Origin of the sequence: Streptomyces abyssalis, from assembly GCF_001751365.1 — a bacterium.
Lineage (GTDB): Bacteria > Actinomycetota > Actinomycetes > Streptomycetales > Streptomycetaceae > Streptomyces > Streptomyces abyssalis.
Genome location: NZ_LJGT01000038.1, coordinates 1,271,393 through 1,385,204, shown reverse-complemented (window position 1 = coordinate 1,385,204; position 113,812 = coordinate 1,271,393). Strand labels below are relative to the sequence as shown.

Sequence of the window (113,812 nt, the reverse complement as noted above, 5' to 3'; positions counted from 1 at the left end):
CGACTCGCGTGCCCAGCAGAACATCTGCGGCATCGACAACGACGGGAACGTGAACACCGCCGGTGACGCCACCGGCGGAGAGGCGTCCGACGGCGGCGTCATCCCCGGCCTCTAGGCACCAAGAGCGTCCGTCGGGCAGCTCAGGAACCGATCCACACCCGGTTGCTGAGCTGCCCGTCCTCATGTCCGGCCGACGGGCGACCTGCCCTCGTGAGCCCTCGTGAGTGACGGCCCGTCAGGCGGCCTTCTTGAAGCGGTCCAGCGCGCCGTGCGGGTTGAGCACGTACTTGCGGCTGGCGCCCTTGTCGAACTCGGCGTAGCCGCGCGGGGCGTCCTCCAGGGAGATGATCTGCGCGTTGACCGCCTTCGCGATCTGCACGCGGTCGTGGAGGATCGCCATCGCCAGCTGGCGGTGGTACTTCATCACCGGGCACTGTCCCGTGGTGAAGCTGTGGCTCTTGGCCCACCCGAGACCGAGACGCATCTTGAGCGAGCCGGTCTGTGCGTCGCTGTCGACGCCGCCGGGGTCCTCCGTGACGTACAGGCCGGGGATGCCGAGTGACGCGCCCGCCCTGGCCACATCCATGATCGTGTTGAGGACGGTGGCGGGAGCCTCGTCGGCGTCCTTGCCGTGGCCCCTCGCCTCGAAGCCGACGGCGTCGACCGCCGCGTCCACCTCGGGTTCGCCGATGATCTGCTCGATCTGGTCCTTCGGTGAGCCGCGCGTGAGATCGACGGTCTCGCAGCCGAAGCTGCGGGCCTGGGCGAGGCGCTGCTCGTTGAGGTCGCCGACGATGACGACGGCGGCGCCCAGGAGTTGGGCCGAGGCCGCCGCGGCGAGGCCGACGGGGCCGGCGCCCGCGATGTAGACGGTGCTGCCCGGGCCGACGCCGGCGGTGACGCAGCCGTGGTAACCGGTGGGGAAGATGTCGGAGAGCATCGTCAGGTCCAGAAGCTTCTCGCGTGCCTGGTCGCGGTCGCGGAAGCGGAGCAGGTTGAAGTCCGCGTACGGCACCATCACGTATTCGGCTTGGCCGCCGACCCAGCCGCCCATGTCGACGTATCCGTAGGCGGATCCGGGACGGGCGGGATTGACGTTGAGGCAGATGCCGGTTTTGCGCTCCTTGCAGTTGCGGCAGCGTCCGCAGGCGATGTTGAAGGGGACGGAGACGATGTCGCCTTCGTTGATGAATTCGACGTCGGGGCCCTTCTCGATCACCTCGCCGGTGATCTCGTGACCGAGTACGAGGTCCGAGGGTGCCGTGGTGCGGCCGCGGACCATGTGCTGGTCGCTGCCGCAGATGTTGCTCGCGAGGACCTTGACGATCACACCGTGGCGGCACTGGCGGCCGACGTTGTGCGGGTCGACGCCGGGACCGTCGTGGAGTTCGAGATCGGGATAGTCGATCGTCTGTACCTCGACGACGCCGGGTTCTATGTAAGCGACCGCCTTGTTTCCACTCATGAAATGTCCCTCCGGCAATCCGTATGGGCGCTTTTCATCCCCTCGTGGCAGTCTGGGACACCTTGGACGACTCGGCCAGCCGGGGGGCTGCAAAGTCCCACTACCTGCACAGATGTGCATATCGGGTGACCGTGGCGCGGGCGTCCTGTCACCCGGGGCCGGGCTGGCAGTGCGGGCAGCTCACGGTGCCTCGGCCGGCCGTACGGGCGTGGCTCAGCGGCGTACCGCAGCGGGGGCACGTGCCGTGCGGGTCGTCGCGGTGGCCGGTGAGCCAGGAGGCGCGGGGCGGTACGCATTCGGCGCGTACCGAGGAGCGGAGAACTGAGCGCATGTCCCCGTACAGGCGGGCGCGTTCGCGGTCGGTGAGACGGTCGGCGCGGCGGGAGGGGTGCAGGCGGGCGCGCCAGAGGATCTCGTCGGCGAGCAGATTGCCGATTCCGGCGATCAGCGACTGGTCGGTGAGGGCGGGCTTGACGGCTCCGCGGCGGTGCCGGAGCAGGGCGTCGAATTCCGTACGGCCGACGGCGGCGGCGTCCGGGCCCTGGGCGTCCAGGGTGCGCGCGAGTGCGGCCTCGTCGGCGAGCCAGAGGCCCTTGAGCTTGCGCTGGTCGCGGTAGCGGAGCTGGCGGTCGCGGCCGAGGGTGAAGACGACGCGGTCGTGCGGGTGCCCCTCATCTGCCGGGTGGCCGCACACCAGTTGTCCGGTCATGCCGAAGTGCAGCATCAAGGTGGGGCCGCCGGTACGGGCGAGGAGCCACTTGCCGTGGCGGGCGGGCTCGGTGAAGCTGCGGCCCTCCAGCTCGCGGCGGAGGCGGGGGGCGCTCACTCCGTGCAGCACGCCCGTGTCGTGCACCTCGATCCGCTGGATCGGCCGGTTGCGCGCGCAGGAGTCGAGGATTCTGCGGAAGCCTTCGACATCGGGGAGCTCAGGCATGCCGTCCACCGCCAATCCCGGCAGCCGGGGCAGGCATCAGAGGCGAATTCCCCCGCAGTTACGAGCGTAGCCGCAGGGCGTGACGGCGGCGCGGGAGCCGGAGGCGGGGCCGGACGGACAGGGCAGGGCAGGTCTGGTCAGGGCAGGGCCCGCAGCCTGCGGCCGTACCGCGGGCGGGCGCGGTGCTCCGGCCTCCCCCCGGATCAACCGCCGGAGCACCGCGCCCTTTTCAGAGGTTGCCGGGTCCGGACGCGGGGGCGCACGTGTTTCGGACGTGACCGAAAGACGGACCGGCGGCCGTTCGTCCCTGGCGCCACGGCGCGTCAGGGGGTGAGGTAGTCCTGGAAGAGGCCCGAGGGGTCCCAGCGCGCGCGCACCTGCCGCAGCCGTTCCCAGTCGGCGGGCGCGAAGGAGCGGCGCGCACGGGAAGCGCCGGCTTCCAGGTCCGTCTCGGCGATGTAGTGGCTGCCGGTGCCGTGCGGGTCCAGTTCGTCCATGCCCTCCCGCAGCCACCGTGTGTTGGTCTCGTCCGCCGCCGGGTCCGCCCAGACGGCGAACGGGGCGACATAGGACTCGCCCAGCGCCGAGAAGGCCATGTCCCGCAGGCCGTCCGGGTCCGGTGCGACGGGCTCGACGGGGATGAGCACGAGCGAGTGCTCGGACGGCGACCGGGCGATCAGCCTTGCGCTGCGGGCCAGTTGGGTCTCGTACGTCTCCGTGGACCACAGGGTGTCCACGGCGTAGCGGTGTTCGGGCGGCCATGTCGAACCCGCGCCCTCGTACAGGGACCGGAAGGCCGTCGGCTGGGCCGGCTGCAGGTCGAGGGCGCGTTCGGCGAACGGGCAGCCGGCCAGCGGCGCGAGGGCTTCCCCCGCCGCTTCCGGTGTCGCCGCGAAGGCGCTCGACTCGATCCTGAGCCTGGGGCCGGGGCCGGAAGAGCCCCTGGCGGGACCGGATGCCGTGAGTACGAGGTTCGTCTCGACGCTCGGCGGCGAGTCCCGCGCCGCACGCAGCGCCCACTCCCCCACCTGCTCGGCCTCGTTCAGCGCGAAGGTGAACGACGCCGTCATGATCGAGCCGGGGTGCGGGAGCAGCCGCAGCCGGAAGCGGGTGACGACGGCGAAGAAGCCGGGGCCCGCTCCGCGCGCCGCCCAGAACAGGTCGGCGTTCTCGGTCTCGCTGCATGTGACTGTGCTGCCGTCCGCGGTGACGGCCTCGATCTCCTCGACGTACTGACAAGCGGGGCCCAGCTCACGGGAGTTCCAGCCGAGCCCGCCGCTGAGCAGATAGCCGCCGAGGGCGACGGTCGGGCAGTGTCCGGTGGGGAACGCCAGCCCGTGCCGGGAGAGTTGGGCGGCGAAGGTGCTGCCGGTGACGCCCGGGCCCACTGTGGCCGTCGACGAGCCGGCGTCGATCGCGCAGTGCTGGAGCCGGGACAGGTCGAGCAGCAGTGCGCCGTCACGGAGTTGCGAACCGGACCAGTTGTGCCCGCCGGAGCGCACTGAGACGCGCAGGCCCTCCTCGCGTGCACGGTCGAGGACTTGAGGGATGTCCCGCTCGGCGGCCACGCGCACGATCACCTCGGGGAACCGGTCCGGTGTGAGCCCGTTCCACACGGCCTCCGTGCGTGCGCTCTCGTAACCCGGCTCGCCGCGTCTGACGACTTCCTTCTCGGTGCCGACGAGGTTCGGCGTTGAGGGCCTGGACGCCGCGGACGCCTCGGGTTCCCGGTCCGGGTTGCTGCTCATCATGTCCTCGCTCCGTCCGGACGACGCGGCCGGTCAGCCGGCGTCCTCGAAGCCGTCGGACCGGCGGGCGGCTCCATCGGCCCATTCCTGCCCGCGCTGATGTTCGCCAACTCGGCCTGTACGGATCTTCCGTGAGGTCGTCACAGTGGCGCTCCCGGCCGTTGAATCACGGCTTGCGTGGGCACTCATTTCAGGTAGCGTAGGCAAATGTGATATTCGGTGCAACTCGGACGCAGCTCGAATATCGCCTTCGGACAACAGGCGGGTCCACCCCGAACTCGGCCTCCGGATCCACGAGGCGTGGACCAGCGAACCCGACCGGCACCCTCAGTGAGGGTTCCGGTGTCCCGTCCGGACCTCCGTCCGGGCCGGACCCCCGGGCAACTCCCGGGGGCCGCCCGGTTCTCCGGACCCGGCGGCGGCCGGCCCGCGGCCCTTCCGTGACACCGCGGGCCGGTCCGCCGCCGTCACGCCGAACGGCCGTCATGAGGACCGGCCGCATACGTAACGGCCGTCATGCGGCCCCCGGTCGCCGCCGTGCTCACGTCGTCTCCCAGCGGCTGGCTGCGTTGACCGCGGCGAGGGTGGCGTGGAGGCGTTCGGCCGGTGTGGCCGTACGCACGCGGGCGGGGTCGGCGTCCCATTCGCGGCCCCCGCGCACGGGGCGCAGCTGCAGCCTGCCGCCCTCGCGGTCCATGACCTCGCCGACCCGGCCGCAGGCCTCGTCCATGACGACGGTGCCGTTGGCGGGCAGCGGGGCGGTCCCAGGGCTCAACTCGCCCGCACCCGGCGGAGGGCGGCGGTGAGCGCGGCGGCCGTCTCCAGGTTGCAGCGCCCCAGCTCGATCAGTGGACGGGGGTCGAGCGGGCGGCTGCACGAGAGCAGGTCGATGCCGAGGGAGGGGAGGGTGATGCCGAGTTCCGTCAGAGCCTCCTGGAGGCCGGCGACGGCTTCGGTGGATGTGGTGATGGCCTCGACCGCGCGTTCGTCGAAGGAGTCGGGGTGTACGGAGTGCATGGGACGTGATCGCCTTTCGCCGGTTGCTCTCTACTCGTTGCCGGTTGTCACGGTTCGCACTCATAGCGTCACCCGTCACGGCTACGCTGAGTAGGGAAACCGACCCAGCAAGCGATCTGCTCGACACGGGGGACGCCCGGCCATGACCCAGCCCAAGAACCTCGACCCCTACACCTCGCCACGCGCCTTCTACGGTGCGGAACTCCGCCGTCTGCGCGAACAAGCGGGTCTGTCGCAGGAGCAGTTGGGTGAGCGCGTCTTCTGTTCCGGCACGTACGTGGGGCAGTTCGAGTCGGCCGTACGGCGTCCGCAGACGGACGTGTCCAAGCTCTTCGACGAGGTGCTGGGCAGCGGACAGCACATCCAGCGCCTGTGCCGGCTCGCCCGCCGCTCCAAGCACCCCGACTACTTCGCGGACGCGGCCGAGTTGGAGAAGCTCGCCACCACCATCAGCGAGTACGCGCCCATGCTGGTGCCGGGACTGCTGCAGACCGAGTCGTACGCGCGGGCGCTGACGCGGGCGACCTTGCCCTTCGCGCCGGAGGAGGAGATCGAGGATCACGTACGGGCGCGCCTCGACCGTCAGCGGTTGCTGGACGACCCAGCAACGCCGGAGTTGTGGGCGGTCATTCACGAGACCGTGCTGCGGGTGCCGATGGGCGGGGCTGAGGTGATGCGCGAACAGCTTCTGCGCGTCGCCGAGTTGGGGCGAACGCGCCGGGTCATGGTCCAGGTGCAGCCGTTCGCGGCGGCAGCCGACGCCTCTCTGAGCAGTATGGCCTCCATCATGAGCTTCCCTGATGCACCACCGGTGGTCTACTCAGAAGGGGCCCACACGGGGCAACTAATCGACGAACCGCCGCTGGTCGACCGATATCAGAGGTCATACGATCTGGTCAGGGCCGCCGCGATGTCGCCGAAGGCGTCCCTGACACTCATCGAGTCGACCGCGAAGGACTACACGACGCCATGAGCACCGCACAGGACCTGAGCACCGCAACCTGGCGCAAGTCGTCTTACAGCAACGGGGAAGGCGGAAGCTGCCTCGAGGTCGCCGACGGCTTCCCCGGCGTGATGCCCGTACGCGACAGCAAGGTGCCGGACGGGCCCGCGCTCGTCTTCCCCGCCGGGAGCTGGGTCGCCTTCGTGGGCGCCGTCAGCGCCTCAGGGGCGTCCTCGACCTGAGCACCTCCGGTCGACCGGACAGGCCCGGAAGACCTCGGCTACTTAGGAGACCGGGACCGACTCTCGTACTCCAGCCGGGACAGAATCGCTTCAGCCAACGCCCGGAACTCGCGGAAGCAGGTTTGGACGTATTGCTGGGTACTGCCCAGGGCTCCGTCCGCAGGCTTGAGGTCGAACATGGGCTTGCGAGCATCGTGGGCAAGCGGCATCAGGCTGCGGTAGTTCCGTAGCGTGGCGATGCGGTGCCTTGTGTCGTCCCTGGAGGGTGGTTGCTGATCCAGCACGGCGGCGCTGAATACCCACGGAATACGTCGCAGCCAGCGCTCGTACGCCTTCACGGGCCGGTCGAGCCGCATCTCAGGTTGCATGATGACGTAGCCGAGCGGAGTCATGTCGGCGTTGGGCGCCTGAAACCCCTCTGGGATACGGGGCAGTACCAGTTGCCGCCAGTCCCGGCGCCAATTGCGCAGCGTGGGACCGAGGTTGGTCAGGCCCTTGAGCGAGAAAAGGTCCGCTGCCAAGGGCATCAGGACGGTGTCCGCGGCGATGAGGGCTGCCCTGTTGATGGCCCCGAGATTGGGGCCCACATCAAGCAGCACGATGTCGGCCTGCACGGATTCCCGTGCCTGAGCCACCGACCGGTGAAAGGCGGTCGTGGTACGAATTGCCGCCATGTCACCCGCGAACGTCCTGGACCACTCCATGGAGAGCTTGTCCTCGAACCTGCTCAGATCGAGGCTCCCGGGCAGCAGCCACAGCTCTTCCATCAAGGCCGCGGGCTCCACTGGAGCGATGTCGCCTGTGCCTTCGAGAATGGGTTTCACGGCGTCGGCGATCGTCTGCCCGGGACGCACTCGGCTGAATCCCGGGAGCGCAGGCGGCACCGCACCCTGCGCGATGAGCTCTGAGGTCCGGTCCTCCCAGAGCTCCTCGATCTCGCTCTCGTCCAGACACATCGAGGTCAAGTTGGCCTGTGGATCAAGGTCGACGGCCAGCACACGCAGTCCGAGCCGGCGGAACATATGGGCGAGGTGATAGGTGAGGGTCGTCTTTCCCACACCGCCCTTGTTGTTGAACAGCGCGATAGAGGTCATGCGGGGGCCTTCCAGAGGATGACCGCCCAAGACGACTCATCGACCTGAAACTCCGCGGACGGGTTCCCGTTGCGTTCGAGAGATGCCTGAATGCGCCCGATCCCCCGTCCGAAGCGGTTGACGTAGCCGAGGCCCTTCATGGCCGCAGCAAGGGACGGGTTGCGGTAGTCGGTCACGCGGTCGAAGTTGTCGTTCCGCACCTGGCCGTAAGGGCCGCCTGGGTTGGTCACCTCGATCCTGTCGTCGAACCAGGCGACGCGTGTGGGCGCGTACGACGTCTCGTAGTTCCGGTGCATCAGCGCATTCATGCACACCTCTCGCAGCGCCTCCAAGGGGTAGTCAGGACGCTGCGTCTCGCGAAAGCCGTCCTCGACCAGGCGAGTATGAAGATGCCCCCGCAGCACGGTCTCCAGTCGTGACGCGGTGCCGACCAAGTTCTGCCGCAGTTCCTGATCATCCGCGACCGGAGCGTCCAACCCTGTTCCCTGGTAACGGATGAACTGCACGTACGCGCCAGGGATGCGGCTGCCAGGGTCGAACCCGATTGCCAGCAGTCCGAGCGCCGTAGGGATCTCCTCAGGGCTGGTCAGGTGCAAGGACGCGAGCTGCTGAGGCAGCGGACGACCGTTCTCGTCGATCACTTCGGGATCGACGAGCGAAGGCAGGTAGCTGCTGCGGAACAGGTCCAGGTCCAGGTCGTCGATTCCCGAGCCTGCCACCGTCCGGCTGTCGAAGGGCCCGTCGAGAGCGCGTCGGCGCTCCGCAAGGACCCGCTCGTCGTCGCGAGTCGCCCGCCTCGTTGTGGGACCGGGCCGGACCCACACCACGCCCTCGAAGCGGACAGGCGGAGTGGCTGATGCCTGAACGTGCAGATGGACGACGGGCTTTCCACGGTAGACCGCCGGCTGCACCGTGAACGAAGGCCGGTCCAGCAGACGTCCGTCGTCACGCAGGTCGGTGAGTGCCAGAAGGGCACGGTCGCCGGTGTCCACGCCGTCCACCGGGTTCCCGTCGTCACCGACACCGATGAGGATGTCGCCACCGCCCTTGCCTGGCAGGTCGTTGGCCATCGCGCAGACCGCGTTGCCGATCGCGTCACCGCGCTTGCCTTCGCGCTTGGCGGTGCGCTTGAACTCCAGAGTCGGAGTCTCACGGGTGCCGAGTACGTCTGCCAGGTCTTGGATGCTCACAGCGTCATTCTCCCGTACGTACCCAGCCGGGCACGGGAGGCGTCTGACTCCGCGGCACGGCGCGCTTCACCGAGCGGCCACGCCCGGGTGCGGCCACTCGGGCAGCAAGGTGCCGGACGGGCCCGCGCTCGTCTTCCCCGCCGGGAGCTGGGCCGCCTTCGTCGGCGCCGTCAGCGGCGGTGCGTTCCGCTGCCGCTGAGCAAGTCGTCGGCGGCGCCCGGCTGTTGAGGCCGGGAAGGCGCTGCCGGGTTGGCCCGTGCGGCCGGGGTGAGGCGGGTGCCCGCCCAGGCCAGCAGGAACCCGACCGGCACGCTGAGCAGGCCCGGGGCGTACAGGGGGAAGACGGCCCAGTCCCCGTCCGGGTGGACGGAGTCCGGGCTGCCGGAGACGGCCGGTGAGAGGGCGAGCAGCCCGAGCGTGACGAGCGTCCCCCCGTATACGCACCAGCGCAGCCCCCGCAGGGTGAAGCCCCGCGGTCCCCGCCAGGTCAGGGCGCAGGCGAGCGCGGGGAGTACGACGGTGGCGGCCTCGGTGTAGGAGAGGGTGAGCCAGAACTGGGCGTTGGCGCCGCGTCCGGCGACGGCCAGGGCGATGCAGACCGCGCCGACGGCCACCAGCGCGACCCGCGCCCGCAGGGGCCGGTGCGGTGGCCCCGTACCGGGGCGGGCGTGCCGGTTGCGTCCCATGTCGTGGACGATCGCGGCGGAGCCGGCCAGCAGCAGTACGGACACCGAGGCGAGGACGGTCAGGAAGAACGCGCAGGAGATGAAGGTCAGCAACAAGCCTGGATTCCCAGGGCTGTCGGGGTCGCTCCCGTCGAGGGCGGCGGCCAGCAGCAGCAGGTTGTTGCCGCCCTGCGGGCCTGCCTCGTCGAGTCCCTTCGCGCCGACGACTGCCTGTATGCCGTATCCGATGACCGCGGCCGAGACGCAGAGCAGGCAGGCGGCGGCGACGGCCCAACTGGTCGCGCGGCGTGCTCTTTCCGCCGTACCGCTGGTCGAGAGGCGCGTCACCATGTGCGGCATCAGTGCTGTGCCGAGGAGCACGGTGACGGCGAGGCTGAGGGTGTCGAGGCGTCCGGTGAAGTCGCTGCCGAAGAGACGGCCGGGAGCGAGATAGGCGTCGCCGACGCCGCTGCCCTGTGCGGCCTGGGCGAGCACCGCGCCGTAGTCCCAGTCGAAGCGGGCGAGTATGAGCGCGCACAGCAGTGGTGCGATGAGCAGGAACCCGACCGTCTTGACGATCTGGAGGAGCGTGGAACCCCTTACGCCCCCGATCGCCACGCAGGAGACGATGAGGATGCCGACCAGCGTGATGCCCGCGATCTCACCGAGCTGACCCGGCAGTCCCATCAGCGCGGCCGTGATCTGGCCGATCGGGATGAGCTGCGCGGTCAGCAGCGGTACGGACACCACGAGCGTGGCGACTCCGGCCGCACGGCGGGCCGGACCGGCCGGCAGGCGGCGGGAGACGGCGTCGCCGAGCGACCAGCCGGGCCCGCCGGGCAGCCGTTCGGCCAGCCACACCTTCAGCAGCAGGGGCGAGAGGGCGGCCGCGGCGACGATGAGGATGCCGTCGTAGCTGCCGACCGCGACGACTCCGCAGAAGTAGAGGACACCGGCCGCGGAGATGAAGTCGCCCGTCAGGGCGAGCCCTTGGGGCAGCGGGCGCCTGTTGCCCTGTTCCGCCAGGAAGTCGTCCGCGCCCTCCTGCAGATCCGGGCTGGCGAGCATGGAGACGAAGAGGCAGCCCGCGAGGAAGACCAGGAAGACCGAGATGGCCAGGGCGCCTTCGTCGGCGAGTGGCGTCACGTGGTCGCCCTCACCGCGCGACCCGTCCGCCGGCCCCCGAACGCCCGGGAGGAGTCGAAGGCGTTGAACTCGTCCGCGTCGGGGTCGCCGTGGGTCGGGGCGGAGGACGCGGCCGCCGTCCCGGAGCGGTGGGACTCCTCGGCGTGGAAGGCCGGTTCGCGGGTCGCTACGCGCGCCGCGAGGGGTTCGATGTGCCGCCGCGCGTGGCGGTCATGGGTCAGAACGCCCGCGGCGATCACCAACACCTGGGCGAGGGCGAAGAGTTCACCGACGCGGAGGCCGCCGTAGACCTCCATGGGCAGCAGGCCGGGGAGGAAGCAGGAGGCGAGCGCGTACGTCAGGAAGACGCCGGCGACGAGACCGAGGCCCCTGTTGAGCTGGGTGCGCCTGGCGGCGCTGAGGGCCTCGCTGGATGAGCCCGTACGGTAGGCCGGCCGCATCGAGTCCCGTCGGAGGAAGCCCGAACTCCCCTGGTGCACAGAGTCGTTGGCATGCGTCTGCGGCGCACGGCGGTGTGAGTGTGCAGACATGACGGGGCGACGGGCGAAAGGCAAAAGGTTCTCCAGCGGGGTGAAGCAGGGGCAGCCTGAGGAACCGAGACACGGGACGGCCGCGAAGACACCGGTGTTTACCAGCGGTTACGGCAGTTTAAAGCCACGGATGGTGATCAAGATAGGGCCGTCGGTGAAGGGGGACGGTGAAGGTAACGTGCCCGGTTGCTCACACGGGGCGCGCTGCCGCGCGGGGCTCTGACGGCGGGTGATTGGCCGTGCGACACCCGGTCACCGGGGGCACTGCCCCCTCCCGGGGATGCCCTGGCGGCGGTAGCACGCCCGCCGTGCTGGAGTGCTGCCGCACCGTCAAACGGGCCGCGTGGGCGATTCGCCGGGATGGGCCGCGCTCTCCGCTCCCGGGTGATCGACCCGTCCCCGTAAGGAACCAGCCCCGGTTCCGGGGCCGTTGGCGCAAGGGCCGACGGGCCCCGTCACCCGGGGCGGGCTCCGGCGGGCGGTCTGCGGACGCAAACAACGCGCCAACCCACACCCGTCCAGGGCCGGTTGGCCCGGACGGCGGCTTCGCCCCGCCGACGGACGAGCACCTGCCGGATCAGAGGCGTACGTGCTGGCCCTTGCCGAGGGCCACGATGCCTTCGGCCGACACCGTGCAGTACTCGGCGTCGTGTTCGCTGTTGACGCCGACCGTCGCCCCTTCCGGGACGACGACGTTCTTGTCGAGGATCGACTGCCGTACGACGGCGCCCCGGCCCACCCGTACGCCGGGAAGCAGCACCGCCCCCTGCACGACCGCCCCTTCCTCGACGACGACACCCGGCGCCAGCACCGAGCCGGTGACCTGACCCGCGATGATCGCGCCCGTGCTGACCATCGACTCGCTCGCGATGCCGCCCGCCACGAACTTCGCGGGCGGCAGCTGCGCCTGGTTGGTGAAGATGGGCCAGGAGCGGTTGTAGAGGTTGAAGACCGGCTCGGGCGAGATGAGGTCCATGTGCGCGTCGTAGTACGCGTCGAGCGTTCCGACATCGCGCCAGTAGCCGTGGTCGCGGTCCCGCTCGCCGGGGACCTCGTTGGCGTCGAAGTCGTAGACCTGCGCCTGTCCGCGTTCGGTGAGCAGGGGCAGGATGCTGCCGCCCATGTCGTGCACGGAGTCCTCGTCCTCCGCGTCCCGGCGGAGGGCGTCGAGGAGGACGTCCGTGGAGAAGATGTAGTTGCCCATCGAGGCGAAGACGTGGTCCGGGTCGCCGGCGAGCACGGGCGGGTCGTCGGGCTTCTCCAGGAACTGGCTGACGCGGTCGCTGCCCGGCTCCGTACTGATCACACCGAACGAACTCGCCTGATCCCGTGGCACCTTGATGCCCGCCACGGTCACGCCGGCGCCGCCCGAGATGTGCTGCCGGAGCATCTGGCGGGGGTCCATGCGGTAGACGTGGTCGGCGCCGAAGACGACGACGTAGTCGGGCTGTTCGTCGTGAATGAGGTTGAGCGACTGGTAGATGGCGTCCGCGCTGCCCATGAACCAGCGCGGACCGAGCCGCTGCTGCGCGGGTACGGGCGTCACGTAGTCGCCCTGCAGGCCGGTGAGGCGCCAGGTCGTGGAGATGTGCCGGTCGAGCGAGTGCGACTTGTACTGGGTGAGGACGGCGATCCGCGTGACGCCGCCGTTGACGAGGTTCGACAGTACGAAGTCCACCAGCCGGTAGACGCCGCCGAAGGGGACGGCGGGCTTGGCGCGGTCCGCCGTGAGCGGCATCAGCCGCTTGCCCTCACCGCCCGCCAGCACGATGCCCAGTACGCGCGGTCCTGCTGCCATCCCGAAAACCTCCGCCGCCTGTAGTCCGCCGCCGTGCCCTGCGCCCGGCCATCCCTCACGCCTCAGCGCGGGAAGGCGGGGCGGGTCCAGCGCGTCCAGTAAACCCGTTGTACGCACGATCGTGGTGCGGCAAACGTCGATCAAGGGGAAGGGCCGGCGACCGGGGCTCGCGAGGTGCGGGGTGCGCACGCCAGACTGCACGGACGAGCGTGCCGCGGCGAGAGACACGTGCCGCGGCGAGAGACAAGCGGAACGCGGCAGGCGACGACCGCGACGCGGCAGGCGAGGCGAGGCGGGTGGGAGGCGGTGAGGGAGGACCGATGAGCGGGAACGGAGCGGGCGGCGGGGGTCGGCCGGGCGGTACGGGTCGGCCCGGCGGCGGGGGTCAGCCGGGCGGTACGGGCAGTCCTGACGGTCCGGGTGGGCCGGGCGATCGCGCCCGGGGCGGGCCTGGCGGTCCTGACGGGCGGGGCGCCCGGGGCGGTCCTGATGGTCCGGGCGGGCCGGGCGGGCCGGGCGGGCCGGACGCCGCCGCGCCGGCCGGTGACCGTGGCCGCGTGCTGGTCGTCGACGACGACGCGGCGATCCGGCGCTCGCTGCGCCGCGGACTGCGCCTCAACGGCTTCGCCGTCGAGCTCGCCGAGGGCGGCGGGCGGGCGCTTTCCCTCATGCGGGAGCAGCCCGCTGACGTCGTCGTGCTCGACATCTCCATGCCCGACGTGAACGGGATCCAGGTCTGCCAGGCGCTGCGCGGCGACGGCGACGACGTACCCGTGCTGATGCTCTCCGCCCGCGACGAGACAGCCGACCGGATAGCGGGCCTGCAGGCGGGCGGTGACGACTACCTGATCAAGCCGTTCGCGCTGCAGGAGTTGGTGCTGCGGCTCGACGCGCTGCTGCGCAGACGGGCGCCCGGCAGGTCCGCGGGCGGCGGCCGGGCGGACGGCCGGGTGGGCGGCGGCCAGGGGGACGGCGATGCGCACGGAACGGCGGCGGGAGGCCACGCCTCCGGCCCCGCAGGCCCAGCCGGTGCAGCCGGCCCCGCCGACCCCCCTGGCTCCGCCCATGCCGTCCGCGTCGGCGGCCTCGTCATGAACCCCGCGACCCGCGAGGCGCACCGCGACGGCGTACCGCTCCCCCTCACCCGGCGCGAGTTCGAGCTCCTCCTGGTACTCGCCCGCAACGCCGGCATCGTCCTGACCAGGGACCAGCTGCTGGAACGCGTCTGGGGCTACGACTTCGAGGTGCGTACGGACGCCGTCGACACCTTCATCAGCTATCTGCGACGCAAGACCGAGAGCCGCGGGGAGCCGCGGCTGCTGCACACCGTGCGCGGCGTCGGCTTCGTACTGCGCGAGGAGAAGTGAGGGGCAGGCCCGTGAAGATGAAGCTCTCCACACGTATCGCGCTGGCGGTCGGCCTCACAGTGCCCGTGCTCGTACTGGCCTCCGGCTGGCTGCTGCTCGCGCTGGTCTCGCGGGACCTCCACGCCGAGCAGGACGCGCATCTGCGGGAGCGGGCCGCCGTGGTGAAGAAGGACGCGCGGCGGCTGCTGCGGGTGACGGCCAAGGACCGGCCGCGCGCCGAGCAGGCGCGTGAGCGGCGGCTGTACGCGGCGGCGCTGGACGTCGGCATCCGGGTCGTCGGCCCGCACGGCACGTTCTCGGGCGGACCGCAGCCGGATGCCCGTACGCGGCTTCCGGACTCGGCGCCCCGGCCCGTGAGCGTGCGGGAGCGGGGTGAGGGCACGCCCGAGGGCATGCCCCGCGAGCGCACGGTGGAGCACTGGCGCGTGCTGTCGGTGGAGGTGAAGGGCGCCAAGGGCGGGCAGGGAACCGAGCGAGGAGAAACCGGACAGGGCGCAGAGGGCGGACAGCGCGGACAGGGTGAACAAGGCGTACAAGGTGGCCAAGGCGCGCAAGACGGTCAAGGCGGTCAAGGAGGGCAGCGCGACCGGCCCGCGGTCGAGGGCACGCTGTGGCTGTTCGCCCCGGACACCACGGGCAGGGCACAACTCGCCTTCGTACGGCAGCGAGTGGTCGCCGTCGCGATCGTCGCCGCCCCGGTCTCCGCACTGCTGGCGTGGGCGGCGGCGTCGCGTGCGAGCCGTCCGCTGCGGAGGCTGCAGCGGCGCACCAGCGGTCTCGATCCGCGCTCCGACAGCTCGCGGCTGGAGCACACCCCGACGAGGATCACCGAGGTCGACGACCTCGCCGAGACCCTGCGCACGGTGCTCGCGCGCTACGACGAGCAGGCTTCCCGTACGGCACAGGCGCTGGCAACCGCCCGTTCCTTCTCCTCGTCGGCCGCGCACGAACTGCGCACTCCGCTGATGAGCATGCAGACGAATCTGGAGATCCTCTCCGCACACCCCGAACTCGCCGGCGAGGAACGTGACGAGGTGCTGGAGGACCTGCGGCTGGAGCACTCCCGGCTGCTCGGCCTGCTGGTGATGCTCCGCGAACTGGGCCAGGGCGACCTCGTCGAGGCGGACGCCTTCGGGCCACTGGATCTGGGCGAGGTGACCGAGGCGGCGGTCGCGGACGCACGGCGGCGCGACCGTACGGCGGCGGTGCGGCTGGCGGCCGCCGAGCCCGGACTGACCGTGCACGGCTGGGAGCCCGGACTGCGCTCGATGCTCGACAACCTCATCGGCAACGCACTGACGCACGGGCGCGCGGACGCCCCGGGGCACATGGACGCCCGAGGGCGCATGGACGCCCCGGCGCGCGAGGGACGCCCGCACGCCTCCGTGGAGGTCGCGGTGCGCTCGTACGCCTCGCCCGCGGGGCCCGTGGCCGTGCTCACTGTGGACGACGAAGGGCCGGGCATCCCCGAGGACCGCCGGGCGGCCGTCTTCCAGCGCTTCCTGCGCGGCCCGGGCAGCAGCGGGTCGGGGCTGGGCCTCACCCTCGTCGCACAGCAGGCGGCGCTGCACCGGGCGACCGTCGAGATACGGGACAGGGCGGACGGCCGGCCCGGCACCCGCGTCGAGGTACGCATCCCGCTCGCGCCCCGCGAGCAGAGCGACGCGGACCCCCGTCTGCCGGCGCAGCGTGACTGGCTGATCGGAACGGCCTCCGGCTCACAGGGAATTCACAAAGACGGTCTCTAGCGTCGCGGGCCGCGCGGGCGATCCGCACTCGTGCCGCCCCTACAAGGAGGAGAGACCGTGATGAGGAAGACCAAGAGCACCGTCGTCGCCCTGTCCACCGTCGCCGCACTGCTCGCGACGGGGGGTGCCGCGACCGCGGTGGCCATGACCGGCAGCGACGCCAGTCCGGCGTCGGCCGGCACCTCGCAGGATCAGGCGCAGAACGACAAGGACAAGCGCAAGAAGGCCCACGCGAAGGCCAAGCGGCACCACGCGAAGGCCAAGCGGCACGCGAAGCATCCGCCGAAGGGCGACGGTGCGAAGGCCCTGTGCAAGCGCGCGCCGAAGATCGACAAGAAGATCGACCGGGTCCAGCGCCGGCTCGACGGGGGTCTGAAGACGCGCGGCTCCATCGAGCGCCTTGAGCGGCGCGTCGAGAACGCGAAGAAGGCGAACCACGGCGTCATCGCGGACTTCCTCGGCGAACGCCTCGATGACCGCGGCGAGTTGAAGCTCACGCTCAAGGAGCGTGAGGAAGGCCTGAAGAAGGTACGTGCGTGGTGCGCGACCCAGGACTTCGAGAAGGACAAGGACAAGGACAAGGGCGAGAAGAACAGCAGCGGCGAGAGCAGCGAAGGCTGACCCTCAGGCGCCCCGGAACCGGGGGGAGCCGCGGCCGCCCGTCCGACCCGGACGGGCGGCCGCCCGGTCGTACTAGCTCGCCCCCGGGCGCTGAACACTCGAGCTTCCTCATTCGGCAGGGGATCGCACATACCGATTGCGCCGCCAACTGGCCTGGCATCCAACTGGTTTGCCGATATGGCTAGTTATCGGACACAAAGGGCTGCACCATACGTACATGGACACTACTGGCCCCTCGGCACCGCCGTTACCCCTCCCAAAGCGCCCGAACGCTGTTCTCCGTCTCTACGACGCCCCGGTGTACCGGGACTGGTTCTTCTGGATGACTGTGGGTTGGGGGACGATGGCGGCATTCGCCATGGCTACGAGCACCGAGCCGAGCACAACACCACGGTGGTTCGACGTCCTTTTCGGGACGCTCTTCTTCACCGCCTCGTTTGGTCTGCTCCCTGCCTGGCTGCGGTTACTGATCAGGCGCTGGCGCTATCAGCACCGAGCCCGCACTGGCTCTTCCCCGACCGTGCCGAGGCACGCCCCCGCGGCCACGGCGTTATCCGCTGCTCCTGTCGCTCCTCCGCTCGCCCCCGGGACCGGCGCCTTCCGTCAGACCGGCTCGACTCCCCACGGCGGCGAACGCCGTCTTCCGTCGGCAGGCCGAGCCGCAGCTGAGCAGTCCGGGTCGAATGGCCGAGGTGCGGGGGCAGAGAGGCCGCAACCTGCCTTGTCCGCCGAAGTACTGGCGGAGGCACGCAGAACATTGCCTCATCCCATTGCACGGGCCGTGCATTTGGTCGAGCAGGCGTACAGCTCGAAGGACCGATACGAGGCGATGCTCAACGCCGCCGAAATCCTCGCCGCCACACTCGCGCTGACCTCTGCGGGCCTCATCAGGGAGGTACTGACAGCGGCACCCGGCACGGTCCAGCAACAGGAGGCCATCACACGACAGTTGTCGCAGCTGGGCAACGCGTACTCGCGTACGGGCCCGACCTTCGGTACCTGGACGAGCTGGCTCGCAGCCCTTGCGCCACTGCTCGAACGCAACCCCGAACTCGCACCCGGCCTCCTGGAGCCGTTGGCCCCCCAGGGCAGTGAGGCCGACCTGCCCTCACACCTGCGCGCCCTGAAGGACGAGCGCAACAGGGCTTCTCACGGGAACAAGCCGCGCACCCATGAGGAGGCGGCTCTTCGCATCGAAGACATTGCTGGACACTTCAACGGCGCTCTCCTCGGAAGCCGTTGCCTCGGCAGCCTCCCTTGGCTCATGCCGCTCTCAAGTGAGTATCAGTCTCTTGACCACAGTTTCCACGTGGTGGCGCATCACGTGACCGGCAACAACCCCGACTTCGAGCGCCGCACATTCGTATGGTCAAAGCCCACAGCAGTGAGGACCATCTACGTGCTGACACCGAACGGCCCGGTGTCGTTGTCCCCGTTCGTCGCGAGCAGGTTCTGTCGTCAGTGCCTTCAGCACGAGGTCTGCTACACGTACAAGCACGACTCGAGAAGCGACGAGGTGCTGCTCAAGAGCTTCGCCAGCGGCCACGAGATCCGGGACAGCAACCTGACGAACGAGTTGGCCGCCCTTCCCCAGGTGGGCAGGCGCGGTCGGCCACGCCAGCCGTCATGACCGGCCCCGAGGCCTACCCAACGCTTCTCCCGCCGGTCGGAGCAGCGTCGGCAGACGAGCGCAGGGATGGCGCCTGTCCGGCGCTCCTCGCGACCTGCCTGATACGCGCCGCCGCCGTGCCCAGGCCCGTGAGGGCGCCGGGGCGGCGCTGCGGGTCCGGGGCGTGCCGGAGGTCCTCCTCGCGGTAGCGGCGGCAGCCCTCGTGCCAGACCTTGATGCCGGACAGCCAGTTCTCCAGGTCCGTGACGTACGAGGCGAGGGTGCCGCGCGCCCGGTCGTCGAGGCCGAAGTCGTCGTACAGGACGGGGAGTTCGTGGGCGGCCACGTGCTGGAACTGCCGCATGCGTGAGGTCATCAGGTCGTCGACGACGGCGAGCGCCGCGGGGTAGTCGCAGTCGAAGAAGTTCTGCACGACGAGAATCCCGTTGTGCATCTCGCCCTCGTACTCGATCTCCTTCTGGTACGAGAACACGTCGTTGAGCAGCGCTGCGTAGTCGGCGGCGGCGTTCTCCAGGGAGCGCATCGGCCCGCTGCGGTAGATCTCCGGCGGGATGCGTCCGGAGTGCGACAGGCGGCACAGGCTCATCGTCAGGTCCGAGCCGAAGGTCAGGCGGCGCATCTCGATGTAGTCGACGGGGTCGGGGATGCGGTTCTGCGCCTGGTTGGCCAGCTCCCACAGCCAGCTTTCCGTCATGTCCTGGATGGCCCGGCGCAGTGCGTGGCGTGCGTCGGGGGTCATGGGCGCGGCCGTACGGGTCCACAGGTCGGCGAGCGCGCGCTCCAGCGCGTTGGCGGGCGGCGGCGTCGCGGCGGGGTTCTCGACGGGCATGAAGGCCGGGAGCCGGTCGGTGGCGGCCTTGGCACCGGCCAGGTCGCGGGAGCGTCCGTAGACCACCGGGTAGTAGTCGTCGCCGTATGTGCCCCATGCCAACCAGGCGGAGCTGAGGTCGAGTTCGTCCGGTGACGCGTCGGGATGGATGCCCGCGGCGCACAGCGGCAGATCGATGTCGGTGATCCTTCGCTCGTCCCACACGTGGGAGAAGGGCACTCCGGGCTGGGGCTGGAGCATCCCGGTGCGGTGCGCCCACGCCACGACGTTGCGGCGGGCGGCCTCCAGATGAGGACTGAGCCGGGCCGTGAACGGCATGAAGAAGTCCGGCAGCCGCGACGGGCCGACCCTGCGGTGCGGGACGTGGGTGAAGCGGCGCGCGCGGGCCGACTCGGCACGCGGCGTCGTGTGCACGCCGCCGGCGAACGTGGCGGGCCGTACGGCGGACGTGCCGAGGCCGGCCGGGCGCAGCCAGGGCTGGGGCGGGGGCGGCGTGCCGCCGGCCGCACCGGTCGCCGCGCCGTGCCCGGTGCCCGCACCGCCGCCGGTTCCGTCGTCCGCTCCGCCCCGCTCGTTCATGTAGCGGCTGGATCGCATGTGCCATTCGTGCCCGCCGGACTGCCAGTCCTGGAGCCCTTTGACGTACGCGAGCACACCGGCGCACGCCTGCGGGTCGAGGCCCGACTCGGCGAACAGCGGGGCGAGTTCGGTGAGTGCGGTGTTCTCGAACTGCTGGAGGCGCGAGGTCAGCAGGTCGTTGACGGCGTCGGCCGCCTCCTGCGTCGTGCACTCCAGGAACCGTTCGAGCACGAGCACGCCGTTGCTGTTCTCCCCCTCGTCCTCCACCTCCCGCTGGTACGAGAAGAGGTCGTTGCGCAGGTGCACCGCGTCGGAGAAGGCGTCACGCAGCACCCGCATGGGCCGTGACGCGGCGACCGGCGTGGGGACCTCGGCGCCCGTCACGAACTCGACCAGGCCGGCGGACCAGGGCGCACCGCCGACCTTGCGGCGCATCTCGATGTACTCGACGGGGTTGGGGACGCGGTGCGCGCCGATGTTGGAGAGCTCCCACAGCGATTCGCCCAGCAGGTTCGCGGTGCTCTCGGCGAACCGGGCCCGCCAGCCGTCCGCCATGCGCGGCACCGTACGGGCCCAGAGGTCCGCGAGACCGGCCTCGACCGGGTTCTCCGGTTCGGGCACGGCGGCGGAGGTGTCCATCGGCATGAACTCCGCGAGCCGGTCGAGGTGGGCCTTGCCGCCCTCGCGGTCGGGTGTGCGCTTGAACCTCTCCAGGAAGTGGTCGTCGAAGAAGAAGACCCACACGTACCAGTCGGTGACGAGGGCGAGGTCGGCGGGCGTCGCGTCGGGGTGGGTGTATGCGCACAGCAGCGCGTAGTCGTGAGCGGCGAGGTCACGTTCGTCCCAGATGCCGGAGCCCTCCAGCATGCCCATGTCCCGTGCCCACTGCGTGGATTGCTCGCGCGCCTGCCGCAGGTGCGGATTGAGCCGCGCCGGATACGGCATGTAGAAGTCCGGCAGTTCGAAGGGGTTTCCCGCTGTCACCGATCAGCCCCGGCCTTTCCCACGTCGCACTTCGTACGGGGGCCGCGCCGCGAACGCCCCCTTGCGGCACGGCTGTTGCGGGCTCGCTGTGCCCGCGTCCCGCTTCAGGTCGGCTCAGCACTACCCGGGCCCGTCGTGCCCTATCCATCCCGGAAAACAGTCATACAAACCCCGTGCCGGAATGGTCGCGGCCCGCGTCAACTCGCGTACGAGGCTTGAAAATTCACACCCGCCCCACGCAACCCGCCCGCCTCCGGAGGCGTCTATACACGCGATGTATACCCGCCGTGTATAGGCGGCGGCTGTCCGGTCCCCGCAGGACCGCGGAAGGGAAGCGCATGTACGGCAAGGCATTCGCGCCCGAGTACCAGGGCGCGCTCGGCTCGCTGTCGGTCAACTCCTCACTGGCCGACGTACTCGTCCGTGCGACGGAGCAGTTGCGCACCGCCGAACGGGAGGGCCCGCCTGGAGAGGCCGCCCGCTGCTCGCTCGCCGTCGCCGAGGCGCACCGGCGGCTGGGCAACACCCGCGAGGCCGACCGGGCGTGGAAGGCGAGCTACCGCACCGCGCGCGGCGCAGGCGACCACGGCGCGATGGCATGGGCGGCATGGAGCGGCGGCACCCTCGCCCGCCAGCGCGGCGCGATGCCCCTGGCCCGCAGACTGCTCGCGCTCGCGGCCGAGTTGGGCGAACGCGACGGCGACGTCCTCGCCCGCGGCTACGCGCTCGCCGGCCTCGCCGAGACGGGCCGCATCCAGGGCGACTACGAGGCCGTCGACGAGCTCCACGAACAACTGCTCGCCGAGGCACGCGAGCGCGGCGAGGCCCGTCACATGGTGTGGGCCCTGGAGGGCATCGCGCAGATGCGGCGCAACACAGGGGCGTACGACTCCGCTCTGGAGATGTTCGAGGAGGCCGCGGCGATAGCCGAGAAGGCGGACGACCGGCGGGGCCGCGCGTGGGCCCTCCGCGGCGTCGCCGACCTCGTCTCCGTACGGGACGGCGACACGGAACGCGCGCTCGCCCTGCTCTCCGAGGCCGCCGAGCTGTGCCGCGCCATGGACCTCACGAGCGCGCTCGCCTACAACCACAAGATGCGGGGCAACGTCCTCTACCGGGCGCGCCGTTACACCGCGGCCCGGAACATGTACGAGCGGGCACGTACCGAGTTCCGCGCCATGGGCGAGCCGAGGGGCGAGGCGCTGGCCCGTCTCGGGCTCGTGAAGACACACGCGCGCCTGGGGCGGGAGCCCGGACGCACCGCCGCCGACCTGGACGAGCTCCAACTCGCCCTCGAAGCAATCGGGTTGCACCACGCCCGCCGGCTGACGGAGAGCGCGCGGTCGGAACTCGGCCTCGTGCCTGCGCGGGAGGAGACGCCGCAGGGGGAGGGCCGGGCAGGGTCACAGCCGGCCGCCGAGGAGGAGGACCAGGAGGCGGCAGTAGCCGCCTGACCCGCACCGCCGCACCGGCGGCGGCCCGTTCCGCACCCCCGCCTCACCCCTGCCGGTACCCGGCGCCCGTACCGCCGCGGGGAAGGGTGACGGATACGCGTCAACTACTACGCACGGAACGGCCGTTCGGGGGAACGCGTCCTGTATGACCCCGACACGAGTGCGACCGACCCCCAGTCCCCGGAAGAGACGCACCCGATCCGTCCCCGCAGCCCCGCCCCGCCGCCCATCCCAGGCCGGGACAGCCCGGCTGACCGGCCGTCAAGAGGCGGCGGGGCGAGGCGAATTTGCGGACATCGGCGGCGCTAATACAGTGAAGCCGATGCTCCTCCCCTCCTCCTGCTCCGCCCCGGCCTGCCCTCCTCAGGCCCGCCCCGCTCGGGCGTCCCGTCCGTCACGGCCTCCCCGGGAGGTCCCGTGAGCCAGGAACTGCAGACGCACGGCAAGGCCCGTGCACCGCTCCCCCCGGCCGAACCGGCCGAACCGTCCGAACGGCAGGCTCCGTACGGCCGGAAGCCGGACGGCCCGGAACACGGCAGGCCGGATGCGACGGCCCCGGAGCGGCCCAAGCAGAAGCAGCGCGACCCGTTCTTCGACAACGCCAAGTACCTGGCGATCGTGCTGGTCGCGCTCGGTCATTCCTGGGAGCCGCTGCGGGACGGTTCCCGTGCCGCGGGCGCGCTCTACATCCTCGTCTACACCTTCCACATGCCGGCGTTCATGGTGATCTCCGGCTACTTCTCGCGCAGCTTCGAGGGCAAGCCGCACCAGCTGAAGCGGCTGCTGACGGGCGTGGCGGTGCCCTACGTCCTCTTCGAGGTCGCCTACACCCTCTTCAAGCGCTGGGCGGACGACGATCCGCAGTACCCGGTCAGCCTGCTGGACCCCTGGTATCTCACCTGGTTCCTGGCCGCGCTGTTCATCTGGCGCCTGACGACACCGCTGTGGAAGGCCGTGCGGTGGCCCGTCCCCCTGGCGCTGGCCATCGCGGTCCTGGCGAGCGTCTCCCCGGACATCGGCGACGACCTCGACCTCCAGCGCGTACTGCAGTTCCTGCCGTTCTTCGTCATCGGGCTCTTCCTGAAGCCCGAGCACTTCGACCTGGTACGGCGCCGCTCCGCGCGGCTGCTGGCACTGCCGGTCGTGGCGGCCGCGCTCGTCTTCGCCTACTGGGCGGTGGAGCGGATGAACGCCGCGTGGTTCTACCACTACAACAGCGCGCAGGAGATGGGCGCCCCGTGGTGGGTGGGCGTGATCATGACCTTCGCGCTCTTCGGCTGCTCCATGGTGCTCACCGCATGCTTCCTGGCGTGGGTCCCGGGCCGCCGCATGTGGTTCACGGTGCTGGGCGCGGGCACGCTCTACGGCTACCTGCTGCACGGCTTCGTCGCCAAGGGCTCCCGCTTCGGGGACTGGTACGAGGCCGACTGGGTGCACACGCCGCTGGGCGCGATCGGCGTCACGTGTCTCGCGGCGGCCCTCATCACCGCCCTGTGCACCCGGCCCGTACAGCGGATCTTCCGCTTCTCCATGGAGCCGAGGATGACGTGGGCGTTCCGGAAGGACCCGTCCGCCGTGGCACGCGAACGCGAACGTACACACGCGGCGAGCCCGGGGCGCTGACGGCGCAGGCACTGCACCCGTACGGCCCCCTGCCGCACGGGCAACAGGCGGCCCCGGCGCCGGCTGCCGCCAACTGCGGCACATCCGTTCCCTGTTGGCGCCGGGCCCGCTAGCTTTCCGGTACGACACGTCCGCAACCCGGACACGGCACACACCAGGCCGGACACGCCGGCCCTTCGTGTGCCTTCTGCCGCCGTACGCACCGGAAGGACCCCGACAGTGCCCGTACCGCCCCGAACAGCCGGTTCCCCCGCGAGACCCGCCTCCGGACCGCGCCCGCGGCCCGGACGCCGCTCCCTCGCCGCACTGACCGCGACCGCGCTCGCCACGCCGCTCCTTCTCGCCGCCGCCTCGCCCGCGGCCGCGGACCCGTCCCGTGGAGGCCCGGCGTCCGGGCCGGCGTCGGCCTCAGTGGCGAAGGACGGCGACGAGCTGGCGAAGAAGCTCGTCCGGCGTACGGGCGCCAAGGGAGCCATGAGGCACATCAAGGCCTTCCAGGCCATCGCGCGTCACACGGGCGGCAACCGCGCCGCCGGCTCGCGCGGACACGAGCTCTCCGCGAAGTACGCCGGCACGCTGCTCAAGGCCGCGGGCTACGAAGTCACGTACCAGAACTTCGACTTCGTCTACCGCGAGACCCTCGCCGAGAAGATGGCGGTCACGTCGCCCGAGGAGCGGGACGTGCCGGTCAAGGTGATGACGTACACCAAGAGCACCCCCGAGGGCGGCACGAAGGCGGCCCTCGCGCCCGTCCCTGAGGATGAGGACGGTACGTCGGGCTGTACGGCGGCCGACTACGGGTCCGGCGACTACAAGGGCAAGATCGCACTGATCCAGCGCGGCGGCTGCACCTTCGCGGAGAAGCAGGCGGCGGCGGCAGACGCGGGCGCGGTCGTCGCGCTCGTCTACAACAACACCGAAGGCGAGCTGAGCGGCACGCTCGAGGATCCGTCCAACGGGCGCATCCCGACGGGCGGAATCAGCCAGAAGGACGGCGAAGCGCTGGCGGAGCAGGCCGGTTCGGACGAGGTCACCGCCGACGTCGAGCTGCGGGAGTTCCAGGAGGAGCGCAGCACGCCCAACGTCGTCGCCGAGACCCCCGGCGGCGACGAGAACCACGTCGCGATGTTCGGCGCGCATCTCGACTCGGTGTCCGAGGGCCCGGGGATGAACGACAACGCCTCCGGCTCGGCCGGAATCCTGGAGACCGCGCTCCGGTTCGCGGCCGCGGGCGGCACCAGGCACGGCGGCGGACACGGCAGCGGCGGACACGACGGCAACAAGGTCCGCTTCGCGCTGTGGACGGCGGAGGAAGTCGGCCTGAGGGGCGCGGACCACTACGTCTCCGAACTCTCCGAGGCCGAACGCGACAAGATCTCGCTCTACCTCAACTTCGACATGATCGCCTCCCCCAACTACGGCCTCTTCGTCCACGACGGCGACGACTCCGACGGAGAGGGCTCAGGCCCCGGCCCGGAGGGATCGGGTCAACTGGAGCGCGGCATCGTCGACTTCATCGAGTCGCAGGGCGAGGAGACCCGGGGCGCCGACTTCGACGGCCGCTCCGACTACGGCCCGTTCATCGACGCGGGCATCCCGGCCGGCGGCTCGAAGACCGGTGCGGAGGGCATCAAGTCCGCGGAGGAGCAGACGCTGTGGGGCGGCCAGGCGGGTGCCGCGTACGACGGCTGCTACCACCAGGAGTGCGACGACCTGGACAACGTCAACAGGAAGGCGCTCGACCTGAACGTCAAGGTGATCGCCGACGCCGTGGGCCACTACTCACAGGACGTCAGCGACCTCCCCTGACGCGGGCGCCCTCACGGGAACGGACGCGCCTGGTCGCCGGAACCGGTGACCGGCGGGACCGCCGGCCGTCGATCCGCCGAGCCGGCCGGCTGCCGAGCAGCCGGCCGGAGCGCCGGAGCACCGGAGCCGGTCACCGGCGCGTCCGTTCGCCGTCCCGCCGTACCCCGTACGGTGCCCCGCCCGCGCGACACCTCGAAACCCCTCGCGCGGCGCGGGCACCGGGTGCGCGCGCCCCGGCGTGCTCCGGCGCCGCCGCCTGGTTCCGCCTCATCAAGAGGCCGCTGCGCCGCCGTCCGTACGGCCGCCCCGGTGCCGTGAGGACGCCTGCCACGGGCACCTGTAAGAACCAAGGGAAGCTGCGCCCGGAGCCGATGGCCCGGTAGGCTTTCCGTGTGATCTTCAAGCGAATCGGAAACGGGCGGCCGTACCCCGACCACGGCCGGGAAAGCACCCGCCAGTGGGCGGATGTCGCCCCACGGCCGGTGCGCCTTGACCAGCTCGTCACCACGAAGGGGCAGCTCGATCTCGAGACCCTGCTGGCGGAGGACTCGACGTTCTACGGAGATCTCTTCGCCCATGTCGTGAAGTGGAGCGGCGACCTCTATCTGGAGGACGGTCTGCACCGCGCCGTGCGAGCCGCTCTGCAGCAGCGACAAGTGCTGCACGCGCGCGTGTTGGAGCTTGACTGAGGCGACGCCCGCCGCCGCCAGGGGGTGCTCGCGGACTCGCGACGATCCGCCGGACAGCCCCTAGCCCTTTCAGGGTCACCACGTCACAACCGCTGATCATCTAGTAGGCATTGCCTCGATACCGCACTACTCTGCGCCCATGAGCATGCTGACTCCCCCCGGCATGGGCGGAAAGTACCGCATCACGGGAAATCGCTACCCCCGCATGCGCCGCCCCCGAAACCGTCGCAGGATCGTGCTCGCCTCGCTCGCCGCCGTCTGCGCCCTCTCACTCGGCGGGTGGGGAACTCTCCAACTCATCGACATCTTCTCGGGCGGCAGCTCCGCCAACGCCGCCGGCAGCAGCTCGAAGGGCAAGGAGGGCGGGGACTGCGCCACCGACGCGAAGTCGGCGAAGCAGGACGTCAAGAACGCCGAACTCCCCGATCCCTCCTCGGTCGAGGTCAACGTCCTCAACGCCACCGACCGCAGCGGTCTCGCCCAGTCCACCGCCGACGAACTGGAGAAGCGGGGATTCAAGATCGGTAAGGTGGCCAACGCCCCTGCCGAGTTCGACAAGAAGGTCGACAACACCGGTGTGCTGCTGGGCGCTCCCGGCGAGAAGGGCGACGCCCGCCTGAAGGTGCTGGGCACTCAGTTCAAGGGCGCCGACACACGGTTCGACGACCGCAAGGGCGACGACGTGGACTTCGTCATCGGCAAGGCGTACGACAAGCTCGCCGAGGAGAAGGAAGCCGACGCCGCGCTCACGGCGCTCTCCGACCCCGAGCCGTCACCGTCCCGCAGCCGCTGCAAGGACTGACGTCCCAGGCCGGAGTCCCCGGCAGAAGTCCCCGCCGAGTTCACCGGCGAGTTCACCGGCGAACCGGCCGAGGGTCAGCGCGCGGTCCCGTACATGCGGTCGCCCGCGTCGCCGAGCCCGGGAACGATGTAGCCGCTGTCGTTGAGCCGCTCGTCGATCGAGGCCGTCACGACGGTCACGGGAGTCCCCGACAGCTCGCGCTCCATCATGCGTACGCCCTCGGGAGCGGCCAGCAGGCAGATCGCGGTCACGTCGTCGGCACCGCGCCGGATCAGTTCGCCGATCGCGGCGACGAGCGTCCCGCCCGTGGCCAGCATCGGGTCGAGCACGTACACCTGGCGTCCGGAGAGGTCGTCCGGCATCCGGTTGGCGTAGGTGGACGCCTGGAGGGTCTCCTCGTCTCGGATCATCCCGAGGAAGCCGACCTCGGCCGTGGGCAGCAGCCGCACCATGCCGTCCAGCATGCCCAGCCCCGCCCGGAGGATCGGCACGACGAGGGGGCGCGGGTGGGACAGGCGCACGCCGCTGGTCGCGGTGACGGGAGTGGTGATCTCGACCGTCTCGGTACGCACATCCCTCGTCGCCTCGTACGCGAGCAGCGTCACCAACTCGTCGGCGAGACGCCGGAAAGTGGGTGAGTCGGTGCGCTCGTCGCGGAGCGTGGACAGCTTGTGCGCCACCAGCGGGTGGTCGACGGCGTGGATGCGCATGTGCCTGACACTAGCGGAGGCATGAGTACGGCTCGTACTGGCGTACCCCTCGGCGACAGGGGAAAGTGGTCAAGTATGCCGGAGGTGTACAGATGTCCGACTCGCAGAACCCGGGGAACACCGGAAACGCCCGCCCGGCCGGAGATCCCGGCCATGTCCGCGCCCGGAAGGTGAGCTCGTCGCGCAACTCGGCCAAGTCCCGTGGCAGCAGCGGCACCGCACGCGGTGCGTCCGCCGCCGGGGAGGCGAAGGGGGACGCCGAGCGGCTGCGCCGGCGGGCCCGCTTCCTGCGCGAGCGGAACGAGGCCAGAGAGCTGCGCGACCGCGTACAGCCGCGCCGTACCCGCACGGCGCGGATGCGTCAGGCAATGCGGATGCGTACGTTCCGTTGGTGAGGCGATGATGTGCGCTCGGTGAAGTCCCCACGGGACAGACGCCGTCAAATCACAACACCTGGTCAAGAAACGGTCACCCTGTGTTCTCATCACAGGGTCCGCACAAGAGATCTGCGCAAACACCCGCACGACGCACTGTCGAAGACCCTTCGCCCGGCCGCGGTTTCTGCCACGATTCCGATTGGGGCGGGGCGAAGTCCTCGTCAGCAGCCATCGGGCACCTCAGAAACCAGTGGGAGAGTCACGGTGTATTTCGCCGCACTGCTCGCGCGCACCGAAGACGGGTGGGAAGCGAGCGACACGGAGCTCGACGATGTGGAGACCCTGGCCGATCTGGCCGATCTCGCCAGGGAGACCGCGACCGACGACGAACCTGTGCTGGCCTGCATCGAGCAGGAAGGCGAGTGGTTCGGGGTCGTGAGGGTCGAGGGCGAGGACGACCCGCGCGTCTTCGTCTCGGACGCCGCCGCCGCCATGCGCAGCTCGTACGGCGAGATCCTGCTCTCCGACGAGCTGCTGGGCCGCGAGCCGGAGAACCCCGACGCGCTGGACCAGCTCGTGGAGCTGGACGGCACCGAGGACGGCGAGCCGGAGTCGAAGGACCAGGCCGACGCCGACGAGGGCGGAGCGGAGGCGTCCGAGGGCACACCCATCGGTCCGCTCGGCGACGCGAACCTGCTCGCCGACCTCGGAATGGAGGACAAGGCCCTGCTCTCGCTCGCTCCCGAGGACGCACTGAGCGAGATCGCGGACGCGCTGGGCTGCACGGACGTACTGGAGGCCGTGCGGTAGCCCCGGTCCGCCGGCACGGCAGGAGAGACTGGCCGCATGACCGACGCCGCTTCCGAGGCCGGCTCCGGTGCCCCTTCCGGTGCCGGCTCCGCCGTGCCGGATCCCGTCCGCGACCGCTGGCGGGCCCCGATGCGCCGGGCTCTCGACGAGGCCGTACGGGCACGGGAGAGCGGCGACGTACCCGTCGGGGCGGTCGTTCTCGGCCCCGGCGGCGAGGTGATCGGGAGCGGCCACAACGCGCGTGAGGCGTGGGGCGACCCCACGGCGCATGCCGAGATCATCGCGATCCGCGCCGCGGCCGCCGCCCTGCACGGCGAGTGGCGGCTGGAGGGCTGCACCCTGCTGGTCACGCTGGAACCGTGCACGATGTGCGCCGGCGCGACCGTGCTCTCCCGCCTCGAACGCGTCGTGTACGGCGCCGTCGATCCCAAGGCCGGAGCTGCCGGCTCATTGTGGGACGTCGTACGGGACCGCCGCCTCAACCACCGGCCCGAGGTGATCCACGGCGTACTGGCCGACGAGTGCGGCGCCCTGCTCACGGACTTCTTCCGGGGGTCCCCGGACACCCGTTGAGCGACGACCATGCCGCGGGCGGTCCCGTCGCGGACCTCCGGCTGCGGCCCCGGAACGGATTTCGGCACACGGCACCCGTTGGGCTAGAGTGCGTCTCGGTAGCGTGTCCGAGCGGCCGAAGGAGCTCGCCTCGAAAGCGAGTGAGGGGCAACCCTCCGTGGGTTCAAATCCCACCGCTACCGCAGATGAACGAAGGGGCGGACCCGGAAGAGGGCCGCCCCTTCGGCGTGTGCCGCCCAGGGTTCGCCGACTCCGCCGGCTCGTCGCGCGAGTGCCCCCTCACACGCGCAGGTCGAGCCGCATCAGGATCCGTGGATGGCCGGCCAGCACCGAGGTGGTGCCGGCGGCGTGGGCGAACCCCGCGCGTTCGAAGTTCGTCCGGATCCCGGCGTACGCCATCGTCAGGTCGACCTTGGCGTCACCGTTGTCGAGGGGGTACGCCTCGATCGCCGGTGCGCCGTTGGCACGTGCGAACTCGACGGCGCCGGCGATGAGCGCGTGCGAGATGGCCCTCTTCCGGTAGCCGGGGCGCACTCGGATGCACCACAACGACCAGACCGGCAGGCCGTCGACGTGCGGGATCTTCCGGTTGCGCGCGAAGGACGTCTCCGAGCGCGGCGCCACCGCGGCCCAGCCGGCCGGCTCGTCGCCGTCGTAGGCGAGCACCCCCGGGGCGGGATCGGCACGGCACAGCTCGGCGACGTACTCGCCACGGGCGGGGCCGCGGAGCTCGTTGTTGAGCTTGGACGGGATCCGGTAGCTCAGGCACCAGCAGACGTTGGCCCCCGGTGACTTCGGGCCGAGCACGGCACGGACGTCCTCGAAGACCGAAGCGGGACGAACTTCGATGGTCATGGCACCACGATGGCACGCCCGCGTGGCGGTGTTTGCCCAGGCGGCGGCGCGGTCACCCGGAAAACGACTGACGTTGCCCGCCCGGTCCGCTCGCCGGCGGGGGCCGGACGGTGTGACGACGCCGGCGTAGCGAGGAGTGAGCTCCGTGAGCAACGCAGCACTTGAACGCGCCGAGGCGGCGAAGCTGCCGCAGGACGACATCATCGGCATCCTGCTCACCCAACACGCCCGCATCCGGGAGCTGTTCGCCGAGGTCCACATGGCGCGAGGCGATGAGAAGAAGGCGAAGTTCAGTGAGTTGAGGGCGCAGTTGGCCGTACACGAGGCGGCCGAGGAGATGATCCTGCGTCCGGTCGCCAAGAAGCAGGCCGGCGAGAGCGAAGCGATGAACCGTAACGAGGAAGAGGCGGAGGCCGGACGGATCCTCGCCGAGCTGGAGCGGATGGACCTCGCCGGTTCCCAATTCGAGGCGAAGCTCACGGAGTTCGAGAAGGCGGTCGGTGATCACGCCGACCATGAGGAGCAGGAGGAGTTCCCCGCTGTACGCGCCGGCTGCTCACAGGAGCAGCGGCAGAAGATGGGCCGACGGCTGCGGAAGGCGGAGAGGGCCGCTCCCACCCGTCCGCATCCGGCAGCGGCGGGCTCACCCGCGGCCCAGTGGACCGTCGGCCCCTTCGCCTCCCTCGTGGACCGGGCCAGGGACGCCATGGGTGGGGGCCGCGGCTGAAGCGGACGAAGTGGGGCCGGCCGGCGGACCACCGCCGGACAGCCGCCGGCGGCACAGCCCGGCCCCCGGACCCTCGCCGCTCCCGCGCCGCCGTCCCTCCCGTCCGTCCGGCCGGACCGGCTCGTTGTGAAGCAGATGCAACGATCAGGGAACGACGAGTGAGGTACTGGTCAAAGAGCCCTGATTGCAGCCACTTTGCCGCTGTACGTATGGATCGAGCCGCCCGCACCGGTGGTTAGACTCACCCGACTGCGAAGAGGGGGAGCCCAGGCAGCTGCGGGAGGAGCGAGATGGTGCAGGCGAAGAAGATCATGATCTATGTAGTCGCGGTCTTCGCCCTGTATACGATCATCACCTCCCCCGCCAGGGCGGCGGACCTCGTCCAGATCGGCTTCGAAGGCATATCGAGCGCGGCGCAGGGCGTGGGGAACTTCATGACCGAGGTGGTGCGGTAGCCGGCCGCCCGGCCTCCCGCTCGGCCGCCCCTCCCCGCGGGTCCGCAGACCCCGCGAGCAAGCGTCCGGCGCTCTCCCCCGAGCTTCCGCCGGTGCCCCGCCGCACACACGGTTGCGCACCCGCCGCCCGCCGGCGCTCGCCGCGCCCCTCTCGGTTCGCGGCTCCGCACGCGGCTCCGTACGCCCCTCCGTACGCCCCGCCGCCTCCCGGCATTCGGCCCCTCGCCCTTCACCGCTGCGAGGGCCGCGCGCTCACCCGGCATTGAGTCATCCGGCCCCACGGGCGGTACCGGCGTTCGTCTGAAGGGTCCGTACGGACACGGCGAAACTTCTCAACTCCTCACCAACACGGCAAATTACGGTGCTTGCGCACGTTGCACATGTCTTGTGATGCTATGACCGCTTTTGGCCGATGCGTGGAGCGAGACCGACCCGGACCCGAAGAGGTGGTGGCTGAGTGGCGGCGACCCAGACCCGCGAGAGCCGCAGCGCGGAGGCCCGGGCGCTGACCCAGGAGCTCTTCGAGCAGCTGGCCGAGCAGGAACCCGGAACCGCCGGGCACGAACGGGTGCGCACCGCACTCATCGAGGCCAACCTTCCCCTGGTGCGCTACGTCGCCGCGCGCTTCCGCAGCCGCAACGAGCCCATGGAGGACGTCGTACAGGTCGGCACCATCGGACTCATCAACGCCATCGACCGCTTCGACGCCGAGCGCGGCGTGCAGTTCCCCACCTTCGCGATGCCGACGATCATCGGCGAGATCCGGCGCTACTTCCGGGACAACGTCCGCACTGTGCACGTACCGAGACGACTGCACGAGATGTGGGTGCAGGTCAGCAGCGCGACGGAGGATCTGACAACGGCCTTCGGACGCTCACCCACCACCGCCGAGATCGCGGAGCGCCTCAAGCTCACCGAGGAGGAGGTGCTCGCGTGCATCGAGGCCGGACGCTCCTACCGCGCAACGTCGTTGGAGGCGGCGCAGGAACGCGAGGACGGCCTGCCGGGTCTGCTCGACCGTCTCGGCTACGAGGACCCTGAGCTGGACGGGGTCGAACACCGCGATCTCGTAAGGCACCTGCTGGTCCAGCTCCCGGAGCGCGAACAGCGCATCCTGCTGCTGCGCTACTACCGGAACCTGACGCAGTCACAGATCAGCGCCGAGCTCGGTGTGTCCCAAATGCACGTGTCGCGGCTGCTCTCGCGGAGCTTCGCCCGCCTGCGTGCCGCAAATCGAATCGAGGCATAACCGGACAGAGTGAGCCATGCCGACGGCTCAACTTCCTCAGCTGTGCAGTTTTATCGACATGGGGCTACGTCGCGTTGCCTACTTGTGACATTCTGCAAGAGCTGCGTTTGCCGCGACGGTGCTTCCGGTATGCAGGGGGAGGTGCTCCCTTCAGCCGAGGGCGCCGCTGCGATCCGTCCGCGACCTCAAGGGGGTGGCATGTCCGTAGAACTGGGCAGCTCGAAGGTGCTCACCGAGAACACGACCGACGACGTCGACGCCATGGGAGCCCCCGGAGCCCCCGGAGATCACGCCATCGACACGCGCACCCTCTCGCGCTCCCTCTTCCTGCGGCTGGCCGCGCTCGACAAGGCCTCCCCTGGTCCTGACGGCCCGGAAGACGCACCCAGCTCGGAGCGTACGTACGTGCGGGACACGCTCATCGAGCTCAACCTCCCCCTCGTGCGGTATGCGGCGGCTCGCTTCCGCAGCCGCAACGAGCCCATGGAGGACATCGTCCAGGTCGGCACGATCGGCCTGATCAAGGCGATCGACCGCTTCGACGCCGAGCGGGGCGTGGAGTTCCCGACGTTCGCGATGCCGACGGTGGTCGGGGAGATCAAGCGCTTCTTCCGCGACACCTCATGGTCGGTGCGGGTGCCCAGGCGCCTGCAGGAGCTGCGTCTGGCGCTCACGAAGGCGAGCGACGAGCTGTCGCAGACGCTGGACCGCTCCCCGACCGTCACCGAACTCGCCCACGCCCTCGGGGTGTCGGAGGAGGACGTGGTCGACGGGCTCGCCGTCGGCAACGCCTACACCGCCTCCTCGCTCGACTCCCCCGCGATGGAGGAGGACGGCGGCGAGGGCTCGCTCGCGGACCGGCTCGGCTACGAGGACAGCGCCCTGGAGGGCGTGGAGTACCGCGAGTCGCTGAAGCCGCTGCTGGCCAAACTGCCTCCGCGTGAGCGGCAGATCATCATGCTGCGCTTCTTCGCCAACATGACGCAGTCGCAGATCGGCGAGGAGGTCGGCATCTCGCAGATGCACGTCTCCCGGCTGCTGACGCGCACGCTGGCGCAGCTGCGTGAGGGGCTGACAGCGGAGGAGTGAGCGCCGGCGTGTGCGCTCTGCCCGTACGCGTCCATGGCGTACGGGCAGACGCCCGCGCCCCGGGCTGTGCCGCGGTACCGGACGGAGCCGTCAGGCCACCGCGAGCCAGACGGCGGCCGCCACGACGGCGATGACGGCGACGACGCCGACGATCAGGCCGACCCGTGGGCCGGAGGAGGGCGCCTGCGCCGCGGCGGGGCGCTGCGCGCCGGCGCCGCCGCTCTCCTCGTCGACGAAGGCGCGGAACATCTGAGTGCTGCCTGCCGGGTCCTGGGACGGGTCGGGGCCTTGCGGAGCATGCGGGTTGTGAGCCATGGGGCAGGACGATAGCGAACGCTCCGGGGACGCGGACAGCCCCGTCGCGGCGGCCGGGAGGCGGGTCCGGGCCTCGTACATAGCTCCGCTTTGCTGATTCTTTGCCTCCGCTTGCATCCGGATCATTTGCGTATCGCAACTAACCGAACCTACGGTTGCCTAAGGCAACGATAATCGGGAGCGAGGATGCCCGCGCGAGCCGCACGCAGCGGATATGAGGAACTGGCCCGGCATCTCAGCGGGCTCGGCGCCGTCCGGCGGGAGCTCATGCGGGGACTTCCGGCGGACTGTCCAGCCGCTTCCGCCGGCGTCCTGACGCTCCTTCACAGGTACGGCGAGATGCGTATGGGTCGTCTCGCGGAGCTGATGGCGGTAGACATGTCTGTCACCAGTCGCCACGTCACCCACACGGTGGAGCGTGGGTGGGTCGAGCGCGAGCCCGATCCGGAGGACGGACGCTCCCGGCTGCTGCGCCTCACCGAGCGGGGAGGCCGACAACTGGACACGCTCTCCAAGGCCACGACCAGGACTTTGGAGAGCATTCTTCACGAGTGGACCGAGGAGGACATAGCACGGTTGAACGGGATGCTGGAGCGCCTGCGGGCGAGCTTCGGCGACAGCCGGGCCACGGACACCACGGGCAGCACGGACAGCACGCGCACGACCACCTCGGCCATCACGGCCTCGGGTCACAGCAGGAACACTGCACGGCACTGAAGAAGAGTTAGGGAAAGAATGGCCACGACCACACCGTCCGGTGTGCAGGGCGCCGGCTCCGGCGGCGGAGCGGGCGACGCGTCGCAGAATCACATGCCCGCGCCCAACGGGCCGGGCGGCGCCGCACCCATGACGCACCGGCAGATCATGGAGGCGCTGTCCGGGCTGCTGCTCGGCATGTTCGTCGCCATCCTGTCCTCCACGATCGTCGCCAACGCCCTGCCCCAGATCGTCTCGGACCTCGGCGGAGGGCAGAGTTCGTACACGTGGGTCGTGGCGGCCTCGCTTCTGACGATGACGGCGTCGACCCCTCTGTGGGGCAAGCTGGCCGACCTGTTCAGCAAGAAGGTGCTGATACAGACGGCCATCGTCATCTTCGTGCTCGCCTCGGCCAGCGCCGGTCTCGCGCAGAACACCGGCATGCTGATCGCGTCGCGCGCCGTGCAGGGCATAGGCATGGGCGGCATCTCCGCCCTGACCCAGACGGTGATCGCGGCGATGATCTCCCCGCGCGAGCGCGGCCGTTACACCGGCTACATCGGCGCCTCCTTCGCCGTCGCGATGGTGAGCGGGCCGCTGCTCGGCGGCGTCATCACCGACACCAGCTGGCTCGGCTGGCGCTGGTGCTTCTACGTCGGCATCCCCTTCGCCGTCATCGCGCTGCTGCTGCTCCAGCAGACGCTGCACCTTCCGCTGGTCAAGCGCCGCGTGAAGATCGACTGGGCGGGTGCCTTCCTCGTGGCCGCGGCGGCCTCGCTCCTGCTGATCTGGGTGACGTTCGCGGGTGACAAGTACGCCTGGCTGTCGTGGGAGAGCTATGCGATGGTCGGCGGCTCGCTGCTGCTGACGCTGCTCTTCATCCTCGTCGAGGCCAAGGCGAGCGAGCCAATCATCCCGCTGCGGCTCTTCCGCAACCGCACCATCACGCTGACGTCGCTGGCCTCGATGTTCGTCGGCATCGCGATGTTCGGTGCGACGGTCTACCTCAGCCAGTACTTCCAGCTGGCGCGCGGCGAGTCCCCGACGATGGCCGGTGTGATGACGATCCCCATGATCGTCGGGATGTTCCTGTCCACCACGCTCTCCGGGCTGATCATCAGCCGCACGGGCAAGTGGAAGATCTGGCTCTGTTCCGGTGGCGTTCTGCTGACCGCGGGGCTCGGCCTGCTGGGCACGATGCGGCACGACACCGAGTACTGGCACCTGGCGGTCTTCATGGCCGGTGTCGGCGTGGGCGTCGGCATGATGATGCAGAACCTGGTGCTGGCCACGCAGAACCAGGTGGAGTCGACGGACCTGGGCGCGGCCAGCTCGTCCGTGAACTTCTTCCGCTCGCTCGGCGGCGCCGTCGGTGTCTCCGTGCTGGGCGCGGTACTCGCCCACCGCATCTCCGACTACGTGAACGACGGCCTGGACAAGCTCGGCGTCGAGCACGGCGGGCCGACGGGCGGTGCCGGCAGCGACATCCCGGACCTGGCCAAGCTGCCCGCGCCGATACGGGACGTCATCGAATCGGCGTACGGACACGGCATCGGCGACATCTACCTCTACGCGGCGCCCGTCGCGCTGCTCGGCCTGCTGTTGGTGCTGTTCGTCAAGGAGGTGCCGCTCAGGACGACGTCCGGCATCGACCAGACCACCGCGGCAGGCGGGGACGACGCGGCGGCCGCGTACCTCCGGCAGGACGGTTCGCACGGGGCGGACGGCGCCGCGGGTCACGCCGGCTTCGGCGGTCCCACCGCCTACCCGCCCGGCTACACCGGTGCGGGCGACGGCGGCCACATGGGTCAGCACGCGGCGCCGGCCGCCGGTGAGCCCGACCCGAACGAGCCGCTGGCGGCCTCCCGGCACTCGGTGCTGGGCACCGTGCGCAACGCGGAGGGCAGGGGCGTGCCCCGTGCGGCGGTCACGCTCATCTCGCTGAGCGGACGTCAGCTGGGCCGCTCCGTGGCCCGTACGGACGGCCGCTACGGCATGGACACCCCCGGGCCGGGGAGTTACGTCCTGATCGCCGCCGCCGACGGCCACCAGCCGCAGGCGACGACGGTCACGGTCGGCGAAGAGCCGCTGAGCCACGACGTCCTGCTGTCGGCGACCAGCGGTCTCGCCGGCCGCGTGCGCAGTTCCGGCGACGGGCAGCCCGTGCGTTCCGCGATGGTCGTGGTCACCGACGAGCGGGGCGAGGTGCTGGCCACCGGACGGACCGGTGAGCGCGGTGAGTTCGCCTTCGACGAGCTCGTCACCGGCACCTTCACGCTCGCGGTCAACGCTCCCGGCTACCGGCCCATGGCGCGGCCGGTGGAGATCGAGGGGCAGGGCATCACCCGTATCGAGGTGGATCTGGCGGCGGGCGCGCGCGTGCAGGGCGTGATCCGCGCCGGAGTCGACGCGAGTCCGCTGCCGGACGCCCGGGTGACGCTCGTCGACGCCGCGGGGAACGTGGTCGGCACGGCGACGACCGGGGAGGACGGCGCGTACGGCTTCACCGACCTCGACGCCGGCGACTACTCGATCATCGCCAGCGGCTATCCGCCGGTGGCGACGGCGCTGAACGTCGAGGGCGCCGGTCCGGATTCCCACGACATCGAGCTGCACCACCCGGACGAGTAGGCCCCGGCAGGCCCTTCCGGGCGGAGGACCCGGAAGGGCGGTCGGTGCGGCGGGACGGTCGGCCCGGTGGGACGCAAGGCCCGGGAGGGCCGGAAGGGCCGTCGGCGTCGCGCACCCGCCGAAGCGGACGGCGGGCGGGCGCCGGGCCACGCCGGACGGCTGCCCGGCGACCCGGACGACGAGGTGCGCAGACCGGAACCGGAAGATCCCGCAGCGCACTTCCCGCCCGCCGGATGCGGAAGGAAGACTGGGCCGGGGACGTCGGGCGGGACGGCCCCGGCACCGGATTGCCGGACCCGTCACGGGGCGGGCCGCACGTACCGGGCCCGAACGAGAAGGAGCGAATCGGACGATGGCAGGCGCAGGCGTACGGGCGCAGATCCACACCCACGAGGGGTGGCCGGTACAGCACGCCGTGCTGACCGTGACCGACATGACGGGCGTTCAGGTGCTCCGTGTGGAGGCCGACGACGAAGGCATCGCGCAGAGCGAGGAGGCACTGCCCGCGGGGCCGTACACGGTGATCGCGACCGCTCTGGGCTATGCGCCCGCCGCCGCCACCGCTCTGGTGACCGCCTCGGGACGGGCCGACCTGGGGACGCTCGTGCTCGTACGGGAAGGGGGCAACGAACTGCCGCCGCCCGGGCCGTGGACCGTCGACCCCGTCCACTCCACGGTGGGAGCGACGGCACAGCACCTGGGGATCTCCAGCGTGCACGGCCGCTTCACCGACTTCGAGGCCCGTATCGAGATCGACGAGGAGCCGCACAAGTCGTCGGTGGAGGCCGTGATCCAGGCGGCGAGCATCGAGACGGGCAACCGGATACGCGACGCGCACCTGCGTTCGGAGGACTTCCTCAACGCCGAGCGGCACCCGCAGCTCACCTACCGCAGCCACGCCGTCGAGCCCGCGGGCACCGACCGCTGGACGGTGCACGGCTGGCTGGCGATGCACGGAGTCGTACGGGACGTGTCGCTGAGCCTGACCTACCTCGGATACGGGCCCGACCCGTGGGGCGGCACCAGGGCGGCCTTCCGTGCGACGGCGGAGCTGAAGCGCGAGGAGTTCGCGATGAACTACAACCAGATCGTGGCCGCCGGGATCGCCGCGATCGGCACGACGCTCAGGATCGAGCTGGACGTGCAGGCGGTTCAGGGTGAGGAACTGCCCGCCCTCGAATGACGGGCGGACGGGGACGGACGCGGGGCTCCGCGCACCGCGCGGGCACGTGGCCGGCCGCGCCGGACGGAGCTGAGGACCCCCGGGCTCCGGGCCCGGCTCCCGGAGCCCGGAGGCCCTCGTATGAACGACCCGATGGCCCGGCCCTTCGCCGGGCCGCCGGATCACTTACTCGTGCGCCGAAGCGCTCCCCACTTGTGTGAGCTGTCCGCTCAGCCGTTCACGTAGCCCATGTACGTGTCCCAGTTCCAGTGGGGGCCCGGGTCCGTGTGGTCGTTCCCCGGGACCTCGTTGTGGCCGACGATGTGCGCACGGTCCTTCGGGATGCCGTGCTTGTCGCACAGATGCTTGGTCAGGGCACCCGAGGCGCGGTACATGGCGTCGGTGAACCAGGACGGGTCGTCGACGAAGCCCTCGTGCTCGATGCCGATGGCGGAGGCGTTGCCGCCCCTGGCGTGCCAGGCGGTGTCGGCGTCGCGCACCATCTGGGTGATCTCGCCGTCGGAGGAACGCACCACGTAGTGCGCGCTGACCTCGGCCTCGGGGTTCTTGAACCAGCTGATCGTCCCCGCGTACGCACCCTGGGTCACGTGGACGACGACCTGTGAGATCGCCGCATCACGGCCGGTGTTGAAGTTGGCCGGGTCGGCCGGGTTCCAGATCGCCGGCGGGTAGTCCTCGCTCTTCGTGCCCGCGCCGGGGGCCTGCGCCTTCGCGAGCTTGCCGCGCTCCGGCGTGACCTTCTCCGGGGACATGCGGACCTTGGTGCCCTTGGCCGGGATGCCATTGCTGACGAAGTCGTACGCGGCGTCGGCGTAGAGGCGCTTGAGCGAGGCGCTGCCGGCACCGCCGTAGGCGGCGACGGCCGGGTACCAGGCCTCGACGCGCTTGCGGTCGGACGCCTTCAGGCCGGCCTTGTCGGCCTTCGCCCGGAGCACCGCGGCGCCGCCGCGTATGTTGGCGGCGTCGTTCTTCTTCAGGTTCGCCTCGGACTCGCCGGTGATCCCGGCGGCCTGCTCCAGGGTCTTGCGCTCGGGGTTGCTGACCAGGTGCATGACGCCGAAGCCGTTGTCCTGGCTGGGCTCGCCCTTGTGTCCGTCCAGGTGCGTCTCGGCGTAGCCCACGGCGACGAGGAGGTCGCGGGGCACGTCGAACTCCGAAGCGGCCTCGGTGAAGGCCTCGTTCATCGTCGGCTCTGCCTCCGGCGTGGCGGCCGTCGCCTGGTGACCGGCCACGGCCAGGCCCGCGACGAGGGCGCCTCCGAGCGTCGCCGCCAGGGCTCTCTTCCGTGTGTTCATCAGCTCTGTTGCCTCTCTGGATCCGGCTCCGGCACGTGGTGGGGGGATCGAGCTCCTGGCGCCGGCCGGCGCGCCGGATCAAGGCCGGTGCCAGGGGGTTGGCGTGATACGCCCTTGGGTCCTGCGCGTCACGCCTTCGCGGTCGACGGCGCGACGTCCGAAGTGCCGTCTGCCACGGGGGCGTTGGGACATCAGCCTGGGCCGTCGCGCCGTCGGTCCTCGGGGGTCGGGGCCCTCATGGCGTCGAGCCGTCGGGGACCCCGACCGGATTCGGTCGGATGCCGGCGAGCCGGCGGATCAACCGGTCAGGGCTGGCACGGCAGCGAGACGCCGCGCTCGGACATGTAGGCCAGCGGGTCGTCGCCGACGCCCGTGCCCCCGTCGATGTGGACCTCGAAGTGCAGGTGCGGACCGGTCGACTGGCCCTCGTTGCCGACGGAGGCGATCCGCGCTCCTCCCTCGACGGTATCGCCGACCTGTACGAACCGCTCGTTCATGTGCCCGTATTCGGTGACGGAGCCGTCCGGGTGCTTGATGCGCACCCACTGGCCGTAACCGGAAGCAGGGCCGGACTCGGTGACTTCCCCCGGGCCTGCGGCGAAGATCGGCGTACCGATCGGGGCGGCAAGGTCGACTCCGTCGTGGCCTTCGTGGTAACCCTGGCTGATCTCGGCTCCGACGGGGCAGGACGCCTGGTAGGCGGCCTTCGCACCGTCGGCGGTGCCGGCGCTCGCGGCCGGAACGGCCACGGCGGTCGCGATCACGCAGCCGCCGGCGGCCGCGAGGGCGAGCAGGGCGCGCTTGGCACGTCTGCTTGGGGGACGGTTCATGGGGGGTTCCTTCCACGGATGAAGACGGATTCCGTGCGACCGCCAGTAGAAGCAACAGGCCATGTACGCGACAACCCTGTTCCGGCAACACGTGACACTTTCTCTGTCACGTGAAGGATTCCGGCGGTATGAATCAGTCTCAGCCACGCCAATTCGGGCGCGTTCTTCCGTGGTTGGACCAGTGAAGGACGGTGCCGTCTCACGTTGTGGACGAACTGAGGGGCGTGTCGGGGCACTTGGGGTACGAAATCCGTAGCGCGTCTACGTGACTCTCAAGTCCGCCTCAACAAGAAGCCTCGAATCCGCCTCAACCCGGCGGCTCGGTCGGTCGCCGCGACGGACCGCCAGGCAGCCGGCTCCAGCTCACGCGGTTCGGGTCACGCGGTTCGGGTCACGCGGTTCGGGTCACGCGGTTCAGATCGTGAAGGGCCGCTGACGCAGGAACCTCTTGTTGCTCCGGCCCGTCACGAAGAAGTTGGGGCTCTGGACCGCGGGCATCGCCTTGAGGATCTCCCGGTGGAACGCCCGGTATCCGCCACCGAACTTGCCTTCGTTCCACACCTGCAGCAGCGTCCCGGTGAAGCGGCCGTTGCGCAGGCCGTCGGCAGCGAGCTGGTTGTCCTGGCAGGCGGAGACGAGCAGAGCGGTCGCTCCGAGTTCGCGGTTGTCCTTGGCGTTGAGTTCGCGCTGGACAGTGTCGTAGAAGTCCTTGTCCCGCTCGTACGCCTCAGCCTGCCTCTCCAGCGGCATCAGCCGGGAGGTCTGCTCGACTGCGGCGGGTTCGGTCGTCTGGAACTGCTCCTTCATCGCCTCCGGCGTCAGGATCTCCCGGACCTTGATGCCGCTGCCGCTGTGACAGCAGTCGAGGAGGGCGAGGATGCGGACGCCTTCGGCGAACTCCTCGAATTCCTTGAAGAGTTCGTCGTCGATGTACTCCCTGTCGTGCAGGACCATCGTCTCGTCGAGGCGGTCGGGTTCGTCCTCGGGACCGTTGATGTCCGGCACCTGACCGCCGTGGCCCGAGTACGTGAAGAGCAGGATGTCCCCGGCGTCCAGCGTCCGCGCGGCCTTGCGGAGTTCGGTGTTGAGGTTGGCGACCGTCGCGTCCTTCGTGAGAAGAGTCGTACGGTCACGGAAGCCGGCGTCCTTGGCCAGCCGGTCCATGTCCCGGGCGTCGTTCTCGCAGGCGATGAGCTTGCCGTCCCAGCCGCCGTACTTCTTGGGATCCACCTTGTTGAGCCCTATGTGGATGGACATGCCACGAGCCATGGAGCGTCTCCTTACCTGCTGGCGAGCGAGGCCGGCCGACGCCTCACGGCGGCTCCGCCCGCTGGATGAGCCTCCCCTCGTCGAAGCTAACCGCCCTGTTCGGGGGCCGGGGGACCTGGTGGGCCATACGGGTGACGCGAGCCGCGAGGGGCGCGGGACGGGCAGCCGTACGGTCCCGGGTCCAGGCCCCCGGCCCCCGGCCCCCGTACTGGAGAGAGACCCGGAAACCCAGTGGCGGCTCCCGCGCCCCGCCCGCTAGACAGGCCGGATGGTGGACCGCTTGTTCTCCGATCCCGGGCTGGCCGAGCTGTACGACACCCTCTGCGCCGGGCCCCTCCGCGCCGCGCGGGACGACTTCGGCTTCTATCTGCCGTACGTGATGTCCGCGTCCACCGTGCTCGACATCGGCTGCGGTACGGGCGAACTCCTGCACATGGCGCGGGAGTCGGGCCACACCGGCCGGCTGTGCGGGCTGGACCCGGCGGAGGCGATGCTGGGCCAGGCACGCCGCCGGCGGCCGGACGTCGAGTGGGTGCTCGGCGAGCCCGGATCCGCCGGCTGGCAGGGCGAGTTCGAACTCGTGGTGATGACCGGCCACGCCTTTCAGGTCTTCGTCGAGGACGAGCAGCTGCGCTCCTCGCTGGCCGCGATCCGCACCGCGCTCACGGCGGACGGACGCTTCGCCTTCGAGACGCGCAATCCCGCGGCCCGGGCCTGGGAGCACTGGGTCCCGGAGAACGAGGTCGAGTTGGCCGATCCACGCGGCGGCGTACTGCGCTCCCGGCACGAGGCGGAGCCGCCCGTGGGAGACACCGTCACCTTCCGTCAGACCCTCACCGGCCCCCGCTGGGACGTCCCGCAGTCCTCCGTCAGCACGCTGCGATTCCTCGGCGAGGGCGAGCTGTCGTCGTTCCTGTCGGAGGCCGGTCTGACGGCCGCGGAACAGTTCGGCGACTGGGACGGCCGGCCCCTGACGGACGACAGCCCGGAGATCATCACGATCGCCGTACGGAGCTGAACGGGCCGCCCGGCTGCTGCCGCGCAGGGCGGTCCGACGAGCCGTCGCGGACCCGCCCTAGCGGTTGCCGCCGGGGTCCCGCCCGGCCCGGTAGACCAGCAGATAGCGCCAGAACACCAGCCGCCGCAGCGTCGACCCCGGCAGGAGCCGCGCCGCTTCGGTACGGGTCGCCGCATACGACAGCGGGGGCGGCCAGACCAGCGGGACCTGCGCGCCCGGTTCGCACGTGCCGCGGCGCAGCCTGCCGAGCGCCTGGTCCGCCTTGAGGAGGGACACCCCCGGGAGGGCCCACACGGCGTCGGCCGCCGACCTGACGGCGTAGAGGCCCAGCACCGCCAGGACACCGCCCGGGGCGAGAGCCTTCCGCAGCGTCAGCAGGGTCTCGAAGGGCATGTGGTGGAGGCTGGCGATGCACGAGATGAAGTCGTAGTGGGAGTCGGGCAGTTGCCACTCCCGCACATCGGCATGGCGGTACCGGGGGCCGCCGCCTGCCGCTCGCGCCTGCTCGACGGCTCCCGCATGGGCATCCACGCCCTCGGTGTCCAGGCCGCGCTCCGCGAGCAGCCGCGCGAAGCGCCCCGTACCGCAGCCGACGTCCAGCGCCGTGCGGGCTCCCTCGGGCAACTGCCGCAGCAGCAGCGGATGGTAGTGATCGTTGTAGTTGAAGCCCAGGCCCATGTGGACGGAGCCTATGCACGCCACCGGCCCGGCAGCAGCCGAACCTGCGACGTACGCGGTCCGGTCGCGGTCCCCGGCCCTCGCAGCGCGGCCCGGGGGTCCCGGTCGCGGTCCCGTCCCCCGTTCCGGTCGCGGTCCCTAATGGGCGGTGAACTTCGGTCGACGGACCGGGCAAGCCCGCGCCGGGCCCGCTGCGTACTCGTACGTTGAAGCACACACAACCGAATCGAGCGTGCGAGGCACCCATGGAGTGGTTGAGCGCGGAGAGCCTGCTGGCGGTGCTCGGCGTCCTCGCGACGGTGGGCGTTCTGGCGTACGAGCGGCTGATACCGGGGCTCAAACGCATCGGCTACCGCGTCCAGATGGACACCCCGATAGGCGGAGACGCGCACAACGGCCAACCGGACGTGCGGCTGGGGCTGTTCGGAGAGGCACCGGAGATGTCCGATGCGTCGCTGGTGCTGCTGCGCATCGAGAACGACGGGCTGCGCGGAATCTCCGCCGATGACTACACATGGCGCGAACTCACCGGCCTCACCGTCACGTTCACCGAGCGGACGGTCACCGGCGTCGCCGTCACGGAACCCAGCCACAGCCACCTGATACAGCACTTCACCCGCTACCTGGGCCTGCGTCACGACGGCAACGTGATCTCCGTGCCCAAGGTTCCGCTGAACAAGGGCGAGCACTTCAAGCTGCTGGTGCTGCTCACCGGTTCCGGCGTCGGCGGTGCCGTGACCGTGAGCGGCGGCCTCAAGGACGGAGCGGTCAAACGCAACCGCAAGCAACCGCGGCCCAGCAACCGGGTGTTGGGGCTCGTCACCTTTCTCGCCGCGCTTCTCCTGCTCGAACCGCTCGTGTTCACGCTGGGCAAGTCCTCGCCGGCCCCGCTGGGTTGCGCACAAGGCGAACTGACCGTCACAGGCTCCACGGCGTTCGGGCCGGCGCTCCGGGACGCCGGCCGTGCGTACGAGAAGGAATGCCCGGGCGCGAAGATCATCGTCCAGGCCACGGGCAGCATGGCCGGCATCAGAGCGCTGGAGGCGGCCGGCGACGCCGCAGGGAAGGGCGCCGGGAAGGGCGCCGGGAAGCGGGCCGGGAAGGGCGCCCCCGCGCATCTCGCGCTGTCGGACGGCCCGAAACCCGCCCACTACAAGCAGCTCAGGGGAGCCCAGGTCGCCGTCTCCGTCTTCACGCTGGTGGTGAACGACGACGCACGGGTGCGTGACCTGTCGCTCCGCGAGGTACGGGACATCTACCGCGGCACGATCCGCAACTGGAAGGAGGTCGGCGGACGGGACCTCCCCGTACGGCTGGTGAGCCGGGGCGCGGACTCGGGTACCCGTGACGTCTTCCAGCGCCGCGTCCTCGGCGGCGGCGAACAGGCGTACTCCTCACGCGACTGCGTGACACGGGACGATCCACGCGCTCCCGTCGTCCGCTGCGAACTCGACAGCACCGAGGAGGTCTTGAAGACCATCGGGAAGACACCGGGCGCCGTCGGCTACTCCGAACTGCGCGCGGCCTCCGGGCACCGCGGCCTGCACACGCTGAAGCTCAACGGCCGCGCGGCCTCCGCCGATGCCACCGCGGACGGTCAGGTGGCGGAGGACCTGCTGACGGGCGCGTACCCGTACCGGGAGATCGAATACGCCTACACCTACGGGCAGCCTTCCGCGGGCTCCATCACCGCCGGCTTCCTCGACTACCTCGTCACCGGCAGCGGGCGGCACGCCGTACGCGGCCAGGGGCATCTTCCCTGCGCCTCACCGCCGAACGAGCAACTGTGCGGCTCGCTTTGAACCCCGGCGTGCGCGCTTCTGGCGGGTGCGCCAGTGCTCGTACGGGGAGAGCGGCCGGTGGAGGGAGGCACGGCAAGAGCACCGCCTCCTGCCGAACTCGCGCACGGGCACGGGCTCTTGCCCGGGTTCGTGGACGGGAACGGCACGGGCACGAGCACAGGCATGTCCCGGCCTGGCCTGTGTTGCCGTGACGCACGGCGCTCCGTACGCTCCGACCATCCCGCCGGGCGACCGCCCGCGCCGACGGATGCCCAGTGAGGAGACCCGGTGACCAACGGTCCGCTGCCCGATCCGAACGCGTCCGCCCGGCCGGACGCGGCGGCCCCGCACCCCGGCGTCCCGTACTCCGCACCGGCGGCACCGCAGCAGGGTCCGGCACCGCAGCAGGGTCCGGTGCCGCAGCATCCCCATCCGCAACCGGACTATCCGCAACAGCCCTGGGCCGGCCCCGGGATGCCCGGCGGGCCACCTCCGGCGGCCCCGCCCAAGGGGTTCGGCCCGGCGGTGGCCGCGGTGGTCCTCGGTCTCCTCGCGTGCGTCGTGCCGATGCTCCCCCTCGACCTGCTCACCGAGCGCAGATACGTCGGATTCCCGCCCGCGGCGGCCGGACTGGTCCTCGCGATCGCCGGCTGCACCGGACGCCGCCGCGGCAAACCACTGGCCGTGACCGGCGTGATCCTTTGCTCCCTCGGGGTGCTGCTCGGGGCATGGATGCTCGCCATCAGCATCTGATCCGCGTCCGATCCGGTTCGGGCTCGTCGTCGGCCACGCCAGGCCGACGTAGCGGTCCGGGGCCCGCCGGCGAGCGGGTCGAAGTGCTCGGCGACGCCGCCTTGTTCGAGCACTGGCAGCGCCACGTAACGTTCTGAGACGCATTCTGTCCCGGTTCGGGGAGCCCGCGCCCGAAACCGGGGCTCTCGGCTGTCCGGTTGCGCCACCGCCGGTGTCTTCGACGGGCGGCGGATACGCCTGTCCTAGCCGACTGGCAAAGTAATCGGCATGGAACAGCAGAAGCAGCTCATGCCCGCTCGTCTCTGTGTCGTGGACCCGGACTTCGACGCGCAGTGCGACCGTGCAGAGAAGCTCTTGCTGCAGCCCTTGGCCGAATCCACCCGCGGGATGGACGAACAGGACCTGCTCGCAGACGGGTTGGCGGCATTCCGGCGGAACCGGGACTCACTGGCGGAAGCGGTGGCGCGAGGACCCAGGGTGTGGACGCCGAACGGCCGCTTCGAACACGAGGGCCTGAGGATCGTCACCCTGCCGACTGCACGGATCGACCTGCTCTACGCGGTGTTGCGCGAGCTGTCCAGAGCCCTCGTGGCGGCGTCGAACCCTGATGACGGCCTTGCCGCCGCACTCCGCAGCCTCCCCTCCTCGACCGAGGACACCGCAGTCGGTCTGGTCGGTGGGTTCGCGCGCGTGATGTCGCTCATGGACCTGACTCCTGACGCCGACACCGCGACGTTGTCCGCAGCGCTGGAGGCCGCCGACGGCGAGGACGTGAGGCTGACGTACGCGGAGGAAGACGCCTGGCAACGGCTCGCTCATCGCGTGACGATGCTGCTGACCGAGTCCCCTCCGCTGCACCGTTTCCTCTACTGACCACCTGCCGGTACTGACCACCTGCCGGTGGCGGGCCGCCCGCACCTTCAGCGTCCACCGTTGCTGCCACCACACAACTTCGACGTCCCGCTCAGTTCGCCGGGGCGCTCAGGGCGCTCCTCGAAGCCCGCTGACGCGACGGCTCTGAGCGACGACCACAGCGGCTTGACCCTCACGTCACGTGAGGGCTCACGCTCACGGTCATGAGCGACTACTACGACGCCTTCGAGGTAAGCCCTGTCCCTGACCCCGCGGTGGACGCGGTTCCGCCGGAAGTGTTCCGCGGCATCTACGGGATGCCGATGTTCGTCACGATCCCGACACCGGACCTGGCAGCGTCGGCGGACTTCTGGGTGCACGGACTCGGGTTCATCGATCTGTTCAGCATCCCCGGACAGGTCACCCATCTACGCCGCTGGGCGTTCCAGGACGTGCTCCTGGTGCCCGCGACCAGCGAGGTGACTTCGGCGCCGGCCACCGGCGTCAGCTTCGCGTGCGTGCTCAGCGAGGTCGACCGGATCATCGAGGCCTGCGAGGCCCAGCAGCCGGGCTGCACCGAAGGCCCGACGCACACCCCCTGGAACACCGTTGACGTCGAGGTGGTCACACCGGAGAAGGCACGGGTGATCTTCACCGCCGCCAAACCCCTCGATCCCGCAAGCCAGGAGGCCCGCGATCTGGCAGCGGTCGGGATCACGGCTCCGAAGTCATGACGACTGCTGATGGGAGAACATGAGGCATGAACACGCCCGCTGACGCCGCCGAGACCTCCGGGATGACCGTCGGTCAGGCGGCGTCGCGGCTGGGCGTCACGGTGCGCACCCTGCACCACTGGGACGAGATCGGCCTGGCCTCCCCGTCACTGCGCACCCACGGCGGGTACCGGCTCTACACCGCCGCGGACATCGCACTTCTCCAGCGTGCGGTCGTGTACCGCGAGCTCGGTCTCCCGCTCGACGCCATCCGGGAACTGCTCCACGCCCAGGCGGTGGACCCGACCGTGGCATTGCGTACGCAGCGCAACCAGGTCCAGGAGCGCATCGCACGCCTCAACGAGATGACCGAGGGTCTGGACCGGATGATCCAGGCACACGAGCAGGGCATCCTGCTGACAGCCGAGCAACAGGCCGCCGCCTTCGGCCCCGACTGGCAACCGGAATGGGTCCTGGGCGCCCGCGAACGCTGGCGGGACACCCCGCAATGGGCCGAGTACGCCGAACGCGCCGCCGCCCGCGGACCCGAGGACTGGAAAGCGATCGCCGAGGCGAACTCGGCCCTCGAAATCGATCTGGGCCGGGCGATGCAGGACGGCGTCGTCCCCGGCAGCCCGGAAGCCAACCGGCTCGCGGAACAGCACCGGGAAGCGTTCAGTGCCTACTTCCACCTCACCCACGAGATGCAGGTCTGCATCGGCCGCATGTACCGGGAAGACCCCGGGTTCACCGCCCACTTCGACCGCGTCCGACCTGGCCTCGCTGACTGGCTCGGCCGCGTCATCGACGCCAACGCACAAGCCAACGGCATCGACCCCGGCACCGCGGCCTGGCGCTGAACGAAGGGCAAGGACGAGGAGGGCCCAACGGCAGGGCCCAACGGCAGGTCCATCGTCAGCGGGTGGCGAGCAAATCGGGTGGCATCGCCGCCACGGGCGTCGCTACCGTCGCGCCGTGATGAACCAGAATCCGCTCGCCTACTTGCTGGGCCTGCAGGGGACTGCTCTGCTGCGTTCGTTCACCGGGGAACATGAGCGCGAGTTCGTCGACGCGCGTATCGGAGAGATCCGGAAGCTTCTTGACGACGAGACGCTGGCGGATGCGGCTGTGGACGTTGTCCCGGTGAGCACGGTCGACGGATACCAGATCTGGTCAAGCACCTACGACGGCCCCAACTCCGCGTTCGACCTCGATGAGCCCGTCGTCAGGGAAATCCTCGGTCGAATGCCGGCCTGTGTCGCCTTGGACGCCGCCTGTGGCACCGGGCGCATGACGGCCCTGCTGACCGAGCACGGTCACCGCACCATCGGCGTCGACAGCTCGCCGGACATGCTGACGCGGGCACGCGAACGGGTACCGTCCGGCGACTTCTGCCTCGGCGACCTGCGCGCGCTGCCCGTGGCCGACGACGCCATGGACCTGGTGGTCTGTTCCCTTGCGCTGACGCACGTCTCCGAACTGGGGCCGGTGATGGCGGAGTTCGCCAGGGTGCTGCGCCCGGGCGGGCACCTCGTGACCTCGGACATCCACCCGGAATGGGTGGCACGGGGGTCGATTCCCTCGGTGCGCTTGGCCGACGGGCAGCGGGGACAGCTGGAGACCTGCCGTCACCTGGTCGGGGACTACGTACGTGCCGCGCTTGCCGTGGGACTGCAGGTCCGGCGCTGTGAGGAACCCGGGGGGCGGCCGGAGGGGCGGGGCACGTCAGACGATCCCGCGCGGAGCCTGACGACCGAGTTGGGGCCGTGGGAGGACTGGCCATGGTGCCTGATGGACCTGGTACCCGAGGCTGCCGCGGCGGCCAACGCCGCAGTCCCGACTGAGATCATCTGGCACTTCCAGGCTCCGGCACGGGCGTGATCCCTGTTGCTGTACGGCACTGCTGTACGGCGCGAGCAGGACTTGTCACCGCGTCAGGAAGCGGGCGCCCACGGTGCCCTTCGTGCGGCGACACTGCTGTCAGCTTCGCTGTCTTCGGACGGAGCAGAAGGCTTCCATCGGCCGGAGCCGGAAGACGCTGCGCTGTCGGTCACGGTGGGTCGGCACCGGTCCAAGGACGGCGACGAACAGCAAGCTGCTATTGCTGAGCGCTTCCGTCGTGGGGCGGGGCGGGCATCCGGAGAGCGAGGATGGCGATGTCGTCGTGGCCGTCGCCGGGGTGCTGGTCGGCGAGGGTCCGGCACAGCTCGTCCAGGGGCAGGCGGGCGCTGCGTTCGGCGATCGCGGCAAGGGAGGCCAGGCCCAAGTCGATGGGCTGGTCGGTCCGTTCGACCAGCCCATCGGTGAAGAGGACCACGGTGGTGCCCTCGGAGAGGGAGCAGATGGTGTCCAGGCGGGGCCGGGCGGGATCGACGCCGAGCGGCAGGCCGGGTTCGGTGTGCAGGTACTCGGCAGTCCCGGCGGGGGTGAGCAGCAGCGGTGGGGGATGGCCTGCGTTGCTCCACAGCAGCCGCCAGCCGTCGGCGCCCGGCTCGATGCGGGCGACGCACGCGGTGGTGACGGGGCTTTCGTTGATTGCGCGCAGCGTCCGGTCGAGCCTGGCCAGCACCCAACCAGGCGTGGCAGGGCTGTCGTAGAGCAAGGCGCGGAGCATGTTGCGGATCTGGGCCATGGCGGCCGCGGCCTGCAGGCTGTGCCCGGCGACGTCGCCGATCACGGCACCGATGGCGCCGCCGGGCAGTGGGACGGCGTCGTACCAGTCCCCGCCCAGCTTCTCGGCGACGGCGGCGGGCCGGTAGGCGGCGGCCGCCTGGAACGGCGCCAGATCCGGCAGCTTCGGCAGCAGCAGCCGCTGGAAGCGTTCGGCCTCCCGCTCGGCGTGCCACCGGCGCGTCACGTCACGCAGCGAGACGACGCGCAGCGGCTCGCCGTGGGCGGTGGCTGCGGCGGTGCGCATCTCGACGACTCTGACGCCGCCCCCGGGCTGCGTCAGCTCCACCTGCGTCGACTGGCCGGCGATGACCGGGAAGCCGAAGCGGGCGTGCAGCAGATCCCCGGCTGGGCGGTCGAAGAGCTCTGTCGCCGCCGGATTGACGAGCTGGACGATCCCCTGATCGTCCACGGCGATGATCCCGTCAGCGGATGCGGAGACGACCAGGTCGTCGAGGTCGCCGTCGGATCCGCCGTTCCCGGCGCCGGGGTCGCGGCCCTCGCCCTGGGGCGGGGTGCGCTCAGAGGTCATCGCCGGTGAAACCGGATCCCGGCCGGCCCATGCCGACGGTGTCCGGACTGTCGAGTAGGACGACAGGGTCGCCGATGTGCATGCCCTCCGCGTCGATGGTGACGTTGCGCATGGCCGCGTCGTGGGCGGAGGCGCGGTTCTGCAAGACGGCGATGGCGCGCTGGACCGCCCCGGCCGTCTGGTAGTAACGCATCGCGATGGTGACGTCGGTCAGGCTGCTCAGTTCCCGCGCGACCGAGGGTGTCTGCACGGCTGCGACCCGGCTGATGGGGACCGAGGTGAGCAGCGTGGTGATGCGGCGCTGCCGGACGACCGCGCCCAGCGCGATCACCAGGTCGAGCAGCGCCCGCGGCGTACCGATGCGTTCCAGTGCGGACAGAGTGTCGATGACCAGGCGCTGGGGCTCGAACTCCACCACGGCCCGCCTGATCCGGATGAAGTAGTCCTCCAGGGAGGCCACCTCCGGGTAGTCGCACACCAGGCGCAGCAGGCCGCGCTCCTCCATGTCCTTCAAGTCGATTCCCCAGCCGGCGGAGCCGCGCAGCACCTGTGCGCGGGTCTCGTCGAAAGCGAACGCCAAGCAGCGGTCCCCCGCTGCGGCACCGGCCTCCAGGAACTTCAGACTGCTCAGCGTCTTGCCGACCCCGGAGGGCCCGGACAGCAGGACGACCGCGTCCTGGTAGAACCCGCCGCCGCACATCTCATCCAGCCCTGGGGTGCCGGAGCACACGCGGGTTGTCGAGGAGGGCACGGGCGCGCTGCCGAGGAAGGCGAGGGGGATGACCACGAAACCGTCGCTCGGATCGATGGTGAACAGCCATTCCCCCGTGCGGTGCACGGCGCCGCGGAACTTCACGATCTCGACGGTCCGGCGCCGCCGCTCCTGTACCAGCACATTGCGCAGAATGATCACGTTGTCGACGACGAATTCCTCGACGTCGTACCGGGACACACCGTCGTACTCGCCGTTCCGCTCGGCTGTGATGACCGAGGTGACATCAAGCGCCGTCAGCGCGGAAGTGAGCCGGTGGATCTCCCGGCGGATGATCCCGGTGTCGGCGAAGCGGGCGAACACGGCCCCCAGCGAATCCATCGCCACCCGGGTGGCGCCGATCCGGCGGGCCGCGTGCTCGATGCGGGCCGTCATCGCGCCGAAATCGTAGGCCCCGATGACGAAGCGTTCCTCCCCCTCGCTGTCGGCGGCGTCGACGAACGCCCATTTCCCTTCGGCCTCCCACTGCTCGATCGGAAAGCCGAGAGAGGCGAAGTTGCGGCGGATCTCAGCCGGGGCCTCTTCGAAAGTGACAAACACGCCCGGCTGGTCGTACTTCTCGATCCCGCGGGCGAGGAACTCCACCGCGAAGACCGTCTTGCCGCTGCCGGTCGTGCCGGTCACCAGCGTCGGCCTCCCCGCCGGCAGGCCGCCCATCGCCATCTGGTCGAACCCGTTGATCCCGGTGGCAGTCCGTTCGATCGATTCGGCTTCAGCTTCTGCCCGCCTCGTCTCGGCTTCAGCCTCTGCCCGCCTCCTCTCGGCGTTGGCTTCACGCACCGCCTGCCTCCTTCTCCTTCCGGGCTTCCTGCAGCTCGCCCGGCAGACCCAGCGCGTTCGCGACCCTCGGCGGGTCGGACAGGTCCCCGATCACCCGCAGCTGGGGCAGCGGTACGAGCCTGACCACAGTCGGCGTGGCCAGGATCCGCTGCTCCTCGGCCAGCTCCGGCTGCGCCATCACATCCACCACGTCCAGTTCGTAGCCGCCCGGCAGCAGTGCCCCGGCCAGCGCACGCAGATTCGCCTCGGCAGCACTGGACCGCTCCGACTCCCCGGCCACATACAGCCGGAACGCGTAACCCGTCACGCGTCCGCCCCTTCCGGTCGCGCGGAATCGGAAGGTTCCCCCGCCCGGCCCTCACAGCGCACGGCCCCGGTCCGGCGTCCCCGCAATGCCGTGACATCCATCCAGGGACCTGCCTTCCCAGCTCAGCTGCCGTCTTCTCGTCATGAGCCGGGAGTGCCCACGAGAGCCCGCCCACGGCCGGGGCTGTCCGCCGACGGTCCGCAGAGCCGAGCCGACGGCCTGCTCCGCCCTCTCACCGTCACGCGGCGGGCCGCCCAGCGCGACCTGAAATCGGCCGTGCGGGTACTGCGGGCCTCTGGTGCCCCGATCGGCTGTGAACAGGATCGGCGAAGGTCTCGGCGAGCGCGGCAGACAGAACGGGGCCTCAGGCGAGAAGAGTCGTCCAGGAACGAGCCTCATGTCGCACACGCGGCGTCCATGTGCCCGAACTCGAACCGCCGCTGTGCAAGAACCGCGTTCGAGTGAACGCGCCCTTGCCGCCCTGCCGCTCCTGCTTCGGCTGCGGCCGCAACGACTCGCGCATGGCCGCGATCGACTCCTCAAGGTCTTTGAACTCGTAGAGCACGTACGCGACATGGAACTGATTCGCGCTTGCACCGTGACCGCCGATCGCGTCGCGCCGACCGTCCGCCTCGGACAGGGCCGTCTCAGCCTCGCGAAGCCGGGTCATGGCCCGGCGCGGCCCTGACAGTCATCTGAACCGCGACCATCGGCGGTTGCTGCCAAGGGTCAAAGCAGAAACCCCCCGGGATTCCCGGGGGGTTTCTGACCTGTGCGCGCTCGGCAGGATTCGAACCTGCAACCTTCTGATCCGTAGTCAGATGCTCTATCCGTTAAGCTACGAGCGCTTGTTTTGCGGGCTGTTGATCAACCCTGCGATGTTGCGGGAACAACATTACATGAACGGCGCCCGGAGGCGAAATCCGTTACCCGCACCTACCCTGAGCTGCGAAAAGTCCCGCGAGACCCTCCGCGGAAGTCCTCGCCGGTCACCGGCTCCGGCAGCCCGTACGGACGACGAAACCCCGGCCACGAGAGCCGGGGTTTCAGCGATCTTGGAGAGATCGGCTGCGATCTCTTGGAGACCGGAAGCGGAGGCTGAGGGATTTGAACCCTCGATCAGGGGGTTACCCCGAAACCGCATTAGCAGTGCGGCGCCATAGACCAGACTAGGCGAAGCCTCCATGCACGGTTCGCGCCCTCACGGGCGGGTGCGTGCTGATGATGGCACAGCCTCACGGGCTGTCTCCAATCGGCCCCTACCGTACTCGGTTCCGGCGTCGCCGGGCAAAGCGGTTCACGGTCCGACCGCCGATGACCGGCAATGATCCGCGCGTTGACGGGGAGGCCGGCGCACGGTGCCGGGACCGGTACGTGATATAGGCCCCCAGCGCAGGCTCCGACCGGGTCCACGGTGCGTACCCGGACCCGGCCCCGTATCGGTCGCGAAGCGGGCTCAGGCCCGGGAGTCCCGGGGCCGCGGCGCCCCGCCCCTCTCTTGTGCGCTCCGCACAGCACTGGCCGCGTACATGACCCCTGCCCGTAGACTCCCCTCTGGTGACACGCCCGGGGTCGGCGGCACACTGGCAGCCGTGACCGGACGCAGAGGACCGGGCGACCGGTCACCGGCACCGTGGTCAGCAGGGAGGAAGATCCGTCGTGAGCAGCAGGCCATCCCGAGGCGCTGCTCGTCTCGCCGCCATACTCGACGCGTTGCCTGATGCGTTGCTGCTGGTCAACTGCAACGGCACGGTGGTGAACGCCAACACCATCGCGCTGGAAGCCTTCGAGGCCCCCGGCACCGCACTGGTGGGACGAGGGCTGCTCGATCTGCTGCCCGAGTTCGATTCGAAGCGGATCCCGGGTTCGATGCGCAGGCCGGACGAGGCTGCCGCAGAGCTCGAGGAGCGTCAGCGCCCGACCCGCATGGTCGCGAGGCGCACCGACGGCAGCGAGTTCTACGTCGAGGTCACGAGCGCCAACCTGGAGGACGGGCGTACGCCCTACGCCTCCGCCTTCGAAGCCGCCTTCGCCGACCACGGTCCCGGCAGCGGCAACTCCTACACGGGCGACGAGTTGCTGATGCTCGTCGTCCGCGATCTCACGGGCACTCTCGACACCGAGGCCGAACTGGCCCGCCAGCAGCGCCAGACCGAGATGATCCTGCGCGCCGCGTCGGAGGGCGTCATCGGTGTGGACACCGAAGGGCTGATCGTCCTCGTCAACCCGGCGGCGGCGCAGATCCTCGGCTACCGCGCCGGCGATCTGGGCGGCCAGGAGATGCACTCGCTGCTGCTGCACTCGCGCCCGGACGGCAACCCCCTCCCGTACGAGGAGACCACCCTCAGCGACACCCTCAAGTCGGGCCGCAAGCACCGTGTGCGCGCCGGTCACGTGCTGTGGGCGAAGGACGGGCAGGCGGTGCCCGTCGACATCACGACGGCACCGGTGCGCGACGGCGAGCAGCTGGTCGGCGCGGTGGTGACCTTCAGCGACCGCCGTGCCCAGGAGGCGCTGGCCGGGCGGCACGACCAGCTGCTGGCCGTGCTGCAGGACTCGCTGCGAGGGCCGCTGGACCAGCTGCGGGACGAGCTCTCCGGGCTGGCCGCCGACCCGGCGGGGCAGCTGTGGCCCGAGGCCAACCAGATCCTGCACCACCTGGCGGCCGGCTACGCCCGTATGACGACGCTCGTCGACAACGTGCTCGGATACCAGCGCCTCGACGCGGGCCGCGAGAAGCTGCGGCGCGAGATGACCTCGCTCGACTCCGTGGTCGCGAACGGCGTCGAGGGCGCGGTGGAGCTGATCGGGCCCGGGCGTGCGCAGTTCGCGGTGCACGCGCCGCCGATCGAGGCTGAGGTCGACGGCGAGCGGCTGACGACGGCACTGGCGCATCTGATCGCGGACGTGGCAGGCGTGGACGCGACGGGCAACGCGCCCGCGGTGACACCGGGCCTCGACACGACGATCGTGGTCGCCGCCGCGCAGCGCGGCGAGGTCGTACGGATCGAGGTGCGCGGCCCGTACGCCGGAGGCAACCCCGTACATCTGCCGATCGTCCGCGGCACCGTGGAGCGGCACGGCGGTGTGCTGCAGACGCACGAGGTGCCGGGCGCGGGCGGCAGCGCGTACGTGCTGGAAGTCCCGCTCAAGGCGGACAGCGCCGGGAGCGGCGTGGACGCAGGGGCATCGGGTGCCTCGGGCGACGACCGGACGTCCGGCCAGGTGCAGGGCCAGGATCAGGGGCAGGGCGCCGCGGACGGCACGGGCGCCGGCACGGGGCATGCCCAGCGGGGACGCGAAGGACGCGAGAACGAGACGACGGTGATGCCCGTACCGGCGCAGCCGGTGCGCGGCACGGAGGCGCCCGCGGGTGCGCAGGCCTCGGCTGCCGGGGCGTGGACGGGTACGGGTGACGTGTCGGGGGCGGCTCCGGCCGCGGGCATCCCCGACCAGTTCCAGGCCCGTCACACACAGGGGCAGCCCGCCGGGGGCCACGAGGGACAGGCGGTGCCGACGGGCCGCCGCCGTGGCCGTCCCAGCCCGGCCGAGGCGCATCAGCAGGATCAGCAGCAGGCACAGCAGAGCCAGCAGGTCGCCGCGGCGCAGGGCGGAGCCGTCACGGAGCTGCCTCCGTCCGGACCGGCCGGACCGGACGCGGGAGAGGCTGCCGGTGCGACGGTGCCGCAGCAGGCGGGCGCGGGGCGCCGGTCGAGGCGGGCGCTCGCATCACCGGCGCAGGCGGGTGCGGACGGCACGGCGGGACAGGGGCCCGGTCAGGGACAAGGGCCTGAGCAAGGACAGGTGGAAGGTCACGGGCAGGGCGCCGAGGCCGAAGAGGCCGCGGCCGCACAGCAGTTGCCGGCTCAGCAGCAGGCTCAGCCGGGCACCGGACGGCGGGGGCGCCGGCCCGTACAGGGACAGGGGCAGGGACAGCCCGTCCAGGCGCAGCCCGTACAGGCGCAGCCCGTACAGGGCGACGAGGGTGCGGACGCGGCACAGCCCGGAGGCCGCAGGGCGCGCAGGCTCGCGCAGGCACAGACAGAGGGCGACGCGAACCCGCAGGGAGCTCAGGGGGCTCAGGGGGTCCAGTTCGCGGCACCGCCCGGACAGCCGCAGCCCGGGAACGCCCCGCAGTCCGGGAACGCGCCGCAGTCCGGGCAGAACGGTGCGAGCAGCGCGAACGCCGCTGCCCGGGCGGAGCTGCCGGGCGGGCAGCAGAACGGCATGCCGCAGCAGCTTCCGCCGGAGCAGGCACCCGCCCAGCAGTCCCAAGCCCCAGCTCAAGCCCAAGGTCAAGCCCAAGGTCAGGGCGCCGGTCCGCAGCCCGCGTCCGCGCAGGAGGCCGAGGCGGAGCAGGAGGCCGAGCCGCAGCCGGTGGAGCACTCGGTGGTCGCGGCCAGCCCCATCCTGGGCGGCGGCCCGCTGCCGCAGAACGTGTCGCAGCCTCGCGGCCTGCCGATGCCCGGCGCTCCGAGCGCCGAGGAGCAGGCCTCGTACGAGACCGGGCAGCACCGCGTGCAGACCCTCGGCCAGGGCGTCCCGGTCACGCCCGGTATGACGGAACAGCGGGCAGGCGGGCCGCAGTCGTACGGCCACCAGGTCGCCCACGCGCCCACGCCCTCCCCCCGGCAGGCGCACGCCCCCGCGCCGGCGACGGCCATACCGTCCACCCCGTCGACGCCGCCCGGCTCCGGCCGCCGCCGCAAGCTGGCGGCACCGGCTCAGCCGGGGGGAGGACAGCCGCACGGAAAGCAGGCCGCCGGGCAGCCGGCGCAGGGCCGCACCGCGCACGCGCCGGGGCAGGCCGGTCCCGCGAATCCGCCCCCGGCCCGGGAGTTCACGATCGGAGCGCCCGCGGCGGGAACGGCCGAAGGCCCGGAGCCGCTGGACGGCCCGAACAGCCCGGTCGAGATGAGCGACGGGCGCGGCGTGCCCGTGCCGCCGCAGGCCGTCGACGACGAGCTGCCGCCGGAACCGCTGGACAACCCGCGCCGGCTGCTGGTGTGGCCCGAACCGGACGCCGCCACGCAGCGGGCGCTGTCCGAGCAGGGCTATCGCCCCGTCATCGTGCACTCCCGCGAGGAGGTCGACGCCCAGATCGCGGCCTATCCCGCCGCCCTCTTCGTGGACCCGCTCACCGGGCCGATCACCCGCACCGCGCTGCAGTCGCTGCGTACGGCGGCGGTCGCCGCCGAGGTGCCCGTGATGGTCACCTCCGGGCTCGGGCAGGCGACCCGCGAGGCGGCGTACGGCGCCGACCCCGCCGTACTCCTCAAGGCGCTCGCGCCCCGCGACAGCGAGCAGCATCCGCCGCGTGTGCTGCTCGTCGAGGAGCGGCCGCCGATCGCGGTCGCTCTGGCGGCGTCCCTGGAGCGGCGCGGCATCCAGGTCGCTCACGCGCAGACGGACGAGGCGGCGGTGAACGTGGCGGCGCAGATGCGGCCCAACCTCGTCGTGATGGACGTGATGCAGGTACGCACGCGGCGCACCGGAATCATCGACTGGCTGCGCGTGAACGGGCTGCTGACCCGCACCCCGTTCGTCATCTACACCTCGGCGGACATGAACCCGGCGGACCTGCCGCGGCTGGCGACGGGCGAGACGGTGCTCTTCCTCGCGGAGCGTTCCACGGCGGACGAGGTGCAGCGGCGCATCGTCGATCTGCTGACCAAGATCGGGACCAACTGATCCGTCCCGCTTGCGCCATGATCTCCGCGCGTTGACCACATGAGCGCTGAGCGCGTGAACGCACCGCCGGGCAGGTCGTCCGGGCGACCGCTTCGTGCCGGACGGCGGGCGGGCCCCATGTCGCTCCGAGCCCGCCCGACGCCGTCTCACAGTCGCGTGACGTCCAGCTCCCCCGCCGCGTACTGGCCGCGCAGCACCTTCTTGTCGAACTTCCCCACGCTCGTCTTCGGCACCGCGGGCACGATCGCCCACCGCTCCGGGAGCTGCCAGCGCGCGATGCGCTCGCTGAGGAAGGCGCGCAGCTCCTCGTAACCCACGGGGTCCGCGCCCTCCTTGAGGACGACGGTGGCCAGCGGCCGCTCACCCCACTTCTCGTCCGGCACCGCCACGACCGCGGCCTCGGCGACGGCCTCGTGCGCCATGAGGGCGTTCTCCAGCTCGACGGAGGAGATCCACTCGCCGCCGGACTTGATGACGTCCTTGGCGCGGTCGGTGAGCGTCAGATAGCCGTTCGGGGTGATCACGCCGACGTCGCCGGTACGCAGCCAGCCGTCGGGGCTGAACTTGTCCTCCGGGCGCAGGGGTTCGCCGTCCGCCCCGCCGTAGTAGGCCTGGGCGACCCACGGGCCGCGCACCTCCAGCTCGCCGGCCGACTCCCCGTCCCACGGTGCGAAGGTGCCGTCCGGCGCGGCGAGCCTGGCCTCGACGGAGGCGGGGAAGCGCCCCTGGCTGATCCGGTACGGCCACTCCTCCTCGGCGCTGAGTCCGGCCGGCGGATGGGCGAAGCTGCCCAGCGGCGAGGTCTCCGTCATGCCCCACGCGTGGCAGACCCGTACGCCGTAGTCGTCCTCGAAGGCCCGCATCATCGCGGGCGGGCAGGCGGAGCCGCCGATGGTGACCATGCCCAGGCTCGATATGTCGCGCGGCTTCTCGGCGAGTTCGCTCAGCAGGCCCTGCCAGATGGTCGGCACGGCGGCGGCGTACGTGGGGCGCTCGGCCTCGATCATCTCGGCGAGCGGTCCGGGCTGCAGGAACCGGTCGGGCATCAGCATGTTCACGCCGGTCATGAAGGTCGCGTGGGGCAGTCCCCAGGCGTTGACGTGGAACATGGGCACGACCGGCAGCGCGGTGTCGGCGTCGGTGAGCCCCATCGACTGCGTCATGTTGACCTGCATGCTGTGCAGGTACATGGAGCGGTGGGAGAAGGCGACGCCCTTCGGGTCGCCGGTGGTGCCGGAGGTGTAGCACATGGCCGCGGCGTCGCGTTCGTCCAGCTCGGGCCAGTCGTAGGTGGTGGGGCGGCCCTCGAGGAGCTGCTCGTAGTCGTGTACGGACTGGCTGCACCCTTCCAGCACCGACGTGTCGCCCGGTCCGGACACGACGACGTGGTCGACCGATTCCAGGGACGGCAGCAGCGGTGCCAGCAGCGGCAGCAGCGAGCCGTTGACGACGATGACGCGGTCCGCGGCGTGGTTGATGATCCATACGAGCTGGTCGGTGGGAAGCCGCAGGTTGAGGGTGTGCAGGACCGCCCCCATGGAGGGGACGGCGAAGTAGGCCTCGACGTGCTCGGCGTTGTTCCACATCAGGGTGCCTATGCGGTCGTCGCGCACGACGCCCAGCTCGTCCCGGAGCGCGTGGGCGAACCGTGCCGCCCGCTCCCCCGTCTCCCCGAAGCTCTGCCTCCTCGGCTCCCCGTCCCCCGTCCAGGTCGTGATCTGTGATGCGGCATGAACGGTCGAGCCATGACGCAGGATGCGCGAGACGAGCAGAGGTACGTCCTGCATTGTGCTGAGCACCGGGTGCCTCCCCGAGTTACGGACGGGTACTGGTGCTGCGATTCTGGACGCATACCGCGCGGTACGTCACTAGTCCGAGGCGAGATCTTCCGGACCGGACGGGCTTGGGACGGCCATGGCGCGGCCGCCCGTGGGCGCCGGCGGGCGTGCGGTGCCTCAGGCCGCCGCGGCCGTCGCCGCTGCCGCCGCCGGCACGGGCTCCTCCGCGAGCTGCGCCCGTGACGGGGGTTCCCCGGTCCCCCGCGGCTCCCCGGTTCTCGGGGGTTCACCGCCCAGCACGTCCGTCGCGAGCTGCGGGTCCTCGCGGAGCTTCGCAAGCGCGCGTGAGACGGCGCTCTTGACGGTGCCGACGGAGACTCCCAGCACGGCGGCGGTCTGGGCCTCGCTCAGGTCCTCGTAGAACCGGAGCACGACCATCGCCCGCTGCCGGGCGGGCAGTTTGAGTATCGCGTGCCACAGTGCGTCACGGACGGCCTGCGCCTCCGCGGGATCGGGCCCCTGCTGCGGTTCCGGCTCGGGAACCTCGTCGCACGCGAACTCGTCGACCCGGCGCTTGCGCCACTGCGAGGTGCGCGTGTTCAGCAGCGCCTTGCGTACGTAGCCGTCGAGCGCGCGGTGGTCCTCGATGCGCTCCCAGGCCAGATAGGTCTTGGTGAGCGCCGTCTGGAGCAGGTCCTCGGCGTCGCAGGGGTTGGCGGTGAGCGAGCGCGCGGTGCGCAGCAGCACCGGGCCGCGAGCCCGCACGTACGACGTGAACGTCAGCGGAGTCACGGCCGGAGATGCGGTCCGGGGGCTCCCGGCTGTCCCAGGCGTGGTCATGGCTCAACGCTAGGAGCGGGCCTCCGCCCGCGGATCGCCCAGAGGTCGCGAAGGCGTATCCCCCTCTGGGGGGAGAGATGGGGCGCTCCCCACCTCCGTAGGGTGGAGCCCCCTCGTTCCGGGGGTCAGGGTGCCTCAGGGGCGCGCGTCCGGGTCCCGCGCCCCTGAGCCGTGACGGGAAATCAGGCCGGAGTGGGGGCGGGGCGTCAGGGGACCACGGCGACCGGGGCGTCCATCAGGTTGCGGTCGATGTTCAGGCGGTGGCCGCCGTACGTCCGCGTCACGTCGCCGTCGTACTGGTGGATGCGGCGGTGCGGCTGCCACGCCCTCCTTGCGATGTACTTGTCGTTGTTCAGCGACGCCGCCGTCCTCCAGCGCGCGAACCACAGCACCTCCGGGAGGTTCTTGCTGCCCGCCTTGCGTGCGCCCTCCATGTGTTCGATGCCGGAGTTGGAGTTGCTGTAGAAGCCGGGGTAGTAGTCCGCGGCCGACACGGCGCGGTTCCAGCCCTGGATGAAGCGGAGGGTGGTGGCGGCGCAGCGGGTGGAGGAGTTGTCGTAGTGCTCCATGTCGAGATACACCGCGCTGTGCTTCGCCATCCCGAGCCTCTTCGCCGCCGCCACGGCGTCGCGCCCCTCGCGCAGGCCGCGCTGTGTGGGCGCGATGTGGCTCATGGCGTACCGGTGCTTGCTCCGCGACTCGACGCAGGGCGACTGCGAGCCGACGTACAGGGGCAGCAGCTTCCAGCCCATCCGGTCGACGGCACGCACCCAGGAGCTGGTCAGATTCGGCTGGTTCGGGCAGGCACGGGCACGGCCGCCGATGTAGACGCCGACGGCACCGAACGGGGACGTGCCGTCCCAGGCGCGCATGACGGAGGACGAGGGGGTGTGGCATGTGTCGAAGGCCTGGCCGCGGAAGATCTCGGCGCCGGAGCGCCGGGGGTCGCCACGCATCAGTTCCGGGTCGGAGCGACCGGAACGGTCCTGGGAGCCGGACGCCGCCGTCGCCGCCGTGGCCGCCGGGGCGCTCGCCGCCGCCGGGGCGCTCGCCGCGAGTGCGGGGACCGCGCCGGTACCGGTGAGGGTGGCGAGCGCCGTGAGCGACGCGAGGGAGAGGACAGCTTTTCGGATGGGGTGATTTCTGAGCCGCATGGGGCCGAGTGAAGGGGCCCGCGTCGGCGACACCGCTCAGGCTCGCCGCCTCACCGGCGGTTTCGCTCGTCTGACCCGCCCGCCTGGCGCGCGCGGTGCGGGCGTGCCTCGCGAACGGGCGGGGCAGCCGGGCCCGTTGCCGTCACCGGGCGGCCGGGAGGCCGGGCGGCCGGTGCCGCGTGGCTCGTGCCGCCTGGCCGGGCCTCCGCCGCGGGGTGTGCCGTCGCGTACGTCCCGCTCTGCCGTTCTCCCTCCGCACCGCGGCTGCCGAGGGGCTTGAGCCTGGCCCGGTCGAGCCGGCCCTTCGTACCCCCGCCGCCGCACGGCAGGGGTGTCAGGGAACGCCACGGATGCCTGGCATGCATCTTGCCTTCCGTCGTGCACCCCTCGGCCGTATGACGGCCGACGAGCAGGACAAGGGCCTGAGTTGCGGTGGGACGAGCGTCCGCAGGGTGATCGCCCGGCGCCTCGATGACGGTCGCTGCCCCGGAGCGCCAGGCCCAGGGACTTCGGCCGGGATGCCCGCTCCCCGCGTGCGGATGGGGGTCCCCCCGGGGACACGAAGGCCGGGGAGGGGAGGAGCGAGGGGGAGGAGCGAGGGGGGTGCCCAGCGCGCACCGGCGACGCTCCTTGACCGGCGGACGTCTGCCGGTCACGGCACAGGGGTGCGGGCGGCGTCGCGCCCGCACCCCAGGTGCGTGTTCCGGCTCCCGACTCGGGCCGTACTCCGGCTACTTGACCGCGCCCGCCGTCAGACCGGCGACGATGCGGCGCTGGAAGAAGAGCACGAGGATCACCAGCGGCACGGTCACGATGATGCCCGCGGCCATCTGGCTGCCGTGCGGCGCCACGAACTGCGAGGCGCCCGTGAACTTCGAGACCAGGACCGGAGCAGTCTGCATCGACTCCTTGTTGACCATCGACACCGCGATCAGGAACTCGTTCCACGCCATGACGAACGTGAGGATCGCCGTCGTGAACAGCCCCGGGGCCGCGAGCGGCAGGATCACCTTGCGGAAGGCCTGGCCGCGGGTGCAGCCGTCGACCCGCGCCGACTCCTCCAGCTGCGTGGGCATCTGACGGAAGAACGACGTCAGGTTCCACACCGCGAGCGGCAGCGCGAAGGACATGCTGGGGACGACCATGGCCTGGTAGGTGTTGATCCATCCGATGCCGACGAAGAGCTTCAGCAGCGGAATCGTGATCGAGACGACCGGGAACATCGACGTCGCGATGATGCCCGTGAGCACCAGCCGCTTGAATCGGAAGTCGAGCCGTGCCAGGGCGTATGCGGTGGTGACGGCGACCATCAGCGCCAGCACGGTGGTCGTCCCGGCGACGATGAAGCTGTTGGCCAGCGACCGTACGAACCCCAGCGAAGGGTCGAGCACGTTCGCGTAGTTGGTGAAGGACACCGGCGCGGGCCACAGCGAGATGTCGAAGATGTCCGAGGGGCGGCGCAGGCTGGAGACGAGCATCCAGTAGAACGGCGCCAGACACCAGGCGGCCACGGCCACGATGCCCGTGGTGCGCAGCGCCGTACGCCACGGTGTGCCCGGCGCCTTGCGGGCCGTGCCGCCGGGGGCTCCGGGCGGTGCGGCGTCCGGCGCGGTCCCGGCGGCGGCCTCCGGGGATGTCTGTGTGGTCGCCGTGGGCGTGGTGCCGGTCATGCGATGGCCTCCTTCTGCGGGTTCCGGTCGTCGCCGGCCACCCGGCTCCGGCGCTTGCGGGCGCCCTTCCCCCCGCCTGCCTCGTCACGTGCGCCGAGCAGGTCGGCGCCGAGGAGCTTGATGAACGCGAACGCGATCAGGAACACGTAGAGGAAGAGGATCACCGAGTACGCGGACGCCGGCCCGAACCGCACGTTGGACGCCTCGTCCTGGGCCAGCATCGACAGCGTCTCGACGGAGTGCTTGCCCGCGCCGATGAGGATGTAGGGCAGGTCGAACATCCGCAGCGCGTCCAGCAGCCGGAAGAGCACCGCCACCAGCAGCGCCGGCTTCACCAGCGGCAGCGTGATGCTCCACAGGCGGCGTATCGGTCCCGCGCCGTCGACGCGAGCCGCCTCGTACACCTCGTTGGAGATGATCTGGAGCCCGGCGAGCACGAGGATGCCGACGAAGGGCGCCGTCTTCCACACCTCGGCGATGATGACCGCGACCTGCGCCTGGAAGCCCTCGGTGGTCCACAGGATCTTGGCGTTCAGCATGGAGTTGGCGATGCCCTCGCTGTCGAAGATCCAGCGCCACAGCAGCGCGGATATCGCCGTCGGGATCGCCCACGGGACGAGGATGCTCGCCCGCACCCACGCCCGTCCGCGCAGCCCCTGGTGCATGATCAGCGCCATGGCCAGGCCGATGACCGTCTCCAGGATCACCGAAGTGCCGGTCAGGAACGAGGTGTTCCAGAATGCGTTCCAGAAGCGGTCGCCGGCTCCGGAGAAGATCGCCGTGAAGTTGTCCAGGCCGACGAAGGGGTCGCCCTTCTCGACGAAACCGGTCTCGGGATCGATGTCCGGAACGCTGTACAGGGACGAATGGACCGCCGACAGCACCGGATAGGCGATGACGAGCCCGAGGACGAGCAGCGTCGGTGAGACGAGGAAGGCGGCCATGCGCCCCTCACCGTGCAGGTTGGAGCGCGCGGTGGGCCCGCTACCGCGGCGCCATGGAGGTGTCAGCGACATGGGTCGTTCTCTTCCTTTCTCGGCCGGCGGCGCCGGCTGCGGCCTGCCGCCGCAGCGGGAGTCCGGCGCGGGGACTGCGAGACATCCGGGGAGCGCGGGGACTGCGGGACATGCGAGGGGTGCGCGGACTGCGCGGACCTCGCGGAAACGTCACGGCGCGAGTTCACGGAGCTGCCGCTGGAGGTTGCGGAGCGCCGCCGCCGAACTCTGCTTGCCTGTGAGCGCGTTGTACGCCGCGTTCTGTACGGCCTTGGTGGCGTCTCCGTACTGCACGACGCGTGGCCTCGGCTCGGCACCGGAGATGGACTTCTTCAGCACCGGCAGATACGGGAACTTCCGCACGTACTCCGGCTCGTCGTAGAGCTTGGTGTAGACGGGCGCGAGGGACGCCTTCTCGAGCTTCAGACGGGAGCTCTCCTCGTTCGTCATGAAGCGCATGAAGTCGAGCGCGGTGGCCTTGTTGCGTGCCGTGGAGGACAGGGCGAGATTGTGGCCGCCGAGGGAGGAGGCGCCCGGGCCCTTCTCGCCGGGTATCGGCGCGACGCCGAACTTGCCCGCGACCTCGTTGTTCTTGGCCTTCTTGTCGGAGATCGCGTACTGGTAGGGCCAGTTGCGGTAGAAGAGCAGATTGCCCTTCTCGAAGGCGCGCCTGCCCTGCTCCTCCATGAACGTGATGCCGTCCTTGGGGATCGTGCCGTCCTTGAAGCTCTTGACCAGCTTGTCCATGCCGCGCTCGGCCTCGGGGGTGTCCAGGTGCGGTATGCCCTTGGCGTCGGTGACCTGGCCGCCGGCGGAGTTGATCGCCTCGGAGAAGTTCACGGTCAGGCCCTCGTACTTCTCGAACTGGCCGCCGTAGCAGGACATCTTGGACTTCTGCTCGCCCAGGACCTTGTCGCAGATCTCGCGCATCTCGTCCCAGGTCTTCGGCGGCTCCTCCACGCCGGCCTTCTCCAGCAGGTCCTTGCGGTAGTAGAGCATCGCGCCGTCGGAGGCGTACGGCATCGCGAACCACTTGCCGCGGTACTTCGCCGTGTCGTTGATCGGGCCGAGAGTCTTGTCGAACGGGAAGGAGTCGGCGGGCAGTTCGTCGATCCAGCGGTTCGCGGCGAACTCGGAGGTCCACACGACGTCGAGGTTGAGCACGGTGTACGTATCGGTCTTCAGCTGCGCGTTCTGGATCATCATCTGCCGCTGCTGGTCGGCGTCCTCGGGCAGCTCGATGAAGGTGACCTTCTCGCGAGGGTGCTTGTCGTTCCACCTCTTGATCAGCGTCGGGACGATGCCGGAGGTGTCGCTCGTGACGAAGGAGATGGGGCCGCGTTCTCCGGCGTCCGTCGCGCTCTCGACGTTCGTGGCACCGAGGCCGCAGCCGCCGACGAGCGTGAGTGCGGCGGTGACGGCGGTGCATGACAGCAGTCGTCGCGGAATGGCACGCACGTGTTCTCCTCTTGGCTGTGGCCTGCTGTGGGCTTGTGTGGTTCGCTGTGGCGCAGTCCCGCCACGACCGGCGCGGTCGCAGGCGGTCCGCCCCGGCCCGCACACGTCCCGGCCGGGGCGAGCGCAGGCCGACCGCCACCGGGCCGAAAACGGTGCTCGATCCGCGGCGGCGGGAAACGGCGATGTTAAATCGAGTGAGCAGGAGGATGTTGCCCCTGAAGCGTCCGTGTCAAGACCCCCGGCACGATCCGCGACCAGGACCGGACGCCGGGCCGGATTCGCCGCCCCGAAAAACCGTTGACACCTCCATGAACTCCAGGTGATGCTCAGCTAGATCGAGTTACCTGGAGGGGTTCATGCCGCCGTCGCCGTCGCGCGTCACCCAGGCCGATGTCGCGCGCCATGCGGGGGTCTCGCGTACGACCGTCTCCTTCGTGCTCTCCGGACGAGAGGACATGCGCATCTCCATCGAGGCACGGCAGCGCATCCTGGGCGCGGCACAGGAGCTGGGCTACCGGCCCAACCTCACGGCGCAGAGCCTCCGTACACGCAAGACGTACACGGTCGGCCTGGTCTCGGACAGGGTCGCCAGCACGCATTACGCGGGCGAGATGATCCAGGGGGCGCTGGAGGCGGCGCTGGAGCGGGACCACCTGCTCTACTTCGCGGAGTCCGGGGACGATCCGGAGGCGGAGCGGAAGCTGCTGCAGGGCATGCTCGACAGGCAGGTCGACGGGCTCGTGCACGCGGCCATGTCGACGCGCACGTACCGGCCCTCCGAGCAGGTGCGTTCGTACCCGTCGGTGCTGCTCAACTGCCTGGACGAGACAGGCGAGTTCACCTGCGTCGTACCCGACGAGGAGGAAGCCGGCAGGCAGGCCGTGAAGCTGCTGCTGGAGGCCGGGCACCGGGACGGCGTCCACGTCGTGGGCGGCAGCCAGGTCACCAGGAGGAGCCCGGACGGCGTGTACGCGGGGCGGGAGCGGATGCGCGGCATCGAGGAAGCCCTGTCGGCGGCCGGCGTGAGACTCTCCGGTGTGTCCGAGTGCGACTGGTCGTCGCCCGAGCACGGCTACCGGGCTGCGCGTTCGCTGCTGGATTCCGAGGCCCCGCCGACGGCCGTCGTCTGCTGCAACGACCGGCTGGCGTTCGGCGTCTACCAGGCGGCGGGCGACTGCGGCATGTCCGTGCCCCGCGACCTGTCGGTGGTCTCCTTCGACGACTCCGAGCTGGCGTCGTGGCTGCGCCCGGCGCTCACTTCCATCGCACTGCCCCACCACGAGCTCGGCCGGACGGCGGTGTCGTTACTGTTGTCGCCGGACGAGCGCGAACCGGCGGTCCACCGGATCCCGATGCCCGTCCGCCGACGGGAATCGATCGCTGCCCCGCGCCGCTGACCACGGTGTGAGGGCAGCGGCCGGGGTACGGCCGCAACGACGCGTCCGCCGCCCGCCGGTCCGCACCGCCCACCGCCCTCACACATCTGCACAGCCGGCCGGCTTCACGGCGGCGGCCGCCGGCAAAGTCGCCGGCCCATTCGCCGCCACAATCGCCGCCACAGCCGTCGGCGAAGCCGCCACGGCTGGAGTGGCAGCGGCCTGAGCGGAGATCCGGCCGCTGCCCGGACGGCGTTCCGGGAGCGAACCGGACGGCGTTCAGGAGCCGTCCGGACGGCGTTCCGGACGGCCTGGCGCCGCCCTCGACCCGACAACCGTCCGCCACCACCCCGAGTACTCCGGGCCGCCGTGCGCCGAACCGCGCGTGCCCGGACAACAACCGAATAACGAGCAGGGCTACTGAGTACGAATCCCTGAGACCCGCACGGGCCGAGTCCCGTACGGCACGCAGGACCCGTAAGACATGACCGAACCCGCACCGCACTGCGAGGAAACGACGTGACCGACACCGCAGCACCGCACCGTCAGGACGGCCCCGACTGGTGGCGCCAGGCCGCCGTTTACCAGATCTACCCGCGCAGCTTCGCCGACTCCGACGGCGACGGCCTCGGCGACATCCCGGGCATCACCTCCCGGCTGCCGTACCTCGCCGAACTGGGCGTCGACGCCGTCTGGCTCAGCCCCTTCTACCCGTCCGCGCTGGCGGACGGCGGCTACGACGTCGCCGACTACCGCGACGTCGATCCGCGTCTGGGCACGCTCGACGACTTCGACGCGATGGTCGCCGAAGCCCACCGGTTCGGCATCAAGGTCATCATCGACATCGTCCCCAACCACACCTCCGAGGACCACGAGTGGTTCCAGCAGGCGCTCCGCGCCGCGCCCGGATCGCCGGAGCGGGCGCGCTACGTCTTCCGCGAGGGCAAGGGCGAGAACGGTGAACTCCCGCCCGCCGACTGGGAGTCCGCCTTCGGCGGTCCGGCCTGGAGCCGGCTGCCCGACGGCTGGTGGTACCTGCACCTCTTCGCACCCGAGCAGCCCGACCTCAACTGGGACAACCCCGAGGTGCGCGCCGACTTCCGCAAGACGCTGCGCTTCTGGTCGGACCGGGGCGTGGACGGCTACCGCATCGACGTGGCCAACGCGCTGATGAAGGACCTCGCCGACCCGTTGCGGGACATGGGCCCCATCTCGTACGACGAGCAGATGGCGGACATGGAGGACGGCAGCCACCCGTTCTGGGACCGCGACGAGGTCCACGAGATATACCGGGAGTGGCGCGAGGTCTTCAACGAGTACGACCCGCCGCGCGTCGGCGTCGCCGAGGCGTGGGTGAAGAACCACCGTCTGGTGCTCTACGCACGGCCCGAAGGGCTGGGTCAGGCTTTCAACTTCGAGTATCTGAAGACGGGTTGGGACGCGCAGGAGCTCCGCTCCGTCATCGACGTCTCGCTGCGTACGGCCCAGGAGGCGGGCGCCTCCGCGACCTGGGTCCTCTCCAACCACGACGTGGTCAGGCACGCTTCGCGCTACGCACTGCCCGAGGGCGCCGACAGCGACGAGTGGCTGCTCAGCGGCGGCACGAAGCCGCAGGCCGACGTGGAGCGCGGACTGCGGCGGGCACGGGCCGCCACGATGCTGGAACTGGCGCTGCCGGGGTCGGCGTACATGTACCAGGGCGAGGAGCTGGGGCTGCCAGAGGTGGCGGAACTCAAGGTGGAGGACCTCCAGGACCCGGTGTGGGAGCGGAGCTCGCACACCCGCAAGGGGCGCGACGGCTGCCGCGTACCGCTGCCGTGGACGCGCACGGGACCGTCGTTCGGCTTCGGCGGCGAGAACCCGTGGCTGCCGCAGCCGGCGGACTTCGGCGAGCTCTCGGCCGAGGCGCAGGAAGGCCGCGAAGGCTCCACGCTGGAGCTCTACAGGGAGGCGCTGCGGCTGCGGCACAAGCTCGTCGGCACGGACGAGTCGCTGGCGTGGTGCAGCGACGAGGCGTCGGAACGGGACGGGCTGCTGCACTTCGTGCGTCCTGACGGCTGGCACTGCCTGACGAACTTCAGCACGGAGACCAAGCCGCTGCCGGAGGGTGAAGTGCTGTTGAGCAGCAGCCCGTTGACCGGGGAGGGACTGCCCGGGGAGACGACGGTCTGGCTGCGGGACGGAGCGGGCCAGGGCTGACGGCGGGGAGGCACGGTCGGTTGTCGGCTGACGGCTGACGGCTGACGGCTGACGGCTGACGGCTGACAGATAACGGATTCTGTCAGCTGAAAGTTGATACCTGACAGCCGACCGCACGGAAGGGAACGGCACGGCGGACCACTTCGCCCGGACGACCGGGTGCCCGCCGTGCCGTTCGCCGTATCCGGTGCCAGGTGCTCGATGACGGATTGCTCGTGCCGGTGTCCGGCCGTACCGGTGTCCAGCCGTTCCGGTGTCCGGCCGTACCGCTTTCAGCCGTCCGTCCGCCCTCACTCCGCGTCGACGAAGAAGCTGTCGTGCTTCACGAGGAACTCCTCCAGCTCCTCGCCGCCCCGCTGCGACATCTCCGCGATCCGCTCGAAATACTCCTCACGCGGTGCGCCGGGAGAGAAGAGCAGCAGCATCGACACCGGGTCGTCCGTGGCGTTCCTGAACGCGTGCAGCCCGCCGACCGGCACGTACAGGAAGTCTCCCTCCCGGCCGGTGACCCAGCGCTCGCCGTCGAAGAGTTCGAGCTCCCCGGACAGGACGTAGAACGACTCCGAGATCGACCGGTGGAAGTGCGTGCTCGGCCCCGGCGACCTCGGCCCCATCTCCACCTTGTAGAGCCCGAACTCGCCGCCTGTGCTCGCGCCGGTGGCGAGGTAGTGCATTCGGGGTCCGGTCGCGGGGGCGAGGTCCGGCCCCGCGCCGGCGGACCTGAACACCGCGTTGACCTCGCCTGTTTCGCCGAGATAGCGGGGCTCCGGATACGACATGGCCGCTCTCCTTCCGTCGGTCCTTCCCGGCCGTCCCCGTGATTCTGGACGTCCGGAGCGCCCGCGGAATCGGGCGCTGGGCCGGGTGGCCCTGCGCCTCGCGTACCGCGCCGCAGGTCCCACGGAGTCCCGGCATTCCCGGCGCTCCCGGCGCTCCCGGCGCTCTCCGCGCTCCCGGACTCCGGGACTCCCGGACTCCGGCGCTCTCGGACTGCACCAGGAGCACTAGTCGGAATATTGACTAGTTCTGAATTTCATCTACTCTCTCCACGTGACCACCGGAGCGACTCATGAGGAACCCGCCGCCTGGCTGCGCGGCGTCATCGAACTGGCCGCCGCGGCCGTGCTCGCCGAGGGCGACAACCACGGTTACGCCGTGGCCCAGCGCCTCGCCGAGGCCGGCTTCGGACGCCTGAAGGGCGGGGTGCTCTACCCCGTCCTGGCGCGACTGGAGTCCGAAGGCGTCCTCAGCTCGACGTGGGCCGCGGGAGAGGGCGGCCCCGGCCGCAAGGTCTACTCGCTCACGGAGAGCGGCCAGGACTGGCTGACGTCGCAGGGCGCCCGCTGGGGCGAGTTCGCCGAACGCATGGACCAGTTGTTGAGCAGCACCCTCCAGAAAGGCATCGAGCGATGAACAAGGCCGTGGAAGGCGACACTTCACCGGACGACGCCGTCTGGGGCGACATGCTCACCCTCCAGCTCACCTACCGCGGAGTGGATCTCGAAGCGGCCGAGAACTGCGCACGCGAGGCACTCGCCCACTGCGCCGAATCGGGAGAGAGCCCCGAGCAGGCCTTCGGGGACGCGAAGCAGTACGCGTCGCAACTCGCGGCGGCGCGGGTACCGGCTTCCACCCGGGCGAAGGTCAGCTATCCGGACCGCCTCACGACGGAGGAGTTCCGGGAGACGCCGTTGCTGGTGCCCGGCGGGACGCTCGTGCTCGCCGGGATCGTCCTGTGGATGAAGCACGGCTGGTGGTCCGACGTGACCCCGGCCGGGCTGACCGGCATCGCCCTGATGGGCGCCACGTTCGCCGTCGCCGCAACGGCACACACCCTGCGGGCAGAGGGACGTCCACGAGCCGCGGCGGGCGCCCTCGCAGTGGCGTTCGCCGTCGCCTTCGCGGCGGCCACAGCGCTGAAGCTGATGCCGCACACGGTCCTGTGGCGCATACCGCCTGCCGCGCTCATACCCGTGGGACTGCTGCTGTTGTGGCTCGCCGGACACGTACGGCTGCCCGGGAGGGCACGACGTGCGGCGGCCGGAGACGCGAGCGACCAGGACGCGGAGGCCTGGCTGCGCCGCCTCGACGGCCTCCTCCGCGGGCGCCACAAGGTCTCACGGGCCGACGCGCGGCGCCTGGCCGCCGAGGCACGGGAGCATCTGGCCGCCGGCGGGGCCCGGCCGGAGGAGGAGTTCGGTGACGTCGAGGAGTACGCGCTGCGCCTCGTCGAGGAGGGCGCCGCCCGGCGCCGCACCCGCGAGTCGCTCAACTGGACCCGTACGGCTGCTCTCTTCGTCCTTCTCGTGATCTCACTGGTCGACAGGGACTGGAACGACTTCGGCTGGTGGCAGTGGTGCACCCTGGCCGCCGCGCTGATCACCGGGACCTGGCTGGCCAGGCACTACCGCGACAGGTGGCCGTCGCGAAAGGCGGTCGCGGCGCGCGACGAGAACGGCGGAACGTGAGAGGGAACGGCTCCGCGCGGGCGTGGGACAGCGGCCGGGGGTGGACCATTTGATCATCTGGCTGAACGGGACGTTCGGGGCGGGGAAGACGACGACCGCGGAGGAGCTCGTTCAACTCGTCCCGCGGGCGCGTCTGTTCGACCCCGAACAAGTCGGATACATGCTGGCGCACGTGCCGGACCTGCCCGAGCTGGGGGACTTCCAGCACTGGCCGCCGTGGCGGCATCTGGTCGTCGAGACCGCCTCGCAGCTGCTCGGCTACGTGGGCGGGGTGCTCGTCATGCCGCAGTCCGTCCTGGTCGAGCGGTACTGGGACGAGATCAGCACCGGCCTGGACAGGGCCGGAATCCGCGTGCGTCACTATGTGCTGCACGCCGACCCCGGCACCCTCGCCGCCCGGATCGGCGCCGACAGCCCGGCGGACCAGGCGTGGCGGCTGAAGCATCTCGCCGCCTACGACGAGGCGTACACGACCTGGCTGGGCCGCGCGGCACACACCGTGGACACGACCCGCCGGGAGCCGGCGGAGGTGGCGCGGGGCATCGCGGCCGACGCGGGGGCACTGCCGGATGCGCCCCCGCGCGGGCCCGCTCGGCCCGGTCGGACCGGTCAGCCCGGTCAGCCCGGTCAGCCGGCACGGCCTGAACCGCCTGAAGTGCCCTGAGCGGAACGGGACTTCACGGAGCCCGCGTGCCTACCGGCCCTTCAGCCCGTTCGGTCCCCGAGCCGTACCGGCCGGCCCGAGCGTGCCGAGGCGTAGCCCGCCAGGGCGATGCGCAGGGACCGCAGGCCCGCCTCGCCGTCGGCGACCTGGACGGCGTCCGGGACGGCGGGCCCGTCCCCGTCCACCTCGCCGGCCTCCGTGCCGTACAGGAACGCCCGTACCATCGCGCCGTCCAGGTCGCTCCCCCAAGGCAGCAGCACGCCCGTGCGCTGCCTCTCGTCGAAGCCGGAGACCACCTGGCAGAAGGCGTCCATTTCCACCGTGGCGCGCTCGCCCACGAGTTGGAGTTCGAGGCCGCCCCAGGTGGGGTGGTGGTCGGGGTGGCTCCAGCTGCAGTCGATGGTCGCGACGGCGCCGTTGGTGTAGCGGACGGTCACCAGTCCGGCGGTCTCGACCGCGACTCCGTCGGCCTCGTACATGAGGTTGTTGGTCTGCGCGTACACCTCCTCCGCGCGTGCCTCGCCGAAGAGGTCGTCGAGCAGGTCCGCGATGTGCACCGTGTGGTCCATCAGGGCGCCGCCGCCGGCGAGCCCGGGATCGGTGAACCAGGCGCGGGAGTCCGCCGGCAGCCGGCCGTTGTTCGCTCCGGCGACCGTCAGCACCGGGCCGGTGGCTCCGCCGCGTACCGCGTCGCGCAGCGCGGCGTATGCGGGGCTGAAGCGCACGGGGTAGGCGACGCCCAGCCGTACGCCCGCGTCACGGCAGGCGGCGACCATCGCCTCGCCGTCCTCCTCGGTGGTGGCGAGCGGCTTCTCGCACAGCACGTCCACGCCGTGCTTCGCGGCGAGTTCGACGAGGGCACGGTGACGGGCGTTCTCCGCGGCGACGATCACCGCGTCCGGGCCCTGGTCGAACAACTCCTGGTAGGTGGCGACGTGTTCGACGCCGAGCCGCCGGGCCAGCACCTCGCCCCGCACCTCGCCGGGAGGCGCCGAACCGGCCTCCGGATCGCTGGTGACGACCTCGACGCCGTCCATGTCGCGCAGCAGTGCCGCGTAACCGGCCGCGTGCACGTGGGCGAAAGAGAGCACTCCGACCTTCACCGGGCCACCTCCTGGTTCTCGGGGGCCTCCTGGGTCTCGGGGGCCTCCGGGGACTCGTCGTCACGGCCGTCGGCACCCGTCCCGTCCGCGGTGCCCGTCTCCACCGCCCGTCCCGTACGCGCCGATTCGGCGGCGGCGACGGCGATGCGCACGGCGGCCAGTCCGTCCTGCGCGGTCACCCGGGGCTCCGGCCCGCCGCGCACCGCCTCCGCGAACTCGCGCAGCTCGGTCAGGAACGGGCTCTCCGTCAGGTTCACGGCCGGAATGCCCTCGCCCTGCGCCGCCGCGCCCTGCGAGATCACACGGAACGCCTTGGTCTGCGCGGAGTCGTGGTGCAGCACACCGTCCCGTCCGGCGATGCGGAACGTCGTGCGGAACTGCGCGTCCGGCAGGCCCCACACCCCGTGCACGTGGCTCACCGCTCCGGAGGCGTGGGTTAGTACGGCCGTGGCCGCGGCCACACACCCCGCGGGTGCGGGCGCCTCCTGATGTCCCCGTACGTGCGCGTGCACGCGGACCACCTCACCCGCCAGCAGCCTGGCGAAGTCGAAGTCGTGGATCATCTGGTCCACGAGCAGGCCGCCGGAGAGAGCCGGGTCGGCGAACCATGGCGACCACACCGGGTAGGTGCCCGTACGCGTGAAGCGGAGCACGGCGGGCTGCCCGACCGCACCGCCGGCGACGGCCTCGGCCATGGCCGCGTACTCGGGGAAGTACCGCACCACATGGGCCGGGAAGAGCAGCACACCGGCGCGATCCGCCTCCGCGATCATCTCCTCGACGTCCCCGGGGGCGAGCGCCAGCGGCTTCTCGCAGGCGACGTGGCGGCCCGCGCGCAGCGCGGTGAGCGCGACCTCCCGGTGGGTGTGGGTCGGGGTGCAGACGTCGACGGCCTCGGCGGAGTCGAGGAGTTCACCGAGGCCGTGGGCCGCCCGCACGCCTCGGTGCGCGTACTCGGCGGCGAGCCGCTCGCCGCTGTCGTCGGATGTGAACACGGTGACCCGTGCTCCCAGCGTGAGCCAGGCGGGCAGATGGGCGCGGGCGATGCCGCCCGCGCCGATCAGCCCCACTGCGAGTTCCGGCATGGGGGTATGGCTGCCTTCCGGTCGGGGTCGGACAGGTCTACGGGGACGGATGCGGGTCCGGGTCGTGTACGGATGCGGGTCCGGGCATGTGTGCGGGTGCGGATGCGGCGCTCAGCCCTTCGATCCGCTGAGTGCGATTCCCTGTACGAAGTGGCGCTGGAGCAGCACGTAGAGGATCAGCATCGGCAGACTGGCGATGACGGAACCGGCCATCATCACGGGATAGTCCGTCATGAACTGCCCCTCCAGGGAGACCAGTCCGGCGCTGACCGGCGCCTTCGAGGGATCGGTGTTGACCACCAGGGGCCACAGCAGATCGTTCCAGGACCACATCGCGGTGATCACGGCGAGCGCGGCGAGCGCGGGCCGTACGAGCGGCAGCATGATGCTCCAGAAGATCCGGAACGGGCCCGCGCCGTCGATGCGCGCGGCCTCCTCCAGCTCCCTCGGCAGCGCCAGGAAGAACTGCCGCAGCAGGAAGGTGCCGAAGGCGCTGAACATGCCCGGCAGGAAGAGCGCGGGCACGGTGTTGAGCAGCCCCAGCTGCTGCATGATCTCGTGCTGCGGGAGCACGAGCAGCTGCGGCGGCACCATCAGCACCGAGAGGAACACCGCGAACAGCACGTTCTTGCCGCGGAACTGGAGCCGCGCGAAGGCGTAGGCGGCCAGCGAGCAGAAGACGAGCTGGCCGAGCGTACGTCCGGCCGTGTTGAGCAGGCTGTTGGTGAGCATCTCCCTGAACGGCACGGCTGTGAAGACCTTTTCGAACGCGGCCCAGTTCAACGCCTCGGGCAGGATCGTCGGCGGTACGCGCACCGCCTCCGGCATGGTCTTGAACGCGGTCAGCAGCTGCCACAGGAACGGGAAGACCATGACCAGCGCGCCCAGCGACAGCACCGCGTGGGTGGCCACGGCGCCCGGGTCGAAGCGGTACGGACGCCTGCCGCGCGGCGGAGCCGGGGCGGAGCCGGACGACGGGTCACCCGGGGCCAGGGCGCCGGGCGACGGGGCGCCGGAGGACAGGGCGCCGGGCGACGGGGCGCCGGAGGAGAGGGCGCCGGGCGACGGGGCGCCGGAGGAGAGGGCGCCGGGCGACGGGGCGCCGGAGGAGAGGGCGCCGGGCGACGGGGCCGGTTCAGGCATAGTGCACCCACCTCTTCTGGAACCGGAACTGCAGGTATGTGAGCGCCGCGATGAGCAGCATGAGCAGGAAGGCGAGAGCCGCGGCGGCCCCCTGGGAGTTCTCGTCGAAGGCCCACTTGAAGAAGAGCGTCACGACCGACTGCGTCTCGCCGAGCGCGGGGTTCTCGGGGCTCATCATCACGAAGATCAGGTCGAACTGCTGAAGCGAGTTGATGACGCAGATGACCGAGGCGAAGAAGATGCTCGGGCTCAGCAGCGGCACCGTGATGCGGAAGAAGCGCCGCACCGGGCCCGCACCGTCGATCTCGGCGGCCTCGTAGACCTCCTGGGGGATCGCCTTGATGCCGGCGGTGAAAATGATCAGGTAGTAGCCGACGTGGGACCAGATCATCACGAGGCCGATCGCGTACACGGCGGTCGAGGGGTCGGAGACCCAGTAGCGGCCGTCGACGCCGATCCACGACAGCGCCTCGTTGACCATGCCGAAGTCGCCGTTGTAGAGCCAGTTCCAGACGAGCCCGACCGCGGCGGGCAGCGTCACGAACGGCACGAAGTACAGCGCCCGGTACACGGGAACGCCGCGCAGCCCGCGCCGGTTCATCAGGTCGGCCAGCACGATGGCGACGGGCAGCGTCATCAGCCCCATCACCATGTACAGCAGCGTGTTGCCGAGTGCCTTGCCGACGGTGACGTCCTGCACCACGCGCCCGTAGTTCTCGCCGCCCACCCAGGAGTTGCCGCCGAAGGCTCCGAAGGAGGTGAAGCTGAACCAGAAGGTCTCCAGCAGCGGCCAGATGTAGAAGACGAGGAAGCCCACCGCGATGGGCGCGATGAAGAGGTATGCGATCCGCTGCGAGCCGCGGCCCGTCGTGCCGGGGCCCGCGCCGGCGCCGCTCCGTGCGCCGCTGCCGCCGCGTCCGCCGGCTCCGGTACGGCGTTCTGCCTGCTCGGCCGCCGCCGTGGAGGGAAAGACAGCCATGGTCCTCACTTCTCCTGTTCCAGGGCCAGGTCCATCTGGCGGGCCAGGGTGCGCGAGGCGTCCTCGATGCCGCCCTTGCCGGTGAACGGGCCGCCCAGCAGCTGCGGCTGGAGGTTCTCCCACACCGCGGTGTGCTTGGACGCCGGATACGGGACGGCGTAGTCGAGCATGTCCGTGAAGACCTTCAGGTCGAACTCCGGCATCGACTTCACCCAGGTGTCCTGCGTCCCTTCGTACGAGGAGATCGTCACGCCCTCGCGCGCCTGGATCTCCGCGGCCTTCCGTGAGCCGAGGAACTTCACGAACTGCCAGGCCGCCTCGGTGTTCCGGCTCTTGCCGGATATGGCGTTGGCCAGGCCGTGGATGGTGGTGCCGCGCTCGCGCCCCTTGGGGAGCACGGCGACGCCGCCGTGGTCCTTGATGGCGGGCGACGCGTACATCTGGGAGGCCATCGCCGAGAGGTCGTAGTTCATGGCGACCCGCTCCGACAGATACAGCTGACGGCCCCTGGTGTCGGCCATCGCGCTCTGCGACGGCGAGTGGCCGCGGTCGATGAGGTCCGTCCAGAAACGCAGCCCGTCGATGGTGCGGGGGTCCCCGAAACCGGAGCGGCCGTCGCGGATGACGTGACCGCCGGCCTGGGCGATGGTGTTGTAGTACGTGTACTGGTTGTGCATCTCGGCGGCGATGCCGTGGACACCCGTACGCCGGTCGGTCAGCTCGGCGGCCGCGTCCCGGACGGTGTCCCAAGTCCAGCTCTCATCGGGGTACTTGATGCCGGCCTTGTCGAAGAGCTCCTTGTTGTACCAGAGCCCGATCGTGTCGAAGTCCTTCGGCATCGCGAAGTGCGTGCCCTCATGCGTGTACATCCGGAGCAGCTCCTCCGGATGGACGCCCATGTCGAACTTGTCGCGCTCCAGATACGGGTCGAGCGGCTGCAGCACGCCCTCGGAGGCGTAGAGCTGGAGGTTCACCGCGTTCATCCAGAAGACGTCCGGCGCGGAGCCGCCGCGCATGGCGGTCTTCAGGGTCGTCCAGTACGAAGTGAACGGCGTGACCTGGACCTTGACCGAGATCTTCGGATGCTCCGCCTCGAACGCCTTGATGATCTTCTTCATCCCGGCGACCTGCAGCGGGTCCCACATCCCGTACGAGATGAGGGTGCGGCCGTCGGAGGTGCGCGCCGAGGCGCCTCCGGCACTGCATCCCGTGGCCGCGCCGGCGGCGGCCGGCGCGGCGGCCAGCGCTCCGGCGAGCAGAGTTCTCCTTCGCATCGGCGACTCCGTGGACTCCGAGGGGGACGGTCTGAGGACGGTCCGGGGACGGTGTGAGGTCGGGAACGCAGGGGCAGGCGGTGGCCGTTCGTGCGCGGCCGGGCCGGACGTCGACGTACGTGCCTGGTTCAGCGGTTCATGGACGGCGGTACGGAGGGCAGCGGCCCTGTGGCGTCGCAGAGCAGTGCTTCGACGCTGTCGAGCGCCTTGCGCACGGCGCCCAGCGCCACGCCCTGCTCGCCCAGCGTGCTGACGGTGATGCGCGGCACGTGCAGCGGCACATCGAGTGCCACGTCCCGCAGCTGCCGGGTGAGCAGCGGGGTCAGGGCCTCCCCGGCGGGGGTCATCCCGCCCGAGAGGACGACGAGTTCGGGATCGACGGCGAGGAGAAGCGCCCCTATTCCGGGTGCGAGGCGCGTGGCGTAGCGGTCGAGGATCTCCAGCGCGTCCGGGTCCGACGCGCCGGCGGCGCGGGCGAGCGCCGCGACCTCCGACTCTCCCGCCCGCCGTTCGCCCCGCCAGCCCAGTACCTCGTGGGCGTGCGAGAGGCCGAGCCCGCGGTGCAGCCCGAGCTCGCCCGCCCAGCCGCGGTGCCCGCGGTGGAGCCGGCCGCCGAGCAGCACACCGCAGGAGGAGCGGTGGCCGATCAGCAGACAGACGACGTCGTCCGCGAGTTGGGCGGCGCCCTGCCAGTGCTCGGCCAGCGTGGCCAGGTTGACGTCGTTCTCGGCGAGGATGCGGCACGGGAAGGACTCCCCGAGCCTCCGTGCCAGCTCGAAGTCCGACCACTCCGGCACGATCACCGAGGTGATGCGGCCCGTCTCGCCGACGATGCCCGGTACGCCGACGCACAGGGCCCACAGTTCCTCCGGACGCACCTTCTGCTCGTCCAGGAACCGTTCGATACGGGCACGGAGGAAAGCGAGGCGTTCCGCGCCTCCCATGTCCGGGTCCATCTCCTCGCGTTCGGTGGCGGTGACGTCGCCGGCGAGGTCCGACAGGAGCAGCACCACCTTGTGCAGCCCGATGTCGACGCCGACGACCCGGCCCGCCTCGCCGCGGAACCGGAAGCGCCGGGCCGGACGGCCGGACCGTCCGGACGCCGGCTCGGAGGCCTCGGTCAGCCAGCCCTGCGCCGTCAGTTCCTCGACGACCTGGTCGACGGTGGGACGGGACAGCCCCGTGGCGGCGGCGAGCTGGCTGAGCGACTGCGGACGCCCCGGCCCCTGGGAGCGCAGGAAACGCAGCACGGCGATGGTGTTCAGCCGCCGCAGAGCGGCCAGGTCGTGGCCCCGCATCCCGTTCACCTCCCGGCCGGTGTGCTCGCAGACGAACCGGTTGATCGGTTCTTCGTACTGATTGATTGAGGACTGTTGCATAAACGGCCGTCGGCGTGAAGGCTTCGGACCGGGCAATTACGCAGGAGTCCTCGATATGGGCAGGGCACCTCGACATGGGCGGCGGTGAGGGCGATGGCCGGCGACGGCCTCCGGATCGGAGTCGTGGGCGTGGGAGAGCGCGCGGCGCTCGCGACGCACGTCCACGACTCGGCGGCAGACGCCCGGGTGGTGGCCTGCGCCGACCCGCATCCGCGCGGGCGGCAGGCGGCACACTCGCTCTTCGGCCCCGAAGTGCCCGTGCACCCGGGCCATGAGGAGCTGCTCGCGGCCGGCGGGATCGACGCGGTGATGGTCTTCTCCCCTGACCATCTGCATGCCCGCTGCGTGCTCGACGCGCTGCGCGCGGGCGTCGCCGTCTTCGTGGAGAAGCCGCTCGCCGTCACCACCGAGGACTGCGATCTGATCCTGCGCACCGCCCGTGCGACCGGCAGCCGCCTCTACGTCGGCCACAACCTGCGGCACGCACCCTTCGTGCGGCAGATGCGGCAGCTCGTACTCGACGGGGCGGTCGGGAACGTACGGGCCGTGTGGTGCCGCCACTTCGTCGGGCACGGCGGCGACTTCTACTTCAAGGACTGGCACGCGGAGCGGCGCAACACCACGAGTCTCCTGCTGCAGAAGGGCGCCCACGACCTCGACGTCGTCCACTGGCTCGCCGGCGGCTCCCTGCGGCAGGTGAGCGCCGTCGGTGAACTCGCCGTCTACGGCGGCATCACCGACCGGCGCGACCGCAGCGGCGAGCGCATGACCGAGTGGCACGACCCGGACGTGAACTGGCCGCCGTCGGCCCTGACCGGGCTGAACCCGGTCGTGGACGTCGAGGACATCAGCATGCTGCAGGGGCGCACCGGCAACGGGGTCCTCGTCAGCTACGAGCAGTGCCACTTCACGCCCGACTACTGGCGCAACTACACGGTGATCGGCGACCACGGCCGGCTGGAGAACTTCGGCGACCTCGACGGCTCCGTCGTCAAGGTCTGGAACTCCCGCCGCACCGGCTACCGCGAGGACGCCGACCTGACCGTCCCCGTGCCGCGGGCGGAGGGCATGCACGGCGGGGCCGACCGGCTGCTGGTCAAGGAGTTCCTCCGCTTCGCCCGCGACGGCGGGCCGACGGAGACCTCGCCGCTCGCCGCCAGGGAGGCGGTCGCGGCGGGGCACGCTGCCACGAGGTCGCTCCGTTCGGGCAGCGTGCCGGTCGAAGTGCCGGAGATTCCGCGGGAGTTGGTCTCGTACTACGCGAACGGGCAGCCCTGAGCACGGACTGCGGGAAGTCCGGCACCGCGCAGCGCGGTCCATCCAGTCCGGCTACGTAAAGGAGTTGTAGGCGCGACCCGCCTTGGGAACGATTACATGCATGGAAGGACCTGCCGAACTGCTCCTCTCCGGACGCTGCCGGCTGCGGCGCTGGCGAACCGCCGACGCCGACGTCGTCTACCGGGTCGTCGCCGAGTCCCTCGACCATCTGATGCCGTGGATGCCGTGGGCGCACGAGGACTACAGCTCCGACTCCTCCCTGGAGTTCGTCACCAGGTGCGAACGTGAATGGGCGGAGGGCCAGGCGTACAACTACGGGGTGGCCGTGGACGGTTCGACGGTGGGCAGCTGCAGCCTTATGCGCCGCATCGGCCCCGGAGGCCTGGAGATCGGCTACTGGATCCACCCGTCGTGGACGCGGCGGGGTCTGGCGACGACGGCGGCCGGCGCGCTGGTGCGTGAGGCGTTCAGGCTGCCCGGGGTCGAGGTCGTGGAGATCCACCACGACGAGGCCAACAAGGCCAGCGGCGGGGTGCCGAGCCGCCTGGGTTTCACCGAGGTCGAGCGGCGGCCGTCCCTGGAAGGGCCGTCCGCACCGGGCGAGACCGGAATCGAGGTCGTCTGGCGCGCACACCGGGGGCGCACGCCGCTGCCGCCCGGGCCGTCCTCGGCGCCGGCGGTCTCTCCGGCCTCTCCGTCCTCTCCGTCCGCTCCGTCCGCTCCGTCCTCGGCCGACTGAGCGGGCGGGGGGCGCCGCTGCCCGCTACCAGTTCTGGACGGAGCTGAGGAGGATCCGCTCGATGTCCTCCTCCCGCACGGGGCGCGGGCAAGTGGCCAGCAGGCGCTGCTGCTTCATCGTCCCCGGCACCAGGCCGGGCACGTCGCTCTCGCCGTAGCCGACGGCGCCGATGCCGTTCGGGATGCCGATGTCGCTCATCAGGCCGACGAGGGCCCGCGGCAACTGCTCGGCGGGGTCGGGGAGCCGCTCCATGCCGGGCGCCAGCAGCTCCGCGGCCCGCAGATGCCGCTCCGGCGCCGAGGGGAAGCAGAACCGGAACGCCTCCGGCGCCGTCAGCGAGACGGACTGCCCGTGCGGCACCATCGGTTCGTCCTGCGGGTATCCGGACGGGCGGTACTCCTTCACCATGCCGGCGATCGGATAGCCGTTGGCGTGCGGGATGTGGACCCCGGAGTTCCCGAATCCCATGCCGGCGAAGGTCGCCGCCATCAGCATGTCCGTACGGGCGTCCACGTCCTCCGCGCCGCTGTGCACCGCACGCCGGAAGGACTTCGCGATCAGGCTCAGCGCCTTCTCGCACCACAGGTCGGAGACGGGGTTCGAACCGCAGTACGTCACCCGCTCCTCGGGCCTGCGCCGCGCCGAATCCGCGTACCAGCCCGCGGTGTACGACTCCAGCGCATGGCAGACGATGTCCATGCCCGCCGAGGCGGTGACCTCGGGCGGCAGGGTCATCGTCAGCAGCGGGTCGACCACCGCGAGGGCGGGGCGCAGCCGCCAGTGGCTGATCCCGGTCTTGACCTTCATCGACAGGATGTCCAGCACGCACATCGCGGTGCTCTCCGCGCCCGTGCCCGCGGTCGTGGGGACGGCGACCAGCGGCTTGAGCCCCTGTGACGGCACCTCGGCCCGGCCGATCGGCTTGTTGACGTAGTCCATCAGCTCGCCGCCGCAGGACGTCAGCAGGTTGACCGCCTTCGCGGTGTCGATGGCCGAGCCGCCGCCGACCGCGACGAACCCGTCCCAGGGACCGTGCTCTTGTGCGTACTCGACGGCGGCGGCGAAGCTCGCGTCGCTGGGCTCGACGTGCACGCCGTCGAAGACCCGCGCCTCGATGCCGTACCGCCCGAGGTTCCCGGCCACCCGCTGGGGGACACCGAGGGCGCCGACGCCGGGGTCGGTCAGGACGAGCACCCTCCGCACGCCGTACTGCGCCATGTCGTGGCCGATCTCGTCGGACGCACCGGCACCGAACTTCAAAGGGGGCGCGCCCCAGGTGAACACGGTCTCCTCGGTCAGGCCGCTGTCGTCGCCGGTGCTCATCGCAAGTACGCCTCCACGTTCGCGGTCACGGACGGAATCAGCCACTCCGGTCTCTCCGCTGCGGGTGCCCGCGGGCGACCGCCGCACACGGACTCACCCCGGACGCAGGTTCTCGCACACGGCCGCGGTGACCGACTGCGTTCCGCGTACGGGCTGTCCCCGTTCGCCCAGCTCGAAGTCGCCCCGGGAAAGCGCCGATTCCACGGCACCTCTCACGCGGTCGCCCGCCGAGGTCCTGCCCGCGTGGTCCAGCAGCAGCGCGAGGCTCAGGATCTGCGAGACCGGGTTGGCCAGCCCCCGTCCGGCGATGTCCGGGGCGCTGCCGTGCACCGGCTCCGCGTAGGCCGCGTCCGTACCGGCGTTGAGCGAACCGCACATGCCGAGGCCGCCGACCGTAGCGGCGCCGAGGTCGCTGAGGATGTCGCCGAGGAAGTTCTCCATCACGAGTACGTCGAAGGTCTGCGGCCGTGCGACGAGTTCGTGGGCGGCCGCGTCGGCGTAGAGGTGTTCGGTCCCGATGTCCGGGTAGTCACGGGCCACTTCGTCGAACACCCGGCGGAAGAGCGCGTAACTGCGCAGCACGTTGCTCTTGTCCACGCAGGTCACCCTGCGGGCGCCGTCGGCGGCGGCGCCCATGCGCCCACGGGCCAGCTCGAACGCGTACCGCACGACGCGCTCCGTGCCGACGCGCGTGACCATGAGCTGGTCGGAGGCGGCGTGCGGCGTGGCCGCGCCCGCCCCTCGCGAGAGATACAGGCCCTCGGTGTTCTCCCGTACGACCACGTAGTCGATCTCGCCGGGGCCGTGCCGCGTGGCACCGGTGACGCCGGGAAGCAGCCTCATCGGGCGGACGTTGGCGAAGGTGTCCAGGCCCGTGCGGAGGAGCCCGCCGAGCAGCCCGGCTTCGGTCCCGTCCGGGTGGCGTACGTCCGGGAGACCCACGGGGCCCTTCAGTACGCCGTCGGCGGCGCGCAGGCGTTCCAGCGCGCCGTCCGGCAGTGCCCGGCCGGTCCTCCGGTACGCCGTGGCACCGGCGTCGACCGTGGTGAGGCGGTACTCGAAGCCGTCCAGAGCGGCGACCCGGGCGAGCACCTGGAGGGCGCTGTCCACGAGTTCCGGACCGATGCCGTCGCCGGGGATCACCACGAGGTCCAGCGGCGAGGGGGCCGCCTCCGGCGGTCCGCCCGCTTCGCCCGGCCCGCTCATCCGGCCCGTCCTGCCGAGGTGCCGGCGATCCGCCCGAAGACCGAGCCGTTCGTCAGTCCGGTGCCCCCCGGGTAGTTGAAGTAGAAGAGCCCTCCGACCAGTTCACCGGCGGCGAAGAGACCGGAGATCGGGTTCATGTCGGCGTCGAGGACCTGCGCGCTCTCCGGGACGATGCGGACGCCCCCGAAGGTGAAGGTGATGCCGCAGGTCACCGCGTAGGCCTCGAAAGGCCCTTCGTCGACGGTGTTGGCCCAGTTGGTCTTGTCGACCGCGAGACCGGCGGTGCCCCGGCCGTCGCGGACGTTCGGGTTGAAGGGCGTGCCGGTGTCGACGGAGGCGTTGTAGGTCTCCATCTCCGCGACGAATCCGGCGGGGTCCACGCCGTCCATCTTCTCGGCCAGCTTCGTGAGGCTCGGGGCGGTCACCTTGGTGATCTGACGTATCCGGTACTCGTCGCGCAGGAGGTGCGTGACCTTCTGGTCGAAGACCTGCCAGGCGAACTGGCCTGGCTGCTCGAGGATCACGCGCCCGTACTTGGCGTAGGTGTAGTTGCGGAAGTCGGCGCCCTCGTCCACGAACCGCCGGCCGTGGGCGTTGACCATGACGCCCCAGGGATAGCTGTGCTTCTGGAAGTGGTCGCCGACCGCGAGGTCCCCGAACTCCGGGGCGTTGCGGTCCCAGCCGACGGCGTGGCAGCCGGACCAGTTCCCTGCCGGGCTCGCCCCGGCGCGCAGCGCCATCCGCAGGCCGTCGCCGGTGTTGTACATCGTTCCGCGGACCTTCGCGAGGTCCCATCCCGGGCCGAGGTAGCGCGCCCGCATCTCGGGGCTCGACTGGAATCCTCCGCTGGCCAGCACCACGGCGTCGGCGTGCTCGTCGCGGGTCTGCCCGGCCTGGCGCACCGTCACGCCGCGGACGCCGCCGCCGTCGTCCTGGAGCAGTCCCAGCACGCGCGCTCCGTACTCGATGCGTATGCCGGCCCTGACGGCGGCGCGCGTCAGTGACTCCACGAGGCCCATCCCGCCGCCGGAGGCCTCGACCGTCAGGCCTCCCCAGAAGGTGAAGCGGCCGTCGACCTTGAAGGCCTGACGCCCGTAGATCGGAACGAACCGCACGCCCTTCTCCGACATCCACAGCAAGGTCGGAAGGCTTTTCTCCACGAGGGTGGAGGCGAGTTCGGGGTCCGTCCGGTACTCGGTGACGCGGGCGAGGTCGTCGAGATAGTCCGCCGCCGTATAGCTCCCGAAGTCGGTGTTCCCGATCTCCTCCGGGGTCAGGTCGGGCATCAGCTTCCGCAGGTCCTCGACGCCCGAGTAGACGACCCGCATCGCGCCCGCGGTGAACGCGGTGTTGCCGCCGCGGAGTCTCTCGGGCGCCCGCTCCAGGACCAGGACCTCGGCGCCCTGTTCGCTCGCGGCCAGCGCCGCGCACAGCGCCGCATTGCCCGCTCCGACAACGATGACCCGCCGACCTGCCATGGACGCTCCCCGGGACTCTTCACGTTCAGGGTCACATTCAAGTTGCATGCAATTCCTTCGAGATTGTACTCAACTTGCGGACGATCTGACCACTCCCGTACGGTTCGGTTCGTGCAGGAGGACAAGGCACCTACGACCAGCGGCATCCGGAGCCAGTCAGAGGAATCCGCGGAGCGCCTCCGCGCCTATCTGCACCAGGGGGCGGTGCGGGGCCGTACGACCGACGACGTCACCGGCGCGATGCGCGAAGCGATCCTCGACGGCGTCCTCCCTCCCTCGGCCTGGCTGCGCGAGAGCGAGCTTGCGACCGCGTTCAAGGTGAGCCGGACGCCGGTCCGGGAGGCGCTCAAGCGCCTGGCCGACGAGGGCCTGGTGATCAAGACCGCCCACCACGGAGCGATGGTCGCCTCGCTCTCGCTGGAGGACGTGCTCGCTCTCTACGTCGTACGCGAGGACCTCGAAGGACTCGCCGCCCGGCTGGCGGCAGTGCGGTGCCCCGAGGGGCTGGTCGAGGAGCTCGACGAGATCAACGCCGCCATGCGGGAGGCCGCCGGGCGCGAAGCCGTCGCCGAGCTGTCCAAGCTGAACCTCGCATGGCACCGGGCCCTGCGGACCGGGGCGGCCAACCCGTACCTGGAGAGGTTCCTGGGCCAGGTCGAACATGCCGTACGGCGCCTTCCGGCGACGACCCTGGGGCACCCGGGCCGCGCCGAAGAGGTGCTGGCCGAGCACGAGGCGGTCGCCCGGGCGGTCAGGGAACGCGACGGCGAGACGGCGGAACGTGAGGCCAGGGCCCATATGCGCCGGGCCCGCGAGATCCGGCTCGCCGTGCTGCTGGGCGGCTGACCGGAGCGCTGCCCGCGAGACCGACCGGAGCGCTGCCCGCGAGGCCGGCCGGAGGGCCGCATCCGCGGCTGATCGGAGGGCCGCACGCGGGGCTGACCGCCTTGCTGACGCCGTCATCCGGACCGTCCGTACCGGCGGCGGGCCCACCGCAGCAGCAGGGGAAGGGCCGAGAGCACGACGACCAGCCGGATCAGGTGCATCCCGGCGACCAGGCCGCTGTCCGCTCCCAGCCCCGCCGCCGCCGAGACCATCTCCCCCACGCCACCGGGGATGGAGCCGAGCAGCGCGGGCGCCGGTCCGAGGACGCCGCCGGCGGCGAGGGCCGCACCGGCCGCCACACCCACAGCGACGATCACGAGGGCCACGACGGACCCGGGCACGACGACCCGGCGTACGGAGGCGAAGAAGTCCCGCCCCACCATGGAACCCACGCCGCAGCCCACGAGAAGCTGCCCGGCCACCGCCCACCAGCCCGGCGGCGCCGCGCCCCCCGCGCCGATCAGCGGAGCGGTCGCGGCACCCAGGATCGAACCGGTGACCGGCCACATCGGCAGCCGCAGCAGCCTGCCCAGCGCCGCCCCGGCGCAGGCGAGCCCGAGCAGCATCGCGAGGTCCGGCAGAGCGCCGGAGCCCACGCCGCTCACCGCCGCCCGCCCGCCGGACCCGGCCCGCCTCTCATCGCGACCCGCCCGTCACGGCAGCCGGCTCAGGACGAGGACGAGGACCGGCAGCACCACCAGCACCACGAGCAGTACCCGTACGAGATGGATGACCGTGACGGTCCCGACGTCCGCGCCCTCCTTGACCGCCAGTACGGACAGCTCACTGAGCCCGCCCGGCGCGCAGGCGAGCACCGCCGTGGCCGGGTCGAGACGGTGACGCTTCATCAGCCGCCGCGCCAGTGCCGCGTCGAGGGCGAGGAGCAGCACTACCGCCGCCAGCACGGGAAGCGCGGCCCGCGCCAGGATTCCGAGGCTGTGGCCGTCCAGCCGCGCGGCCGACACACAGCCGATCAGCACCAGCCCCGCCGTACGCACGGCCCGCTGGAGAGGGTGCGGCCGCGCCCTGACCACGCTGCCGGCCACGGCACTGCCGAGCACGGCGCCCACCAGCGTTCCGGCCGGGACCCGCAGCCAGGTGAGCAGCAGCCCGCCCGCGGCTCCGGCCAGCAGGCCCACGGCGGCCCGTGGAAGGGAAGCGCCCGGTCCGGTCACCGCTCCGCTCACAGCAGCCCGACCGGCGTGAGGTAGCCGATGGGCAGCGCGATGTCCGCGAAGGCCGCCAGAGCCGCCAGAGCGCCGACCGTGCACAGCGTGTACACGACGATGCCCCGCCAGCGCATCTCGGCCACGAGCCGCAGGAACAGCGGCAGGAACACCAGCGCCGCGAGCAGTACACCGAGCACGTACGTGAGCGCGATGAACCCGGCGAGCCAGGCGAACGACCGCAGCACGGCCCGCCATTCGACGGCCCACGCCGCACGCTGCTCCGGCTCCTGCGGACCCGCCCGCCGCAGCACGCGCACCCCGGCAACCAGCGCGCCCGCGGCCACCGCCGCCCCGACGACGGTCACGAGCCCCGGCACGAGCCTGGCCTGGCTGCTGTACCCGCGGGAGATCACGAACGCCGCGACGAAGACGACCAGGAACACCGCGGGGACGACGACGCTCCAGATCCGGGGCGGCCGCGGTCCCTCACCCGCCTCGCCGTCCGGCTGGTCCTCCTGGTCCTGCTGCGCGTCGCCGGGGTCACGGCGCGCCCGGACCTTCTTCACCAGCGAGAAGAGCGTCGGCACGACGAGCACACCGAGCAGGACGAGGACCCATGGCCGGACGGTCCACTCGCCGAACTCGTAGAGGTTCGCGGTGAGGAAGTAGTAGCGCTCCATCGGCAGGCTGAGCACGAAGCCGATGAGGAACGGCGCCCGCGGTATGCCGCACACCTTCATCACCCAGCCGAGGGCGCCGAGCAGCAGCATGACCTGGAGCAGCGCGATCTGCTCCGAGTCCTGGAAGCCGGCCGTGAACAGCACGACGACGAGCCCGCCGGCCAGGACCGGGAACCGTACGAAGCTGAGCTTCGCCAGCGGACGGCTCAGCAGGAAGCAGGCCGCGGCCCCCAGGATGCTCGCGAGCGCGAAGGACCAGATGATCGTGTAGACGATGTCCAGGTCCTTGGTGATGATCCGCGGACCCGGCTCGATGTTGAAGGCGAGCAGCGCGCCCAGCAGCAGAGCCGCGGGAGCGCCGCCCGGAATCCCGAACAGCAGGGTGGGGATGAGGTCGCCGGCCTCGACGGAGTTGTTGGCGCTCTCCGGAGCGATGATTCCCCGTGGATCGCCCTTGCCGAAGGTCTTCTTCTTCTCCTTGCGCGTCGTCGCCCTCGCCTGCCCGTACGCCATCCACGTACCGGCGGTCGCGCCGAGCCCCGGCAGGACTCCGGCCCACATTCCGACGAGGGCGCCCCGTATGACATGCCGCCAGTGCTGCAGCACGTCCCGGAAGCCGGTGCGCCAGCCGCTGCCGAGCCCCGAACCGGTGGCGACGCTGGAGCGGCTGCCCACGAGCGTGACGATCTCGGCGATGCCGAAGATGCCCAGCGCCACGGCCACCAGGTCCAGGCCCTCCGAGAGGAAGAGCGAACCGAAGGTGAACCGGTAGTCGGCCGCCGCCGGAGCCGCGCCGATTCCCCCGAGCAGCAGCCCGAACGCTCCCGCGAGCAGCCCCTTGACCATGTTGCCGCGCGAGAGCACCGCGGTCAGCGATACGCCGAGCAGGGTCAGCATGAACAGCTCGGGCGCCCCGAAGCTGAGCACCAGCGGACGTGCCACGGGTATCGACAGCGTCAGTCCGAGAGCACCCAGCAGCCCGCCGATCATCGAGGACATGAACGCGATCGACAGCGCCCGCGCGCCCTGTCCCTTCTTCGCCATCTGGTGTCCGTCGAGCATCAGCACGCTCGCGGACGCCGATCCGGGTATCCCGAGCAGCACGGACGCGATCGTGTCCGAGGTGTGCACGACGGCGACCGCGCCGATGATCAGGGCCAGTGCCTGCGTGGGTTCCAGTGCGAAGACGAACGGCAGCAGCATGGCGACGGCGCCCGTGCCGCCGAGCCCGGGAATCATGCCGACGACCAGGCCGGAGCCGACGCCCAGCAGCAGGAATATCAAGTTCGACAGGGCGAAGAGGTTGCCCAGCGCGCTGAACGCGGCATCCAGCATCGATCAGACCTTTCGGGGGACTTGCGAACAGCCGAGACGTCGGGGCCTCCGGGCGTCGGAGGGCGTCCGGGCGCCGGGGGCGCCGTCACGGTGGACGCCCCCGGCGCGGCGGCCGCTCAGGTGCCGCCGAGCTTCTCGTCGTACTCGCGCTCCAGCATGTCGAGGGCGTACTTGCGCGCTGCGGGATCGATCTCGAACGCCTTCTGGATCTCCTGCTCCGCGTTCTCGCCGGAGTAGAGCGGATAGCCGCCCAGCACGCTGTCGCTCTTCTTCGCGAAGTTCTTGTCCTTCTTGAGCTTGCCGACCGTGCTCCAGTAGGCCTTCACGATCGAGTCCGGGGTGTCCTCGTTGGCCCACAGGCCCTTCTGGTACGTGGTGCCGGGGACGAGGAACGCCTTGTAGGACTCGTAGGCGGGCCCCGACGGCTTCTTGCCGTACATCTTCTTGTGGAACTCCTCCACGGTCGGCAGGTCCGGCACGTTCGGATCGCGGACGACCTTGCCGTCCTTGAGCACCCCGAAGGACATCAGCGGGACGGCCTTGCCCTTCTCGGCCAGGGGCTCCACCTGGGTCTTGTACGCGGACGTGGTCTGGTAGTCGATGTTCACCTCGCCGCGCTGGTAGGCCAGCAGCGCCGTCTCACGCCCCTCGAATCCGAACGTGGCGTCGACCGGCTTCTTGAGCACGTCCATCGCCTGGAGCATCGTCAGGTCGAGGCCCGTGGCGCTGATGCCGCCGTAGGTGAGCTTCTTCTTGTGCTTCACCAGGTCGTCCGCGCTCTTGATGCCCGTCTTCGGCGAGGTGTAGATGACGCCGCCCGAGCCGTTCATGATCAGCGGCCGCATCTTCGAGAAGTCGAACTCCACCTCGGGGCGCTTCAGCAGCGCCTGATAGTAGGTCGTCGCGGAGGTGACCAGGACCTCCTTGCCGTCCGTACCGCCCGACCGCACGAACTCGTTGGAGCCGGTGATGCTCTCTCCGCCCGGCTTGTTCTCCGGCAGGAACGTCGGCGTCCCGGCGGTGTGCTTCTTCAGATACGGCGCGAGGAACCTGGCCCAGGTGTCGGTGCCGCCGCCCTCGTCGTAGGGGATGACCATCTCGACGCGCGAGGGGACCTCGGCACCCGCGTCGGTCTTTCCGTCGTCCCCGACTCCTTGGGGATTGCCGCAGGCCGCCAGTGTCAGACCGGCAGCCATCACCACCCCGGTCATCCGGATACGAGACATCGGTTTGCGGCTCATCGCCGGTCCTCCTTCGAGCGCTGACGTGGCTGTGACTGGTTGGTCCGGGCCGCTACGCGTGTGCGGCGACCCTGGCGTCGGGCACGACGACCTCGCCTGCCATCAGGCGCCGTGCGGTGCGGTATCCGGAGACGACGGGGACGTCCCATCCCTCGCCGTTCCGCTCCACCTGGGCCGTCATGGGAAGCACGCCCGAGGGGTGGCCTATGCGTATCTCCTCGTCCGCCGGACGCGCTCCGGCCGCCCCGGCGACGAGGGTCCCGGGGATGGCCGCGGCGACGGCGGTGCAGATGGCGCCGCTGAGCGCGTACGAGCGGTGGAGCCGGCCCATCGACATCATCGACGCCCGCAGGGTCTGGTCCCTGCGGGACTGAACCGTTCCGTCCGGAAGCGGATAGTCGCACGGCGGGCCGACCATGGCGAGCTTCGGAACGGACGGGGTACGCGCGCTCGCGTCCTCGCGGGAGACCGCCGTCCCGATGTGCACCGCGGCCGAAGCCCGTACGAGTTCGAGCAGGGAGAGCAGCGCGGGGTCGGAATCGACGTCGTCGGGAAGTTCCGTGCCCGTCAGGCCCAGCGACTCCCACCGGACGAAGAGCAGCGGGTTGGCGGCGTCGACGACCGACATCTCGACCGCGCCCAGTCCGGGCACTTCCAGTTCGTCGACCGTCCGTCCCGTGGGCAGCAGCGAGCCGGTGACCGCGCCGCCCGGGTCCAGGTAGTCCAGCCGGATGCTCGCGCCCGTGCCCGGGACTCCGGGGATCGAGAAGTCTCCCGCAGGGTCGTAGCGGCCGCCGGGGGTGGGCACGTGGGCGGTGACGTTCTTGCCGGTGTTCAGATTCCGGAACGTCACCCGCGTCACGGGATCGGTCGCCGGCACCAGCCCCTCGTCGACGGCGAAGATGCCGACGGCGGCGGACATGTTGCCGCAGGTGCCCGTACGGTCCACCAGCGGCTGGTCGATCGACACCTGCCCGAACTCGTACGTCACGTCGACCCCGAGGTGCCTGCCGTCCCCGATGATCGCCACCTTGCTGGTCGCGGACGTGGCACCGCCGACGCCGTCGACCTGCCTGCGGTACGGGTCGGGGCTGCCGTACGCCGCGAGGAGGAAGCTGTCCCGCAGCGCGGGGCCGGCGGGCAGATCGGCCTCGTGGAAGAACAGTCCCCGGCTGGTCCCGCCCCGCATCAGTACCGCCGGTACCTGCATCGTTCGCCCGCCTCCCATGCCCCATGCAAGTTGCATGCAATCTGTACGCCAAGTGGGGCACACCCTGCTACACGTCGGCCGTGAACGCCATCTCCCATATCTCCACGCGGGATTAAGTTTTGCTACAGTCCACGGCGTGCATGTCGACTTGGGACGGTCCAGGCTCCTGGCCGCGGTCGCGCGGTACGGCTCGATGACGGCCGCCGCCGAACAGCTCGCGTACACGCCCTCGGCCGTCTCCCAGCAGATCAGGAAGCTGGAGGCGGAGCTGGGGCTGCAGGTCCTCGCACGTCACGCGAAGGGCGTCGACCTCACCGACGCAGGGCGGGCGGTCGTCGAACACGTGGCGGGCATCGAACGCCGGCTGGCCGCGCTGCACGAGCAGCTCGAAGACATCCGCGGTGCGCGGGCAGGCACCCTGCGCCTGGGCACGTTCCCCACGTTCGGCGCCTCGCTGCTGCCCTTCGCGATCACCGGCTTCGCCTCGCGCCACCCGGGAGTCTCGCTCTCGGTACGCAGCGCGCGCCTGTCAGGGCTGCTCGAACTGCTGCACACACGGGAGATCGACATGGCGGTCCTCTGGGACTACGAGTGGTCCCGGCTCGACGAAGCGGGCCTCAGCGTCCGCGAACTCCTCGCCGATCCGACGCGCCTGGTGGTGTCGGCCGCGCACCGGCTGGCCGGCCAGGACAGCGTCGGAGTCGGCGAACTCGCGCGGGAGCGCTGGATCACCAGGGCGGACCACCATCCCGTGGCAGAGGTGCTGCTCCGTACGTGCCAGGCCGCCGGATACGAACCCGTGGTCTCCTTCGAGGCGCACGACTACCAGGAGGCGCAGGCGATGGTCGCCGCGGGGCTCGGCGTGGCGCTGGTACCCCAACTGGCCCTGAGCGGCGTACGGGAGGACGTCCGCGTGCTCGGGCTCGGCGGTGAGGCACCGTCGAGACGGATCATGCTCGCGCACTCCGCCGACCGCGCACCGTCCCCGGTGGGCACGGCGATGACGAAGATCCTCCGGCAGGTCGCGCGCGAGGGCGGCAGGGACATCGGGACGGCGGCGGCACCCTGATACGCCGCCGTCCCGGGGGACCGGGCCGCGCAGGCCGCTCCGGGGGCTGCTCCCGGACCGATCCGGGGACTGCTCCGGGCTGCCCGCCCACCGCTCAGCCCTGCGGCAGGTGAGCCTTGGCGTCGTCGTAACCGGCGTCACCGGCCGAACGGGCCGGTGCGTAGACGAGGTTGAGCACACCGCTCCCGAACGTCTCGGAGGAGACCAGCCTCAACGGGATCGGGCTCTCCCCCTCGTCGAACAGCCGCATGCCCTTGCGGACGGCGATCGGGTGCACCAGCAGCTGCAGTTCGTCCAGCAGGCCTTCGGCCAGCAGCCGGCGCACGACGGAGACCGAGCCGCTCACGGCGATGTCCGCGCCCGGCTCGTTCTTCAAAGCGGTGACGGCCTCGGCGAAGTCGCCTTGGAGCTGCTCCGAGTTGCGCCAGGTGAAGTCGAGCTTCTGCCTGGACAGGACGATCTTCCGCGCGTCACCGATCTTCTTGGCGAAGTCGGCGTCCTCGCCGCCTGCCGCCTCACGCTCGGGCCACGCCCCGGCGAAGCTGTCATACGTCCTGCGGCCGAGGATGATGGTGTCGGAAGCGCCGAGCGTCGCGTCGACGGCGGCGCCCATCTCGTCGTCGAAGTACGGGAAGTGCCACTGGTCGGGTGCTTCCACGACCCCGTCGAGCGAGATGAACAGTCCGGCAGCGATCTTCCGCATGATGCCCCTCCAGGAACCCGGTCGTCTGGTCTCTCCCCCAGTCGGACAACCGGGACCGGGAGAACTCATCGCCGTTTCCCGAACGGTCACGCTCCCGCTTTCCGGGCTCCCGCCCCGCCCGCACTGTCATACGGACGGACGGGAGGCACGCGGCTACGGGCTGCCACGGCCCGGACACGGGCACGGTCCGGATACGGGCACGACACGGGCGCAGGCCCGGCACGGGCGCGGGTACGGCACGGGCGCGGGTACGGACGCCGGACATGGACGCGACGCATAAGGGCGCGGAAGCAGGTGACCCGACTCGGCGGCAGACCGTCCCGGCAGACACGTAACCCATCTGATGCAGGCTGGAGGCAGCGGCGCCGGCCGGTCGTCACGCTCCGCGCCGTAGGAGGTGGGCTGTGATGGCGCAAGACCGTCCCGCGGCCCGCGGTGGCCATGGGGCCGCCGTGGCCGACGACGCGGAGCGGCCCGTCACGGCCATCGTCGACGAGCACGGCACGGTCACCGGCTGGAGCCCCGGGGCCGTCCGGCTTCTGGGTTACGAGCACGAGGAGGTCCTGGGCCGGGCAGGCACCGACCTGCTCGCGGAGCCCGGAGCCGAAGCGGTCATGGAGGCGCTCGCCGGGCGACGGAGCTGGAACGGCCACGTCGTGCTGCGCCACAGGGACGGCCGCGAGGTACGGGTGGCTCTGCTCGCCCGCCGCCGCACCACGCCCGTCGGTCCCGACTGGCTCCTCGTGCGTGTCGACGAGGCACGTCTGCACAGCGGTGCCGACGTGACGGCGATGGACTGGGGGTTCAGCGAATTCCCCTGCATCCTCGGGCTGTTGGACACGAACCTGCTGGTCGTGCGGGCGAACCGCGACATGGAACGTGCGGCCGGGCTCACCGAGGACCAGCTGCAGGGCCTGCGCCCGTCGGAGATCATCACCGACCAGCCGGAACCGTGCAGGGTCGAGCGGGCCATGCGCACGGCGGTGGAGACGGACCAGCGCGAGCATCTGCGTACCTTCGTGCGCGTACCGGGCGAAGCAGTCGAGCATTCCTGGTCGGTCTGGGTCGCGCCGGCCAAGGACGAGAACGGCGACCTGCGCGGTGTGTGCTTCACCGCGCAGGATCTGACGGAGCAGTACTCCGCCCAGCAGCGCCTGCTGCTGCTGAACAAGGCAGGCAGCCGCATCGGCACCACACTGGACATCGGGCGCACCGCGCAGCAGCTGGCCGACGTCACGGTCCCGCAGTTCGCTGACTTCACCGGTGTCGATGTGCTCACCTTCCTCGAACACGGGAATGAACCGCCGCCCGGGCCGCTGAACGGTCCCGTCGACGTGCGCCGTGCGGGACAGCGCTCCGTCGCCACCGGAGAGTCCGGGGACCTGGTCGGGACGGGGGAGGTGGTCACACACCCCCGCTTCTCCGAACTGATCGAGCGCCTGGGCGGGACGAGGACGACCACGCCCGAGGCGAGCAGCCGGCTGCTCGCCGAGTGGACGGGTCACGATCCCGCGCGGGCGGCACGGGTCGGGTCCCAGCGCATCCACTCGGTCATGGTGGTGCCGCTGCGTGCCCGCGGCATCACCCTCGGGGTCACGCTGTTCATGCGCCACAGGCGTCCGGAGCCGTTCGCCCACCACGACATGCTGCTGGCCGAGGAGCTGACCGCGCGGGCCGTGGTCTCAATGGACAACGCCCGCCGCTACGTCCGTGAACGCAAGACGGCGGAGACCCTCCAACGCGACCTGCTGCCGCAGCAGTTGCCCGAACAGAGCGCGGTGGAGACGGCCTCCCGCTATCTGCCGGCGCAGGGGCAGGCGGGTGTGGGCGGCGACTGGTTCGATGTGATCCCGCTCTCCAGCGCACGCGTCGCCCTGGTCGTCGGCGACGTCGTCGGGCACGGGCTCCAGGCCTCGGCGACCATGGGCAGGTTCCGCACCGCGGTCCGGTCCCTCGCGGAGATGGGCCTTCCGCCCGACGAAGTGCTCACGCATCTCGACGACATGGTCACGCGTCTGTCGGACGAGAGCGGCAGTGAGTCCGCGGCCGCTTACACCGGCACCACCTGCCTGTACGCCGTGTACGACCCGGTCTCCCGGCGCTGCACCGCGGCACGCGCCGGCCACCCCATACCCCTCGTGGTCTCGCCGCCGGGCACCGTCGACCTGTTCGACCTCCCCGCCGGCCCGCCGCTCGGCGTGGGCGGCACGCCCTTCGAGGCGTCCCAGCGCGAACTGCCCGAAGGCAGCGTGCTGGCCTTCTACACCAACGGCCTGATCGAGACCCGCCACCGCGACCTCGACGAGGGCCTCGCCATGCTGCGGCGCAGCCTCACGGAGACACCTGAGTCCCTGGAGGCCTCGTGCGACCACATCCTCGCCGCCATGCTCCCCGAACAGCCGGAGGACGACGCCGCGCTGCTGCTCGCCCGTACGCGCGCACTCGACCCGGGTCAGGTGGCCACCTGGGACGTTCCGGCCGATCCGGCGGCCGTCGCCCCGATACGCGCTGACGCCGCCGCCCGTCTGGGTTCCTGGGGGCTTGAAGACGTCCTGTTCAGCACCGAGTTGATAGTCAGCGAGCTGATCACCAACGCGATCCGCTACGGCAACCCGCCGATCCGGCTGCGGCTCATATACGACCGGGAACTGATCTGCGAGGTCTCCGACACCGGTATCGCCGCCCCTCATCTGCGCCCTGCCAGCCTCATGGACGAGGGCGGACGCGGTCTGCTGCTCGTCGCCCAGCTGGGCCGCCGCTGGGGGGTGCGCTACGGCCAGCAGGGCAAGACGATCTGGGCGGAACAGACCCTCCCGGACGGCCTCCCGGGCGGTCTGGCCCCCGGACACCCGCCGTCGCCCGGGTGACGGGACCGCTGCCGGCCCCGGGGCCCCGTCACGGAGCGGTTGCGTCGGAAGGCGGTTCCTCCTGGGCTGCGCTCTCGCCCGGCGGCAGACCGGCACGTGCGCGCAGCATGTCCGCGCGTGAGTGGACGAGGAGCGCAACGGCCTTGATGACGGCGGCGATGCTCAGGCCCACGGCGGTCGTCAGGCCGCCGACGGCGGTGATCAGCTGGGCTGTATCCGAAGGGTTGAAGCGGTCGTGGGCCACGCTCTCCAGCACGCCGCGCGTCGCGGAGAAGGCGACGGCGTATCCGAGCCCGGCCAGGACCAACAGCCCCAGGACTGCGATGACTTGGGCCCTGCGGGCGCCCAACTGGGCTGCGTACACGGCGTGGTGCCAGATGGCGTACTGGGCCTGGAGGTCCCGGCCGGCCTCCTCGGCGCGGTTCAGCGAATCGTCCAGCCTGCGCACCACGTGCTCCGCGTGGCTTCCGCGGCCGCCGTGCAGAGCGACGTGCCCGAGTTCCCTCGCGTCCGCGCTCGCTTCGCGAAGATGCCTCCGAAGCCGTTCAGAAGCTCCCAACCGAGCTACCTCCGGGTGTGGTGGTCACGTGGTCCGAGCCCGGCACCTGTTGCCGTATGCCCCCGCAACTTACAACGGAGGCCGTACGACGACGAGTTGCGCCGAGTGCGGACCCGGGCGCGCACTGTCCCTTGCCACGAGTGGAACGGATGCCGGGGGCGCTGCCGCCGGACCGGCTTGACGCCTGGGGGCGTGTCACCTTCCGGCGCCCCGTCTCGTCATCAGGGTGAACACCCGGCCGTGGTCCCGGCGAAGAAGGAGCCGCCGTGTTCGCAACGTACCTCGTGGTCACCCTCCTCGCCTCGGCCGTCAGCGGGCTGGCCGCCGCCGCGAACCTCACCGGTCATGCCTACCCCGCCAGGCAGGCGGACAAGTTGAGCGTGCCCCGGTCCTGGATGCGCCCGCTGGGCGTTCTGCTGGCGGCCGGCGCCCTGGGGCTGCCGGCCGGGTTCGCGGTGCCTGTGCTCGGCACGCTCGCCGCCGCCGGTCTCGTGCTCTACTTCGCCGGCGCGCTCTGCGCTCATCTTCGGGTCGGCGACCGCCAGTTGGGGCCGTGGGCGGCGTTCTTCTGCCTGTCGGCGGCGGCCCTGGCCACGGGCCTCGCCCACCACGGTCCGGGCTGGCCGCCGACGTAGCCGGCACGGGCCGTCACCGGAGGCCGCCGCCGCAGAGCCTCAGGTACAGGCCGCGGGCCCAGCCGTCAGATCCAGGGGTCAGTCCAGGGGTCAGGTCCGGGCGTCACGGAAGCGGAGTGCCGCCGGTCGCGTTGATGATCTCGGCGGTGATGTAGCTGGACTCCGGGGAGGCGAGGAAGACATAGGCCGGTGCCATCTCGGCCGGCTGGCCCGCCCGGCCGAGAGGGCTCTGCTTCCCGAACTCGCTTGTGTCGGGCAGTGTCGAGGGGATCAGCGGTGTCCACACGGGGCCCGGCGCCACGGCGTTGACGCGGATACCCCGCTCGATCAGCATCGCCGCGAGCCCCTGGGTGAAGGTGACGATCGCGCCCTTGGTCATGGCGTAGTCCAGCAGATGCGGGCTGGGCTTGTACGCCTGCACCGAGGTCGTGTTGATGATGGTCCCGCCCTCGGGGATGTGCGGAAGAGCGAGCTTGGTCAGCCAGAACATGCCGTAGAGGTTGGTGCGTACGACCCGGTCGAACTGATCGGTGGTGACGGCCTCGATGCCGTCCGGCTGGGACATCTGGTAGGCCGCGTTGTTGATCAGGACGTCGATCCTGCCGAACTCGCCGGCGGCAGCCTCGACGACGCGTCCGCACTCGGCCTCCTCCCTGATGTCGCATGCCAGCGGTACGGCACGGCGGCCGGCATCCTCCACGAGGCGGACGGTCTCCCGCGCCTCGCCCTCCTCCTCCGGCAGGTAGGTCAGCAGCACGTCCGCGCCCTCGCGGGCGAACGCCAACGCGACCGCCCGTCCGATGCCGGAGTCCCCACCCGTGATCACGGCCTTGCGGCCGGTGAGGCGGCCGGAGCCCTCGTAGCTCTCCTCCCCGTGGTCGGGGCGCGGGCTCATGCGGTCGGTGTAGCCGGGGTGTTCGTCGTCCTGCTGGGGGAACGGCGGCTGCGGCTGCCGGCGCGTGGGGTGATCCGAGCCGGATTCGGTCATCAGGCGACTCCTTGAGCGTGGCGAACGCCTGGGTACCCGCACGACCTCGGGAGTAACAGACGTCGGGACGGCCGCCTCTCAGGCCGAGTCAACGTTCAGGCGGCGCTCTTGGCGCTCCGTGCGACGGCCCTTTCGAGCTCGGCGCGGTTCATGCGGGAACGGCCGGGGACATCGGCCTCCGTGGCGAGCTGGTACAGCTCGTCCTTCGTGAGACCGCCCAGGTCCGGCCCTGACCTCTTCCGAGCGGGCTTCTTACCGGCCGTCTTCTTCGCCGTGCCGCCCCTGGTCCCGCTCGTGGTCCCCGACTTGGCCCCGGACTTGGTCCCTGCCCTGGCCCCCGCCCCGGTCCCGGCCTTTGACCTGGCGGCCTTCTCCTTCCGGCCCGTACCCGTACGGGAGGAGCGGGCCTGGTCGACGGAGGCCTCCAGCATCGACATCAGGTCGACCACGTTCGTCGACTCGGGCGGCTTCTCGGCCTTCTCCACGGTCTCACCGGCCCGCTTCGCTTCGACCAGCTCCCGCACCCGCTCCTGGGTACGGTCCCGGTAGTCGTGCGGGTTCCATTCCATCGCCATGGCTTCGATCAGCTGACTTGCCATCTTCCGCTCCCGGGCCGGCGCCTCGGACCGCGGTGGCAGGTTGCTCAGCGTCTCGTGCGGGTCGCGGACCTCGTCCGCCCAGTGCAGCGTGTGCATCACCAGGACCCCGCCCTGCTCGTGCACCGCGACGAGGTAGTCCTTCTGCCGCATGCTCATCACCGCGATGCCCGCCCGCCCGGTCTCCGCCAGTGCGTCCCGCAACAGCCCGTAGACGTTGGCCTGTTCCTTGCGCGGCTGGAGGAAGTACGTGCTGTCGAAGTAGGCGGGTTCGATGGCGTCCAGCTCGACGAATCCCGAGATCTCGATCGCCTGGGAGCGGCCGGGGGTGATCTCGTCCAGTTCGGCCGGTTCGACGACGACGTACTCGCCGCCACCGGTGTCGTATCCCTTGACGATCTTGTCGTACGGGACTTCCTTGCCGGTCCGCTCGTTCACCCTCTTGTTGCGTACGCGGTCGGAGGTCCCACGCTCCAGCTGGTGGAAGCGGACGGTATGGGACTCCGTCGCCGTCGCAAGCTGGACGGGAAGAGTGACCAGCCCGAATGTCAGCGATCCTGACCACACTGCGCGAGCCATGACGTCCGTCCTCTCACCCGGCGCCAGTAGCTCCCATGGTCACACCTCGCATCCGTTCCCGCCGTTCCGGTTCGCCCTCCCGCGGGGCCGCCGTGCGCAGGGGTGAAGAGCGCGGACCGCTCTCGCACGTACGCCGGCGGCCCCGCGGAGAGCGCGCCGTCACCGTTCAGACGTGGTCCCGCGGGATGGTCAGGTCCCAGTTGCGGGACCGCACCCGGCGGTCGCCTTCGTAGGCGTCCAAGGTCGCGTGGACGTAGAAGTTCGACACGTCGGAGGTCAGCACGGTGCGCGTCGTCGCACGCGCGTCCCAGTCCCCGCGGGTGAAACCCATGACCCATTCGATCTCGCCACGCACGGAGTCGAAATCGTCACCGGTCCAGCTGTAGCGCTCGTGCGCCCGGCGGGTCAGCTCCAGGTCGATGTCCTCCATGTACACCACGCCGAGGTCCTTCACGACCTCCAGCGCCGACCGGTAGTCGACGAGCTCACGCGAGACCGTCCAGCGCTCCTCACCGGGCCGGACCACCTGGCTCGGCAACGGCGGGGCACCTTCCGGATCCCCGAACAGCGGCGTCGGCAGCTCGTCGGGTTCGGTGTTCGAGCGGATCGGCAGCTCCAGCGAGCTCTCCGCCGGATGCACGGTCATCCGCACCGGCTCCGGCGGCGGCCAGGCGAGCGGCCAGTACGAGGTCGACAGAGCGATCCGGATCCGGTGTCCGGCCGGGAAGGCCTGTGCCACACCGTTGAGCTGGACGCTGACCTGGTAGCGCTCACCGGGTTCGAGACCCTCGGGTTCGGCATGGCTGTTGCGGTGGGTGAGATTGAGCAGTCCGTACGTCGCCCGCGTCGCCCGTCCGTCCGGTGCCACGTCGGAGAGCCGTACGGCCACCATCGCCACCGGCCGGTCCACCTCCAGCGTCGCGTGCAGGACCGGCCCGCCGAGGATCTCGCAGCGCTCCTCCAGCGGTTCGCTCTCGAAGACCAGCGAACCGCCGTCCTCCTCCCGCTGGTCGTACGGCAGGTCGGGAGGCGCGTTGTAGGAGCACCACTTCCCGGCGAACTGGCCCACGGACAACGGGGATTCCACGCTGAGCGGCGGTGAGGCGAGCTGCTCGCCGGGCCGCCCGATCCAGTGCTGCCCCAGGGGGTGCTGGACGCGTTCGACGTGCGGGGAGAGCCAGCCGGGTTCCCCGACCCAGCGCCCCGGACGTTCGTCGTAGGAGGTGGACGGCGGCATGCTCTCCTGCATCCAGGTGCAGAGCATGGGCCCGTCCATCACTCCGTTGTCCTCGTCCTTGAGCCAGTGGTCCCACCAGCGCACCAGTTCCTGCAGGAAGCCGATGGCGGGGCCCGGCACGCCGAGGTGCGGATACTTGTGCGACCACGGACCGATCAGCCCCCGGCGCGGGACCTTGAGCTCCTGCAGCAGGCGGAAGACGGCGTTGGAGTAGCCGTCGGCCCAGCCGCTGACGGCGAGCACCGGGCACCCGACGTCCGAGTAGTCCTCGCAGACCGAGCCGTGCCGCCAGTAGTCGTCCCGCCGCTGATGGGTCAGCCACTCGCTCAGCCACGGGACCATGCCGTCGAGCCGCTCGTACCACATCTCGCGCCACCGGGGACCGACCACCTGGGGGTCGGGCGGGCACGAGTTGTAGGCCATCATCGTCGAGGCCCACGAGAGGTTGTCGCTGAGCAGGCAGCCGCCCATGTAGTGCACGTCGTCGGCGTAGCGGTCGTCGCTGTAGGAGAGCGCCGCGATCGCACCGAGGCTCGGCGGGCGGCGCGCGGCGAGCTGAAGGGCGTTGAATCCGCCCCAGGAGATGCCCATCATCCCGGTGCGGCCGCTGCACCACGGCTGCTCGGCCATCCATTCGAGGACATCCTCGCCGTCGCAGAACTCCTGCTCCAGGTACTCGTCGTCGAGCACGCCCTCGGAGTCGCCGCTGCCGCGCAGATCGACCCGCACGCAGGCGTAGCCGTGCCCCGCGATGTACGGGTGGTTGACCGAGTCGCGCACAGCGGTCAGATCACGCTTGCGGTACGGGATGAACTCCAGGATCCCCGGAACCGGCTCCGTGTCCGAGGCGACCGGACGCCAGATGCGCCCGGCCAGCCACGTGCCGTCCCGGGTGGGGATCCAGACGTGCTCCTCCTCCTTGACCGCCTGCGGCCGGGAGCTGACCTCCTTCATTCCCGCGTTCTCCTCCTGTTCGCCGGACTATTCGTCGAATTCGAACGGCAGCAGTTCGAGGCAGCGCTCGTACTTCTCCCCGAGCTCGGCCTCGTCCCGCGCTCCGATGTACATGGCCGCCAGCTCGTAGCTGTAGCTGTCCTGGGACTGCAGCTCGGACAGCCGGCCGCCTTCGGTGGCGGTGATGTCCACGATCGTGCCGGGCACCTCCCGCTCGACCCGCGCGATGTCCTCGTCGCTCGGGCTCCTGCGTACGTACCCGTCGGAGAAGCGCCGCAGGAACCACTTGCCTGCGACGTCGAACGGACCCTTGCGGTGCGGAAGGTGCGGGTCGCGGCCGAGCGCGAGGCTGATCATGCACTGGTGGTTCGGCACGCCGTCGACCTGCTCGAAGAGCGGGGCGTGCGACTGGGAGAGCCTCGGGTTGACCTCGACGATGTTGATCCGGTCCCGCTCCTGGTCCCAGAAGAACTCGATGTTGAACGTGGAGTTGTCCAGGCCGATCTGCTGCACGACCCGGGTGGAGACGTCGCACATGCGGTCGGCGAGATCTGCCGGGACCGACGAGGGGTACTGGTAGCGCAGGAAGCTCGACGTCCCTTCGTAGAGGACGGAGTCGACCACGCCGTAGCAGTGGACCTTGCCGTCGCAGCTGTAGCCCTCGACCGTCAGCTGCCGGCCGGAGATCTCCTCCTCGGCCAGGCAGACCCCCTGGCCGCCGGCGGTCGCGACCTCCGGCGGCAGGTCCAGCATCGAGAGCACGAAGTCGAACGCCTCGCCTATGCCGCCGATCCCGTCCCGGATCTGGGCGACGGCGTCGTCGAACTGCTCCTGATCCTCCACCCGGAACGCCAGCGCCGACGAGTAGGACTTCACCGGCTTCAGCCACATCGGGAAGCCGAGCTCCGCCGGGGGCCTCGGGTCGTCGAGATCCACCAGTGCGAACGGCGGGTGCGCGTCGCAGACCTTCTGCTGCTCCAGCCGGCTCCAGTACTTGTTCTCGCACTTCACGACCGATTCCAGCGAGGCGGACGGCAAGCCGAGGCGTTCGCACAGAATCGGCACCATCGAGCTCACCGGGAAGTCCCAGTACCCCACGATCGCGTCGACCGGTCCGTCGAACGCCTTCACCCTGCTCTCCGCCTTGTCGAGGAGGCTGCGCAGCGGCACCTCCTCGTCCTCCATGAGTTCCTCCTTGCCGAGCAGCGCATGGAAGCGGTACGCGGACAGATGAGGAAGATCGTGCAAAAGTTCACGATTGCGCTCGTCGAGTCCGAGCACGAATACGTTCTCCGGCCTGTTCACCATGGCGCCCCGGTACCCCCACTCGGCGCATCCACTCAGGCATCTGGATGCCCGGGTTGCGCCGGGCCGGTACGGGTGTCCGCAGCGGCGCCGGCAAGGCGGCCCGTCGGCGGCGGCCCGTCCGCAGCGTCGCCCCCGGCGCAACGCACAGAGCCCGGCCTCTCTCCCTGTTCCGCTCCGGAAGTTCTTGTGGGGAGCCGATACCTAAAGCTATTATGCATCGCAGTCCAAGGTATTCCATGGCATGAGGCGCAGGGAGGTCTCGTGAGAGTCACCAAGGACCTCGTGGCCGCCTCGGCGACACCGATGGTGCTGGGCATCCTGGCCGAGGGGGAGAGCTACGGCTACGCGATCCTCAGGCGGATCCACGAGCTGTCCGGCGGAGAGCTGGAGTGGACAGAAGGCCTGCTCTATCCACTGCTGCACCGGCTCGAGCGCCTCGGACTCGCGGAGTCGAGCTGGCAGTCGGCCGCCGGTGAGCGGCGGCGCAAGTACTACCGCATCACCGAAAAGGGCCTCGGCGAGCTCGCCGAGCAGCGCCGCCAGTGGGACACGGTCGTGGACGCGCTCAAGCAGATCTGGCTCGGCTCCGGCGATCTGAGGACGAGGGCGATGCCCCTGGAGGGCCCGGCATGACAGCGCCGGACAGTCACAGTCAGGACGGGCTGGAGGCCCAGTTCGCCCAGTGGCGTCAGTACGCGCACCGCCGCCCGGAGCTGCGGCAGTCCGACACCGAGGAACTCGAGGATCACCTCCGGGGTTCCGTCGACGAGCTCATCGGCATCGGCCTGCGCGCCGACGAGGCCTTCCTGGTCGCCGTCAAGCGCATGGGCGGCCTGGACGACCTGTCCCGCGAGTTCGCCCGGGAGCACTCCGAACGGCTGTGGAAGCAACTGGTGCTGACGGGTGAGACCGACGGCCCGGCGGCGGACACCCGTAAGCGGCGTGACCTGCTCGCGACGGTGATCTGTGTGGCGGGTGCGGCGATGTCCGTCAAGCTGCCGGAGCTGTTCGGAATGGGCATCGAAGAGGACGCCGCGTTCTACGGACGCAACCTCGGCCTCTTCGCGCTTCCCTGGCTGGCGGCCTTCCTCGCCTGGCGCCGCAAGGCCGTGCCGGCGCTGGCCGGCGTGCTGCTGGCGTTGTTCGCGGCCGGAGCCGTGGCGGCCAACGTCTATCCCCTCGCGGACGACTCCCAGTCGGCGGTACTGACCGGCATCCATCTCCCCATCGCCCTGTGGTTCGCGGTCGGCCTGGCCTACGTCTCCGACGACCTGCGATCGTCACGCCGGCGGATGGACTTCATCCGCTTCACCGGCGAATGGTTCGTCTATCTCTCGCTCATCGCCTGCGGCGGCGGTGTGCTGATGGGGATCGTCTTCGGGACCTTCGAGGCCATCGGGATCACCCCGGACACCTTCATCGCCCAGTGGCTTCTGCCCTGTGGCGGCGTCGGAGCGGTCGTGGTGGCCGGGTGGCTCGTCGAGGCCAAGCAGAGCGTCGTAGAGAACATGGCCCCTGTGCTCGCGCGGCTGTTCACGCCGCTGTTCACCGCTGTGCTGCTGGCCTTCCTCGTCGCCTTCGCCCTGACCCGCGGCGGCATAGACGTCGAGCGCGAAGCCCTGATCCTGTTCGACCTCCTGCTGGTCGTGGTGCTGGGCCTGTTGCTCTACTCCATATCGGCCCGCGATCCGCTGGCCCCGCCGGGCCTTTTCGACAAGCTGCAACTCGCCCTCGTGGTCAGCGCGCTCATCATCGACGTGCTGGTGATGCTGGAGATAACCGGGCGCATCACCGAGTACGGCACCACACCGAACAAGGCCGCGGCGCTCGGAGAGAACATCATCCTGCTGGCCAACCTCACCTGGTCGGCCTGGCTGGTGCTGGGGTTCGTCCGCCGCCGCGCACCTTTCGCGGCGCTCGAACGATGGCAGACCGGCTACCTCCCCGTGTACGCAGTGTGGGCCTGGATCGTGGCCCTGGTCTTTCCACCGTTGTTCGGTTACCTGTGACCGGCGGCCGGCTCGCCGCCGCCGGCCGGCCGGACCGACGCCGGACCCGAGCCGGAGCGGCACCGAGCCGGACCCGCCTCCGGGTGCAGCCGCCGAAGCCCGTACGCGGAAGTGACCGCGGAGACGACCGCGGTGGCGTCCGCACCCGGTGACCGGTTTCGGCCTGTGGGCGACTGGTAACTCCCGTCACCATGCCGTGAACACTCGTCGGATTTTCCGTCCACCGGGAGGTCCTGCCCGAAGCGGGACCGGCATGCTGCCGCCGCGCTGCCGGGCTGCGGTCGTCGCCCTGGTGCGAGGCGGAGCGGCCCCGGCCGGGCTGCGAGACGTTCGTGATCGGTCAGTGCAGGTCGGCAGGGATTCCCGGACTCGGAGGGACGGCATGGAATCGCCAATAGGGGGCGGACGTGGCGAGGGCGACCCGGACGGCGCAGGGGCGATGGAAGCACAGCAGGGTGCTCTCGGGTCGGAGAACGCCAGGGAACGGGTGAACCGTCAGTGGCAGGAGATTCTGCAGGAGACCCGTGTCGCGCAGACGGGCGTGCAGATCCTCTTCGGGTTCCTGCTGAGCGTGGCCTTCACCGCTCGCTTCACTCATCTCGGCACGTTCGACCGCACGGTCTACGTGATCACCGTGATCCTCGCTGCCGGCGCGACAGGAGCCTTGATCGCCCCGGTGTCCATCCACCGCTTCCTCTCGGGGCAGCGCATGAAGGACGACGTCGTGGAGGCCGCGGGCCGGCTGATGATGTGCGGGATGGTCCTGCTGGCACTGACCGTGGGCTCGACCCTGCTGCTGATCCTCCACGTCGTGCTCAGCAACCTCATCGCGGAGATCCTCGTGGGCGCGGTGATGGTGTGGTTCGTGTGCTGCTGGTACGTCCTTCCCGCCTTCCTCCGCAGCCGTTCCGCCTCACGGAGCGACGGAGGATGACGGGCGGTTCCCCGCGGGGCGCCCCTCGGCGTGACCCGGCCGGCCGGTCCCGCCGCCGAGGCCGGTCCCGCTGCCGAGCCGCCGCTCCGCCGCCGTGAGACCGCCCCAGACGCCGTCGTACTCTCCGGCCCCGAACGTCTCGCACCGGCTTCTCACCGGGCATACCGCGCAGACCGCCTTGGCTTCGTCGATCTGAATCAGCGCGGGCCCCGACGAGCCGATCGGAAAGAACAACTCAGGGTCCACGTCCCGGCACGCCGCCCGGTACCGCCAGTCCATCTGCGCATCCTCCAGAGCGCTTGCCACAGGGGACACCGCCGCGGAGCGGTCACGGGGAGGACCTGGGACGCGGGTGTCCAGTTCTGCCCCGAAGGCCGTACGCACGTCCGGAGCACACTCCCGTTTGACCGTGTACGAGACGTTCAAACCGCGGCCCCTGCCGTTGAGCACCAGGGCCGGGAGGGCTGATGCCCCGGGTTTGCGGAAGCGGACGGAAGTCAACCCACAGGTCTGCGGGAGCGGTGCGTGACTGAACGGAGAGGGGCCCTGAAGCGCCATGAAGGGCAGCGGTGACCCGGCGGTGAGCCCGGGGAACAAGCCGGGACAGGTCGGCCTGTGGTTCGGGCGTGCCAGGCGGTCCGACGGCTACGAACGTCAAGTCGTGCTCGTCGTCGTGAAGAGCGCCCTGGCGGCGAGCATCTCGTGGGCCGTGGCTCATGACCTCATGGCAGCCGGGGCCCCGGCCTTCGCGCCGTTCTCGGCCGTGCTGATGATGCAGGTGACCATCTACCAGTCGATGGTCCAGTCACTCCGGTACGTGGTCGCGGTGGTGGCCGGCGTCGTACTGCAGGCCCTGCTGGCCTTCGCACTGGGCCCGAACCTCCTGGCGTTCTCGCTCATGGCACTCGTGGCGCTGGCGCTCGCCCGGTGGCCGAAGCTCGGCTTGCAGGGAAACCAGGTGAGCACCGCGGCGTTCTTCGCCTTCTCCCTCTACGTGATGGCCACCGGGACCACGACGCGCTTCGAGCAACTGGGGCAGATCCTCCTGCTCGTCCTGACCGGATGCGCCGTGGGCGTCGCCGTGAACATGCTCGTCTTCCCGCCGATGCGCTACCGCAGCGCCGAACACGGCATCCAGGCCGCCGGCCAGTCGATGACCGACCTCTTCGACGACATCGTCTCGGGCGTACGCCAGGGCGACATGGGGGCCGAACGCACCGGCAAGTGGCGCCACCGGGCAGGGGAGTTGGAGAAGACCGTCGCGCAGGCCCGGGCTTCGGTGGCGACCGCGCACGAGAGCATCTACTACAACCCGCGCCGTCTTGCCCGGCGCCGGCGGCACTCGGGGTTCTCCACCTACAGCGCGCTCGTGGAAGCCCTGGACCGCATCACCCGCCAGCTCGTCTCGATCACCCGCAGCCTGGACCTCTGGTACGAGGAGACGACGACCTCGCCGTACGCCGAATTCCTGCGGGACTACGCCGACTTCCTGGCCGCGGTCGCCCAGGTCACGAACGTCCTCTGCGACGTCGGCGCCGACCGCTCGCCGGAAGAGAGCCGGGATCTGCGGGACCGTGTGGGCGCCGCCGAGGAACGCCGTGCCCAGTTGGCCGAGGCAGCCGACCGGCGGGAGCTCCCGCGCGGCGACCACTCCCGTCCGTACGGTGTGCTGCTCGTCGAAGCCACCCGGCTGACGGAGGAGTTCCAGTACGCCTGCGAGGTCCTCGGCCGACACGAGGACGAGGGCGGGCGCGCCGGCTGACCTTGTCCGAACGGCTCATGCCTCACCGCCGGGCGCACACGAACACCGGCGGACGTGAATGGAGACACGGCCGGGTGCGGTGTCCACCAGCCCCCTCTTGCGCGAGAGCCCCGTCAGCCGGCTGACGGGGCTCTCGCTCCCGGGGAACTCTCGCGTGCGCCTCAGGCAGCCACGCGGGTGAGTGAGCCGCGGCCGAGGAAGTCACGGATGTGCTGAGTGATGGTCTCCAGATGGCTCTCCAGGGCGAAGTGCCCGGACTCGATCAGGTGGATCTCGGCGCCGGGCAGGTCCCGCTGGAAGGCGCGGGCACCCTCCGGGCCGAAGATCTCGTCGTTCCGGCCCCATACGGCCAGCAGCGGGACCTGGGAGTCGCGGAAGTACTGCTGGACGGCCGGGTAGAGATCCACGTTGGTGGGATAGTCGCGGAAGAGCTTGAGCTGGATCTCGTCGTTGCCGGGCCGGTCGAGCAGCGCCTGGTCGTGGACCCAGTTGTCGGGGCTGACGAGACTCGGGTCGGGTACGCCGTTCACGTACTGCCAGCGGGTGACCTCGGCGGTCAGCACGCCGCGCACCGGTCTCTCGGTCTCCGGACCCGGGTCCTCGACGTACGCGAACAGTCCGTCCCAGAAGGACCTGACGAAGCCTTCGGTGTACGCGTTGCCGTTCTGCGTGATGATCGCGTCGATGCGCTGAGGGTCCCCCAGCGCGAGCCGCCACCCGATGGGTGCGCCGTAGTCGTGCACGTACATCGCGAACCGGTCGACGCCGAGGTGGCCGAGGAGCCCGGAGGTCGTCCGGGTGAGGGCTTCGAAGGTGTACGGGTACTCCTCCAGGCCCGGCATCGCCGACTGACCGAAACCGATGTGGTCGGGAGCGATGACGCGGTAGCGGTCCGACAGTGCCGGGATGAGTTCCCGGAACATGTGCGAGCTGGTCGGGAAGCCGTGCAGCAGGACCAGGACCGGTGCCTGCGGATCGCCGGCCTCGCGGTAGAACACGTCCAGTCCGTCGACGGTGGCGGTGCGGTGGTGCACGGCGTGCGTCATCTTCCTGCCCCTTCGCTCCGTGGCTCTGGTCGCCCGCTCCGTGGCTCTGGTCGCCGGTGAGGCGCGGACCCGTGCGGGCGGCGACGTGGGTGCGTGTGGGCCCCGGACGCCTTCCTGACGGCTCTTCGGAGAGTATCCGCACCGTCGCTCACAGTGCACGCCGAGGAGGCGTACACCGTGAGGCGCAACCGGCGCGGCCGGTCCGACACCGATGAGTCTCGCGGCGGCCCGAGTCTGTACCAACACCGACCAACGCACCGGAGGGGAACGACATGACCGCCAGCTACACCTTCGACGTCTTTTCCAGCCTCGACGGCTACGGCGCCGCCGGCGCCGACTGGACCGGCTACTGGGGCAAGCAGGGCCCCGAGTTGCTCGACCACCGCCTTGCCCTGTACGGCGCGGAGCAGCGGATGGTCTTCGGGGCCAACACGTACCGTGCGTTCGCTCAGATGCTGGCCGAGAGCACCGACGAGTCCGAGGTGCGCGACCCGTGGGTCACCCGGATGAGGAACCTGCCGGCAACGGTGGTGTCGAGGACGCTCGAAGGGCCCCTCGACTGGCCTGACGGAACCGTCGTGAGCGGTGACGCCGTCGACGTCGTCGCCCGGCTCAAGGAGGAGTCCGAGGTGCCGTTGCGCTCGCACGGCAGCCTGTCGTTGAACCGGGCGCTGATGGCGGCCGGTCTGGTCGACCGCGTGCAGGTGACGCTCTTCCCCGTCATCACCGGTCGGAGCGGCCTGGACCCGGTCTTCCGGGGTGCGGCCGACTTCGACCTTGAACTGGTCGAGCACCGGACGCTCGACGGTCACATCCAGGAGCTCATCTACCGGCCCACCCTCCACTGACCCGTACGTACGACCGGGCTGCGGCCTGCGGACCGACGCCCGGCATGCGGATTCCCGTGCGGTAGCGTCCGGCAACGGTGCCTACGGCGCCCTTGGGCAGACAGGAGCATGACCGTGGGCTGGGAACTGGGCGAAGAATTCCGGACGCCCGACGGGGCTGTGCGGTGGTCGGCCTTCGGGAGCGGAGAACCGCTGGTTCTCGTCCACGGGACCCCGTATTCGTCCTTCCTCTGGCGGGACATCGCCCCGGCTCTCGCCGTCCACCGACGAGTCTTCGTCTTCGACCACCTCGGGTTCGGCCAGTCGGAGAAGCGGGAAGGCCAGGACCTCAGCCTGGCGGCTCATGCGCGTAACTTCACCCGCCTTCTCGAACACTGGGGGCTGTCCCGCCCCAGCGTGGTCGCCCACGACATCGGCGGCGCGGTGGCGCTGCGAACGCTGCTGCTGGAAGAAGTGAGCTACGCCGACCTGACGCTCTTCGACGCGGTGAGCGGCGGTGAATGGGAGAGAGGGCTCTTCCAGCTGATCCTGAAGCACCCGGACGTGTTCCACGAGCTCCCCGGCTACGCGCACCAGGCGCTGGTGGCCGCCCACCTGCGAAACGCCACCCACGCCGGCTTCCGGCCCGGCGTCCTCGAGGCGTTCATGGCGCCTTGGCTGGGCGCGGAAGGACAGGCCGCGTTCTACCGCCAGTACAGCCAGATCAGGCAGGCGGACACGGTCGGCTACGAACCGCTCCTGGGCGGGATCTCGATTCCCGTCCGCTTGATCTGGGGCCGCCAGGACCGCATCCTCCCGCCCCGGTATGCCGAGTGGCTGCACGGGAGAATCCCCCACGCCGAACTCCACTGGATCGACGGCGCGGGCCACCTCCTCCAGGAAGACGCGCCGGCCCGGCTGATGACCCACCTCACCGCCGCCTTTCCTCCGGCGGGGTAGGCAGCGGTGGTTCCGCCCGACGGGCGACATCCGCAACGGCCCACGGAACCGCGCGACTTGGGCAGCGGCGCGCTCCATCATGGCCCACAGGTCCTGCTCGTTCAGCCTGCTTCCGAAGGCGGTGCTCCTCCATGTCCCGTTCCGTGCGTTTCCCGCTGGAGTCCACTCCGGTCCACGTCTCCGACGAGGTCCTGGAGGACCTCCGCACCCGTCTGCGGCTGACCCGCTGGCCGGACGACATCGCCAACGACGACTGGTCCTACGGCGTGGGACGCGCCTTTCTGCAGGAGCTGGCCGAGTACTGGCGCGACGAGTACGACTGGCGCAAGGCCGAGGCCGCGATCAACGCCTACGAGCACTACCGCACCGAAGTCGACGGCGTCCCGGTGCACTTCATGCGCAAGCCCGGCGTGGGCCCGGAACCGGTGCCGCTGATCCTCACCCATGGCTGGCCCTGGACGTTCTGGCACTGGTCCAAGGTCATCGACCCGCTCGCCGACCCGGCCGCGTCCGGCGGAGATCCGTCCGACGCCTTCGACGTGATCGTGCCCTCGCTGCCCGGTTTCGGCTTCTCCACTCCACTGACCGACCACCCGGACATGAACTTCTGGAAGGCCGCCGACCTCTGGCACACCCTCATGACCGGCACACTCGGACATGAGAAGTACGCCGCCGCCGGGTGCGACATCGGCGGCCTGATCACCAGCCAGCTCGGCCACAAGTACCCCGACGAGCTGCACGCGATCCACATCGGTTCCGGCCTCAACCTCGACTTCTTCACCGGCGACCGTGCCTGGGACCTCAGCCGCGGCAGACCCATCCCCGAGGGCCTGCCCGACGACGTCCACCAGCAGATCGTCGCCATGGAGCGCCGCAACGCCGTCCACCTGTGCGCCCACACGCTCGACCCCAGCACCCTCGCCTACGGCCTGACCGACTCCCCCGTGGGCGTGCTGGCCTGGCTGCTGGAACGCTGGTGGAGCTGGAGCGACTGCGGGGGCGACGTCGAGACCGTCTTCTCCAGGGACGACCTGCTCACCCACGCGATGATCTACTGGGTGAACAACGCGATCGGCACCTCGATCCGCTACTACGCCAACGCCAACCGCTACCCCTGGGCCCCCGTCCACGACCGCCGCCCCGTCGTCGAGGCTCCCGTCGGAATCACCTTCGTCGGTCACGAGAACCCGCCCGGCGTCACCACCGAGCAGCGCGTCGGCTTCTGGTCCAGGATGCGCGAGGGCTGGTTCAACCCCGTCAACCTCACCGCCCACGACCACGGCGGCCACTTCATCCCGTGGGAAGTCCCCGAAGCCTGGGTCGACGACCTCCGCCGCACCTTCCGCGACCGCCGCTGACCGGCACGACCCGGAGTCCGGCCGTGCGGCGCCGCACCCCCGGTTGGCACCCCGCCCGGCCAGTACGTTGCCGAGCCGCGTTCGCGTCTGCGGATGGTGCGGTCCTTGAGCCGCGAACCTCGCGCAGGTTCACCCGAGCTCGCGGATCGCCGCGGCGGTCTCCACGCCGTCGTCGTGCAGCAGCTGGCGGACGCCGCCGAAGTCGATGAAGGCGGCGTCGAGGGGATGCGTGGCGAGGCGCGACATCGCAGTGGCGTACTTGGCCATCGAGCTCTTGCCCGGGATGAATATCGACAGCTCGTCCCGGGCCTCGAAAGTCTGCACCTCAACGTCGCCGGGCAAGGCCGCGATCGCTTCCTCGTCCGCTGTGACGGGGATCTTCACCAGCCAGTGCGGTCCCTCGGCGGTGAGGCACTGCCTCTTCTGCTCAGGGGTATCGCCGGCCCAGGTTCTCCAAGGGATCCCCGACACGACGGCTCCGCACGCCTCCACGGCCTCGACCACCTCCTCAACGGCGGCGGTGAGGGCGGCATCGGCCTTCTCCCAGTCGTACTGGGTGCGACCGGCCGACGGGCCGGGCACCAGCTTCGACACCACGGTCATCTCGGGTACGTGGCGCACGCGCGCCTCGGGCCACGAGCCGAACAGCTCGCGCGCGTCGCTGATGGCCTCGTCCTGGGCCTCTCTCTGGCGCTGCACCTCCCTGTCGTGCTGCTCCAACAGGGCGGCTGCCGTGTCCGGCTCGTCGAGAGCACGCCGGACGAATTTGACGCTCATCCCCGTGCCGCGCAGAA

At 70.6% G+C, this 113,812-nt stretch carries 99 protein-coding genes, 3 tRNA genes and 2 pseudogenes (2 of these 104 cut by a window edge); 50 read left to right on the top strand and 54 right to left on the bottom strand.

Annotation, left to right across the window (positions count from 1 at the left end):
* On the top strand, positions 1 to 115 hold the end of the coding sequence (locus AN215_RS13345; RefSeq protein ID WP_139140731.1) for a hypothetical protein. It extends 203 nt beyond the left edge of the window; the window shows 115 of its 318 coding nt (coding positions 204-318); its start codon lies off the left edge, out of view; the stop codon is at positions 113 to 115.
* Between the two features lie 120 nt (positions 116 to 235).
* Here AN215_RS13345 and fdhA read toward each other — a convergent pair whose 3' ends face one another.
* The 5 genes from fdhA to AN215_RS13320 form a co-directional block, all read right to left on the bottom strand.
* On the bottom strand, positions 236 to 1,465 hold the full coding sequence (gene fdhA / locus AN215_RS13340; RefSeq protein WP_070009307.1) for a formaldehyde dehydrogenase, glutathione-independent: 1,230 nt from the start codon (positions 1,463 to 1,465) through the stop codon (positions 236 to 238).
* Between the two features lie 148 nt (positions 1,466 to 1,613).
* Entirely contained in the window at positions 1,614 to 2,399 is a 786-nt protein-coding gene (locus AN215_RS13335) for an Fpg/Nei family DNA glycosylase (RefSeq protein WP_070009557.1), read from the bottom strand.
* A gap of 323 nt (positions 2,400 to 2,722) precedes the next feature.
* Complete coding sequence (locus tag AN215_RS13330; RefSeq protein WP_079123022.1) at positions 2,723 to 4,147, bottom strand: FAD-binding oxidoreductase; 1,425 nt, start codon at positions 4,145 to 4,147, stop codon at positions 2,723 to 2,725.
* Positions 4,148 to 4,688: 541 nt separating this feature from the next.
* Positions 4,689 to 4,922: a hypothetical protein gene (locus tag AN215_RS13325; RefSeq protein WP_420856092.1), complete on the bottom strand. Its 234-nt coding sequence runs from the start codon at positions 4,920 to 4,922 to the stop codon at positions 4,689 to 4,691.
* Positions 4,919 to 5,164, bottom strand: a complete 246-nt coding sequence (locus AN215_RS13320) for a hypothetical protein (RefSeq protein ID WP_070009306.1) — start codon at positions 5,162 to 5,164, stop codon at positions 4,919 to 4,921. The genes AN215_RS13325 and AN215_RS13320 overlap by 4 nt, the downstream gene beginning before the upstream one ends.
* Positions 5,165 to 5,306: 142 nt before the next feature.
* Between AN215_RS13320 and AN215_RS13315 the strand changes: the two genes are divergently transcribed.
* Together AN215_RS13315 and AN215_RS13310 are read left to right on the top strand one after the other, a co-directional pair.
* Positions 5,307 to 6,137 (top strand): helix-turn-helix domain-containing protein, encoded by an 831-nt coding sequence (locus tag AN215_RS13315; protein WP_070009305.1) that lies wholly within the window; start codon positions 5,307 to 5,309, stop codon positions 6,135 to 6,137.
* The gene (locus tag AN215_RS13310) at positions 6,134 to 6,349 is read left to right on the top strand and encodes a DUF397 domain-containing protein (protein WP_070009304.1); all 216 of its coding nucleotides are present in this window, start codon (positions 6,134 to 6,136) and stop codon (positions 6,347 to 6,349) included. The genes AN215_RS13315 and AN215_RS13310 overlap by 4 nt, the downstream gene beginning before the upstream one ends.
* Before the next feature lie 38 nt (positions 6,350 to 6,387).
* Here AN215_RS13310 and AN215_RS13305 read toward each other — a convergent pair whose 3' ends face one another.
* Both AN215_RS13305 and AN215_RS13300 read right to left on the bottom strand, forming a co-directional pair.
* A complete protein-coding gene (locus AN215_RS13305) occupies positions 6,388 to 7,443 on the bottom strand; it encodes a ParA family protein (protein ID WP_070009303.1) in 1,056 nt (351 codons plus the stop codon).
* On the bottom strand, positions 7,440 to 8,633 hold the full coding sequence (locus AN215_RS13300) for an RNA/DNA-binding domain-containing protein (RefSeq protein ID WP_079122946.1): 1,194 nt from the start codon (positions 8,631 to 8,633) through the stop codon (positions 7,440 to 7,442). Before AN215_RS13300 ends, AN215_RS13305 begins: the two co-directional genes overlap by 4 nt.
* On the opposite strand from AN215_RS13300, the gene AN215_RS30800 reads away from it, so the two are divergent.
* A complete protein-coding gene (locus tag AN215_RS30800; RefSeq protein WP_079122945.1) occupies positions 8,626 to 8,832 on the top strand; it encodes a DUF397 domain-containing protein in 207 nt (68 codons plus the stop codon). The genes AN215_RS13300 and AN215_RS30800 overlap by 8 nt on opposite strands.
* Here the strand turns inward: AN215_RS30800 and AN215_RS13295 are convergent.
* From AN215_RS13295 to glgC, 3 genes are all read right to left on the bottom strand, one after another.
* The gene (locus tag AN215_RS13295) at positions 8,804 to 10,444 is read right to left on the bottom strand and encodes a sodium:solute symporter family transporter (RefSeq protein WP_070009302.1); all 1,641 of its coding nucleotides are present in this window, start codon (positions 10,442 to 10,444) and stop codon (positions 8,804 to 8,806) included. The genes AN215_RS30800 and AN215_RS13295 overlap by 29 nt on opposite strands.
* Complete coding sequence (locus AN215_RS13290; RefSeq protein ID WP_070009301.1) at positions 10,441 to 10,884, bottom strand: DUF485 domain-containing protein; 444 nt, start codon at positions 10,882 to 10,884, stop codon at positions 10,441 to 10,443. Before AN215_RS13290 ends, AN215_RS13295 begins: the two co-directional genes overlap by 4 nt.
* Before the next feature lie 667 nt (positions 10,885 to 11,551).
* On the bottom strand, positions 11,552 to 12,772 hold the full coding sequence (gene glgC / locus AN215_RS13285; protein ID WP_070009300.1) for a glucose-1-phosphate adenylyltransferase: 1,221 nt from the start codon (positions 12,770 to 12,772) through the stop codon (positions 11,552 to 11,554).
* 557 nt (positions 12,773 to 13,329) lie between these two features.
* On the opposite strand from glgC, the gene AN215_RS30350 reads away from it, so the two are divergent.
* The 4 genes from AN215_RS30350 (at position 13,330) to AN215_RS13265 (ending at position 18,138) form a co-directional block, all read left to right on the top strand.
* A complete protein-coding gene (locus AN215_RS30350) occupies positions 13,330 to 14,139 on the top strand; it encodes a response regulator transcription factor (protein WP_070009299.1) in 810 nt (269 codons plus the stop codon).
* Positions 14,140 to 14,156: 17 nt separating this feature from the next.
* Positions 14,157 to 15,887: a sensor histidine kinase gene (locus tag AN215_RS13275; protein WP_245694473.1), complete on the top strand. Its 1,731-nt coding sequence runs from the start codon at positions 14,157 to 14,159 to the stop codon at positions 15,885 to 15,887.
* 60 nt (positions 15,888 to 15,947) lie between these two features.
* Entirely contained in the window at positions 15,948 to 16,508 is a 561-nt protein-coding gene (locus AN215_RS13270) for a hypothetical protein (RefSeq protein ID WP_107374324.1), read from the top strand.
* Between the two features lie 721 nt (positions 16,509 to 17,229).
* Positions 17,230 to 18,138, top strand: coding sequence for a hypothetical protein (locus tag AN215_RS13265; RefSeq protein WP_139140730.1), 909 nt, complete (start codon positions 17,230 to 17,232; stop codon positions 18,136 to 18,138).
* Positions 18,139 to 18,151: 13 nt separating this feature from the next.
* Here the strand turns inward: AN215_RS13265 and AN215_RS13260 are convergent, their stop codons facing one another.
* Complete coding sequence (locus AN215_RS13260; protein WP_070009553.1) at positions 18,152 to 20,491, bottom strand: terpene synthase family protein; 2,340 nt, start codon at positions 20,489 to 20,491, stop codon at positions 18,152 to 18,154.
* A 377-nt stretch (positions 20,492 to 20,868) separates the two neighbouring features.
* Between AN215_RS13260 and AN215_RS13255 the strand changes: the two genes are divergently transcribed.
* From AN215_RS13255 to AN215_RS13235, 5 genes are all read left to right on the top strand, one after another.
* Positions 20,869 to 21,984: a tetratricopeptide repeat protein gene (locus AN215_RS13255; protein WP_079122943.1), complete on the top strand. Its 1,116-nt coding sequence runs from the start codon at positions 20,869 to 20,871 to the stop codon at positions 21,982 to 21,984.
* Positions 21,985 to 22,401: 417 nt separating this feature from the next.
* The gene (locus AN215_RS13250) at positions 22,402 to 23,607 is read left to right on the top strand and encodes an acyltransferase family protein (RefSeq protein WP_070009296.1); all 1,206 of its coding nucleotides are present in this window, start codon (positions 22,402 to 22,404) and stop codon (positions 23,605 to 23,607) included.
* Positions 23,608 to 23,826: 219 nt separating this feature from the next.
* On the top strand, positions 23,827 to 25,416 hold the full coding sequence (locus AN215_RS13245; RefSeq protein WP_079122942.1) for a M28 family peptidase: 1,590 nt from the start codon (positions 23,827 to 23,829) through the stop codon (positions 25,414 to 25,416).
* A 392-nt stretch (positions 25,417 to 25,808) separates the two neighbouring features.
* The gene (locus AN215_RS13240) at positions 25,809 to 26,105 is read left to right on the top strand and encodes a type II toxin-antitoxin system VapB family antitoxin (RefSeq protein ID WP_028438603.1); all 297 of its coding nucleotides are present in this window, start codon (positions 25,809 to 25,811) and stop codon (positions 26,103 to 26,105) included.
* Between the two features lie 139 nt (positions 26,106 to 26,244).
* Positions 26,245 to 26,907, top strand: a complete 663-nt coding sequence (locus tag AN215_RS13235; protein ID WP_079122941.1) for a LytR C-terminal domain-containing protein — start codon at positions 26,245 to 26,247, stop codon at positions 26,905 to 26,907.
* Positions 26,908 to 26,981: 74 nt separating this feature from the next.
* Here the strand turns inward: AN215_RS13235 and upp are convergent, their stop codons facing one another.
* Positions 26,982 to 27,617, bottom strand: coding sequence for a uracil phosphoribosyltransferase (upp, locus tag AN215_RS13230; RefSeq protein WP_070009293.1), 636 nt, complete (start codon positions 27,615 to 27,617; stop codon positions 26,982 to 26,984).
* A 170-nt stretch (positions 27,618 to 27,787) separates the two neighbouring features.
* Between upp and AN215_RS13225 the strand changes: the two genes are divergently transcribed.
* The 4 genes from AN215_RS13225 to AN215_RS13210 all read left to right on the top strand — a co-directional run bounded on the left by AN215_RS13225 (position 27,788) and on the right by AN215_RS13210 (position 29,559).
* Positions 27,788 to 28,012: a hypothetical protein gene (locus AN215_RS13225; protein ID WP_070009552.1), complete on the top strand. Its 225-nt coding sequence runs from the start codon at positions 27,788 to 27,790 to the stop codon at positions 28,010 to 28,012.
* Positions 28,013 to 28,258: 246 nt separating this feature from the next.
* Positions 28,259 to 28,804, top strand: coding sequence for a tRNA adenosine deaminase-associated protein (locus tag AN215_RS13220; protein ID WP_070009292.1), 546 nt, complete (start codon positions 28,259 to 28,261; stop codon positions 28,802 to 28,804).
* A gap of 36 nt (positions 28,805 to 28,840) precedes the next feature.
* Positions 28,841 to 29,377, top strand: a complete 537-nt coding sequence (tadA, locus tag AN215_RS13215; protein WP_070009291.1) for a tRNA adenosine(34) deaminase TadA — start codon at positions 28,841 to 28,843, stop codon at positions 29,375 to 29,377.
* A gap of 97 nt (positions 29,378 to 29,474) precedes the next feature.
* Positions 29,475 to 29,559: transfer RNA gene (locus AN215_RS13210), tRNA-Ser, on the top strand.
* A gap of 97 nt (positions 29,560 to 29,656) precedes the next feature.
* On the opposite strand, the gene AN215_RS13205 is transcribed toward AN215_RS13210, so the two are convergent.
* Positions 29,657 to 30,232: a GNAT family N-acetyltransferase gene (locus AN215_RS13205; protein WP_070009290.1), complete on the bottom strand. Its 576-nt coding sequence runs from the start codon at positions 30,230 to 30,232 to the stop codon at positions 29,657 to 29,659.
* A 145-nt stretch (positions 30,233 to 30,377) separates the two neighbouring features.
* Here AN215_RS13205 and AN215_RS13200 point away from each other — a divergent pair, with 145 nt between their 5' ends.
* From AN215_RS13200 to AN215_RS13190, 4 genes are all read left to right on the top strand, one after another.
* The gene (locus AN215_RS13200) at positions 30,378 to 30,959 is read left to right on the top strand and encodes a hemerythrin domain-containing protein (protein ID WP_070009289.1); all 582 of its coding nucleotides are present in this window, start codon (positions 30,378 to 30,380) and stop codon (positions 30,957 to 30,959) included.
* Between the two features lie 290 nt (positions 30,960 to 31,249).
* Positions 31,250 to 31,414, top strand: a complete 165-nt coding sequence (locus AN215_RS29840) for a hypothetical protein (protein ID WP_171904182.1) — start codon at positions 31,250 to 31,252, stop codon at positions 31,412 to 31,414.
* Between the two features lie 457 nt (positions 31,415 to 31,871).
* Positions 31,872 to 32,663 (top strand): RNA polymerase sigma factor SigF, encoded by a 792-nt coding sequence (locus tag AN215_RS13195; RefSeq protein ID WP_070009288.1) that lies wholly within the window; start codon positions 31,872 to 31,874, stop codon positions 32,661 to 32,663.
* A gap of 198 nt (positions 32,664 to 32,861) precedes the next feature.
* The gene (locus AN215_RS13190) at positions 32,862 to 33,752 is read left to right on the top strand and encodes an RNA polymerase sigma factor SigF (protein ID WP_070009287.1); all 891 of its coding nucleotides are present in this window, start codon (positions 32,862 to 32,864) and stop codon (positions 33,750 to 33,752) included.
* A 90-nt stretch (positions 33,753 to 33,842) separates the two neighbouring features.
* Here the strand turns inward: AN215_RS13190 and AN215_RS13185 are convergent, their stop codons facing one another.
* On the bottom strand, positions 33,843 to 34,067 hold the full coding sequence (locus tag AN215_RS13185; protein ID WP_070009286.1) for a hypothetical protein: 225 nt from the start codon (positions 34,065 to 34,067) through the stop codon (positions 33,843 to 33,845).
* A 186-nt stretch (positions 34,068 to 34,253) separates the two neighbouring features.
* On the opposite strand from AN215_RS13185, the gene AN215_RS13180 reads away from it, so the two are divergent.
* The 3 genes from AN215_RS13180 (at position 34,254) to AN215_RS13170 (ending at position 38,577) form a co-directional block, all read left to right on the top strand.
* Positions 34,254 to 34,784 (top strand): MarR family winged helix-turn-helix transcriptional regulator, encoded by a 531-nt coding sequence (locus AN215_RS13180; RefSeq protein WP_070009285.1) that lies wholly within the window; start codon positions 34,254 to 34,256, stop codon positions 34,782 to 34,784.
* 129 nt (positions 34,785 to 34,913) lie between these two features.
* Positions 34,914 to 37,394 (top strand): MFS transporter, encoded by a 2,481-nt coding sequence (locus AN215_RS13175; protein ID WP_070009551.1) that lies wholly within the window; start codon positions 34,914 to 34,916, stop codon positions 37,392 to 37,394.
* A gap of 352 nt (positions 37,395 to 37,746) precedes the next feature.
* Entirely contained in the window at positions 37,747 to 38,577 is an 831-nt protein-coding gene (locus AN215_RS13170) for a YceI family protein (RefSeq protein ID WP_070009284.1), read from the top strand.
* Between the two features lie 209 nt (positions 38,578 to 38,786).
* Here AN215_RS13170 and AN215_RS13165 read toward each other — a convergent pair whose 3' ends face one another.
* The 3 genes from AN215_RS13165 to AN215_RS13155 form a co-directional block, all read right to left on the bottom strand.
* Positions 38,787 to 39,872: an N-acetylmuramoyl-L-alanine amidase gene (locus AN215_RS13165; RefSeq protein WP_070009283.1), complete on the bottom strand. Its 1,086-nt coding sequence runs from the start codon at positions 39,870 to 39,872 to the stop codon at positions 38,787 to 38,789.
* Positions 39,873 to 40,177: 305 nt separating this feature from the next.
* Positions 40,178 to 40,702 carry a M23 family metallopeptidase gene (locus tag AN215_RS13160; protein ID WP_070009282.1) on the bottom strand — a complete coding sequence of 175 codons (525 nt, stop codon included), beginning with the start codon at positions 40,700 to 40,702 and terminating at the stop codon, positions 40,178 to 40,180.
* A gap of 414 nt (positions 40,703 to 41,116) precedes the next feature.
* On the bottom strand, positions 41,117 to 41,971 hold the full coding sequence (locus tag AN215_RS13155; RefSeq protein ID WP_070009281.1) for a caspase family protein: 855 nt from the start codon (positions 41,969 to 41,971) through the stop codon (positions 41,117 to 41,119).
* A 268-nt stretch (positions 41,972 to 42,239) separates the two neighbouring features.
* On the opposite strand from AN215_RS13155, the gene AN215_RS13150 reads away from it, so the two are divergent.
* The gene (locus tag AN215_RS13150) at positions 42,240 to 42,989 is read left to right on the top strand and encodes a class I SAM-dependent methyltransferase (protein WP_070009280.1); all 750 of its coding nucleotides are present in this window, start codon (positions 42,240 to 42,242) and stop codon (positions 42,987 to 42,989) included.
* Positions 42,990 to 43,046: 57 nt separating this feature from the next.
* On the opposite strand, the gene AN215_RS13145 is transcribed toward AN215_RS13150, so the two are convergent.
* A complete protein-coding gene (locus AN215_RS13145; RefSeq protein WP_275521298.1) occupies positions 43,047 to 43,667 on the bottom strand; it encodes a class I SAM-dependent methyltransferase in 621 nt (206 codons plus the stop codon).
* Positions 43,668 to 43,912: 245 nt separating this feature from the next.
* Here AN215_RS13145 and AN215_RS13140 point away from each other — a divergent pair, with 245 nt between their 5' ends.
* From AN215_RS13140 to AN215_RS13115, 6 genes are all read left to right on the top strand, one after another.
* The gene (locus AN215_RS13140; protein ID WP_070009279.1) at positions 43,913 to 45,469 is read left to right on the top strand and encodes a PstS family phosphate ABC transporter substrate-binding protein; all 1,557 of its coding nucleotides are present in this window, start codon (positions 43,913 to 43,915) and stop codon (positions 45,467 to 45,469) included.
* Between the two features lie 267 nt (positions 45,470 to 45,736).
* Entirely contained in the window at positions 45,737 to 46,201 is a 465-nt protein-coding gene (locus AN215_RS13135; protein ID WP_070009278.1) for a hypothetical protein, read from the top strand.
* 267 nt (positions 46,202 to 46,468) lie between these two features.
* Positions 46,469 to 47,074: a hypothetical protein gene (locus AN215_RS13130; RefSeq protein ID WP_070009277.1), complete on the top strand. Its 606-nt coding sequence runs from the start codon at positions 46,469 to 46,471 to the stop codon at positions 47,072 to 47,074.
* A 203-nt stretch (positions 47,075 to 47,277) separates the two neighbouring features.
* Positions 47,278 to 47,787 (top strand): VOC family protein, encoded by a 510-nt coding sequence (locus tag AN215_RS13125; RefSeq protein ID WP_070009276.1) that lies wholly within the window; start codon positions 47,278 to 47,280, stop codon positions 47,785 to 47,787.
* A gap of 26 nt (positions 47,788 to 47,813) precedes the next feature.
* The gene (locus tag AN215_RS13120; RefSeq protein WP_070009275.1) at positions 47,814 to 48,626 is read left to right on the top strand and encodes a MerR family transcriptional regulator; all 813 of its coding nucleotides are present in this window, start codon (positions 47,814 to 47,816) and stop codon (positions 48,624 to 48,626) included.
* Between the two features lie 118 nt (positions 48,627 to 48,744).
* Positions 48,745 to 49,647: a class I SAM-dependent methyltransferase gene (locus AN215_RS13115; protein WP_070009549.1), complete on the top strand. Its 903-nt coding sequence runs from the start codon at positions 48,745 to 48,747 to the stop codon at positions 49,645 to 49,647.
* Positions 49,648 to 49,864: 217 nt separating this feature from the next.
* Here the strand turns inward: AN215_RS13115 and AN215_RS13110 are convergent, their stop codons facing one another.
* The 6 genes from AN215_RS13110 to AN215_RS13085 all read right to left on the bottom strand — a co-directional run bounded on the left by AN215_RS13110 (position 49,865) and on the right by AN215_RS13085 (position 54,011).
* Positions 49,865 to 50,968: a PP2C family protein-serine/threonine phosphatase gene (locus AN215_RS13110; protein ID WP_070009274.1), complete on the bottom strand. Its 1,104-nt coding sequence runs from the start codon at positions 50,966 to 50,968 to the stop codon at positions 49,865 to 49,867.
* Entirely contained in the window at positions 50,958 to 52,520 is a 1,563-nt protein-coding gene (gene kaiC, locus AN215_RS13105) for a circadian clock protein KaiC (protein WP_070009273.1), read from the bottom strand. The genes AN215_RS13110 and kaiC overlap by 11 nt, the downstream gene beginning before the upstream one ends.
* Positions 52,513 to 52,827: a circadian clock KaiB family protein gene (locus AN215_RS13100; protein WP_070009272.1), complete on the bottom strand. Its 315-nt coding sequence runs from the start codon at positions 52,825 to 52,827 to the stop codon at positions 52,513 to 52,515. Before AN215_RS13100 ends, kaiC begins: the two co-directional genes overlap by 8 nt.
* Before the next feature lie 364 nt (positions 52,828 to 53,191).
* A complete protein-coding gene (locus AN215_RS13095) occupies positions 53,192 to 53,497 on the bottom strand; it encodes a hypothetical protein (RefSeq protein ID WP_070009271.1) in 306 nt (101 codons plus the stop codon).
* A gap of 105 nt (positions 53,498 to 53,602) precedes the next feature.
* Positions 53,603 to 53,675 (bottom strand) — tRNA-Arg (locus tag AN215_RS13090).
* A gap of 244 nt (positions 53,676 to 53,919) precedes the next feature.
* Positions 53,920 to 54,011, bottom strand: a tRNA-Ser gene (locus AN215_RS13085).
* Positions 54,012 to 54,486: 475 nt separating this feature from the next.
* Between AN215_RS13085 and AN215_RS13080 the strand changes: the two genes are divergently transcribed.
* Complete coding sequence (locus tag AN215_RS13080) at positions 54,487 to 58,518, top strand: PAS domain-containing protein (protein WP_070031158.1); 4,032 nt, start codon at positions 54,487 to 54,489, stop codon at positions 58,516 to 58,518.
* A gap of 146 nt (positions 58,519 to 58,664) precedes the next feature.
* Here AN215_RS13080 and AN215_RS13075 read toward each other — a convergent pair whose 3' ends face one another.
* The 6 genes and pseudogenes from AN215_RS13075 to AN215_RS13050 form a co-directional block, all read right to left on the bottom strand.
* The gene (locus AN215_RS13075) at positions 58,665 to 60,317 is read right to left on the bottom strand and encodes a long-chain fatty acid--CoA ligase (RefSeq protein ID WP_070009270.1); all 1,653 of its coding nucleotides are present in this window, start codon (positions 60,315 to 60,317) and stop codon (positions 58,665 to 58,667) included.
* A 285-nt stretch (positions 60,318 to 60,602) separates the two neighbouring features.
* A pseudogene (locus tag AN215_RS13070) lies at positions 60,603 to 61,136 on the bottom strand (SigE family RNA polymerase sigma factor); the annotation flags it as partial.
* 206 nt (positions 61,137 to 61,342) lie between these two features.
* Positions 61,343 to 62,290, bottom strand: a complete 948-nt coding sequence (locus tag AN215_RS13065) for a glycoside hydrolase domain-containing protein (RefSeq protein WP_070009269.1) — start codon at positions 62,288 to 62,290, stop codon at positions 61,343 to 61,345.
* Between the two features lie 731 nt (positions 62,291 to 63,021).
* A complete protein-coding gene (locus AN215_RS13060; RefSeq protein WP_079122939.1) occupies positions 63,022 to 63,960 on the bottom strand; it encodes a carbohydrate ABC transporter permease in 939 nt (312 codons plus the stop codon).
* Positions 63,957 to 64,976 (bottom strand): carbohydrate ABC transporter permease, encoded by a 1,020-nt coding sequence (locus tag AN215_RS13055; RefSeq protein WP_070009268.1) that lies wholly within the window; start codon positions 64,974 to 64,976, stop codon positions 63,957 to 63,959. The genes AN215_RS13060 and AN215_RS13055 overlap by 4 nt, the downstream gene beginning before the upstream one ends.
* Before the next feature lie 150 nt (positions 64,977 to 65,126).
* Positions 65,127 to 66,413, bottom strand: coding sequence for an ABC transporter substrate-binding protein (locus AN215_RS13050; RefSeq protein ID WP_245694425.1), 1,287 nt, complete (start codon positions 66,411 to 66,413; stop codon positions 65,127 to 65,129).
* Between the two features lie 356 nt (positions 66,414 to 66,769).
* Between AN215_RS13050 and AN215_RS13045 the strand changes: the two genes are divergently transcribed.
* Positions 66,770 to 67,810: a LacI family DNA-binding transcriptional regulator gene (locus AN215_RS13045; protein WP_070009267.1), complete on the top strand. Its 1,041-nt coding sequence runs from the start codon at positions 66,770 to 66,772 to the stop codon at positions 67,808 to 67,810.
* A gap of 498 nt (positions 67,811 to 68,308) precedes the next feature.
* Positions 68,309 to 69,988, top strand: a complete 1,680-nt coding sequence (locus AN215_RS13040) for a glycoside hydrolase family 13 protein (RefSeq protein WP_107374322.1) — start codon at positions 68,309 to 68,311, stop codon at positions 69,986 to 69,988.
* A gap of 290 nt (positions 69,989 to 70,278) precedes the next feature.
* On the opposite strand, the gene AN215_RS13035 is transcribed toward AN215_RS13040, so the two are convergent.
* On the bottom strand, positions 70,279 to 70,767 hold the full coding sequence (locus tag AN215_RS13035) for a cupin domain-containing protein (protein ID WP_070009265.1): 489 nt from the start codon (positions 70,765 to 70,767) through the stop codon (positions 70,279 to 70,281).
* A 271-nt stretch (positions 70,768 to 71,038) separates the two neighbouring features.
* On the opposite strand from AN215_RS13035, the gene AN215_RS13030 reads away from it, so the two are divergent.
* The 3 genes and pseudogenes from AN215_RS13030 to AN215_RS13020 all read left to right on the top strand — a co-directional run.
* Positions 71,039 to 71,401: a PadR family transcriptional regulator gene (locus AN215_RS13030; protein WP_070009264.1), complete on the top strand. Its 363-nt coding sequence runs from the start codon at positions 71,039 to 71,041 to the stop codon at positions 71,399 to 71,401.
* Entirely contained in the window at positions 71,398 to 72,456 is a 1,059-nt protein-coding gene (locus AN215_RS13025) for a hypothetical protein (protein ID WP_070009263.1), read from the top strand. Before AN215_RS13030 ends, AN215_RS13025 begins: the two co-directional genes overlap by 4 nt.
* Before the next feature lie 49 nt (positions 72,457 to 72,505).
* Positions 72,506 to 73,006, top strand: a pseudogene (locus AN215_RS13020) (P-loop nucleotide/nucleoside kinase family protein); the annotation flags it as partial.
* 155 nt (positions 73,007 to 73,161) lie between these two features.
* On the opposite strand, the gene AN215_RS13015 reads toward AN215_RS13020, so the two are convergent.
* The 6 genes from AN215_RS13015 to AN215_RS12990 all read right to left on the bottom strand — a co-directional run bounded on the left by AN215_RS13015 (position 73,162) and on the right by AN215_RS12990 (position 80,083).
* The gene (locus AN215_RS13015) at positions 73,162 to 74,223 is read right to left on the bottom strand and encodes a Gfo/Idh/MocA family protein (RefSeq protein ID WP_070009261.1); all 1,062 of its coding nucleotides are present in this window, start codon (positions 74,221 to 74,223) and stop codon (positions 73,162 to 73,164) included.
* Positions 74,220 to 75,308 (bottom strand): Gfo/Idh/MocA family protein, encoded by a 1,089-nt coding sequence (locus AN215_RS13010; protein WP_070009260.1) that lies wholly within the window; start codon positions 75,306 to 75,308, stop codon positions 74,220 to 74,222. Before AN215_RS13010 ends, AN215_RS13015 begins: the two co-directional genes overlap by 4 nt.
* 111 nt (positions 75,309 to 75,419) lie before the next feature.
* Positions 75,420 to 76,451: a carbohydrate ABC transporter permease gene (locus AN215_RS13005; RefSeq protein WP_245694424.1), complete on the bottom strand. Its 1,032-nt coding sequence runs from the start codon at positions 76,449 to 76,451 to the stop codon at positions 75,420 to 75,422.
* Entirely contained in the window at positions 76,444 to 77,430 is a 987-nt protein-coding gene (locus AN215_RS13000) for a carbohydrate ABC transporter permease (RefSeq protein ID WP_070009259.1), read from the bottom strand. Before AN215_RS13000 ends, AN215_RS13005 begins: the two co-directional genes overlap by 8 nt.
* A 5-nt stretch (positions 77,431 to 77,435) precedes the next feature.
* Positions 77,436 to 78,704, bottom strand: a complete 1,269-nt coding sequence (locus AN215_RS12995; protein WP_070009258.1) for an ABC transporter substrate-binding protein — start codon at positions 78,702 to 78,704, stop codon at positions 77,436 to 77,438.
* A 128-nt stretch (positions 78,705 to 78,832) separates the two neighbouring features.
* Entirely contained in the window at positions 78,833 to 80,083 is a 1,251-nt protein-coding gene (locus AN215_RS12990; protein ID WP_245694423.1) for an ROK family transcriptional regulator, read from the bottom strand.
* A gap of 93 nt (positions 80,084 to 80,176) precedes the next feature.
* Here AN215_RS12990 and AN215_RS12985 point away from each other — a divergent pair, with 93 nt between their 5' ends.
* A complete protein-coding gene (locus AN215_RS12985; protein ID WP_070009257.1) occupies positions 80,177 to 81,361 on the top strand; it encodes a Gfo/Idh/MocA family protein in 1,185 nt (394 codons plus the stop codon).
* A gap of 100 nt (positions 81,362 to 81,461) precedes the next feature.
* On the top strand, positions 81,462 to 82,100 hold the full coding sequence (locus AN215_RS12980; protein WP_070009256.1) for a GNAT family N-acetyltransferase: 639 nt from the start codon (positions 81,462 to 81,464) through the stop codon (positions 82,098 to 82,100).
* Positions 82,101 to 82,124: 24 nt separating this feature from the next.
* Here the strand turns inward: AN215_RS12980 and AN215_RS12975 are convergent, their stop codons facing one another.
* From AN215_RS12975 to tcuA, 3 genes are all read right to left on the bottom strand, one after another.
* Complete coding sequence (locus AN215_RS12975; RefSeq protein ID WP_070009255.1) at positions 82,125 to 83,423, bottom strand: hydroxyacid-oxoacid transhydrogenase; 1,299 nt, start codon at positions 83,421 to 83,423, stop codon at positions 82,125 to 82,127.
* Between the two features lie 93 nt (positions 83,424 to 83,516).
* Positions 83,517 to 84,629 (bottom strand): isocitrate/isopropylmalate dehydrogenase family protein, encoded by a 1,113-nt coding sequence (locus AN215_RS12970; protein WP_070009254.1) that lies wholly within the window; start codon positions 84,627 to 84,629, stop codon positions 83,517 to 83,519.
* The gene (gene tcuA / locus AN215_RS12965; protein WP_070009253.1) at positions 84,626 to 86,107 is read right to left on the bottom strand and encodes an FAD-dependent tricarballylate dehydrogenase TcuA; all 1,482 of its coding nucleotides are present in this window, start codon (positions 86,105 to 86,107) and stop codon (positions 84,626 to 84,628) included. Before tcuA ends, AN215_RS12970 begins: the two co-directional genes overlap by 4 nt.
* Positions 86,108 to 86,218: 111 nt before the next feature.
* Here tcuA and AN215_RS12960 point away from each other — a divergent pair, with 111 nt between their 5' ends.
* Positions 86,219 to 86,953: a GntR family transcriptional regulator gene (locus AN215_RS12960; protein ID WP_216093795.1), complete on the top strand. Its 735-nt coding sequence runs from the start codon at positions 86,219 to 86,221 to the stop codon at positions 86,951 to 86,953.
* Between the two features lie 113 nt (positions 86,954 to 87,066).
* On the opposite strand, the gene AN215_RS12955 is transcribed toward AN215_RS12960, so the two are convergent.
* The 5 genes from AN215_RS12955 to AN215_RS12935 all read right to left on the bottom strand — a co-directional run bounded on the left by AN215_RS12955 (position 87,067) and on the right by AN215_RS12935 (position 92,627).
* Positions 87,067 to 87,588: an AbrB family transcriptional regulator gene (locus AN215_RS12955; RefSeq protein WP_139140729.1), complete on the bottom strand. Its 522-nt coding sequence runs from the start codon at positions 87,586 to 87,588 to the stop codon at positions 87,067 to 87,069.
* A 57-nt stretch (positions 87,589 to 87,645) separates the two neighbouring features.
* Positions 87,646 to 88,167 (bottom strand): AbrB family transcriptional regulator, encoded by a 522-nt coding sequence (locus tag AN215_RS12950; RefSeq protein ID WP_171904179.1) that lies wholly within the window; start codon positions 88,165 to 88,167, stop codon positions 87,646 to 87,648.
* Positions 88,168 to 88,175: 8 nt separating this feature from the next.
* Positions 88,176 to 90,176 (bottom strand): tripartite tricarboxylate transporter permease, encoded by a 2,001-nt coding sequence (locus tag AN215_RS12945; RefSeq protein ID WP_070009251.1) that lies wholly within the window; start codon positions 90,174 to 90,176, stop codon positions 88,176 to 88,178.
* A gap of 116 nt (positions 90,177 to 90,292) precedes the next feature.
* Positions 90,293 to 91,417 (bottom strand): Bug family tripartite tricarboxylate transporter substrate binding protein, encoded by a 1,125-nt coding sequence (locus AN215_RS12940; protein ID WP_070009250.1) that lies wholly within the window; start codon positions 91,415 to 91,417, stop codon positions 90,293 to 90,295.
* 52 nt (positions 91,418 to 91,469) lie between these two features.
* Positions 91,470 to 92,627 (bottom strand): 2-methylaconitate cis-trans isomerase PrpF family protein, encoded by a 1,158-nt coding sequence (locus tag AN215_RS12935; protein WP_070009249.1) that lies wholly within the window; start codon positions 92,625 to 92,627, stop codon positions 91,470 to 91,472.
* Positions 92,628 to 92,763: 136 nt separating this feature from the next.
* Here AN215_RS12935 and AN215_RS12930 point away from each other — a divergent pair, with 136 nt between their 5' ends.
* Positions 92,764 to 93,696 (top strand): LysR family transcriptional regulator, encoded by a 933-nt coding sequence (locus tag AN215_RS12930; RefSeq protein ID WP_070009248.1) that lies wholly within the window; start codon positions 92,764 to 92,766, stop codon positions 93,694 to 93,696.
* Between the two features lie 94 nt (positions 93,697 to 93,790).
* On the opposite strand, the gene AN215_RS12925 is transcribed toward AN215_RS12930, so the two are convergent.
* The gene (locus AN215_RS12925) at positions 93,791 to 94,399 is read right to left on the bottom strand and encodes a dihydrofolate reductase family protein (RefSeq protein WP_171904178.1); all 609 of its coding nucleotides are present in this window, start codon (positions 94,397 to 94,399) and stop codon (positions 93,791 to 93,793) included.
* 407 nt (positions 94,400 to 94,806) lie between these two features.
* Between AN215_RS12925 and AN215_RS12920 the strand changes: the two genes are divergently transcribed.
* Entirely contained in the window at positions 94,807 to 97,266 is a 2,460-nt protein-coding gene (locus AN215_RS12920) for a SpoIIE family protein phosphatase (RefSeq protein ID WP_070009247.1), read from the top strand.
* Positions 97,267 to 97,294: 28 nt separating this feature from the next.
* Here the strand turns inward: AN215_RS12920 and AN215_RS12915 are convergent, their stop codons facing one another.
* Positions 97,295 to 97,825 (bottom strand): hypothetical protein, encoded by a 531-nt coding sequence (locus tag AN215_RS12915; protein WP_139140728.1) that lies wholly within the window; start codon positions 97,823 to 97,825, stop codon positions 97,295 to 97,297.
* Between the two features lie 266 nt (positions 97,826 to 98,091).
* Between AN215_RS12915 and AN215_RS12910 the strand changes: the two genes are divergently transcribed.
* Complete coding sequence (locus AN215_RS12910; RefSeq protein ID WP_070009245.1) at positions 98,092 to 98,460, top strand: DoxX family protein; 369 nt, start codon at positions 98,092 to 98,094, stop codon at positions 98,458 to 98,460.
* 103 nt (positions 98,461 to 98,563) lie between these two features.
* Here the strand turns inward: AN215_RS12910 and AN215_RS12905 are convergent, their stop codons facing one another.
* From AN215_RS12905 to AN215_RS12890, 4 genes are all read right to left on the bottom strand, one after another.
* Positions 98,564 to 99,448, bottom strand: coding sequence for an SDR family oxidoreductase (locus AN215_RS12905; protein WP_070009244.1), 885 nt, complete (start codon positions 99,446 to 99,448; stop codon positions 98,564 to 98,566).
* 95 nt (positions 99,449 to 99,543) lie between these two features.
* Positions 99,544 to 100,623 (bottom strand): non-homologous end joining protein Ku, encoded by a 1,080-nt coding sequence (gene ku, locus AN215_RS12900; protein WP_070009243.1) that lies wholly within the window; start codon positions 100,621 to 100,623, stop codon positions 99,544 to 99,546.
* Between the two features lie 166 nt (positions 100,624 to 100,789).
* Complete coding sequence (locus AN215_RS12895) at positions 100,790 to 102,814, bottom strand: CocE/NonD family hydrolase (protein ID WP_070009242.1); 2,025 nt, start codon at positions 102,812 to 102,814, stop codon at positions 100,790 to 100,792.
* A gap of 27 nt (positions 102,815 to 102,841) precedes the next feature.
* On the bottom strand, positions 102,842 to 104,122 hold the full coding sequence (locus AN215_RS12890) for an ATP-grasp domain-containing protein (RefSeq protein ID WP_171904177.1): 1,281 nt from the start codon (positions 104,120 to 104,122) through the stop codon (positions 102,842 to 102,844).
* Positions 104,123 to 104,383: 261 nt separating this feature from the next.
* Here AN215_RS12890 and AN215_RS12885 point away from each other — a divergent pair, with 261 nt between their 5' ends.
* From AN215_RS12885 to AN215_RS12875, 3 genes are all read left to right on the top strand, one after another.
* Positions 104,384 to 104,755, top strand: a complete 372-nt coding sequence (locus AN215_RS12885) for a PadR family transcriptional regulator (RefSeq protein ID WP_070009241.1) — start codon at positions 104,384 to 104,386, stop codon at positions 104,753 to 104,755.
* The gene (locus AN215_RS12880; RefSeq protein WP_070009240.1) at positions 104,752 to 106,131 is read left to right on the top strand and encodes a permease prefix domain 1-containing protein; all 1,380 of its coding nucleotides are present in this window, start codon (positions 104,752 to 104,754) and stop codon (positions 106,129 to 106,131) included. The genes AN215_RS12885 and AN215_RS12880 overlap by 4 nt, the downstream gene beginning before the upstream one ends.
* A 439-nt stretch (positions 106,132 to 106,570) precedes the next feature.
* The gene (locus AN215_RS12875; RefSeq protein WP_079122935.1) at positions 106,571 to 107,065 is read left to right on the top strand and encodes a DUF6328 family protein; all 495 of its coding nucleotides are present in this window, start codon (positions 106,571 to 106,573) and stop codon (positions 107,063 to 107,065) included.
* Here AN215_RS12875 and AN215_RS12870 read toward each other — a convergent pair.
* Positions 107,045 to 107,344, bottom strand: a complete 300-nt coding sequence (locus AN215_RS12870) for a WhiB family transcriptional regulator (protein WP_070009239.1) — start codon at positions 107,342 to 107,344, stop codon at positions 107,045 to 107,047. The two genes, AN215_RS12875 and AN215_RS12870, sit on opposite strands and share 21 nt — an antisense overlap.
* Positions 107,345 to 107,621: 277 nt before the next feature.
* On the opposite strand from AN215_RS12870, the gene AN215_RS12865 reads away from it, so the two are divergent.
* Positions 107,622 to 108,827 carry an aromatic acid exporter family protein gene (locus tag AN215_RS12865; protein ID WP_079122934.1) on the top strand — a complete coding sequence of 402 codons (1,206 nt, stop codon included), beginning with the start codon at positions 107,622 to 107,624 and terminating at the stop codon, positions 108,825 to 108,827.
* Between the two features lie 161 nt (positions 108,828 to 108,988).
* On the opposite strand, the gene AN215_RS12860 is transcribed toward AN215_RS12865, so the two are convergent.
* Positions 108,989 to 109,873: an alpha/beta fold hydrolase gene (locus tag AN215_RS12860; RefSeq protein ID WP_070009238.1), complete on the bottom strand. Its 885-nt coding sequence runs from the start codon at positions 109,871 to 109,873 to the stop codon at positions 108,989 to 108,991.
* Positions 109,874 to 110,145: 272 nt separating this feature from the next.
* Between AN215_RS12860 and AN215_RS12855 the strand changes: the two genes are divergently transcribed.
* The 3 genes from AN215_RS12855 (at position 110,146) to AN215_RS12845 (ending at position 113,018) form a co-directional block, all read left to right on the top strand.
* Entirely contained in the window at positions 110,146 to 110,721 is a 576-nt protein-coding gene (locus tag AN215_RS12855; protein ID WP_070009237.1) for a dihydrofolate reductase family protein, read from the top strand.
* 114 nt (positions 110,722 to 110,835) lie between these two features.
* Positions 110,836 to 111,660, top strand: a complete 825-nt coding sequence (locus tag AN215_RS12850) for an alpha/beta fold hydrolase (protein WP_107374367.1) — start codon at positions 110,836 to 110,838, stop codon at positions 111,658 to 111,660.
* A 131-nt stretch (positions 111,661 to 111,791) separates the two neighbouring features.
* Positions 111,792 to 113,018, top strand: a complete 1,227-nt coding sequence (locus AN215_RS12845; protein WP_070009235.1) for an epoxide hydrolase family protein — start codon at positions 111,792 to 111,794, stop codon at positions 113,016 to 113,018.
* A gap of 129 nt (positions 113,019 to 113,147) precedes the next feature.
* Here AN215_RS12845 and AN215_RS12840 read toward each other — a convergent pair whose 3' ends face one another.
* On the bottom strand, positions 113,148 to 113,812 hold the 3' portion of the coding sequence (locus AN215_RS12840; protein ID WP_070009234.1) for a MerR family transcriptional regulator. Its footprint extends 160 nt past the window's final position; only the last 665 of its 825 coding nucleotides appear in the window; its start codon lies beyond the right edge, outside the window; it ends in the stop codon at positions 113,148 to 113,150.

Bases quoted from the DNA above. Each gene is read 5' to 3' on its own strand.
- fdhA (WP_070009307.1), bottom strand. From the start codon at position 1,465: ATGAGTGGAAACAAGGCGGTCGCTTACATAGAACCCGGCGTCGTCGAG.
- AN215_RS13335 (WP_070009557.1), bottom strand. From the start codon at position 2,399: ATGCCTGAGCTCCCCGATGTCGAAGGCTTCCGCAGAATCCTCGACTCC.
- AN215_RS13330 (WP_079123022.1), bottom strand. From the start codon at position 4,147: ATGAGCAGCAACCCGGACCGGGAACCCGAGGCGTCCGCGGCGTCCAGG.
- AN215_RS13320 (WP_070009306.1), bottom strand. From the start codon at position 5,164: ATGCACTCCGTACACCCCGACTCCTTCGACGAACGCGCGGTCGAGGCC.
- AN215_RS13315 (WP_070009305.1), top strand. From the start codon at position 5,307: ATGACCCAGCCCAAGAACCTCGACCCCTACACCTCGCCACGCGCCTTC.
- AN215_RS13310 (WP_070009304.1), top strand. From the start codon at position 6,134: ATGAGCACCGCACAGGACCTGAGCACCGCAACCTGGCGCAAGTCGTCT.
- AN215_RS13305 (WP_070009303.1), bottom strand. From the start codon at position 7,443: ATGACCTCTATCGCGCTGTTCAACAACAAGGGCGGTGTGGGAAAGACG.
- AN215_RS30800 (WP_079122945.1), top strand. From the start codon at position 8,626: ATGCTCACAGCGTCATTCTCCCGTACGTACCCAGCCGGGCACGGGAGG.
- AN215_RS13290 (WP_070009301.1), bottom strand. From the start codon at position 10,884: ATGCGGCCGGCCTACCGTACGGGCTCATCCAGCGAGGCCCTCAGCGCC.
- glgC (WP_070009300.1), bottom strand. From the start codon at position 12,772: ATGGCAGCAGGACCGCGCGTACTGGGCATCGTGCTGGCGGGCGGTGAG.
- AN215_RS13275 (WP_245694473.1), top strand. From the start codon at position 14,157: ATGAAGCTCTCCACACGTATCGCGCTGGCGGTCGGCCTCACAGTGCCC.
- AN215_RS13270 (WP_107374324.1), top strand. From the start codon at position 15,948: ATGAGGAAGACCAAGAGCACCGTCGTCGCCCTGTCCACCGTCGCCGCA.
- AN215_RS13260 (WP_070009553.1), bottom strand. From the start codon at position 20,491: ATGCCGTATCCGGCGCGGCTCAATCCGCACCTGCGGCAGGCGCGCGAG.
- AN215_RS13255 (WP_079122943.1), top strand. From the start codon at position 20,869: ATGTACGGCAAGGCATTCGCGCCCGAGTACCAGGGCGCGCTCGGCTCG.
- AN215_RS13235 (WP_079122941.1), top strand. From the start codon at position 26,245: ATGAGCATGCTGACTCCCCCCGGCATGGGCGGAAAGTACCGCATCACG.
- upp (WP_070009293.1), bottom strand. From the start codon at position 27,617: ATGCGCATCCACGCCGTCGACCACCCGCTGGTGGCGCACAAGCTGTCC.
- tadA (WP_070009291.1), top strand. From the start codon at position 28,841: ATGACCGACGCCGCTTCCGAGGCCGGCTCCGGTGCCCCTTCCGGTGCC.
- AN215_RS13205 (WP_070009290.1), bottom strand. From the start codon at position 30,232: ATGACCATCGAAGTTCGTCCCGCTTCGGTCTTCGAGGACGTCCGTGCC.
- AN215_RS29840 (WP_171904182.1), top strand. From the start codon at position 31,250: ATGGTGCAGGCGAAGAAGATCATGATCTATGTAGTCGCGGTCTTCGCC.
- AN215_RS13190 (WP_070009287.1), top strand. From the start codon at position 32,862: ATGTCCGTAGAACTGGGCAGCTCGAAGGTGCTCACCGAGAACACGACC.
- AN215_RS13185 (WP_070009286.1), bottom strand. From the start codon at position 34,067: ATGGCTCACAACCCGCATGCTCCGCAAGGCCCCGACCCGTCCCAGGAC.
- AN215_RS13180 (WP_070009285.1), top strand. From the start codon at position 34,254: ATGCCCGCGCGAGCCGCACGCAGCGGATATGAGGAACTGGCCCGGCAT.
- AN215_RS13175 (WP_070009551.1), top strand. From the start codon at position 34,914: ATGACGCACCGGCAGATCATGGAGGCGCTGTCCGGGCTGCTGCTCGGC.
- AN215_RS13170 (WP_070009284.1), top strand. From the start codon at position 37,747: ATGGCAGGCGCAGGCGTACGGGCGCAGATCCACACCCACGAGGGGTGG.
- AN215_RS13165 (WP_070009283.1), bottom strand. From the start codon at position 39,872: ATGAACACACGGAAGAGAGCCCTGGCGGCGACGCTCGGAGGCGCCCTC.
- AN215_RS13160 (WP_070009282.1), bottom strand. From the start codon at position 40,702: ATGAACCGTCCCCCAAGCAGACGTGCCAAGCGCGCCCTGCTCGCCCTC.
- AN215_RS13155 (WP_070009281.1), bottom strand. From the start codon at position 41,971: ATGGCTCGTGGCATGTCCATCCACATAGGGCTCAACAAGGTGGATCCC.
- AN215_RS13150 (WP_070009280.1), top strand. From the start codon at position 42,240: ATGGTGGACCGCTTGTTCTCCGATCCCGGGCTGGCCGAGCTGTACGAC.
- AN215_RS13145 (WP_275521298.1), bottom strand. From the start codon at position 43,667: ATGGGCCTGGGCTTCAACTACAACGATCACTACCATCCGCTGCTGCTG.
- AN215_RS13140 (WP_070009279.1), top strand. From the start codon at position 43,913: ATGGAGTGGTTGAGCGCGGAGAGCCTGCTGGCGGTGCTCGGCGTCCTC.
- AN215_RS13130 (WP_070009277.1), top strand. From the start codon at position 46,469: ATGGAACAGCAGAAGCAGCTCATGCCCGCTCGTCTCTGTGTCGTGGAC.
- AN215_RS13125 (WP_070009276.1), top strand. From the start codon at position 47,278: ATGAGCGACTACTACGACGCCTTCGAGGTAAGCCCTGTCCCTGACCCC.
- AN215_RS13120 (WP_070009275.1), top strand. From the start codon at position 47,814: ATGAACACGCCCGCTGACGCCGCCGAGACCTCCGGGATGACCGTCGGT.
- AN215_RS13115 (WP_070009549.1), top strand. From the start codon at position 48,745: ATGAACCAGAATCCGCTCGCCTACTTGCTGGGCCTGCAGGGGACTGCT.
- AN215_RS13110 (WP_070009274.1), bottom strand. From the start codon at position 50,968: ATGACCTCTGAGCGCACCCCGCCCCAGGGCGAGGGCCGCGACCCCGGC.
- AN215_RS13095 (WP_070009271.1), bottom strand. From the start codon at position 53,497: ATGACCCGGCTTCGCGAGGCTGAGACGGCCCTGTCCGAGGCGGACGGT.
- AN215_RS13065 (WP_070009269.1), bottom strand. From the start codon at position 62,290: ATGCGGCTCAGAAATCACCCCATCCGAAAAGCTGTCCTCTCCCTCGCG.
- AN215_RS13060 (WP_079122939.1), bottom strand. From the start codon at position 63,960: ATGACCGGCACCACGCCCACGGCGACCACACAGACATCCCCGGAGGCC.
- AN215_RS13055 (WP_070009268.1), bottom strand. From the start codon at position 64,976: ATGTCGCTGACACCTCCATGGCGCCGCGGTAGCGGGCCCACCGCGCGC.
- AN215_RS13045 (WP_070009267.1), top strand. From the start codon at position 66,770: ATGCCGCCGTCGCCGTCGCGCGTCACCCAGGCCGATGTCGCGCGCCAT.
- AN215_RS13035 (WP_070009265.1), bottom strand. From the start codon at position 70,767: ATGTCGTATCCGGAGCCCCGCTATCTCGGCGAAACAGGCGAGGTCAAC.
- AN215_RS13025 (WP_070009263.1), top strand. From the start codon at position 71,398: ATGAACAAGGCCGTGGAAGGCGACACTTCACCGGACGACGCCGTCTGG.
- AN215_RS13010 (WP_070009260.1), bottom strand. From the start codon at position 75,308: ATGCCGGAACTCGCAGTGGGGCTGATCGGCGCGGGCGGCATCGCCCGC.
- AN215_RS13005 (WP_245694424.1), bottom strand. From the start codon at position 76,451: ATGCCTGAACCGGCCCCGTCGCCCGGCGCCCTCTCCTCCGGCGCCCCG.
- AN215_RS13000 (WP_070009259.1), bottom strand. From the start codon at position 77,430: ATGGCTGTCTTTCCCTCCACGGCGGCGGCCGAGCAGGCAGAACGCCGT.
- AN215_RS12995 (WP_070009258.1), bottom strand. From the start codon at position 78,704: ATGCGAAGGAGAACTCTGCTCGCCGGAGCGCTGGCCGCCGCGCCGGCC.
- AN215_RS12990 (WP_245694423.1), bottom strand. From the start codon at position 80,083: ATGCAACAGTCCTCAATCAATCAGTACGAAGAACCGATCAACCGGTTC.
- AN215_RS12985 (WP_070009257.1), top strand. From the start codon at position 80,177: ATGGCCGGCGACGGCCTCCGGATCGGAGTCGTGGGCGTGGGAGAGCGC.
- AN215_RS12980 (WP_070009256.1), top strand. From the start codon at position 81,462: ATGGAAGGACCTGCCGAACTGCTCCTCTCCGGACGCTGCCGGCTGCGG.
- AN215_RS12975 (WP_070009255.1), bottom strand. From the start codon at position 83,423: ATGAGCACCGGCGACGACAGCGGCCTGACCGAGGAGACCGTGTTCACC.
- AN215_RS12970 (WP_070009254.1), bottom strand. From the start codon at position 84,629: ATGAGCGGGCCGGGCGAAGCGGGCGGACCGCCGGAGGCGGCCCCCTCG.
- tcuA (WP_070009253.1), bottom strand. From the start codon at position 86,107: ATGGCAGGTCGGCGGGTCATCGTTGTCGGAGCGGGCAATGCGGCGCTG.
- AN215_RS12945 (WP_070009251.1), bottom strand. From the start codon at position 90,176: ATGCTGGATGCCGCGTTCAGCGCGCTGGGCAACCTCTTCGCCCTGTCG.
- AN215_RS12940 (WP_070009250.1), bottom strand. From the start codon at position 91,417: ATGAGCCGCAAACCGATGTCTCGTATCCGGATGACCGGGGTGGTGATG.
- AN215_RS12935 (WP_070009249.1), bottom strand. From the start codon at position 92,627: ATGCAGGTACCGGCGGTACTGATGCGGGGCGGGACCAGCCGGGGACTG.
- AN215_RS12925 (WP_171904178.1), bottom strand. From the start codon at position 94,399: ATGCGGAAGATCGCTGCCGGACTGTTCATCTCGCTCGACGGGGTCGTG.
- AN215_RS12920 (WP_070009247.1), top strand. From the start codon at position 94,807: ATGGCGCAAGACCGTCCCGCGGCCCGCGGTGGCCATGGGGCCGCCGTG.
- AN215_RS12905 (WP_070009244.1), bottom strand. From the start codon at position 99,448: ATGACCGAATCCGGCTCGGATCACCCCACGCGCCGGCAGCCGCAGCCG.
- ku (WP_070009243.1), bottom strand. From the start codon at position 100,623: ATGGCTCGCGCAGTGTGGTCAGGATCGCTGACATTCGGGCTGGTCACT.
- AN215_RS12895 (WP_070009242.1), bottom strand. From the start codon at position 102,814: ATGAAGGAGGTCAGCTCCCGGCCGCAGGCGGTCAAGGAGGAGGAGCAC.
- AN215_RS12890 (WP_171904177.1), bottom strand. From the start codon at position 104,122: ATGGTGAACAGGCCGGAGAACGTATTCGTGCTCGGACTCGACGAGCGC.
- AN215_RS12880 (WP_070009240.1), top strand. From the start codon at position 104,752: ATGACAGCGCCGGACAGTCACAGTCAGGACGGGCTGGAGGCCCAGTTC.
- AN215_RS12875 (WP_079122935.1), top strand. From the start codon at position 106,571: ATGGAAGCACAGCAGGGTGCTCTCGGGTCGGAGAACGCCAGGGAACGG.
- AN215_RS12870 (WP_070009239.1), bottom strand. From the start codon at position 107,344: ATGGACTGGCGGTACCGGGCGGCGTGCCGGGACGTGGACCCTGAGTTG.
- AN215_RS12865 (WP_079122934.1), top strand. From the start codon at position 107,622: ATGAAGGGCAGCGGTGACCCGGCGGTGAGCCCGGGGAACAAGCCGGGA.
- AN215_RS12860 (WP_070009238.1), bottom strand. From the start codon at position 109,873: ATGACGCACGCCGTGCACCACCGCACCGCCACCGTCGACGGACTGGAC.
- AN215_RS12855 (WP_070009237.1), top strand. From the start codon at position 110,146: ATGACCGCCAGCTACACCTTCGACGTCTTTTCCAGCCTCGACGGCTAC.
- AN215_RS12845 (WP_070009235.1), top strand. From the start codon at position 111,792: ATGTCCCGTTCCGTGCGTTTCCCGCTGGAGTCCACTCCGGTCCACGTC.